A 113,058-nucleotide genomic window follows, 5' to 3' on the forward strand; every position below is an offset into this window, starting at 1 on the left:
ATGCCGGTGCGGCGGTGGCGCGGACCAGTCCGGCTGCGACGGCACTTCGCCGACGCCCTGGCAATCCAGCTGTTGCGCCGGATCATCAATCGCCGCCAGCACCGCCGCCGCATCCAGCCCGCGCCGGCCGAGCGCAGAAGCGGTGACCTTCGGCGGCGGCGCCTGCGGGTGCTCCGCGAACAAGGCAGCCAGTTCAGCCCGCAACCAGTCGAGATAGGCGCCGTCGCCGGTCGGTTCAAGGTCCACCAGCAGCAGTTCTCGCTCCTCGGCCAAGAGCTCGCGCACCCGCGCCCACAGCGAATCGAAACCCTCGCCGGTATCGATGCATTCGACACCGGCAAGACGCGCCGATACCTCGCGATGCAGGCGCTCGCCCTGGGCTCCGGCCAGCGGGCCGACCAGCAGGATGGCCTTCATCAGAAGCTGAAGGTGTAGCGCAGCTCGGCGGTGCGCGGCCGGCCGAGGTTGTCCACCTGGCGGATGCCGTTGCTGGTGCGACCAGTGGCGTAGTCGCGGTCCAGCAGGTTCTCCAGCAGCAGGCTCAGACGGTGCGCGTGGGCAGCGTCGAGGTAGCGGTAGGCGTCGCCGTCGAGCACCGTGTAGTGGCCATAGTCGTCGTCCTGGGCGCTGACGATGGAGCCGATATAGCGCGTGGCAAGGCCCGCCCCCCAGAGGCTGTCGTCATAGCCCAGGCGCACACGGGCGAAGAAGTGCGGGATGTTGTTCACCGTCACCCCCTCACGGCTGTCCACCAGGTTGCGCGTGGCGTCGGCCGAGACCTGCCAGTGCCGGCCAACCTGCAACTGACCGTTGGCTTCGATGCCCCGTACGGTGATCTCGCCGTTGCCGTTCACCCACTGATCGCCCGCGAGGGTGATGAGATCGGTGATCTCGCGGCGGAACAGCGTGACGCTGCCGCTCCACGGCTGCTCGAACAGCTCGCCGTTGTAGTCCAGGCCCAGCTCGGCGTTGCGGCTGCGCTCGGGCTTGAGGTCGCGGTTGCCGACTTCATCGCCCGGCTCGTTGACGAACAACTGCTCGGCGGTGGGCAGCTTGAAGGCGGTGCCGAACTGGCCGCGCAGCTTGAGCTGCTGCGTGAGGTCGTAAAGCGAGGTCAGCATCCACACGGTGGCGCCTTCACCGCCGGAGATTTCCTCGCGGCGCACGCCCAGGCTCGGGTGCCAGTCGGGCAGCGCCTCGATGTTCGGCCGCAGCTGGGCGTAGAGCGCGTGGGACTCGGCCTTGTCGTTGTCGATGATCAGCACATCGTCCTGGCCCTTGTACCACTGGTTGTCGTTGCCCAGGACCAGCTCGTGACCGCCCGCCAGCTTCGCCTTGCCTTCGAGCTGCGCGCCCCAGTCGGTGAAGCCCCAGTAGTCGTTGTGATTGAGCACCTGGGTGCCGCCGCCCTGCAGGTTGTAGACGCGGTCGTAGCGGGTATCCCAGTCATTGATGTGGGTCTTGGCGAACCAGCTGAAGTCCTCGCTGACGCTCTGCTGGAAAGTCGCCGTGGCAATCTGCTGCACGCGGTTGTTGCTGGTGTGGTGGTTGGAAGTTGGCCGGGCGAAGTCCAGCTCGGCGTCGGCGTACTGGTAGAACAGCTCCAGCCGCGAGGCATCGCCGATGGCCTGGATGGCCTTGGCGCCGAATACGTTGACGTCGTAGGAGCGACGCTTGTCGCTCACCGTGTCGGTCATGTCGCGGTCGCGGTAGGGCTGGTAGCCGTCGGAGCGGTTGTGGCTGACGTAGGCCATCAGGCCGAGGTCGCCCAGGCCGTTCTGCGCGATCTTCTCGGCGCGGGCATCACCACTGCGGCCCTTGAAGGTGTCCAGGCCGAGATTCACTTCGCCGGCCGCCTCGCGGCTCCGCGCGCTGCGGGTGACGATGTTGATCACCCCGGACACCGCCTGGGTGCCGAACAGCAGGCCCTGGCCGCCCTTGAGCACTTCGATGCGCTCCACCGCGGTGGTCGGCAGGGTGTCGATGTAGATGCCGCCGTAGAGGCGGTTGTTCAGCCGCACGCCGTCCAGCAGGATCAGCGTGTCGTCATTACGCCCGCCGAGCAGTGAGTAGGTGCCGTAGTCGAACGGTCCGTTCTTCGGCGCAACGAACAGGCCGGGCACGACCATCTGCAGCACGCGGGTGATGTCGGCGCTGGGGCCGGCGCGTTCGATCTGCTGGCGGTCGATGACCTCCAGCTTGCTGCCGTAGCGGGCCATGTCGGCCACGGTGGTGGATTCCACGGAAGGGCCGCTGACGATTTCATCGGCCAGGTCGAGCGGCGCCGCAGCGAGCTGCGAGCCAAGGACACAGAGAGGAAGGACAGAACTCCAGCGCAGGACACGCCGGTTCAGGAACGAAGAATGTTGCAAGGTGATCGCCTCGAAATCGGGATTTCGCAGGCGGCGCAGCGACACCCGGAACGAGCGCGCCCCGGGAACCGGCTCACGCCCGCCCACCGCGGGTTTGCCAAACAGGTTCCAGGCCGGTCTCCGGGCTTGCGAGGGTCATGAAACGTCCGCCTTCCCATGCCTGAGCACAGTGGCCTAGTGGATGCTTCGCTCGCTTACCGTTGCGGGGGCAGCGCCGGACTGGTCGCACGAGGGCGACGCACCGGCTTCCCGTTTCACCCCACGCACGGCGGCGGGGGGCACCTGAAACGGGGCGAATCTGAACACTTGGCGGACGAAAGCGTCAAGCGCAGGGGTTGGGCAGGATGTTGCGGGCTTGGCGCGAAAGCGCGGGATCAGTGCCAGGGATCGTAGGTGCCGAAACTCCAGATGTGCCCTTCCGGATCACGGCAGGTGAAACCCTGGCCGCCGTAGTCCTCGTCCTTGATGTCGATGACGATCTGCGCGCCGCCGTCCACTGCCGCGCGATACAGCACCTCGGCATCCTTCACCACCACGTAGATGCTCTGCGTGCAGCCGCCCATCTCGTCGGGCTGGCGCATCAGCCGGCCGTATTCGTTGTCGTGCAATGACCCGAGCATCACCAGCCCGCTGCCGTCGGCCAGCGCCAGCTGCGCGTGGGCGATGCCGCCATGATCATCGGCGACCACCAGTTGCCGCTGGAAGCCGAAGGTGGCGCACAGCCAGTCGATGGCCTGGGGCGCATCGCGGTAGCGCAGGCAAGGGATGACGCTGGGGCGGGCAATGGGAGCGGGCGTGGACATGGCGGTCTCCAGCAAGAACGGGCGCGATGATCTGAGCATAGTCACCCGTTTTCGCCCCTCAGCGCCATGCGGCGACCAGCAGCAAATCGGTAAGCCGCATCGAAGCGCAATTTCCTGCAAGACCGCTCGACGGGTCGGTCGTAGTGTCGACGCAACGATCCCAAGGAGAACACCACCGTGACCCAACGCCAACCGATCAACCTGCAGGCCAAGCTCGACCGCATCAGTGAAACCTGGCAACCACGGGTGATCGCCGAGATGAACGACTACCAGTTCAAGGTGGTGAAGCTGCAGGGCGACTTCGTCTGGCACAGCCACGCCGACACCGACGAGACCTTCATCGTGCTGGATGGCGAGCTGCGCATCGACTTCCGCGACGGCCCGCTGACCCTGCGCGCCGGCGAACTGTACGTGGTGCCCCGCGGCGTGGAGCACAAGCCCTACGCCGAGCACGAGGTGCAGGTGATGCTGATCGAACCGCGCGGGGTGCTGAACACCGGCGACCAGGGCGGCGAACGCACGGCGGAGAATGATCGCTGGGTGTGACCGTCGATCGACGGCATCGTGCGCCGCCGATCAGCGGCATCTCGCCTTCGGGCGACGGCTGCTATGCCTGACGGGAGGAAACCGCTCCCAGCCGGCGGCTGTAACGCCTGGGAAACAACAGGCGTGACTCTGGCGGCGGTACCGATTCGGGTCCGCGACACTTGACTGCCCGGACCCGGGCCAGAGGTGCGACATGCTCTATCTGGTGAGTTGGACCATTCCCATGGAAAACCGTGATGCCGCCATCGAGCGCTTCCTCAAGAACGGCGCACTGCCGCATGCTGCGGTAAAGCTGCTAGGCCGCTGGCATGCCGTCGGGCACATGCTCGGCTTCGGGTTGGCCGAAGCCGAGAGCCCTATCGAAATACAACGCTGGATGATGCAGTGGAACGATCTGCTGGACATGCAGGTTCATCCTGCCCTCACCGACCAGGATCTGGCACCGCTGATGATGGAGCTGATGCAGCAGAAACAGGCTGCGCTCAATCGCTGAGTGCGCTCGCGCCAACCTTCGCCCCGAAGCGCTTGCGATAATCGCTCGGCGCCATCCCGGTGATCTTGCGGAAGGTGCTGCGGAACGAGCCCGGATCGAGGTAGCCGACCGTATAGGCGATGTGGTCCACCGTGCCGTTGGTGAATTCCAGCAGCTCGCGCGCCTTGCCTACCCGCAGGTGCTGGCAGTACTCGGTGGGCTTGAGCCCGGTGGCGGCGCGGAAGCGGCGCAGGAAGGTGCGCTCTTCCAGTCCAGCCTGGGCGGCCATGGCAGCGAGGCTGACGTCCACCGCGCCGTTGCCCTGCAGCCAATGCTGCACCTTGAGGATGGCGGCGTCGCCATGCCCCAGCAGCGGGGCGAAATTGCTGCCGCATTGCTGGGCGCTGTCGCTGTGTTCGACCACCAGGAAACGTGCGGTGCGGTTGGCGATGCTCGGGCCGAGCAGGCGGTCGACGATGCGCAGGCCCAGCTCGGACCAGGCCATCAGCCCCGCGGAGGTGATCAGGTCGCCGTCGTCCACCATCGGCTTGTGCGCTTCCAGGCGCACGCGCGGGAAGCGTTCGGCGAAGGCCTCGGCACCACTCCAGTGGGCTGTGGCGCTGCGGCCGTCAAGCAGCCCCGCCTCCGCCACCAGCAGGCCGCCGATGCACACCGAGCCTACGATGGCGCCCTCGCCGTGGCGCGCGGCGAGCCAGTCGGTGAGATTGCGCAGCGGCGCGGCGTCGGGCAGCCCGAACAACGAGGGCGGCACCAGCACGGCGACCAAGCGACTGTCGGCGCCTGGATGCGTGTCGAACACACGCCGCGGCTCACCGCCGTCCTCACCGGACCAATGGCTGACGCGCAGTGCCGGCAGCTGCTGCGCGGCTTCTTCGCCGGCGATGCGCTCGGCCACCGCGAACAGGTCGGTCAGCCCATGCAGCGCCGCCGTCTGTACACCGGGATAGAGCAGCAACCCGATCTCGACGACGCTCCGTTCCACAGCCATTGTCAGTTTTCCCCCGGTTATTGTCGTTCCGGCTGATCACCGCGCGGCGCGCGGCGAACCATACTGGTCGCACTTCCTCACCACTCAATAAGGAATTCGGAAATGGCCAAGCAAGCGCTCATCCTAGTGGATATCCAGAACGACTACTTCCCTTCCGGCAAGTGGCCGCTGGTCGGCATCGAAGCCGCCGCCGACCATGCAGCCAAGGTACTGGCCGCCTTCCGCGAGCGCGGTGACCTGGTGGTCCACGTGCGCCACGAATTCGAAAGCGCCGACGCCCCGTTCTTCGCTCCCGGCAGCGACGGCGCGAAGATCCACGGCAAGGTCGCCAATCTGCCCGGCGAGCCGGTGGTGCTCAAGCACTTCGTCAACTCGTTCCGCGACACCGACCTGAAGGCCATCCTCGACCAGCACGGCGTGGAATCGCTGGTGGTGGTCGGCCACATGAGCCACATGTGCGTGGATGGCGCAGTGCGCGCCGCCGCCGACTTCGGCTACCCGGTGACCGTGCTGCACGACGCCTGCGCCACCCTGGACCTGGAGTTCAATGGCGTGAAGGTTCCGGCAGCCCAGGTACATGCGGCGTATATGGCCTCCCTGGCATTTGCCTACGCCGAAGTGGTCTCCACCGCCGAATACCTGAATCGCTAATCAACCCGTTCGGCAAAAGCGGCCTCCCCGAAGGCCGCTTTTCGTTCAGAAGCGCTCCGTAACACTGCCGACGAACCGGTGCAGCAGGACGTGAGAAGCTGCGAAACACTCCGCCGGCTTTCCGCTATCATCGGGCCACATTCGCCTGCCGATAAGGACATCCCATGAGCGTTTCTTCGATCATCACCCTCGCCATCATCGCTGGCGTCATCTTCCTGCTGATCAGCGTGTTCAACCGCCTGGTGGCGCTGCGCAACCGCTACCAGAACGCCTTCGCGCAGATCGAGGTGCAACTCAAGCGCCGCTATGACCTGATCCCCAACCTGGTGGAAACCGCCAAGGCCTACCTCAAGCACGAGCGCGAGACGCTGGAAGCGGTGATCGCCGCGCGCAACGCTGCGGTGGCAGGTTTGAAGGCCGCTTCCGAGCAACCCGGCGACGCCGGCCGCATGGCGCAACTGGCCGCCGCCGAGAACGCTCTGGGCGGCGCCATGGGCCGCCTGAACGTGACCCTGGAAGCCTACCCGGACCTCAAGGCCTCGCAGAACTTGCAGCAGGTCAGCGAGGAGTTGTCGAGCACCGAGAACAAGGTCGCCTTCGCCCGCCAGGCCTACAACGACTCGGTGATGGAGTACAACACCTACCGCCAGTCGTTCCCCGCCAACTTCCTGGCCACCACCTACGGCCACAGCAAGGACGCCAGCCTGCTGGAGTTCGAGGACAGCAAGGTCATCCAGGCCGCGCCGAAAGTCGCCTTCTAAAATCCTGGCGCAGGAAGCGCGATGAACTTCTTCGAACACCAGGACCGCGCCCGCAAGCAGACCGGGCGCCTGGTCCTGCTGCTGACTGTCGCAGTGGTCTGCCTGGTCACCATCACCAGCGTCGCTCTGGGTTGGCTCTGGCGACATCTGGGCGAACCGGCGCTGCACCTCACCTCCCGCGCCTCCCTGCCCGACCCGGAGCTGTACCTGTCGGTGGCCGCCGTAATCATCGGCGTGGTCGTCCTCGGCGCGTTGTACAAGCAGGTGCAGTTGAGCGCAGGCGGCAAGGTGGTGGCCGAGAGTCTCGGCGGTCGCCTGCTCAACCTCAGCGCCGGCAACGCCGATGAACGCCGTCTGCTCAACGTCGTCGAGGAAATGGCCCTGGCCTCCGGCTCGCCAGTGCCGCCGGTGTACGTGCTGGAAGATGGCTCGATCAACGCCTTCGCCGCCGGGCTGACGCCACGCGACGCGGTGATCGGCATCACCCGTGGCGCCATCGAGCAGCTCGACCGCAACGAGCTGCAGGGCGTGATCGCCCACGAATTCAGCCATATCCACCACGGCGACATGCTGCTCAACACGCGGCTGACCGCCCTGCTCCACGGCATGCTCCTGCTCGGCCTGATCGGCGGGATGCTGCTGCGCGGCTGGAGCGAAACCAGCACCGGCGTCCGCACCAGCAGCCGGAGCAGCAGCAATAACAAGGACGGTGGCGGCAGCGTGGTGCTGCTGGTGATCGGCGCGGGCGTGGTGCTCTATGTGCTGGGCTATGTCGGCACCTTCTTCGGCCAACTGATCAAGGCATCGGTGAGTCGCCAGCGCGAGTACCTGGCCGATGCCTCGGCGGTGCAGTTCACCCGCGATCCCTCGACCATCGCCGGCGCGCTCAAGAAAATCGGCGGCAACCCGCTGGGCGCCCTGCTCAGCGCACCACGCGCGGCCGAGTTCAGCCACCTGTATTTCGGCGATGGCGTGGGCAGCAGCTGGTTCGACACCCACCCGCCGCTCAAGGACCGCATCCGCCGGGTCGATCCGGGCTGGGATGGTCGCTACCCCAAGTTCGAGCCGCGCCTGGACGTGGCGCTGATGAACAAGGACGCCTGGACCGCTGCCGTGACCGGCCAGCCCTACCAGCCCAGCGCCGTGGAAGTGGCCGTCGCCGCTGTCGGTGCTCCCACTGTTGCGCACCTGCAGGAAGCCCGCAGCACCCTGCAGCGCCTGGACGAGCGCCTGCAGCGCGCCGCCCACGACAGTGAAGGTGCGCAAGCGCTGGTCTACGGCCTGCTGCTGGACAGCGAACCCGGCCAGCGGGCGCGTCAGCTGGAGGCGATCAAGCAGCGCCTGAACCTGAGCCTGGCACTGCAACTGGACCTGCTGGAGGAATCGCTGCTCCGGCTCGACCCCGGCCAGCGTCTGCCGTTGCTGGACCTGGCCATGCCGGCGCTCAAGCAGCTGGACGCCAAGGCCTTCCTTGCCCTGCGCGAGAACATGGCGCTGCTGATCAAGCTGGACGGCAAGGTGAAGCTGCTGGAGTGGACCCTGCTGCGCATCGTCGAACGCAACCTGCGGCCCGGCAGCGGGAAGATCGGCAATGTGGCGTTGGCGGAGCTGTCCGAAGCCTGCGCGACGCTGCTGGCCTTCCTCGCCCGAGTCGGGGAGACCAGCGATCTGCAGACCGAGCAGGCGTTCGCCGATGCCTGGAGCGGCCTGCCCTTCGCGCCGCGGCCGCTCCCCGCTGCTGCCAGTCTGCGCGACCTTGAGACCGCACTAAAGCAACTGGAGCAACTGCGCCCACTGCAGAAGCCGCACCTGCTCAAGGCGCTGGCATGCTGCATCGAGCACGACGGCCACATCACTGCCGGCGAGGCGGAGCTGATGCGCGCGGTGGCGGATATCCTGGACTGCCCAATGCCGCCCTTGCTGGCGGGATGAAACGTCCCCAACCCCGCAGCGAATCTTCTCTGCCGCCCTCCGCAGTGAACGCATTCGTAGGATGGGTGGAGCTTGCGATACCCATGCTGCTTCGGTGCACAGGAAGCGATGGGTATCGCTTCGCTCCAGGCCATCCTACGTTGATGCTTCGCCCATATATTCGACGTGGATGGAGACCCCGATCGCGCTCGCGGGTGCTTCTGCAGGTCGGCCCCGTCAAATACGTAGTCACCCGCATATCCCCAGCGGGCCCATCGCCCTAGGATGACTGGCATCACTGATGCCGGACTGCCCCCATGCCCCACATCGCCATCGACTACACCGCCAACCTCACCGACGACCTACGCCCACTGGAACTGCCCCGCAAGCTCCACGAAGCGGCAATAAGTCTGGGGGTATTTCCCCTGAACGGCCTGCGCACCTTCGCCCGCGCCATCGACCAGCATCACGTCGGCGCCGACACCCGGAACGAAGCCTTCATCAATATCCACATCCGCATCGCCCCCGGCCGCCCGCAGGAGCTGCGCCAGCGCATCGTCGATACCCTGTTCGCCACCGCCGAGCAGACCCTGGCCGCGCTCATTGAAAAACGCCCCGTGGGCCTGCAACTGGAAGTCACCGAACTCGACCGCAGCCTCACGCGCATGGCCGGCAGCCTGCCCACGGCGTAATCACCAGGCAAAAGAAAAGGGCCTCCGAAGAGGCCCTTTTTCATTCGCTCAACCGAGCATCAGGCACGGCTGGCAACGCTGTTCTGCTCCTTGGGAGCCAGATTCAGCGCGTAGTACAGCACCGTCAGCAGCACCAGGAACGCCGGGCCGATGTACAGCGCGATGCGGGTGTCCTCGAAGAAGGCCATCAGCACCACCACCAGCACCAGGAAGGCCATGGCGAGGTAGGAGCTGAGCGGGTACAGCCACATCCTGAACTGCAGCTTGCCGGCTTCGGCGGCGGAGAGGCCGCGGCGGAATTTCAGCTGCGCCAGCAGGATCATCGCCCAGGTCCAGATCGCACCGAAGGTGGCGATGGAGGTCACCCAGGTGAACACCTTCTCGGGTACCAGATAGTTCAGCAGCACGCCCAGCAGCAGCGCGAAGATCGACAGCAGCAGCGCATTGCGCGGCACGCCGCCCTTCGAGGTCTTGGCGAACACGGCCGGCGCCTGGCCATGCTGGGCGAGGCTGTAGAGCATGCGGCCGGTGCTGAAGATGCCACCGTTGCAGGACGACAGCGCGGCGGTGATCACCACGAAGTTGATGATGCCGGCGGCGGTCTTGATGCCCATGCGCTCAAAGGTCATCACGAAGGGGCTGCCCTGGGTGCCGATCTCGTTCCACGGGTAGATGGACATGATCACGAACAGCGCGCCCACATAGAACAGCAGGATGCGCCAGAACACCGAGTTGATCGCACCGGGGATGGTCTTCTGCGGGTTCTTCGCTTCACCGGCGGTGAGACCGATCATCTCCACGCCCAGGTAAGCGAACATCACCATCTGCAGCGACATCAGCACGCCGGTGATGCCATGGGGCATGAAGCCGCCGTTGCTCCACAGGTTGGAGATGCCGGTGGCGATGCCGCCGTTGCCCAGGCCGAAGAAGATCATGCCGGCGCCGGCCAGGATCATGGCGACGATGGTGACGATCTTGATCAGCGCGAACCAGAACTCGAACTCACCGAAGGCGCGCACGGCGATGAGGTTGATGGTGCCCATGCTCGCCAGCGCGGCCAGCGCCCAGATCCAGCGCGGCACGTCGGGGAACCAGATGCCCATGTAGATGGCCACCGCGGTGATCTCTGCAACGCAGGTCACCAGCCAGAGGAACCAGTAGTTCCAGCCGGTCAGGTAGCCGGCCAGCGGGCCGAGGTAGTCCTGCGCGTAGCGGGCGAAGGAGCCGGCCACGGGATTGTGCACGGCCATCTCGCCGAGGGCGCGCATGATCACGAGGATGGCGAGACCGCCGATGATGTAGGAGAGCATGATGGCCGGGCCGGCCATCTGGATGGCCTTGGCGGAGCCGAGGAACAGGCCGACGCCGATGCAGGCGCCGAGGGCCATGAGACGGATGTGCCGCTCGTTGAGATCCCTTTGGAGATCGTGGGACGACATGGTGATGCAACCTCATTTTGTTCTTGGGATTAATCAGCTGCGGACTCTGAGTGCAGTCAGGGTGCGGAACCACCGGAAAGGCTTCGCCACCGCGCCGGGCGGCACGGAGAGAGAAGTGTCTGGCAGTTCCAGGACGGCACACCGGAAGAGGCTGCCCGCTCTTGTGAAGCGGACGTGGGCATTGCGGGAGGACCACGGCTGAGGTCGCGGGCGAGTGTTACACAAGTGTGTAGGAAACGTCTGCACCATCAAGGTGCAATGTGACCAAAGGAATAGCGGCGTATTGCCACATCCACATGCCCGGCCAGGGCCGTTTTAGAGCGATTCAGCCCGCCAGCGGCTGCAATTCCAGCAACAACGAGCAGGGCTGGCCGGTGCCCGGATGGCGCGGTTCACGCAACTGCCGCAAACGCCAGCCGCTGGCGGCCAGCAGCGCCAGCCAGGACTCCAGGGTGCGGAAGAACCAGGGCATCGGCGAGCTGAATTCTCCCCCGAAGGCGGCGAAGGTTTCCAGCCGCCAGCCATCGGCATAAGGCTCGTCGCCGCAAGCGGCCCAGGGGTGAACGGTCTGGATCAGCAGCCGCCCGCCGGGGTTGAGCCGCTCGCGCATTGCGCCGAGCAAGGGCGCAATGTACTCGTCGAGCAGCGTGAAGTTGCACACCAGTACGTCGAACTGTCCCAGGCTGCTACCGGACTCGATCAGCGCCGAGTAGTCCATCACCTCGAAGCGTGCGCCGCCTGCCGCCTGCGCCGAATCGATCAGCGGCGCCGAAGCATCCACGCCGACGCATTCGCTGCCCCGCTCAGCCAGCGCGCGACACAACCAGCCTTCGCCGCAGCCGATATCGAGCACGCGCTGCGCCGAGCCATCGGCGATGGCGCCGAGGATCGCCGCGTCAGTCACCAGTCGACGGCTCTCGATGCGTTGCTCGCGCACCGCACGGGTCCAGGCCTCGGCGTTGGCCTGCCAGCTTTGGCGGATTCGGGCGTCGTGGTCGGTCATGGTGAGCTCCGTGCATGGGGGCAAGCGAACGCGGACTACTGCCCCCTGAGCACCTTGGGCACCGCCAACCCCTTGGGCGGCGGGGTCTGCGGGAGCGCTTCGCGGCAGCCGGCGTCGCGGAACGGCCCGCCGATCTTCTGCCAGCCACTGCCCGGCGACGTCTGCTGGCAGGTGTAGGCGCCATCGAGCTTGCTCTGCCAGCGGTAGAACGGCATGGGCGCCGCCTGGGCGCTCAAGGACGCCAGCAGCAGCGCGGCCAGAGGCAGAACATGGGGCAGGCGGCAAGGCAGAAAAGGCGAACGCATGGGCAAGGGTTCCTGTCGAAGTCAGTACATTGCACCTGCTGGCCGTCGGCAAATCAATCCGCACGGTCGTGAACGGTGCCAGCCGGTGCGCAGTTTTCTTGCCGCCGACTACGCTGGAAGTTAGGAAAGCCGCGGGGGAAGCGGCTTTCGCGGCGCCAGGATGGCGCCGGCCATCACGTGGGCGGAGTCCGCTACCTGGGCTGTCGTACAAGCAAGGGCGGGGCGTGGAGATGGGCAACTCGAAGCATTCCGGTACGCAAGTGGCAGGTCAACCGGGAAGTCTGGGGCCCGGCCTTTCCCCGCAGAAAGTGCATCACCACCGTTTCCTCATCCTCTTCCTATTTCTCCTGCCGTTGCTGGCCGCCATGGGCGCGGCGCTGCTCTATGAAGCGCGCACCTCCAAGCTACAGGCGCGCGAGCTGGCACGCTACGCCACCGGGCTGACCTGGAGCCTGGAACAGGGTGGCACCGGCGACGTGGTCTATCCCCAGGGCGGCCCCTTCGACCGGCGCCTAGGTTACCAACAACTGCCGAGCTTCCTCGGGCGCCTGCACGAGCGCAATTTCGTCACCCTGAGCCAGGCGCGCTTCTCCGACCCGCTGATGCAGTACACCAGCCACGGCATGTTCCCGCCCTACCCGGAGAAGGCCCAGGCCGGCGTCGACATCGCCGACTGCCGCGGCCTGCCGATCTACAACTTCCGCTACCCGCAGCGGCTCTACGCCAACTTCGAGAGCATCTCGCCGGCCATCGTCAACAGCCTGCTGTACATCGAGAACCGCGATCTGCTCGACCCCGACCGTCCCTACCTGAACCCGGCCATCGACTGGAGCCGCTTCACCCAGGCTTCGGTAGCGCAGGTGGGCAAGCTGGTCGGCCTGGGCAACCACGCGCCCGGCGGCAGCACCCTCGCCACGCAGATCGAGAAGTACCGCCACTCCGAGGATGGCCGCACCAACTCCATCACCGACAAGCTGCGGCAGATGGCTTCGGCCAGCGTGCGCACCTACCAGAACGGCGCGGAGAATATGGCCGCGCGGCGCAACGTCGCTCTCACCTACCTCAACTCCGTACCACTCTCGGCGCAACCGGGCTATGGCGAAGTCAGTGGCCTGCCGGACGGGCTGTGGATCTGGTACGGCGCCGACTACCAGCAGGTCAACAAGCTGCTCAACGCCCCGCCCGGCTCCGGCGCCGAACTGGCCGCCCAGGGCAAGGCGCTGCGCCAGGTAGTGTCGCTGATGATCGCCCATCGCCGGCCGTCCTGGTATCTGGCGCGCGGCCGCGACCAGCTCGCCGTGCTGACCGACAGCTACCTGCGCCTGCTGGCGCAGAACAATGTGATCGCCCCCGAGCTGCGCGACGCCGCGCTCAAGCAGAAACTGACGTTCCGCGACCCTCGCAGCGAACCGAGCTTCACCCCGCTGGAGAACAACAAGGGCATAGGCCTGGCGCGCACCCGCCTGGCCGGCATGCTCGACGTGCCGCTGTATGACCTCGACCGCTTCGACATGAGCTTCACCACCACCCTGCAGCATGAGTTGCAGGAGCAGGTCACCGGTTATCTGCGGCATCTGTCCGACCCGGAATTCGCCGAGCAGATCGGCCTGTTCGGCGAACACCTGCTGTCCAAGGACAAGACCAAAGACGTGCGCTACAGCTTCACCCTGTTCGAGCGCACTCCCAGCGGCAACCGCGTGCGCGTGCAGACCGACAGCACCGAGCAACCCTTCGATATCAACGAGGGCAGCAAGCTGGAGCTGGGTTCCACCGCCAAGCTGCGCGTACTGTCCACCTACCTGGAAACCATCGCCGACCTGCACCAGCTGTACTCGCCGATGAGCGTGGCGGAACTGAAGAAGGTGCCGGTGGAGCCGCTGGACTTCCTCACCCGCTGGTCCATCGACTACCTGATCGCCGCCAAGGACCGCGACCTGCCGGACATGCTCGCCGCTGCGCTGCAGCGCAAGTATTCCGCCAGCCCCTACGAGAGCTTCTTCACCGGCGGCGGCATCCACACCTTCAGCAACTTCCGCAAGGAAGACAACGGCCGCATCCCGACCCTGCAGGACGCCCTGCGCGAGTCGATCAACCTGCCCTTCGTGCGCCTGCTGCGCGACCTGGTGCGTCACGACATCTACGCCAACGAGGGCAGCAAGGTCGCCGTGCTGGCCGACGACAAGGACCCGCGTCGGCAGGACTACCTAGACCGCTTCGTCGACAAGGAAAGTCAGGTCTACCTGCTGCGCTTCTGGCAGAAGTACAAGGGCAAGGACAACGACGCGCGCCTGAGCACCTTCCTCGACGGCCTGCGCGCCTGGCCGGTGCGGCTGGCGGCGATCCACCGCTACCTGCAGCCGCAGGCGGATGTCCCGACCTTCGCCGCCTTCCTGCAGGATCGCCTGAAGCAGGGCAAGTACGCCGGCGACAAGCTCACCGACAAGCGCATCGAGGACCTCTATACCCGCTATGGCCCGGGTGCCTTCAACCTCAACGACCAGGGCTACGTGGCCCGCGTGCACCCGCTGGAACTCTGGCTGCTGGGCTACCTGCAACGCCAGCCGGCGGCGACCTTCGCCGACGCCGTGGCCGCCAGCAGCGCGGAGCGCAAGGAAGTCTATGGCTGGCTGTTCAAGTCGCGGCACAAGTATGCCCGCGACAAGCGCATCCGCATCATGCTGGAGGTGGAGGCCTTCCTCGACCTGCATGAACAGTGGAAGCGCCTGGGCTATCCGTTCGACCACCTGGTGCCGTCGCTGGCCACCGCGCTGGGCAGCTCCGGTGACCGCCCGGCGGCGCTGGCGGAACTGATGGGGATCATCCTCAACGATGGCGTGCGCCTGCCGACCCTGCGCATCGATAGCCTCCACTTCGCCGCCGCCACGCCCTATGAAATCACCCTGGGTCCGGAATCCGGCAACGGCCGCCAGGTGATGCGCTCGGAAGTGGCCCAGGCCCTGCGCACTGCGCTATCCCAGGTGGTGGATGCGGGCACTGCGCGGCGTCTGTCCGGCACCTTCAAGCTGGCTGATGGCAATGCACTGGTGATGGGCGGCAAGACCGGCACCGGCGACAACCGCATCGAGAGCGTCACTCGCAGTGGCTGGGTGAAGAGTTCCAAGGCGATGAACCGCACGGCAACCTTCGTCTTCTACATCGGCCCGCGCCACTTCGGCACACTCACCGCCTACGTGGCCGGCAGCGAGTCGGATGGCTTCAAGTTCACTTCGGCACTACCGGTGCAAGTGCTCAAGGGAATGGCGCCGCTGCTGACCAGCTACCTGGAGCCGGGGATCAGCACCGGGTGCCAGGAGCGGCTGGATAATCTACGGGTGAGTTGGCGCTAGATCTGTAGGAGCGAGTCGCTCGGTTACTTGCCCTGGACGCTCTTCACGTACAGCGCCTCGACCTGCTCCCGCGCCCAGGGCGTGCGACGCAGGAAGGTCAGGCTGGACTTGATGCTCGGGTCGTTCTTGAAGCAGCGCACGTCGATGCGCTTGGCCAGTCCGTCCCAGCCGTACTGCGCCACCAACTGGTTGAGGATGGCTTCCAGGGTCACGCCATGCAGCGGGTTCTTCGGTTTGTCGTTCATCTTCGGTGCCGTGTTGGAGAATGCGCGGCACCTTAGCATCAGGCCCGCAACCCGGCCACGCCCGCCACGATCAGGGCGACCGACGCCAGCTTGGTCAGGGTCAGCGTCTCGCCCAGCAGCACGAAGCCGAAGAACACCGTGCCCAGCGTGCCGATGGCCGTCCAGATCGGGTAGGCGATGCTCACCGGCAACTGGCGCATCGCCAGGGTGAGGAAGAAGATCCCGCCGATCACCGCGACCACCGTCACCAGGGTCGGCAGCGGTCGAGTGAAGCCCTCGGCGTACTTCATCGACACCGCGAACATCACCTCGAACACCGCCGCCACCATCAGCATCGCCCAGGCCATCACGCACGCGCCCACTCGCTCTCGGCGAGATCGGCCAGGGCCTTTTCGGCCTGTTGATAGGATGTGCGGAAAGCTTCGGGATTGCCTTCCTCACCCTCGGCGGCGATCACCTGCACATCCTCGATACCGAGGAAGCCCAGCGCCACGCGCAGCCAGGCGTCGGCGTGGTTCATCCATTCCAGCTCGCCACCCGGCCCCATGCCGGCGCCGCCGCGACTGGTGACGATCAGCGCCTTGCGCCCCTTGAGCAACGGTTCGTACTCCGCCTCGCCGTCCTTCAGGTGCAGATCGAAGGTGCGGCCGATGCGGACGATCTGGTCGACCCAGGCCTTCAGCCCGCTGGGCACGCTGAAGTTGTACATGGGGGTGGAGATCACCAGCAGGTCGTGGGCGAGCAGCTCGTCCACCAGCGTTTCGCTCAGCGCCAATTCGGCCTGCAACTCGGCCGGGCGATTGTCGGGCTCAGGATGGAAGGCGGCGGCAATGAAGCCTTCGCTGACGTGGGGCAGATCGGCACGGCCGACCTCGCGGCGGGTGAGTTGCGCCTGCGGCAGCGCCGAAAGAAAGCCCTCGGCCAGGCGACGGGAATGCGAGCGGTCGGCGCGGGGGCTGGCGTGAATGGCGAGAATCCTGTTCATCTGTCGTTCCTTGCTGAAGGTGTACACTGCGGAAGGCCTGATTGGCCTCCTGTTGCCGCCAAAGCTATTTCCAGCCGTATGGCCGGACAACTGAGGGGATTTCCTTCCAGATGAATTCAACTCATCCATGGAGCACACCATGTTCGCCAACCTGCCGCTTCCCGCCCTGCGCACCTTCGAATCCGCCGCGCGCCAGCTGAGCTTCAAGGCCGCCGCCCAGGAACTGGCGGTGACGCCCACGGCGGTCTCCCACCAGGTACGCGCGCTGGAGGAATGGCTGGGCCTGCCGCTGTTCGAGCGCCTGCCGCGCCAGGTGCGCCTGACCGAAGCCGGCGAGCGACTGTTCCGCAGCCTGCACGGCGCGCTGCTGGAGGTGTCGCAATCGGTGGACAGCCTGCGCCCGCAACGCAATGCCAGCAGCCTGACGATCTCCACCACGCCGGCCTTCGCCGCGCTGTGGCTGGTACCGCGCCTGGGCCGCTTCTACGCGCGCTACCCGCACATCCGCCTGCGCCTGGACAGCCAGTGCGAGCTGCTCGACCTGCAGCAGGACGCCAGTGTCGACCTGGCGATCCGCTACGGCTTCGGCGACTACCCGCGCATGCACAACCAGTTCCTGCTGGCCGAGCGCTTCGCGGTGTACGGCGCGCCGGCGCTGGTGGCTACCGCGGACGTGGAAGTGCCGGAGATGATCAGCGTGCGCTGGCACAACTCCGAGCTCTACGAGCGTGGCTGGAAGGCCTGGTGCCAGGTGGCCGGCGAGGAATGCCTGCTGGCCCAGGCGGTACAGCGCGAATACGACGAGGAGTTCTATGCCCTGCAGGCGGCAATCGCAGGCCAGGGACTGGTGCTGGCCAGTTCGTTGCTGGTGTCCGAGAGCGTGGAGAAAGGCCTGCTGGCGCCCTACCGCCCCGACATCAACGTGCCCGGCGCCCGCTATACCGCGCTCTGCGTGCCGGGCCGCGAGCGCCACCCGCCGGTGCGGGCGTTCCTCGACTGGCTGGCCGAGGAAGCCGCGCAAGCCGCCGACCCGCTGATCGACAACGCCGCCTGAGCCTGCCGCTGCGCCCGCGCCGGAAGGCATTCGCCGTGCGCGACGGGCAACCCGTGGGTAGAATCACGCCTGCCGCAACAACAATTCTTCTTTGCCCGCGACACGCCCCGCGCGTGATCCCCAGGCACGGCCTGAGCCCAACTTCACCTCAGGATTCCCATGACCACCGCGCAAGAAACCCGCTCCGGCAGTTGGCTGAACGTCATCGCCCTGGCCATCGCCGCCTTCATCTTCAACACCACCGAGTTCGTCCCGGTGGGCCTGCTCAGCGACATCGGCGCGAGCTTCGACATGCGTCCGGAACAGACCGGCCTGATGCTCACGCTCTACGCCTGGGTGGTGTCGCTGGCCTCGCTACCGCTGATGCAGCTGACCCGCAACATGGAGCGCCGGCGCCTGCTGGTAGTGATCTTCTGCCTGTTCATCGTCAGTCACGTGCTCTCCGGCTTCGCCTGGAATTTCACGGTGCTGATGATCAGCCGCTTCGGCATCGCCTTCGCCCATGCGGTGTTCTGGTCGATCACCGCGTCGCTCGCGGTGCGCGTAGCGCCGCCGGGCCAACAGGCGAAAGCCCTCGGCCTGCTGGCAACCGGGACCATCCTGGCGATGGTGCTGGGCATCCCGCTGGGCCGCGTGCTGGGCGAAGCGATGGGCTGGCGCACCACCTTCCTGGCGATTGCCGGCGTCTCGGTGGTCGTGGTGCTCTGGCTGGGCCGTGCGCTGCCGCTGCTGCCGAGCCAGAACTCCGGCTCGCTGCGCAGCCTGCCGCTGCTGTTGCGCCGCCCGGCGCTGGTGTCGATGTACGTGCTCACCGTGCTGGTGATCACCGCGCAGTTCACCGCCTACAGCTACATCGAGCCGTTCGCGCGGGAAGTCGCCGCGCTGGACAGCCACAAGACCACCCTGCTCCTGCTGCTGTTCGGCGGCGCCGGGATGTTCGGCTCGATCCTCTTCAGCCGCTACAGCGAACGCTTCCCGCGAGCCTTCCCGTGCATGGCCATCGCCGTGCTCGGCGGCTCGCTCCTGCTGCTGATGCCGCTGGCCCATTCGCCCACGGCGCTGCTGGGCCTCAGCCTGTTCTGGGGGGCGGCGATCCTCTGCTTCGGCCTGGCGTTGCAGGCGAAGGTGCTGCAGCTCGCCCATGACGCCACTGACGTGGCCATGGCGATGTTCTCCGGCCTGTACAACGTCGGCATCGGCGGCGGCGCGTTGCTGGGCAGCCGCGTGGCGGTGGGTATGGGGCTGGAATGGATCGGCTACGTCGGTGGCGCGCTGGCGGTGGTCGGCCTGCTGCTGTGCCTGTTCGCCTGCTGGCGCTACGCGGTGGCGATGAACGGCGGGCACGCCTCGCACTGAAACATCGGTGTTCCCTGTAGGTGCGGGCCATGCCCGCGACCACGCGCATGGCGCGCTCCTACAGGGAGACCCGTAGCTCACCCCGATAAGAGAGCCACAAAAAAGGCCGCGCCCCTCACGGAGCGCGGCCTTTTTCATTCAGCGAAGTCTCAGCGGCTGGTCACGGCAGTGCCGGTCGACTGAGTGGCTTCGGCGTATTCCGCCTCGGCTTCCTCGAAGCGCTGGATCATCGCCTTGGACGGCGCGGAGCCGAGCAGGCTGAAGACCACGATGGAAACGCTGGAGAGGATGAAGCCCGGAATGATCTCGTACAGGCCAAGCCAGCCGAACTGCTTCCAGACGATCACGGTGACCGCGCCGACGATGATGCCGGCCAGCGCGCCATTGCGGGTCATGCCCTTCCACAGTACGGAGAACAGCACCAGCGGACCGAAAGCGGCGCCGAAGCCGGCCCAGGCGTAGGACACCAGGCCCAGGACGCGGTTGTCCGGGTTGGCGGCCAGGGCGATGGACACCAGCGCCACCAGCAGCACCATGGCACGACCGACCCACACCAGCTCCAGCTGGCTGGCGTTCTTGCGCAGGAAGGCCTTGTAGAAATCTTCGGTCAGCGCCGAGGAGCACACCAGCAGCTGGCAGCTCAGTGTGCTCATCACCGCGGCGAGGATGGCGGACAGCAGGATGCCGGCGATCCACGGGTTGAAGAGGATCTTCGCCAGCTCGATGAACACGCGCTCGTGGTTCTCGCCCACGGCACCGGCCTGCTCCGGGTGCGCCTGGAAGTAGGCGATGCCGAAGAAGCCCACGGCGACCGCGCCGCCCAGGCAGAGGATCATCCAGGTCATGGAGATGCGGCGGGCAGCCGGAATCGACTTCACCGAATCAGCGGCCATGAAGCGCGCCAGGATGTGCGGCTGGCCGAAGTAGCCCAGCCCCCAGGCCATCAGCGACAGCACGCCGACGAAGGAAGCGCCCTTGAACATGTCGAAGTTGGCCGCGTCCTTCAGCTCGATGGCCGCGAAGGTCGGCTCCACGCCGCCGGTGGCGAACAGCACGATCACCGGGGTGAGGATCAGCGCGAAGATCATCAGCGAAGCCTGCACGGTGTCGGTCCAGCTCACCGCCAGGAAGCCACCGACGAAGGTGTAGGCGATGGTCGCGGCGGCACCGGCCCACAGGGCGGTCTCGTAGGACATGCCGAAGGTGCTTTCGAACAGGCGGGCGCCGGCGACGATGCCGGAGGCGCAGTAGATGGTGAAGAACACCAGGATCACCAGCGCGGAGATCACGCGCAGGATGCGGCTGTTGTCCTCGAAGCGGGTGCTGAAGTAGTCCGGCAGGGTCAGTGCGTTGCCGTTGTGCTCGGTGTGCACGCGCAGGCGGCCGGCGACGAACAGCCAGTTCAGGTAGGCGCCGCAGATCAGGCCGATGGCGATCCAGCTTTCCGAGATGCCCGACAGGTAGATGGCGCCCGGCAGCCCCATCAGCAGCCAGCCGCTCATGTCCGAGGCACCGGCCGACAGCGCGGTGACGAAGCTGCCGAGGCTGCGGCCACCGAGGATGTAGTCGGAGAAGTTGTTGGTCGAACGATAGGCAGCCAGGCCGATCAGAACCATGGCCGCGATGTAGATCACGAAGGTGATCAGTGTTGGCGTGTTGACGCTCATGGGGACTCCCCTACAGCTTGTTTTTATCCGGGCTCGCGGGGTATCGCGGGCCCTTGTCTGGCAGCCGGCGTGGTTGACGCCGACCGGTTAGCGCTTGCTCACAAGCAGACCGGGTTGCGCGTGGGGCCAAACCGGCACCGAACCGCTACGCCTCCCGACGCAGGCACGCCCTCGTCCTTGCTGGCGTCTTCCTGCAGCCACCGTCTCACCACGGCGACTTCCGCCCCGCCTTCGCCGGTAAGCGAGGTGCGGGCCGTTTCCCGGGCTGGGCCCGGTGATCCATCAGGCGCCGGAGTCGGCGCCAGCACTCCGGAAATGCGGAGCACGCCGTCCCATGGACAGGCGGCACGGCAGGCCGGAGCGATTCGAAACTGGGTTCACGCGCGCATGGAGGTGCGGCAGGGGGTGGCCGGCGCACGAGGGCGCGGATTGTACAGAAAGCACCGGAGCGAATGGCGCCGCTGGTCCGAGGGCGGACGGCGCAGGACCACGGGCTGGCGCTGCGGGCCGGGCCGTGGCGGGCTGTGCAATGACAGCGATCGCGCAGCCAGGTGCGGGCGCGCTACAAGCAAATGCAGAACCGGTGATGGGCATGCTGCCCCTCCCGCGTATCGAGCTGGCTGTTGTTCTTGGTATGACCGGGTTGCACCTGCAACACGGTGGGCGGACTCTATGGGTTGCACCCAACGGAATTCTTGCTGAAAGCTCTGGAGTTCTTGCAAAAGACTCCGACACCCGAAGGTCGACAATTGACGGTTCGATCAGCAATCCAGGTCGCGCAGGCCGACGGATTCAGCAGCGGCGCAGGCTGCCTGGGGTCAAGCCGAGGTATCGGCGCATCGCGGTGGTCAGCGCGCTCTGGCTGGAAAAGCCGCATTCGCCGGCCACGCCGACCAGCGGCAGATCGGTTTCGCGCAGCAGGCGCGCAGCGCGATCCAGGCGCTGGCGCAAAAGGTACTGGTGCGGCGTGAGGCCGACGCGGTCCTTGAACTGCGCGTGGAAGTGACTGGGGCTCAGGCAGGCCACCTGCGCAAGCTCCGCCACCGTGATACGCCGCGACAGGTGGTCGGCGATATAGCCGTCCAGCCGCTCCAGGTCCAGCGGCCCCTGGCGCGGCGCGCGGTCCTCGCCGAACAGACGCAGGTGCAGCGCGCGCAGCAGCACGCCGCCGAGGGCGCGGGCGAGCAATGGGTCATCGCCGTAGCGGGCGATCTCCGCGCCGGCGTAGCTGAGCAGGTGCTGGAAGTCCGCATCCAGGGTCGGGTAGCGCGGCATCTCGAACAACCGCGCCAGTAGCTCGCGATCCTGCTCGCCGGTGCCGGCCTCGTTCAGATCGAGGATCAGCATGCGGTTGTCGCCGAGCCCGGCGAACTCGTGGGCAACATCACCCGGCACCAGGCAGGCGCGCATCCGGCAGACCTCGCCACCGGCGCCGCCGATCTCGAATTCCGCGCGGCCGCTCAGGGACATCACCAACTGGTGATGGTCATGGGCGTGCTGGTCGGTCTGGTCGGACAGCGTGGCGAGGCGGGTATTGAACATGGCGCTGGGCTGATCAAATTTTGAGCATGGTACGGGATTCGACCAGGCCTGCCCAGCGCACAGGTGCAACCGGGCGCAACTCCAGGGATACGCAAGCACTAAAGCATCTAAGCCGGAAAATCTTGCTAACCGATAGATATGTTATGTTATAACAAATAATACATTCCCATTCCCCCTCCTCCGCCGCCTGGCGCATCCCTGATCACGAGGGAGGGGTTCGCTTTGCCAGAAGAAAAAACCAGGAGTTCGTCATGCCCCCATCCCTTCCTCGTCCGCGCTGGCGTTTAGCACCGCTGGGCCTCGCCTTGTGCGCCGGCGCGCCCTCGCTGGCCGATGCCGCCCCCTCCGAACTGGAGCCCCAGGTGATCACCGCCAACCCCCTGGGTGATGCCTCCCCCGCTGCGCCCAGCAGCGTCCTGCGGGGCGACGAGCTGACCCTGCGACAGAAAGGCAGCCTGGGTGAAACCCTCAACGGCACGCCGGGCGCGTCGTCCACCTGGTTCGGCCCCGGCGCCAGCCGCCCGGTGATCCGCGGCATGGACGGCGACCGCATCCGCATCCTGCGCAATGGCGTGGGCGCGCTGGACGCCTCGTCGCTGTCCTACGACCACGCCGTGCCGGAAGACCCCAATGTGGTCGAGCGCATCGAAGTCGTACGCGGCCCAGCCGCCCTCCTTTACGGCGGCAACGCCATCGGCGGTGTGGTCAACAGCTTCGACAACCGTATCCCCAGCGAACCGGTGGACGGCATCCACGGCCAGGGCGAGCTGCGCTACGGCGGCTCGGACACCACCCGCAGCGCCGCTGGCGCGCTGGAAGCCGGCGACGGCAACTTCGCCCTGCACCTGGACGCAGGTTCCCGCGAGTTCAATGACCTGCGCATCCCCGGCTACGCCCACTCGGCCCGCCAAAGGCAGATCGATGCAGATGACTCCAAGCATCGCGTGAAAAACAGCGACGGCCGCCAGGACAGCGGCGCCATCGGCGGCAGCTACCACTGGGACCATGGCTATGCCGGCCTGTCCTACAGCGGCTACGACAGCAACTACGGCTCGCCCGCCGAAGACGACGTGCGCCTGAAGATGCAGCAGGACCGCTACGCCTTCGCCTCGGAAATCCGCGACCTCGACGGCCCCTTCAGCTCGGTGAAGCTGGACGCCGCCTACACCGAGTACCAGCACAAGGAAATCGAGGACGGTGAGACTGGCACCACCTTCAAGAACGACGGCTACGAGGCGCGCATCGAGGCTCGACACAAGCCCATCGGGCCGCTGGACGGCGTGGTCGGCGCGCAGATCGCCAACAGCCGCTTCTCCGCGCTGGGCGAAGAAGCCTTCGTGCCGCACACCGAGACCGATAGCGCCGCGCTGTTCTTCCTGGAGAACTGGCAAGCCACAGAACGCCTGGCGCTGAACCTGGGCGGCCGCATCGAGCACACGCGCATCGAGCCCAATGCCAAGGACAACGAGCGCTTCGCCGAAAACGACGGCTCGCGCAGCTTCACCGCTGGCAGTCTGTCCACTGGTGCCGTCTACACGCTGACGCCGATCTGGTCGCTGGCCGGCACCCTGGCCTACACCGAGCGTGCTCCGACCTTCTACGAGCTTTACGCCAATGGCGCCCATGCCGCCACGGGCACCTTCGAAGTGGGCGACGCCGACGCCAGCAAGGAAAAGGCCGTATCCACCGACCTCGCCCTGCGCTTCGACAGCGGCCGCCACAAGGGCAGCGTTGGCGTGTTCTACAGCCGTTTCTCCAACTACATCGGCCTCCTGGCCAGCGGGCGCTATCGCGACGAGGATGGCGCGGTGGTAGATGCCGGTGACGACGAGGCACTGCCCGAATACCTCTACAGCGGCGTGAAGGCGGACTTCTACGGCGTCGAGGCGCAGGACCGCATCCACCTGCTGGACAGCCCCTACGGCCGCTTCGACCTGGAACTTTCCGGCGACTACACCCGCGCCAAGAACAAGGACACCGGCGAAGCCCTGCCACGCATCGCCCCGCTGCGCCTGAACAGCGCGCTGCTGTGGGGGCTGCAGCAATGGCAGGCACGGGTCGGCGTGGAATACGCCGCCGACCAGAACCGCGTGCCGGAGAACGAGCTGCGCACCGACGGCTACACCACCCTCGGCGCCAGCGTCGGCTACCGCTTCGACCTGGGCGACAGCCGCTGGCTGGCCTTCGTCAAGGGCGAGAACCTGACCAACCAGACCGTGCGCTACGCCAGCTCCATCCTGCGCGACAGCGTGCCGGCCGGCGGACGTGGCATCCAGGCGGGGGTGAAAGTAGCCTTCTAAGCAGCGGCTTTCTGATGTTCTACAGCTGACGCCCGGCGTAATCCCGGGCGAACTGTGCGGCGATCCGCCCGGACCGCGACCCGCGATGGGTCGCCCAGCGGATCGCCGCCGGTTCCCACTCCTCCTGCCGCACCCCGCCCAGACCGTGGGACTCCAGCCAGCGGGCAACCGCCTCCAGGTACTGCTCCTGGCTGAAGGCATAGAAAGATATCCACAGGCCGAAACGTTCGGAGAGCGAGATCTTCTCTTCCACTGCCTCGCCAGGGTGCAACTCGCCGCTCTCGCTCCGCTGGAACGACAGGTTGTCCTCGGCGCGCTCTGCCAGCAGGTGGCGGCGGTTGGACGTCGCGTAGATCAGCACGTTGCCGGACTGCCCGGCGACCGAACCGTCGAGCACGGTCTTCAGGCCCTTATAGCCGGTCTCGCCGTCCTCGAAGGACAGGTCGTCGCAGAACAGGATGAAGCGTTCCTGGCGATGGCGCAGCAGGTCGATGATCTGCGGCAGGTCTGCCAGGTGCTCCTTGTCGACTTCGATCAGACGCAGCCCGTCGGCATGGAAGGCATGCAGGCAGGCCTTCACCAGCGAACTCTTGCCGGTGCCGCGGGCGCCGGTCAGCAGCACGTTGTTGGCCGGGCGGCCGGAGACGAACTGGCGGGTGTTCTGCTCGATCAGCGCCTTCTGCCGGTCGACGTTGCGCAGGTCGTTGAAGGCGATCAGTGCCGGTTCGATCACCGGCGTCAGGCGCGGCTGGCCCTGGCGGTATTCCCACAGGTGGGCGATGGCGCCTTCTTCCAGCGCCAGTTCGGGCCGCGCAGGCAGGGATTGTTCGAGCAACCGGGCGATTCGGGCCAGTTGTTCAGCGATAGCAGACATGTCGGTCATGGCGGGATCATCGATGCAGATGGGGGCTGTTCAGCAGCCTAACGATGGATGAAAGTGGTCGTCTAACGACAAACAGGCATCCACATGCGTAAAAAGGACATTGCAGCCCCACTGCTGGAAAACCACGGCGACGAACGGGCAGCCAGCCCGGTGGCGGCCATCGCCCTGGACTTCCCCGATGGGCATCAGGTGCCTGCGCACAGCCATCACCGCGCGCAACTGCTCTACGCCGTGCGCGGGGTGCTGGTGGTGGGTAGCGCCAGTGGCCAATGGGTGGTGCCGGACAACCGCGGCCTGTGGATACCCGGCGGCGTGGAGCACTGGACGCGGATGGTCGGCAACGTGCGGGTGCGAACCCTCTATGTGGAACCGGGCAGCGCCCCGCACCTGCCGCCGGACTGCTGCGTGCTGGCGGTTTCGCCGCTGCTACGGGAATTGATCCTGGCGGCGCTTTCGATCAGCGGCGAGGTCGCCCCGGACTCCCGCGACGGTCGCGTCCTCGGCCTGATGCTCGATGAACTGCGTGAAGACCCGATCCTGCCGCTGCACCTGCCCTTACCCACCCATCCGCGCCTGCGCGCGTTGTGCCAGGCCATTCAGGCCCAGCCCGGCGACAACGCCAGTCTTACCGACTGGGCCGCCCGGCTGAATGTCGACAGCAAGACGGTGCAGCGCTGGTTCTTCGCCGAAACCGGGCTGACCTTCGGCCAATGGCGGCAACAGGCGCGCCTGCTGGCCGCGCTGGAGCGCCTGGCCCTGGGCGAAAGCGTGCTGAGTGTGGCGCTGGAAGTGGGCTACAGCACGCCCAGCGCCTTCAGCGCCATGTTCAGCCGTCAGTTCGGCCGGCCGCCCAGCGATTTCCTACGGCAGCGCCCGCTAATCCGTACGTAAGTTCCGTGCGCGCACAATCGGCTGCAACATCTTCGGATACATCCTTCGAAACGATGGGATTGAAACCCCGTGCTGGTTTCCCCATCTAGACTGTCATGTTCAATCAGTCAGGTGCCTCATGAGCGACCACGACGAGATTCACGATATCCATAGCGCCGAAGAGGTCAGCAATACCGGGCTGGTGTTGCCGGGGCAGAACCTGCCGACCACGGTCTACGTCATTCCGATCCACAACCGCCCATTCTTCCCCGCGCAGGTGCTGCCGGTGATCGTCAACGAGGAACCGTGGGCCGAGACGCTGGAACTGGTCGCCAAGACCGATCACCACAGCCTGGTGCTGTTCTTCATGGAGAACCCGCCGGAAGACCCGCGCCACTTCGACCCGGACAGCCTGCCCGAGCACGGCACCCTGGTGCGCGTGCACCACGCCAGCCGCGAAGGCGGCAAGCTGCAGTTCGTCGCCCAGGGCCTGTCGCGCGTGCGCATCCGCGGCTGGATCAAGCGCCACCGCCCGCCCTTCCTGGTGGAAGTGGAGTATCCGCACACTCCCAACGACCCGAGTGACGAGGTGAAGGCCTACGGCATGGCCCTGATCAACGCGATCAAGGAACTGCTGCCGCTCAACCCGCTGTACAGCGAAGAGCTGAAGAACTACCTCAACCGCTTCAACCCCAACGATCCGTCGCCGCTGACCGACTTCGCCGCCGCGCTGACCACCGCGCCGGGCTCCGAGTTGCAGGGCGTGCTGGACACCGTGCCGATGCTCAAGCGCATGGAGAAGGTACTGCCGCTGCTGCGCAAGGAAGTGGAAGTCGCGCGCCTGCAGAAGGAGCTGTCCGCCGAGGTCAACCGCAAGATCGGCGAACGCCAGCGCGAGTTCTTCCTGCAGGAACAGCTGAAGATCATCCAGCAGGAACTGGGCATCACCAAGGACGACAAGAGCGCCGACTCCGATGAATTCCGTGCACGCCTGGAAGGCAAGACCCTGCCCGACCAGGCGAAAAAGCGCATCGATGAAGAGCTGAACAAGCTGTCGATCCTGGAGACCGGCTCGCCGGAATACGCCGTCACGCGCAATTACCTCGACTGGGCGACCTCGGTGCCGTGGGGCCTGATGGGCGTCGACAAGCTCGATCTCAAGCACGCGCGCAAGGTCCTCGACCGCCACCATTCCGGGCTGGAAGACGTGAAGGACCGCATCCTCGAATTCCTCGCGGTAGGAACCTTCAAGGGCGAGATCGCCGGCTCCATCGTGCTGCTGGTAGGCCCGCCCGGCGTGGGCAAGACCAGCATCGGCAAGTCCATCGCCCAGAGCCTGGGGCGGCCGTTCTATCGCTTCAGCGTCGGCGGCATGCGTGACGAGGCCGAGATCAAGGGCCACCGCCGCACCTACATCGGCGCCCTGCCCGGCAAGCTGGTGCAGGCGCTGAAGGACGTCGAGGTGATGAACCCGGTGATCATGCTCGACGAGATCGACAAGCTCGGCAGCAGCTACCAGGGCGACCCCGCCTCGGCGCTGCTGGAGACGCTGGATCCGGAGCAGAACGTGGAGTTCCTCGACCACTACCTGGACCTGCGCCTGGACCTGTCCAAGGTGCTGTTTGTCTGCACCGCCAACACCCTGGACTCCATCCCCGGTCCGCTGCTGGACCGCATGGAAGTCATCCGCCTGTCCGGCTACATCGCCGAGGAGAAGCTGGCTATCGCCAAGCGTCACCTGTGGCCCAAGCAGCTGGAAAAGGCCGGCGTGCCGAAGCATCGCCTGTCGATCAACGACGCCGCCTTGCGCGCGGTGATCGAGGGCTATGCCCGCGAGGCCGGCGTGCGCCAGCTGGAGAAAGTGCTCGGCAAGCTGGTGCGCAAGTCAGTGATGAAGCTGCTGGAAGACCCCGAGTCGGTGGTGAAGATCGGTGCCAAGGACCTCGAGGAATACCTCGGTACGCCAGTGTTCCGCACCGAGCAGGTGCTTTCCGGCGTCGGCGTGATCACCGGCCTTGCCTGGACCAGCATGGGCGGCGCTACCCTGCCCATCGAGGCGACGCGCATCCACACGCTGAACCGCGGCTTCAAGCTCACCGGACAACTGGGCGACGTGATGAAGGAGTCGGCAGAGATCGCCTACAGCTACATCAGCTCGAACCTGAAGAAGTACGGCGGCGAGTCGAGCTTCTTCGACCAGGCCTTCGTCCACCTGCATGTACCCGAGGGCGCCACGCCCAAGGACGGCCCCAGCGCAGGCGTGACCATGGCCAGCGCCCTGCTGTCCCTGGCGCGCAACCAGGCGCCGAAGAAAGGCGTAGCCATGACTGGCGAGCTGACACTCACCGGGCAGGTGCTGCCCATTGGCGGGGTGCGCGAGAAGGTCATCGCGGCGCGCCGGCAGAAAATCTTCGAGCTGATCCTGCCCGAGTCCAACCGCGGCGACTTCGAGGAGCTGCCGGAGTACCTGAAGGAAGGCCTGACGGTGCATTTTGCCAAGCGCTATGGGGACGTGGCGAAGGTGCTGTTCCCGGGCTGACGTCCTGAGTCTGAGTGGCTCGCTCTTACCCCTGTAGGAGCGAGCCTGCTCGCGAACCGCTCAACGCCGAACTTCCCTTGTAGTAGCAGGCCATGGCCGCGACCGAGGACAAGGTCCGCGCCCACAATTCCACTCCGGGCCGCCATGGAAGCGGACACATCTGTGGCATTCGCTGCGGCTAATATGCTGCTCCCGGCAACGTCTGTGCCTAGCCCAACGCCGGCACTGCCGGCGAGTTGCGGGCGTGGCCCGCTCCTGCACGAAATCCCCCACAGTGCGAAGGGAGAAGGTGCGTAGGGCGCATAACGCTACCCGCCAACAGCCTGAGCGCGATACCCAACAGGGAGTAGTCCACTCGTCGACTTGATTCAGATCATGTCGCGGCAAGGCGTCGCGGCAGGACACTGCGGGACTCACCCTGGAGGTCCCCATGCCGCCCTCGCCGCACCTGCCCCTCGTCTATTCCTGTTCCGGCTGCTCGAACCTCGCGCAGCTGGCCAACGACCTCGCCCTGCGCATGGACCATGACGGCCTGGCGGAGATGTCCTGCATCGCGGGAGTCGGCGGCGACGTGCCGGCGCTGGTGAAGAAGGCCTGCTCAGACCGAACGATCATCGCCGTGGACGGCTGCCACCTGCACTGCGTGCAGAACTGCCTGGCGCGCCATGGGGTGAAGGCCACGCACGAGATCACCCTGACCGAGTACGGCCTGAAGAAACGCTACAGCCAGGACGCGCCGGTGCAGGATTTCGAGATGCTCTACGAGGAACTGCAGTTCCTCGTACGCGCCCCGGGCTGAGCGTCAATCGACCAGACCAGGCTCGAAGCCAAAACGCGAGATGGCTTCGAGCCAAGCGACACCCATCGATAGGTGCGCCAAAACAGCACGGATATCGAAGACGCTGAACGGCTCAGGCGCTCTCCTGCACCACCCGGCTGGCGCGGCGCATGGCGCTCCACAGCCAGGCAGGGAGGCTGTCCGGATCAAGGCTGTCGATCAGGTTCTTCACCGCCAGCCCCAGCTCGGTATCGCCCTCGATCACCAGTCGGCGACGGAAGAACAACGTGTCCGGGTCTTCCTGCCGTCCTGCCAGCAACAGGAAATCGCGCCAGCTGCCCCGGATGGTCACGCTCGCCGTACAGGCATCGGCGAATCGCAGACCATTGCGATCGTGCGTGAAGCACCAGGCCAGACCGAGATCGCTCACTTCCAGACGCAGCCAGTGACCGTCGAGGATGTCGAAGGCGCCGTTCGCCAGCGGCTCGGCGAACAGGCGGTTGGCGGCGCGCTGCAACACCGCACGTTGCAATCCGGCAGGGACACGCGCGGCGAGCGGCAGCAGGCGGTTGGCGGCGCGCAGGGCACCTGTTTCGAGTGTCAGCACAGGTTCACCTCATCGCTGCGCAGCATGCCCGGACGGCCATGCCAGTATCCGTTGCAACCCTCCACCGCCAGCGGCGGTGTAGCGCCCTTGCGCACGCGGTCGAAGGCCTGCACGACCTCCACCATGCCTTGCGCACGGGGGCTCAGGCGCAGCAGGTCGGCGCCGCAATCACGCAGCGAGGCGTAGTCCGCCAACAGGTTGCTGGCCTCGCCGGACATCGTCTGGATGCCGTTGAGAGTGAACAATGGGAAACCCTCCTGGCTGAGCATCGACATGCCCTCCGGGTAGTTCAGGCAGCAGAACTGGCAGTCATCCTTGGGCCGATTCTCCGCCCGCGCGGTGAAGCAGCGCGCGGAATAGGCCAGCGGCAAATGGCCGTAGGCGAACACCTCAGTCTCCACAGAGTTGATGCCCAGCTCGCGGACCTGTTCGATCACCGCGTGGATCTGCTCGCCGGAGCATTCCACCGGCGGCACCCAGCGGCGCAAGCCGGCGGCGTACAGCTCAGCCAGCGTGTGGCCGTTGTAGACGTTGAGCGCAGGACCACCGACGAACTCGACGCCCAGACCGGAGAGAATCTGCACCGCGCCCATGTCGCTGGCCTCGACCTGCAGTTCGCCGTTGGCGCAGAGGCGGCGCAGCGACGACAGCTCGGAGGCCGCCTCGATCAGCGCCAGGCCAGAAACGAGGATCTGCGCCCCGCTCTGCTGCTGCAGCTCGCGCCCCAGGCCCAACCAGTTGTCGAGAGACATGGCGCGGCGTTTGGAGCAGACGGTTTCGCCGATATAGATGGCGTCCAGCGGCTGGTCGGCCATCTGCGCATAAAAATCCAGGAGTGTCCGGCGGTCCCAGTAGAACAGCACCGGTCCCAGGCTGAGTTTCATCAAAAGGTCCTCACTGCCAGGAGCGATGGTAGGCACCCAGGGTCGTCTGGTGGCCTTCGGATAGCTTGTCCAGGGCGTCCTGCCATTGCGTCAGCGCGCGGTAGTTCTGCGGGGCGCGCTGCCAGGCATCCAGCGCCTGGCGCCAGACGCGCGTGACCTGTTCGACATAGGCCGGGCTGCGCTGCCGGCCTTCGATCTTCACCGCCGCCACGCCGATTTCCGCCAAATGCGGGATCAGGTCGATGGTGTTCAGGCTGGTGGGCTCTTCCAGGGCGTGGAAGCGTTCGCCGTTGACCACGAAGCGGCCCTTGCACAGGGTCGGGTAGCCTGCCGGCTCATCCGGCGCGTAACGGTCAATCAGCACGTCATTGAGGCGCGAAGTCAGGCCCTCGGGCTCCTCGTTCCAGCGCACCGCCTTGGCCGGCGAACAGACGCCGCAGAGGTTGGGCGACTCGCCGGTGACGTAGGAGGACAGGTGACAGCGCCCCTCGGCCATGATGCACAGGCTACCGAAGGCGAAGACCTCGATGGGCACCGGGCTGTTCGCCGCCACCTGGCGCACCTGCGCCAGCGACAGTACGCGCGGCAGCACGGCGCGGCGGATGCCGTAGCGCTCGTGGTAGAACGCGAGCGCCGCGACGTTGGTGGCCGAGCCTTGCACCGAAAGGTGCAGTGCGAGGTTCGGGTGGCGCCTGGCGGCGTAGCCGAGCACCGCGCAATCGGCAGCGATCAGCGCATCCACGCCCAGGTCGGCGGCGTGGTCCACCGCGCGTTGCCAGCGGGCCCAGCCGGCCGCACCGGGATAGGTGTTGACCGCCACGTACATCTGCTTGCCGGCGCAGTGGATAAGCTCCACGCCCTGGAGCAGTTGGCGGTCATCGAGGTTGAGGCCGGCGAAGTGGCGGGCGTTGGTGTCGTCGCGAAAGCCGACGTAGATCGCGTCAGCGCCCTCGCGCAGGGCCGATTTCAGGGCGGGCAGACTCCCCGCCGGACAGACCAGTTGCATGCTTCCCCCGGGCAGTGCGGAGGCCGCCGGCCCCCGCCGGCAGCCGGGAACGGCGTCAGGCGCCGAGTTCGCTGAAAGACAGGAAGGGCAGCGGCTCGCCGGCGTGCATGGTGCGCCCGGCCTCCACCACCGCCAGGCCATCGGCCCAGCTCGCCGCGCGCAGCATGGCCGAGCCCTGCTGCGGATGCAGGCAGATGCGGGCGACGCCAGCGCTATCCAGCTCCAGGCGCGCGCGCAGATACTGGCGGCGCGAGTTGGCCGTGGGCCAGTCGAACCCCGCCGGCAGCGTCACCGGCAAGGTATTGGCCGAGCTACGCCCCTGGGCACGCCAGAGGAACGGCCGCGCCACCACCAGTGCAGTCACCAGCGCGGCGGCCGGGTTGCCTGGCAGGCCGATCCACGGCTTGCCGGCGATGCTGCCGAACGCCAGCGGCTTGCCCGGCTGCATCTTCAGCTTCCACAAGTGCAGCTCACCCAGTTCGCGGATCGCCTGCTTGAGGTAGTCGCGGTCGCCCACCGACACCCCGCCACTGGTAATCAGCACGTCCCATTCGGAGGCGGCGAGGCTCAGCGCATCGCGGCTGGCTGCCAGGGTGTCGGCGAGCACGCCGTAGTCGTGGACTTCGATGCCCCAGCCGCGCAGCAACGCGCCGACGCTGAAGCGGTTGGCGTTGTAGATCTGCCCCGGAGCCAGGAGCTCACCGGGCTCGCGCAGCTCGTCGCCGCTGCTCAGCAGGCAGACGCGCAGCGGGCGGTGGACGCTGACGCGGTCCAGGCCGACACTGGCGAGCAGGCCGAGGTCCTGGGCGCGCAGTTTCTTCCCGGCACTGAGCAAGGCATCGCCTTCGCACAGCTCTTCACCGCGGCGACGCACATGGCTGCCATGCCCGACCACGGGCACCTGCAGCCAGTCGCCATCGACTTCACAGTCTTCCTGGGCGATCACGCTGTCCGCCCCCGGCGGCAACGGCGCGCCGGTGAAGATGCGCATGGCCTGGCCAGGTTGCAGTTCGACCTGGGCGGCATCGCCGGCGGCGATGTAGCCGGCGATCTTCAACCGTGCGCCTGCCGGGCCCATGTCGGCGCTGCGCAGGGCGTAACCATCCATCGCGCTGTTGTCCCACAGCGGCAGGTCGATGGGTGAGTGAATATCCTTGGCGAGGGTGCGGCCCAGGGCGCTTTCCAGGTCGACGCGCACGGTTGGCGGCGCCAGCGGAACGAACTCCATCAGCGCGGCGATGGCCTCGTCCACCGGGCGCAGGCCAGTGCCGGAACAGCCGCAGGCGCTCACGAGCGTGTACCGCAGGCCAGAACCGGGCGCTCGGGCAGGCGCTTGAGATGAGGGACGAAATTGCAGGGCTTGGTGCGGCTGTCCAGTTGCTGCACCAGGATCTTTTCCCAGGCCGTCAGGCAGGCGCCGGTGGAGCCGGGCAGGCAGCAGATCAGCGTGCCGTTGGTGATGCCGGCGATGGCGCGGGACTGGATGGTGGAGGTGCCGATTTCCTCACGGGAAATCTGCCGGAACAGTTCGCCAAAGCCATCCACGGTGCGCTCGAGCAAAGGATCGACGGCCTGCGGGGTATTGTCGCGCAGGGTAAAACCGGTGCCGCCAGTGATCAGGCCGACCTGGACCTTGGGGTCGGCGATCCAGGCCGAGACCACGGCGCGGATCTGGTAGATATCGTCGATCACCAATTGGCGTTCGGCGAGCACGTGGCCGGCGCGTTGCAGCGAAGTCACCAGGGCCTGGCCGGAGGTGTCGTCATGCAGGCTGCGGGTATCGCTGACGGTAAGGACGGCGATCTGGAGCGGCTGGAATTCCGCGGTGCTGAGATGGCTCATGAGGGGCTCTCCGAGACGGAGCAAAAAGGGCTGGCGCCAGCCTGCGCTCCTTCCCCGCCAGCGCCCATTCCTCCTAGGAGGTACTGCCGCGGCGCGTGCGGGGCAGTACCTCCCTTCAGCGCCTACAGGTGCTTGATCTTCTCCAGTTCCTCGGCGCTGTAGTTCTGCTCGGTGGACTTGGTCAGGTCGGTGAGGATGTTGGCGCGCAGCACGCCGGCCTGGTCCAGGGCCCATAGCGCGGTGCCGTTGCTGAAGCGTTCGGCGGCGGCACGGGCGACTTCACCGTCCTTCTGCGCAAGGGACTTGAGCATTTCATCCTGGGCCGGTTGCGCGGCGCGCAGGCTGCCTTCCAGGCGATCGCGCCAGCCGTGCAGCAGCGGCATGTACTGCTTGTCGTTGGCATGGGCCAGGGAAGTCAGGCTGCGGAAGGTCCACCAGGCAGAGTGCTCGTCGAAGTCGTCGCTGCCCTGCTGGAACACCCGCGGCGTGCTGCGCAGGCTTTCCAGGTAATACGGCAGCAGCAGGCCGTCGCGCACGTTGCCCAGGGACTGCCAGGACAGCACCTGCAAGCCCTTGGGCATCTGCGGGCGGACCTGCAGGATGTGCGCCTCGACGTTGCGCTCCATGGCAATCGGCCGCTGCTTCTGGTCACCGGCCGGCTTCTTGCCGTCCAGCGGGGTGCCGGCGTAGCTGTCGATGCGCAGGATGCCCGCCACCTGCTCGACGCTGATAGGCTTCTCCGGCTTGGTATAGAAGGGATACTGCTGCTGGCGGATGTCCTGCTTGCGGCCCGGCTCCAGCTTGCTCTGCACCAGCCATTCACGGTCGACGTTGTAGGCGTCGCCGACGACGCCGAAGGCCTTGGCGAAGTTGAATTTCGTCGGGTCGACCTTGTCCAGCAACTGGTGCTTCTCGGCGAACTCGGCGATGTCGGCGCTGCTCAGAACATTGGCCTTGTCGTTGAGGTCGGCGTCGTGCACACGCATGCCGTTGGCCATGACCACGTACCCGTCGTCCGGCACGCGCACGGCGATCCAGTGGTGCCCGGAGCCGATCTCGAACAGCCAGGCCTCCTTGTCGTCGGCGATCTGGATACCGTTGGTTTCCCCGGCGCCGAGCGTCTCGACGTACTTACCCAACAGCTCCACGCCTTCGCGGGCGGTCTTCGCCTGTAGCAGGATCAGGTCCGGCAGAATGGCCTCGATCACCCCGCCCTCGTCCGCCACCAGCGGGTCGGCCTTGGCAGCCTTGTCATTGGGCTCGGTGCTGTTGGTGGCGGAGAGGATCACGCCTGCCTCGTTGGCGCCGAACTCACTCCACGGGCCAAGGGCGCCAAGCTGATCGCCGTTCCAGTCGCGCATGGCGGTGTAGCGCAAGCCTGCCTTGGGCGCGGGCACGCTGACGCCGTTGTCGAAGCTGAGTTTGTCGCCGTCCTTGTAGGTCTGCGGCGGCACCACGACGAAGCGCTTGGCGTGGTTGTTGTAGGTGTAGTCCTCCAGCCGCGCGACCAGCACGGAGCCGTCAGCGGTGGCGTTGCGCCCGGCGATGATGGTGGTGCAGGCCAGCGCGCCCTGGCAGAAGCCGCCCGCCAGCAGGGCGGCGGCGAGGGTCTTGAGCGCAAAGTTGGGCTTGGTCATGGAAATCTCCTCGGCTTGCGATTCGCCGCGCGGCCAAGGCAGGCACGGCGGCGGAGCCGGGAGATGTACAGCGTGGCGAGGAGCGCGTCCTTGGCGCAGAGCAACGACACCTCCCTGGCATCGCCCCTGAGCATAGACAAGCTCCGCGAATGCGCCCCCGCAGGTACGCAGACGCGACGAAAGGGCTCAGCCCTTCCAGCGCTCGGCAGCGGTCTTGTCGCTGCAGCGGCCTTCGACCCAGCGCGGACCTTCGCTGGTGTCTTCCTTCTTCCAGAACGGTGCGCGGGTCTTCAGATAATCCATGACGAAGTTACAGGCATCGAACGCCGCCTGGCGGTGCGCACTGGCGGCACCGACGAAGACGATGGGCTCGCCCGGCTCCAGGCGGCCGATGCGGTGGAGGATTTCCAGGCGCAGCAGCGGCCAGCGCTCATTGGCCTCGACTTCGATCTTCGCCAGCGCCTTCTCGGTCATGCCGGCGTAGTGCTCGAGGAACATGCCGCCCACTTCGCGGCCGTCGTTGAAGTCACGCACATAGCCGACGAAGCCGACCACCGCGCCGACGCCGACGTTGGCAGCGTGCATCGCGTTGAGTTCGGCGCCCGGATCGAACGCCGCCGGCTGGACGCGGATCGCCATGGGATCAGCCTCCGGTAACGGTGGGGAAGAACGCCACCTCGTCGCCATCGGCGAGGGGCTCGTCCAGGGAGCACAGCTCCTGGTTGCGCGCGCACATCAGGTTCTGCTCGCCGAGCACATCCCAGGCGCCACCGCGCTCCAGCAGCAGGCGCCGCAGGTCGTCCAGGCTGGCCAGGGACTGGCTCCAATTCAGCTGCTCGCCATCCAGGCCGAGGGCTTCACGGTAGCGGGCGAAGTACTGCACGCGGATCATGGGGTGTCTCCTGCTACGCCTTCTGCAGCAACGTAATGACCGCTCTTGCCGCCGAGCTTCTCCAGCACGCGCACGCTGTCGATGGTCATGCCACGGTCCACGGCCTTGCACATGTCGTAGATGGTCAGCGCAGCGACGCTGGCGGCGGTCAGCGCTTCCATCTCCACGCCGGTCTGCCCGGCCAGTTTGCAGCGGGCGACGATGTGCACGGTGTCTTCACCCTCGGCGGCCAGTTCGACCTTCACGCTGGTGAGCAGCAACGGGTGGCACAGGGGGATCAGGTCGTGGGTCTTCTTCGCCGCCTGGATGCCGGCGATGCGCGCCACGGCGAACACGTCGCCCTTGGGGTGGCCGCCGTCCTGGATCAGCTGCAGGGTGGACGGGAGCATGCGCACCCGGGCTTCGGCCACGGCCTCACGGGATGTCACCGCTTTTTCGGTGACATCGACCATGTTGGCGCGGCCCTGGGAATCGAGATGGGTCAGCACGGCTGGGAACTCTCCGGTGAATCAGGGGAACAGTGTACTCCCAGTGCGCGCAGCCGGCGGACCGGCGGACGGCGCATTGGGGGAAGGATTGTATACAAAAAGAGGTAGGCGGGGCGTAAAGAAAAGGCCCGCCGGGTGGCGGGCCTTGGTTTGCGTTACATGTGGGCTTCGGCGAATTCCGCCAGCACCGAGCGCGGCACCCCTTGCAGGGTCACGTGCACGCCATGGGGGAAGTCCTTGAAGCGTTCGGTCAGGTAGGTCAGGCCGGAGCTGGTGGCCGACAGGTAGGGGGTGTCGATCTGCGCCAGGTTGCCCAGGCAGACCACCTTCGAACCGTTGCCCGCACGGGTGATGATGGTCTTCATCTGGTGCGGGGTGAGGTTCTGGCACTCGTCGATCAGGATCAGGCTCTGCTGGAAGCTGCGGCCGCGGATGTAGTTCAGCGATTTGAACTGCAGCGGCACCTTGCTGAGGATGTAGTCGACGCTGCCATGGGTGCACTCATCATCCGAATGCAGCGCTTCAAGGTTGTCGGTAATCGCGCCCAGCCAGGGCTCCATCTTCTCCGCCTCGGTGCCGGGCAGGAAGCCGATGTCCTCGTCCAGGCCCTGCACGCTGCGGGTAGCGATGATGCGCTTGTAGCGTTTGGTGACCATGGTCTGCTCGATGGCGGCAGCCAGCGCGAGGATGGTCTTGCCCGAGCCGGCGGCGCCGGACAGGTTGACCAGGTGAATGTCCGGGTCCAGCAGCGCGTACAGCGCCAGCGACTGGTAGACATCGCGCGGACGAAGTCCCCAGGCCTCCTGGTGCAGCAGCGGTTCCTGGTGCAGGTCGAGGATGGTCAGCTCGTCCTGGTCGATGCCCTTGATCCAGCCGACGAAACCCTGCTCATCGACGATGAACTCGTTGATGTGCACCGCCGGCAGGTTGTCGGTGAGTTGCACGCGGTGCCAGGTGCGACCGCGATCCTGGCGGGTCTCCACCTTGCTGACGCGGTCCCAGAACGATCCGCTGAGCGAGTGGTAACCACGCGACAGCAGGTTGATGTCATCGACCAGTTGGTCGGTGTGGTAATCCTCGGCGAATACCCCGCAGGCACGCGCCTTCAGGCGCATGTTGATGTCCTTGGTGACCAGCACCACGCGCTTGCTGCTATGGCGACTCTTCAGCTCAACCAACTGGTTGATGATCTTGTTGTCGTTGAGGTGCTCGGGCAACCAGGTGATCGGCTCGGCACGCTTGCTCATGAGGATCGACAGGCTGCCGCACGGCCCGCTCTTGCCGCGCTGGATGGGCACGCCATCCTCTACCTGCTCGGGCGAGGCCTCGCCCAGCACCGAATCGATAAGGCGGATTGCCTGGCGGCATTCCGCTGCCACGGTGTGTTTTCCGGTCTTGAGCTTGTCCAGTTCCTCCAGCACCGTCATCGGGATCGCGACGTGGTGCTCCTGGAAATTCAGCAAGGCGTTGGGATCGTGGATCAGGACGTTGGTGTCGAGTACGTACAGGGTGGGCTGGGTGGGGCGGGAGCGTCCGTGGTCATCCATACGCAGGTCACCTCTTGTAGGAGCGTTACGACGGAATGCCTTTACAGCGCTCCGCCGTGCGGTGAGCCACCGGCTCTCGGATTCCTGGGATCGCCAGGATTCGAGAGCACTGCATACAAGGGACTGGCCGGGCCGGGGCCGCCACCTGTCTGCAGGGTTCGGCGGTCTACGACTCAACAAATACAGGAAAAAACATGACGATAAAAAGTCTTTTTCCTTCCTAGAAAAGTTTTTTTTCGTCGTACGACGAAATACCTTGGCGAGGGCTCCGGACAGCGCTAGTTTTAGGAGTCCTACCCCTCGTAACGCCGTCCGCTTTTTTCGCAGGATCAGTCCCTTAGCCCTGCACGCTGCGTCTACCCCGGCACTCGCCGCCGACTGCCATCGCTTCCTCGCCTGCCTATATAGATGTCGCCTCCGCCACTGGCCCGACGCTAATCGTCCCCATAGGTGGAGCCAACGCCCGGGACTCCTTACAATCGCCGCTCGCTTGTAGGAGACCGCACGATGCTGATGGTGATTTCCCCCGCCAAGACCCTGGACTACGACACCGCGCCGGTGACGCAGCGCTTTACCCTGCCCGAGCACCTGGACGATGCCCAGGAGCTGATCGGCATCCTGCGGGAACTGGCCCCGGCGCAGATCGCCGAGCTGATGCACCTGTCGGACAAGCTGGCCGGCCTGAACGCCGCGCGCTTCGGCAGCTGGCACCCGGACTTCACCCCTGCCAACGCCAAGCAGGCCCTGCTGGCCTTCAAGGGTGACGTCTATACCGGCATGCAGGCCGAGGACTTCAGCGAAGACGACTTCGATTTCGCCCAGCGCCACCTGCGCATGCTTTCCGGCCTCTATGGCGTACTGCGTCCGCTGGACCTGATGCAGCCGTACCGCCTGGAAATGGGCACCAAGCTGGCCAACGCCCGTGGCAAGGACCTCTATGCCTTCTGGGGCGAGCGCATCAGCGCCTGGCTGAACGAGTCCCTGGCCGAGCAGGGCGACGACGTACTGCTGAACCTGGCCTCCAACGAATACTTCGGCGCGGTGAAGCGCAAGGCCTTGAATGCGCGGGTGATCGACACCGAGTTCAAGGACCTGAAGAACGGCCAGTACAAGATCATCAGCTTCTACGCCAAGAAGGCCCGCGGGATGATGGCGCGCTATGTGATCAAGGAGCGTCTGAGCAACCCAGAAGGCCTGAAGGACTTCAACTACGCCGGCTACGCCTACAGCGCCGAGCACTCCAAGGCGGACCAGCTGGTATTCCTGCGCGACCACGCCGAAGACTGATTCGCCGGCCCTGCTGCACCAAACGGGAGCCCTGAGGCTCCCGTTTCGTTTCCGCGCAGAACCTGCGGGAACGCCCCATGGGTGCGATTGTGTGCATGGACCTGCCGCCCCGTGCGTCCGATGGGACGTCCGGTGTTGGGCGGTTCGCGAGCCAGCTCGCTCCTACGAAAGCCCCTGTACGACCGAAGCGGGTGCAACCGCCGGCCCTGCGGACGGTTAGCGGGCGTGGTCCGCTCCTGCAGGGGACGATTACCCGCGCCGCTTCGCTTCTGTTTCGCCGCCCAAAATCACCGCTGATTCCAAGTGGCCTGTAAGCCATTGACCATGGAACTGCCCAGTCACGGGTGGCGGTTCTGTACGTTTCCTGTCCAAAACACCCCCTCAAGACCACACTCGCTGAATGGTCAAAATGACCGTTCGTCTGCTTCAGGATTAATCGTGAGAAATTTTTTCGACCGCCAGGACCGGTCGGAAGGATGGAAATCGTCCTGATTCGCCCCCTCCCCTGTAATCCATTGGCCATTAACAGCCTTTGGCCATGACATGCATTTCACGATTGCACTTTGCAATAGAGAAAGCTGAACGGCAGCTGAACGAATGTCTTGACGACGATACACGGTCGTTTTTAACGAAAATTTCAATGGAACTTTCCCCGACCTTGCACTTTGCATTGACGGAAATGACCTGTGTTTTGCCATTAGCGCAGCATCAGGTGATATCAATTGGATATTTCACATTCTTTCAGGGACGGGATGGGCGGAAGGAACTAACCGCATTTCGGATAAATCCTATTTGCGCAACGAGCATCGTTGGCGAAACAGAAATGCCCCGATGGAAATTGGAGTTTTACTTCCAAGGTTATTTCGATCAGCTCTTGTCGATTCATCCTTGAAACGCAACCCAATGAAATAACTGAACTTTTCAGATGACGAGGCAATCATCTAACCAGACTGGAGCACGCCAGGCAGACATTGCACCAACTTTGCAATCTGCCTGAAACATAACAGGGCAAACATCCAAAGTTTGCGCCAATACCGTGCTCGAAAGTTTAGCACTCGATTCCCATGCCTGCCTGGAAGGAAGTACGGAGAACACTTTGACAGTGAACTCCGGGGATTCACTCAACCTGAATAAAGCGCCCTTCGGGGCAACCTGAATAAATCGCCCTACCGGGCAACTTTAAACAGTTCGACCATTGAAGAGGTGAATGCGATGCGTATCAGCATCTTTGGTCTTGGGTATGTTGGCGCAGTATGTGCCGGCTGCCTGTCCGCACGGGGCCATGAAGTCGTTGGGGTGGATGTGTCCACCACCAAGATCGATCTGATCAACAACGGGAAATCGCCCATCGTCGAGCCGGGCCTGGAGCCTCTGCTGCAGCAGGGCATCCGCACCGGTCGCCTGTCGGGCACCACCGACTTCAAGAAGGCCGTACTGGACACCGACGTGTCGTTCATCTGCGTCGGCACCCCGAGCAAGAAGAACGGCGACCTGGACCTGGGCTACATCGAATCCGTCTGCCGCGAGATCGGCTATGCGATCCGCGAGAAAAAAGAGCGCCACACCGTGGTCGTGCGCAGCACCGTGCTGCCGGGCACCGTGAATAACGTGGTCATCCCGATCATCGAAGACTGCTCGGGCAAGAAAGCCGGTGCCGACTTCGGTGTGGGTACCAACCCGGAGTTCCTGCGCGAATCCACCGCGATCAAGGACTACGACTTCCCGCCCATGACCGTCATCGGTGAGCTGGACGCCCAGACCGGCGACCTGCTGGAAGAGATCTACCGCGAGCTGGACGCGCCGATCATCCGCAAGACCATCGAGGTCGCCGAGATGATCAAGTACACCTGCAACGTCTGGCACGCCGCCAAGGTCACCTTCGCCAACGAGATCGGCAACATCGCCAAGGCCGTCGGCGTCGATGGTCGCGAGGTGATGGACGTGATCTGCCAGGACCGCAAGCTGAACCTGTCGCGCTACTACATGAAGCCCGGCTTCGCCTTCGGCGGCTCCTGCCTGCCCAAGGACGTGCGCGCCCTCACCTACCGCGCCAGCCAGCTGGACATCGAGCACCCGATGCTCGGCTCGATCATGCGCAGCAACCAGCACCAGGTGCAGAAGGCCTTCGACATCATCGCCGCCCACGGCAGCCGCAAGGTCGGCCTGCTCGGTCTGTCGTTCAAGTCCGGCACCGACGACCTGCGCGAAAGCCCGCTGGTGGAACTGGCCGAGATGCTCATCGGCAAGGGCTACGAGCTGCAGATCTTCGACCGCAACGTCGAGTACGCCCGCGTCCATGGCGCGAACAAGGAGTACATCGAATCGAAGATCCCGCATGTCTCCTCGTTGCTGGTTTCGGACCTGGACACGGTCGTGAAGTCCTCCGACGTCCTGGTCCTGGGCAACGGTGACGAGCTGTTCGTCGACGTGGTGAAGCAGGCGCCTGAAGGCAAGAAGGTCGTCGACCTGATCGGTTTCATGCCCAGCGTCACAGACGAGCGCGCCGAAGGCATCTGCTGGTAATTGGGTTTCGATTGGCTGCGCGTCGGCCCGGTTAGGCGGAGAGGAACTCGGAAATGCTCATTCACTTCAGTGAACTCCGCTTCCTCGTCCCTCTCCGCCTAACCGGACTCTAGCTCGCTCAATCGAGTCCATGCCTTCAGACCCTAAAAGCGCCGGTCACCGGCCCGCCCAGGCGGGCCGATGACCAAGCCCAACCAGACGGATAGACGACGATGGAAACCTACAAACGAATCATCGGTGAGGCCACCGGCTGGCTGGTCTTTCTCGGCCTGCTGATGCTGCTGGCACTGCTCGTGCCGCCGACCGTATTCGACGCCGAATCCAAGGACTTCCTGCTGCTCATCGGCGCGGTCGGCATCTGGCGCTATTCCATGGGAGGCCTGCACTTTCTGCGCGGCATGCTGTTCCTCTACGTGGTCTATCCGCACTACCGCCGCAAGATGCGCAAGCTCGGCGACGCGGCCGACCCGTCCCACGTGTACCTGATGGTCACCAGTTTCCGGATCGACGCGCTGACCACCTCGATGGTCTATCGCTCGGTCATCGAGGAAGCCATTGCCTGCGGCTACCCCACTACCGTGGTGTGCTCCATCGTCGAGATGTCCGACGAGGTGCTGATCAAGCAGCAGTGGCAGAAGCTCAACCCGCCGGAGCATGTCGAACTTGACTTCGTGCGCATCCCCGGCACCGGCAAGCGCGACGGCCTGGCTCACGGCTTCCGTGCCATCTCCCGCCACCTGCCCGACGAAGACGCGGTGGTCGCGGTGATCGACGGCGACACCGTTCTGGAGCCTGGCGTGGTGAAGAAGACCGTGCCCTGGTTCAAGCTCTTCCCCAACGTCGGCGGCCTGACCACCAACGAATTCTGCGAAGTGCAGGGCAGCTACGTGATGAGCGAGTGGCACAAGCTGCGCTTCGCCCAGCGCCACATCAACATGTGCTCCATGGCCCTGTCCAAGCGCGTGCTGACCATGACCGGGCGCATGTCGGTGTTCCGCGCCGCGGTGGTAACCGACCCCGACTTCATCACCGACGTTGAAAGCGACCACCTCGACCACTGGCGCCTGGGCCGCTTCCAGTTCCTCACCGGTGACGACAAGTCCAGCTGGTACAGCCTGATGCGCCTGGGCTACGACACCTTCTATGTGCCGGACGCGGCGATCAACACGGTCGAGCACCCGCCGGAGAAGAGCTTCATTAAGGCCAGCCGCAAACTGATGTTCCGCTGGTACGGCAACAACCTCCGGCAGAACTCCCGCGCCCTGGCCCTGGGCCCGCAACGCCTGGGCTGGTTCACCAGCGTGGTGCTGTTCGACCAGCGCCTGTCGATGTGGACCTGCCTGCTCGGCCTGGTCGCCGCGATCATCGCCAGCATCAAGTACAGCATCGCCTTCCTGCTCATCTACCTGCTGTGGATCGGCATCACCCGCTTCGTGCTGACCCTGCTGCTGTCGCTGTCGGGCCACCACATCGGGCCAGCCTATCCCGCGATCCTCTATTACAACCAGATCGTCGGTGCCCTGGTGAAGATCTACGTGTTCTTCCGCCTCGACCAGCAGTCGTGGACCCGCCAGAACACCAAGCTCGACCGCGGCCTGGCCAGCTTCCAGCGCTGGTTCAACACCTGGTCCTCGCGAGCCATGACCTTTTCCGCGGCCAGCGTTTTCGTCGCCGTACTGCTGACCATCGTCTGACCTCCTTTTTAGCTACGTACAGGACTCGACCTCATGAATACCGCCGTCAACGTCAATGTCGTGCATGAATCCGAAGCCCAGCGCCAGCACGCCCGGGTCAAGCTGCCCGCCCGTATCCGCTACATCGGATCCCACCGCGAGGGCGTCGACGCCCGCCTGCTGGACCTGTCCGCCGGCGGCTTCGCCTTCACTTCCGCGAACAACACGCCGGTACAGGTCGGCGACCTGCACAAGGGCAAACTGTTGTTCCAGATCGACAGCATCAGCTTCTCCCTGGAAGTGGAGTTCCAGGTGCGCTCCTACGACCGCGAAAGCGCGCGCGTCGGTTGCGAATTCCAGCACCTGAAGCCGCGCGAGATCGCCGCCCTGCGCTACCTGATCACCTCCTACCTGGCCGGTGAAGTAGTGAGCGTGGGCGACATGCTCAACACCCTGCAGCGCGAGAACTTCACCAAGGCCCGCAAGCACGGTGCAGGCTCCGGCGGCATGGGCTTCTTCGGCCGCTTCCGCGCGGTCACCGTAAGCACCGCGATCTTCGTGGTCGGCGTCGGCGCCTTCGCGGTGATCCTCAACCAGATCTACAACCTGTACTTCGTCACCCATGCCGACTCGGGTGTGGTCAGTGTGGCCAACCAGCAGATCACCATGCCCCGCGAAGGCACGGTGGAAAGCCTGGTGGAGCCTGGCGCCGAAGTCGCCAAGGGCGCGCCGATCGCCTCCTTCTCCGCCAACCTGCTGGACCTGCTCAAGGGCAACCTGACCGAAGAACAGCTCAACCCGAGCAACATCGAGAAGCTCTTCGGCCATCAGATGAAGGGCACCCTGACCAGCCCGTGCGACTGCCGCGTGGTCGAGCAGCGCGTCGCCAACGGCCAGTTCGCCAACAAGGGCGACGTGATCTTCACCCTGACCCCGCGCGACAGCACCGCCACCGTCGAAGCGCGCTTCCCCTACCGCAACGCCGCCGAGCTTTCCCCCGGCACCCACGTGAACTTCCAGGTCGCCGGCGACAGCGAAGTGCGCGGCGGCCGCATCCTGCGCACCGCGCCGGTGGACGGTGACCTGTCCTCGGAAATCCGTGTGCAGATCACCCCCGACCAGCCGCTCGACAGCCAGATGGCTGGCCGCCCGACTGAAGTCAGCATCGGCGGCCTGCCGGGCCGCACTCTGCTGAACAAAGCGATGGCCCTGGCCACCGCTCGCTAAGAGGACCGCCCGCATGAATCGACCTGCCTTGCGACACGCCCCGCACCTGGCACTGGCATTGGCCATCGCCGCCGCGGCCGGATGCGCCGGCCTGCCCGACCAGCGCCTGGCCCAGGAGGCCCTGGACCGCGGCGACATCGCCACCGCCCAGGCCAACTTCCAGGCCCTGGCCACCATGGGTTACGCCGACGCACAGGTCGGACTGGCCGACATGCAGGCCGCCACCGGCGACCCCGACGAACAGGCCCGCGCCGAGAAGCTCTACCGCGAAGCGGCCGAGAGCTCCCCGCGCGCCCGCGCCCGCCTGGGCAAGTGGCTGGCGGCCAAGCCCGGCGGCACCGACGCCGAGCACCGCGAAGCCGAACAGCTGCTGACCCGCGCCTTCAACGAAGGCGAGGACAGCGCGCTGGTTCCGCTGATCGTCCTCTACCTGCAGTACCCGCAGGCCTGGCCGAACGTGAACCCGCAGCAGCGCATCGACCAGTGGCGCGCCCAGGGACTGCCGCAGGCGGACCTGGCGCAGATCATCCTGTACCGCACCCAGGGCACCTACGACCAGCACCTCACCGAAGTCGAGCAGGTCTGCCAGCGCTGGCTGAACCGCATGGACGTGTGCTGGATGGAGCTGGCCACCGTGTACCAGAAGCAGGGCAACGCAGATAAGCAGAAGGCCCACATCGAATCGCTCAAGGCAGGCTGGAAGGCCGGCCGCGTACCGTCCGAGCGCGTCGAATCGGTAGCCGGCGTGCTGGCCGACCCGAACATCGGCACCGCCGACCCGCAGGCCGCACAGGCGTTGCTCAACGAGATCGCGCCAACCTACCCGGCCGCCTGGGTCAGCCTCGCCAAGCTGCAGTACGACAACCCCGACCTGGGCGACCTCGACCAGATGCTCGACTACCTGAAGAAGGGCCAGGAAGCCGCGCAGCCCCGCGCCGAACTGCTGCTGGGGCGCCTCTACTACGACGGCAAGTGGGCCCCGCAGGAACCGCAGAAGGCCGAACAGCACCTGCTCAAGGCCGCCGCCACCGAGCCTCAGGCGCACTACTACCTGGGCCAGATCTACCGCCGCGGCTTCCTCGGCCAGGTCTACCCGCAGAAGGCCGTGGACCACCTGATCATCGCCGCCCGCGCCGGCCAGGCCAGCGCCGACATGGCCCTCGCCCAGCTCTATTCGCAGGGTCGCGGCATTCGCCCAAACCTGGTCAATGCCTACGTCTTCGGCGAGCTCGCCCAGCGCCAGCAGGTACCCACTGCGAGCGACCTGATGGCGCAGATCGAACCGCAGATCCAGCCGGCCGACCGCAGTGCGGCCCAGCAGTTGCTCAAGCGTGAAGAACAGGCTCGCGGCGCCAACTGGCAAGCCACCGTCAGCCTTCTGCAGAACAACCAGGAACAAGAAAATCTATGAAGCGCAACGACCCGATGACCACCCCGCTGTTTGCTCTCGTCGATGGAGTTCAGCCGCGTGCCCTGGCTTCCGCTGTCCGCCGCGCCCGCCTGTTCCCCGCCATGCTCGGCGTTGGCCTGAGCCTCGCCGGCACCCTGTTCGGCAGCCTCGCCCACGCGGCAGAAGAGCCACCGAAGAACTTCGGCCTCGACATCAAGGTGACCGCCGAATCCGAGGATGACCGCGACCTGGGCACCGCCCGCGGCGGCGACCTCAACGGCATCGGTCTGGACCTGCGCCCCTGGGCCTTCGGCCAGTGGGGCGACTGGAGCGCCTACGTGATGGGCCAGGCAGTCGCCGCCACCGACACCATCCAGACCGACACCCTGCAGAACGACGACGTCAACAACACCAGCAGCGGCAGCCGCGACAACAAGCGCGAGCCCGACGATGCCTACCTCGCCCTGCGCGAATTCTGGGTCGACTACGCCGGCCTTACCCAGTACCCCGGCGAGCACCTGCGCTTCGGTCGCCAGCGCCTGCGCGAAGACAGCGGCATGTGGCAGGACACCAACATCGAAGCGCTGAACTGGACCTTCGACACCACCCTGCTGCGCGCCCACCTCGGCGCCGCCCAGCGCTTCTCCGACTACCGCACCGACATCACCGACCTGGCGCCGGAGGACAAGGACCGCACCCATGTGTTCGGCGATATATCCACGCAGTGGATGCCCCAGCACTGGGTCGGCCTGCGCCTGCACCATTCCGACGACAGCGGCAGCCTGCCGGACCGGGGCGAGACCGTCGACTCGCTGGACAAACGCTCCACCGGCGACCTCACCTGGGTCGGCATCGAGGCCAACGGCGATGGCTACAACTGGCGCTCGCAGATGCCCATCAACTACTGGGCCAGCGCTACCTGGCTGACCGGCAACCGTGACCGCCTGACCACCGTCCCGGTGAACGGTGAGCGAGTCGCTGCAGGCAAGCAGAGTGGCGACGTGGATGCCTACGGCGCTGACCTGGGCCTGCGCTGGAACATCGACGAGCAATGGCGCGTCGGCGGTGCCTACGCCCGCGGCAGTGGCGGCGGCAAGAACGGCGAAGACCAGTTCGAGCAGACCGGCCTTGAGAGCAACCGCTCCAACTTCACCGGCACCCGCGCCCGCGCGCACCGCTTCGGCGAGGCCTTCCGCGGCGAACTGTCGAACCTCGAAGCTGCGACCCTTTTCGGTTCCTGGCAGCTGCGCGACGACTACGACGCGAGCGTCATCTACAACAAGTTCCGCCGCGTGGACAGCGACTCGGACATCGGCAGCAGCGGCATCACCGCTCCGCTGGTCAACGACTCCAAGGACATCGGCCAGGAAGTCGACCTCGTCGTCACCAAGTACTTCAAGCAGGGCCTGCTGCCGGCTTCGATGAGCCAGGCGATCGACGAGCCGTCGGCGCTGATCCGCTTCCGTGGCGGCGTATTCAAGCCTGGTGACGCCTACGGCAGCCACGTCGACTCGACCATGCACCACGCGTTCGTCGATGTGATCTGGCACTTCTGAGGACTGTAGCGATGACTATCCGAGCACCCTTCCCCGCTCCAACACCCTCACCCCAGCCCTCTCCCAGGGGGAGAGGGGACGCTCTGGCGTTGGGTTGCGTGCCGTGCCAGCCGATCGCTCCGAACAGCTCCCTCTCCCTGCGGGAGAGGGTTGGGGTGAGGGGGCCGCAAGGCCAGCGCAAGTCCGGCGCCGTGCAATGGTCCACCCTGCTGCTGGGCAGCGTATTGCTGGCCACCACTCCAGCCTGGGCGGCGCAGCCCGCGGCCAAGGCCGAAGCCAGCAGCGCACATGCGAAGAAGACCGACGCCGCGAAAGCCGAAACCGGCAAGACCGCCGAAGGCGAACAGGCCCCGGCAGAAGAACCGGGCCACACCCAGACCCTCAAGCAATCGGGCAACTACACGGTGACCGCGGCACCCAGCGAGCCGCTGCACCTGGAACCGCCCAAGCTGCCCGACCTCACCGGCTACACCGCCGAGGCGGTGGAGAAGAAGATCCAGCGCAACAAGCGCGGCAAGGCCCACATCGAACGCATGGTCCAGCAGCAGCCGCTGAAGGAATTCACAGGCGGCAAGAACCGTCTCGCCGAATGGGTGAAGCGCCAGCGCCAGATGCCCCAGGCGATCTTCATCGACGGCGGCTACGTCAACCTCGCCGACCTCGTGGGCAAGTTGCCGAAAACTGCCCTGGAACAGACCGAGCCGGGCGTCTACGTGGCCCGCCTGCCCATCGTCGTCAGTCAGGGCGCCACCCTGGAGATCGACGGCAAGGTCAAGGAACTGCGCCTGTCCCAGGACCGCGGTGCGTTCCTGGTCAACGACGGCAAGCTGTTCGTGCGTAACACCAAAGTCACCGCCTGGAACGAGGCGAAGAAGGAACCGGCGTGGTTCAAGGAGCCCAACGAATTCCGCCCCTTCCTGATCTCCTGGGGCGGCGCCGAGGCTTACCTGGTGAACAGCCACTTCACCAGTTTCGGCTACAACGCCTCCAAGGCCTACGGCATCTCCATCTCGCAGTACAGCCCGGGCATGGACAAGACCATGAAGCGTCCTCGGCCCCAGGGCTGGGTGCTCAATTCCACCTTCGAGGACGCCTGGTACGGCTTCTACTGCTACGAGGCCGACGACCTGGTGGTACGCGGCAATACCTACAAGAACAACATCGTCTACGGCATCGACCCGCACGACCGTTCGCATCGCCTGATCATCGCCGAGAACACCGTCTACGGGACCAAGAAGAAGCACGGCATCATCGTTTCGCGTGAGGTCAACGACAGCTGGATCATCCACAACAAGACCTACGACAACCACCTCTCCGGGATCGTCCTCGACCGTAATTCCGAGCGCAATCTGGTGGCCTACAACGAGGTGTACCGCAACCATTCCGACGGCATCACCCTCTACGAGTCGGGCGACAACCTCATCTACGGCAACCAGGTGCTGGCCAACCTGCGCCACGGCATCCGCATCCGTAACAGCGTGAACATCCGCCTGTACGAGAACCTCGCGGCCGGCAACAAGCTGATCGGCGTCTACGGCCACATCAAGGACCTCTCCGATACCGACCGCAACATCGACCTCGACCCCTTCGACACCAAGGTCTCGCTGATCGTGGTCGGCGGCAAGCTGGCCGGCAACGGCTCGGGTCCGCTGTCGGTGGATTCGCCGCTGTCGCTGGAGCTCTACAAGGTGGCCATGCTCGGCCCGACCAAATCATCCGGCATCTCCTTCAACGGCGTGCTCGGCGAAAAGCAGGACCAGATCCTGGACCTGCTGGTGCGCCAGCAACGCGCGGTGCTGATCGACCCCGTCGAAAGCCAGGCCGAACTGCAGAACTGAGGACCGACCATGAATAAAATCACCACCAACCTGCTGCGCCTGTCGGGCCTCACCGCCGCCCTGCTGCTCGCCCACCAGGCCAGCGCCGCCGACGCGCCGAGCTACTCCGCGCAGCCGGCTGCCGGGCTGTGCCCGACCGCCGCCAACAACGCGGCGTACAACACCAAGTACCTGGGCTTCTTCACCCACCTGGTGCCGGCCCAGGAAGACTGGCTGTTCCGTACCACCTACGACCTGCGCACCGACTTCGGCACCAGCGCCGAAGGCTGGCGCGAGCTCAAGCAACTGCGCGACGAACTCAAGCGCAAGGGTATCGACCTGGTCGTGGTCTACCAGCCCACCCGTGGCCTGGTGAACCGCGAGAAGCTCAACCCGCAGGAGAAGGCCAGCTTCAACTTCGAGCTGGCCAAGCAGAACTACCAGGCGACCATCGCCCAGTTCCGCAAGGCCGGCATCTACACCCCGGACTTCTCGCCGCTGTTCGACGAGAAGGAAGAGCACCCCTACTACTTCAAGGGCGACCACCACTGGACCCCGTACGGCGCCATGCGCAGTGCGAAGATCGTCGCCGAGACGCTGAAGGAAATCCCCGCCTACAACGACATTCCCAAGAAGGAATTCGAGAGCAAGCGCGTGGGCCTGCTGTCCAAGCTGGGCACCTTCCACAAGGCCGCCGCCCAGCTGTGCGGCAGCAGCTACGCGCCGCAGTACGTCGACCGCTTCGAGACCGAGCCGGTGGGCGATTCGGGCGGCGGCGATCTATTCGGTGAAGGCGGCGATGCCCAGGTCGCGCTGGTGGGCACCTCCAACAGCGGCCCGGCGTACAACTTCGCCGGCTTCCTGGAGCAGTACGGCAAGGTCGACATCCTCAACAACGCCGTGTCCGGCGGCGGTTTCGACAGCTCCCTGCTGGCCTACATGACCAGCAAGGAATTCCACGACAAGCCGCCGAAGATCCTCATCTGGGAATTCGCCACCCACTACGACATGGCGCAGAAGAGCTTCTACCGCCAGGCCATGCCGCTGGTGGACAACGGCTGCGCCGACGGCAAGCCGGCCATCAGCCGCAAGGTCAAGCTGCACGCCGGCAGCAACGAGGTGCTGGTCAACAGCAGCGCCCTGCCGATCCGCTCGGGCAGCTACACCGCCGACGTCACCTACTCCGACCCCGGCGTGCACGAACTCAAGAACACCATCTGGTACATGAACGGTCGTCGCGAGCAGCTGAAGATCGAGCAGTCCAAGGCCGTGGATACCGGCGGACGCTACGTCTTCGAACTGCGCAACGACGAGGACTGGTCGAACCAGCAGTTCCTCTCCCTGGAGATCGAGGCGCCGGAAGACATGCCGGCGGGCCTGGAAGTCGAGGCCAAGCTCTGTCAGACGCCCAAAGCCAAGTCGGCCGACATGGCCGCCAACTGACGCGAGGGAGTGAATTCCATGCCCAGCCTACGCAAGATCAAGACCCCCGTGGTCGCCCGCATCGGCCTGACCATCGCCGTGCTCGGCGCCCTGTTCGGTGGCGAAAGCGCCACCTACGCCGCCGACCTGATGCCGCCACCGGGCTACTTCTCCGCCGTCGGCGACAAGGGCAGCAAGAAGGACGCCGACAACTGCCCGACACCGCCCACGCCCTACACCGGCAGCCTGCAGTTCACCAGCAAGTACAAGGGCTCGGATTCGGCGCGCTCGACCTTGAACGTCGACGCGGAGAAAGAGTTCCGCAGCCAGATCAAGGACATCACCGACATGGAGCGCGGCGCCACCAAGCTCATCACCCAGTACATGCGCAGCGGCAACAAGGGCGACCTGGACTGCGCGATGAACTGGCTGGATTCCTGGGCGCGGGCCGGTGCGCTGGAAAGCAGCGACTACAACCACACCGGCAAGTCCATGCGCAAATGGGCGCTGGGCAGCCTGTCGTCTTCCTACATGCGCCTGAAGTTCTCCAGCAGCCGCCCGCTGGCCGCCTACGGCGAGCAGTCGAAAGAGATCGAGAACTGGTTCAGCACCCTGGGCAGCCAGGTGGTGCGCGACTGGAGCGACCTGCCGCTGAAGAAGATCAACAACCACTCCTACTGGGCCGCCTGGTCGGTGATGTCCACCGCTGTGGTAACCAACCGCCGCGACCTGTTCGACTGGTCGGTGCAGGAGTTCAAGGTCGCCGCCAACCAGGTCGACGCCGACGGCTACCTGCCCAACGAACTCAAGCGCCGCCAGCGCGCGCTGTCGTACCACAACTACTCGCTGCCGCCGCTGACCATGATCGCCGCCTTCGCCCAGGTGAACGGCGTCGACCTGCGCCAGGAAAATAACGGCGCCCTGCAGCGCCTGGCCAACCGCGTGATGCAAGGCGTGGACGACCAGGACGCGTTCGACCAGAAGACCGGCAACGACCAGGACATGGGCGACCTGAAGGAGAACAGCAAGTTCGCCTGGCTCGAACCCTACTGCGCGCTCTACAGCTGCGCGCCCAAGACCCAGGACTGGAAGAAGAAGATGGAGCCGTTCAACAGTTTCCGCCTGGGGGGTGAAGTGACCAAGGTTTTCAACCGTCAGGGGGCGGGGAGCTGAAGCAGCGCCCGTCTCCTTGAAAGCGGAACTCCCGTAGGGCGCATAACCGCTTGCGGTTATCCGCCGAAGGATCTGGCACGAAACCACGGCGGATAACGCTTCGCGTTATTCGCCCTACCAGAGCAGAGCGGCAACACCGAGCCATCCGACAACACCGGACGGCCCCCTCTCCCACTGGGAGAGGGCTGGGGTGAGGGCAAGCCCTCGCTCCGAAGCAACGGCAACACCACCCGACCCACGCAATAAAGACGCGGGCGGGCGCAACAGATTGAGCACCACATGGGGAGGAATTGGCGGGTTGCCCCGGCCTTTCCTCAAGGCGTCGCGAAGACGCCGGAAGGTTCGGAGCGACTCAAGGTTTGAAGCTCCAGAGAGAGACGCGGAATGGTCTTTTCTTCCAACGTATTCCTGTTCCTGTTCCTGCCGGTCTTCCTCGGCCTGTACTACCTGAGCGGGAACCGCTACCGGAACCTCCTGTTGCTGGTCGCCAGCTACATCTTCTACGCCTGGTGGCGGGTGGACTTCCTCCTGCTGTTCGCCGGCGTCACGGTCTTCAACTACTGGATCGGCCTGCGCATCGGCGCCGCCGGCGTGCGCACCAAGGCTGCCCAGCGCTGGCTGATCCTCGGCGTAGTGGTCGACCTCTGCGTGCTGGGCTACTTCAAGTACGCCAACTTCGGCGTGGAGAGCCTCAACGAGATCATCACCTCGCTGGGCATGCAGCCCTTCGTGTTGACCCACATCCTGCTGCCGATCGGCATCAGCTTCTACACCTTCGAATCGATCAGCTACATCATCGACGTGTACCGCGGCGACACCCCGGCCACGCACAACCTGATCGACTTCGCGGCGTTCGTGGCGATCTTCCCGCACCTGATCGCCGGCCCCGTGCTGCGCTTCAAGGACCTGGTCGACCAGTTCAACCACCGCACCCACACCGTCGACAAGTTCGCCGAAGGCTGTACCCGCTTCATGCAGGGCTTCGTCAAGAAGGTGTTCATCGCCGACACCCTGGCGGCGGTGGCCGACCACTGCTTTGCCCTGCAGGACCCGACCACCGGCGACGCCTGGCTCGGCGCGCTGGCCTACACCGCACAGCTGTACTTCGACTTCTCCGGCTACAGCGACATGGCTATCGGCCTCGGCCTGATGATGGGCTTCCGCTTCATGGAGAACTTCAACCAGCCCTACATCAGCCAGTCCATCACCGAGTTCTGGCGGCGCTGGCACATCAGCCTGTCCACCTGGCTGCGCGACTACCTGTACATCAGCCTGGGCGGTAACCGCGGCACCACCTTCCAGACCTACCGCAACCTGATCCTCACCATGCTGCTGGGCGGCCTCTGGCACGGCGCCAACGTCACCTACATCATCTGGGGCGCCTGGCATGGCGTGTGGCTGGCCATCGAGCGCGCGCTGGGCGTGAACGCCGCACCCCGGGTGCTCAATCCGCTGAAGTGGGCGTTCACCTTCCTGCTGGTGATCGTCGGCTGGGTGATCTTCCGCGCCGAGGACCTGCACGTGGCCTGGCGCATGTACGAAGCCATGTTCAGCTTCGGCGACTGGAAGCTCTCCGAGCTCAACCGCGCCAGCCTCACCGGCCTGCAGGTCGGCACCCTGGTGATCGCCTACCTCGTGCTCGCCTTCTTCGGCCTGCGCCAGTTCTACAACCAACCGATGCAGAGCAAGGCGCCCAAGGCCGCCGCGAAGACCGAACAGGTCGACGCCGACGGCCCGGCCAGCGCCCAGCCGCGCGCTCCGGCCATGGCCCAGCAGGACACAGCGGCGATCGCCTACTCGCCCAGCGGCGCCGCCGTCTACCAGCCGCACTGGATGACCCAGCTGCCGGTACTGGCCACGCGCATCGCCCTGCTCCTGCTGTTCGCCGCCTCGGTGCTCAAGCTCTCGGCGCAGAGCTACTCACCGTTCCTCTACTTCCAGTTCTGATCCGGACGAGGCATCCATGACTATCGCCAAACCCCTCCAGTACGCCTACATCGCCGCCTTCGGCGGGATGTTGCTGGGCCTGGCCGGCTGGTCGCTGAAGGCCTTCCCCAGCTTCTCCGCCGCCGAGGGCACCACCGTGCTCAACGGCAAGCTGGCCCACGCCTTCGAAGGCCACTACGACGACGAATTCCCCATCAAGCGCCTGGGCACCAACCTCTGGGCCGCATTGGACTACACCGTCTTCGACGAAGGCCGCCCCGGCGTGGTGATCGGCAAGGACGGCTGGCTGTTCACCGATGAAGAGTTCAAGCCCGCCCCCTCCCAGCAACAGTTGGAAGATAACTGGGCGCTGGTGCGCGGCGTGCAACAGGAGCTGGAGCGCCGCGGCGTGAAGCTGGTGCTGGCGATCATCCCCGCCAAGACCCGCCTCTACCCCGAGTACGTCGGCAAGGAGCAACCCGCAGCCCTGCACGCCTCGCTCTACACCGACTTCCTGCAGCGCGCCCGCCAGGCCGGCATGGCCGCGCCCGAGCTGCTGGAGACGATGGAAAAGGCCAAGGACAACGGCCAGGTGTTCCTGCGCACCGACACCCACTGGACCCCGCTGGGCGCCGAAGCCGTGGCCCAGCGCCTGGGCGAAAGCATCCGCGCCGGCCAGGGCGCCGACCTGCCGACCCAGAGCTTCGTCACCGAGGCCGGCAAGAGCGGCGCGCACAAGGGCGACCTGCTGACCTTCCTGCCTCTGGACCCGCTGTTCACCAACCTGCTGCCTGAAGAAGACCAGCTGCAGCAGCGCCAGACCCACCCGGCCGAGGACACCGCCGGCTCTGCTGACACCAGCGGCGGCGACCTCTTTGGCGACAGCACCCAGCCGCAGGTCGCCCTGGTCGGCACCAGCTACAGCGCCAACGCACGCTGGAACTTCGCCGGCGCCCTCAAGCAGGCGCTCTCGGCGGATGTCATCAACTACGCCAAGGAGGGCAAGGGCCCCCTGGAACCGATGCTCGAACTCCTGCAGGACGAAGGCTTCAAGCAGAAGCCGGCGCGACTGCTGGTCTGGGAATTCCCCGAACGCTACCTGCCGATGCACAGCGACCTGAGCCAGTTCAACCAGGACTGGGTGGCGCAATTGCGGGCAGCCGGTAGCCGCGACGAACGCCTGGCTTCCAACCAGGCCCCGGCTCACTGAGCAGATACATCCACGGCGCATCGAGCGCTGGAACAGGGCACCACCCTTGCCCATACGAGAAAAAGTAGACGGAGGTACACCCCATGAACCGACTGAGCATGAACCGACTGACCATTCGCACCCTGAAGTCGTCCGCCCTCGCACTGGCCCTGGGCGCCGCATCCTTCGGCGCTTTCGCCGGTGGTGAAGGCGCGCTGTACGGCCCGCAGGCGCCCAAAGGCTCCACCTTCGTACGGGCCTACAACGCCGGCAGCGGCGAGCTGTCCGTCAGCGTCGGCAACGCCACCCTCAACGACATCTCGCCGCTGGGCTCCAGCGACTTCAAGTTCCTCCCGCCGGGCAACTACACCGCCAAGGTCGGCACCCAGAGCCTGCCGGTGAAACTCGACCCGGACGCCTACTACACCCTCGTCAGCCAGCCCGGCGGCCAGCCGCGACTAGTGCCCGAGCCGCCGTTCAAGAACAAGCAGAAGGCTCTCGTCCGTGTACAGAACCTCAGCGGCAAGGCCCTCACCCTGAAGACCGCCGACGGCAAGACCGAAGTGGTCAGCAACGTCGCCCCGCAGAGCCACGGCGACCGCGAGATCAACCCGGTGAAAGTGAACCTGGCGCTGTTCGACGGCGCGAAGAAGGTCAGCGACCTCAAGCCCGTCACCCTCGAGCGCGGCGAAGTGGTCTGCCTCTACGTCACTGGCGACGCCGGCAAGCTGAACCCTGTGTGGGTCAAGCGCCCGGTGAAGGCGGACTGATCCATGCGCCGGCGGATGCTGCACTGCCACTCCCATCCGGAGTGCGGACGAGGCGCCACACCTCCCGCCGGCACGAACTGCCTGCCCTTCCCTCGGGGAGGGTCCTGGGGCGCACCGGCAACTGACGCGCCCCGCTCCACCCAGAACAACAAGACCGGCCAAGCACCGGCAGAAGAACCCGTGCGCCGCAACGACGGCAAGCACAGGAGAGGTCACCCAAACCGCACGCCGGCCCGCATGACGTGGACCGGCCAACAGAACGCAAACGCTTTAGGAGAAACCCGATGATCCCAGTAATCCTTTCCGGTGGTAGCGGCTCGCGACTCTGGCCTCTTTCGCGCAAACAGTATCCCAAGCAGTTCCTGGCCCTGACCGGCGACCACACCCTGTTCCAGCAGACCCTGGAGCGCCTGGTGTTCGAAGGCATGGAGCCGCCGGTGGTGGTGAGCAACCAGGAACACCGTTTCATCGTCCAGGAACAGCTCGAAGCGCTGGACCTGAAGACTCAGTCCATCCTCCTCGAACCCTTTGGCCGCAACACCGCCCCGGCAGTCGCCATCGCCGCCATGAAGCTGATGTCCGAAGGCCGTGACGAACTGCTGCTGATCCTTCCCGCCGACCACGTGATCGAAGACCAGCGCGCCTTCCAGCGCGCCCTGGCACTGGCCACCAATGCCGCCGAAAAGGGCGAGATGGTGCTCTTCGGCGTCCCCGCCGACCGCCCGGAAACCGGCTACGGCTACATCAAGTCCGGCGACGAGCGCGGCCTGCCGGACGGCGTCATCCGCGTCGAGCGCTTCATCGAGAAACCCGATGAAGCCCGTGCCCGTCAGTTCGTCGAGGAAGGCGGCTACTTCTGGAACAGCGGCATGTTCCTGTTCCGCGCCAGCCGCTTCCTGGAAGAACTGAAGAAGCACGACGCCGACATCTACGACACCTGCCTGCTCGCCCTCGAGCGCAGCCAGCACGACGGCGACCTGATCAACATCGACGCCGCCACCTTCGAGTGCTGCCCGGACAACTCCATCGACTACGCCGTGATGGAAAAGACCCGCCGCGCCTGCGTGGTCCCGCTGGCCGCCGGCTGGAACGACGTCGGCAGCTGGTCGTCGATCTGGGAAGTCCACGACAAGGACGCCGACGGCAACGTCACCATGGGCGACGTGGTCGTGCACGACAGCCACAACTGCCTGGTGCACGGCAACGGCAAGCTGGTGTCCGTGGTCGGCCTGGAAGACATCGTGGTGGTCGAGACCAAGGACGCCATGATGATCGCCCACAAGGACCGCGTGCAGGACGTCAAGAAGGTAGTCAACCAGCTCGACGCTGCCGGCCGCAGCGAGACCCAGAACCACTGCCAGGTCTATCGTCCGTGGGGTTCCTACGACTCGGTGGACATGGGCGGCCGCTTCCAGGTCAAGCACATCACCGTCAAGCCCGGCGCGCGCCTGTCGCTGCAGATGCACCACCACCGCGCCGAGCACTGGATCGTCGTCTCCGGCACCGCCCAGGTGACCTGTGACGACAACACCTTCCTGCTAACCGAGAACCAGTCCACCTACATCCCGATCGCCTCGGTCCACCGCCTGGCCAACCCGGGCAAGATCCCGCTGGAGATCATCGAAGTGCAATCGGGCAGCTACCTGGGCGAAGACGACATCGAGCGTCTGGAAGACGTCTACGGCCGAACCACCGAGAACGTGGAGCTGCGCGCCGTCGTGCGCTGATTCCACGCGAGAATCCGGCGCTTCCCCCATCGGCGCCATGCCCCCGCACCTTCCGGTGCGGGGGCTTTTTTATGCCCGTAGCTGCCCACTCCCTCAGGGATACACCGTTGCCGGACGGTTCGCGAGCGAGCCCCACAGGGAACACCCGCGCCACATCAACCCGCCCTATCCCGCCGCCTGCTAAGGTAATGCTCGAAACCCTGCGCGGAGCGCTCCATGCTGTACGGCATCCTGCTGATCGTCACCTGGATCATCCTGCTGATCCGCTACCCCTCCCGCGCCCTGCCGATCTCCGGCGCCGGGCTGGTCGGGCTGGCCACGGTCATCGCCGTGGCCATCTGGCAGGACAACAGCGACACCCGCCAGCTCCAGCACCTGGAATTGCGCATCGCCTATCAACCCGACCAGTGCCAGCCTGGCCGCCCCCTGGCCGTCAGCCTGAAGAACGGCTCCGCGCGCCCGCTGCTGGAGCTGCGCTGGAAAGTTGCCGCCTACCGTCCCGGCGATACCACCGACCTCGCCGAAAACCTCTACGAAGCGCCGCGCTACCGTGGCCCCGGCGCGCTGCTCGCCGGCGATAGCTGGAACGACTGCCTGCCGCTGCCACCGCTGCGCCCCGGCTACCGCGCCAGCACCCTGGAATTTCGCGCCGAGCGAGTCAGCGGCCGCTTCGGCAATTGATTCACCTGCCCCGCACAATCCGGTACGGTAGTCCCGCCCACAGCCCAAGGACTGCCACACCATGCCCCAGCCCGTCGCCCTCATCACCGGTTGCTCCAGCGGTATCGGCCGCGCCCTCGCCGATGCCTTCCAGGCCGCCGGTTACCAGGTCTGGGCCACCGCCCGCCGCGATGAAGATGTCGCCACCCTCGGCCAGGCGGGTTTGCGCGGCGTGCTGCTGGACGTCAACGACGAACCCGCCGTCGAGCGTCTCGCCAAACTACTGCAGCGCGAAGCCGGCGGCCTCGATGTGCTGATCAACAACGCCGGCTACGGCGCCATGGGCCCGCTGCTGGACGGCGGCAGCCAGGCGATCCGCCGGCAGTTCGAAACCAATGTGTTCGCCGTGGTCGGCGTCACCCGCGCACTGTTCCCGGCGCTGCGGGCGCGGCGCGGGCTGGTGGTGAACATTGGCAGTGTGTCCGGCGTATTGGTCACCCCCTTCGCTGGCGCCTACTGCGCATCGAAAGCCGCGGTGCATGCGCTCAACGATGCACTGCGCCTGGAGCTGGCCCCTTTCGGCATCGAGGTGATGGAAGTGCAGCCCGGCGCCATCGCCTCCAACTTCGGCGCCAACGCCAGCCGCGAGATGGCCGCGGTGGTCAGCGAAGACTCCGCCTGGTGGCCGCTGCGACAATTCATCCAGGCGCGCGCCGCGGCCTCCCAGGACAAACCCACCCCCGCCAGCGACTTCGCCCGCGAGCTGCTGGCTGCCGCACAGAAATCCCCGCGCCCGCGCCTGCTGCGCATCGGCAACGGCAGCCGGGCCCTGCCGCTGCTCTCGCGCTGGCTGCCCACCGGCCTGCTGGACAAGGTGCTGAAGAAGCGCTTCGGCCTCGACGGGCAACTCTGATGACCTACCCGATCCGTTACCTCGCCCTCGCCGGCATCCTCGCTGCCTTCTTCCTCAACGTGGTGGCACGCGGGCTGCTGCGGGTCGGCGGTGTGCCGGCGACCTTGCTGGTGGCAGCGGTGATCGCCGCCACCATGGCCTTCTGGTTCGCCCGCCGGCACAAACGCCTGGCGGAGACCGCCGAGCGTTGGCGGCTGACCGCGCTTTACGGCGGTGGGCTGGCGGTGCTCTACGCCCTCCTCGTCGGCATGGCTGCGTGGAAGAACACGCCGAGCCCTGCGGCGCTGCTGATCTACGCGTTGAACTACCTGTGCTATCCGCTGTGCGTCTGGTGGTTCTTTCGCCCCGGCGTGCTCGCGCGCTTCCTGCCGGCCGACCGACGCTGAGTCGCCTTCACGCTTTCTTCACCTGCTTTTCATCCGCTTACAACCGGCCTCCTTCTAAGGTGACGCGGACCTTAGAGGAGTCCCCATGTCCCTGCCTTCGATTCTCCGTGGCGCCATCGCCGCCGCCCTGCTGAGCACTGCACTGCTGAGCATTAGCCCGCTCGCCTTGGCCGCTGGCGAGACGCAGGCCGACTGGGCCAAGCCGGTGGACAAGTCGTTCAACCTGTACCAGATGTCGCCGACCCTCTACCGCAGCGCCCTGCCCTCCGGGCAGAACCTGCCGGTGCTGGAGCAACTGAAGGTGAAGACCGTGGTCAGCTTCATCAAGGACGACGATCGCGCCTGGATCGGCCAGCAGAACATCGCGGTCGTGAGCTTCCCGACCCACGCCGACCGCGTCGACGACGCCGACGTGCTGAAAGTCCTGCGTATCCTGCAGAGTGCCGAGCAGAATGGCCCGGTGCTGATGCACTGCAAGCACGGGCGTGATCGTACCGGCCTGTTCGCCGCCATGTACCGCACGGTGATCCAGGGCTGGAGCAAGGAAGACGCGCTCAAGGAAATGGTCGAGGGTGGCTACGGCACCGAAGACGACATGACCGACGCCATCGCCTACGTGCAGAAAGCCGACATCGGCAAGCTGCAACTGGCCCTGGCCAGCGGCGCATGCAGCACCTCGGCCCTCGCCGGCTGCCAACTCAAGGGCTGGCTGGCGGACACCTTCGGCGAGGAACGGCCGCCGCACCCGGCGCACTGATCGGCGTATCTGTCACACCGTCATGGCGAGAGTGCGCTAACGTGGGCGCACTCTCACCGTTTCACAGGCATGCCATGACTTCCTCCCGTTTCAGCGCCGTCACCCACACCCGCTACATCGACCATGCAGGCCTCGATGCCTTCTGCGCCGACTACGACGGCTTTCTGCTCGACCTCTGGGGTGTGTTGATCGACGGTGTCGACGTGTTCCCCGGCGCCCTCGACTGGCTCGCGCGCCGCGCTGCCGAAGGCAAGCCGGTGTGGTTCCTCAGCAACGCCTCGCGCAGCGTCCCGGAAATGGCCGACACCCTGGTGCGCCTGGGCGTCTCCCGCGAGCTGTTCGCCGGCATCACCACTTCCGGCCAGTTGGCCATCGACGCCTTCACCCATGAACGTAAATTCCAGCGCGGCGGTATCTACACCGTCGGCGTGGGCGATGCGCTGACCACCTGGCCGGTGGAGATCCGCGAGCGCTTCTGCGACGACATCCATGCCGCCTCGCTGATCCTCGGTGTCGGCAGCTTCCCGCAGGACGAGCTGGAAGAGCGCTTCGCCCCTCTGCGCAGCGCGACCGACAAACCCTTCCTGTGCGCCAACCCCGACCGTGTGGTGGTTTCCGGCGGCCAGACGGTGTTTGGCGCCGGCCGCCTGGCCGAGGCGTTCGCCGAGGAAGGCGGCAGCGTGCACTGGTACGGCAAGCCCGATCCCTCGGCGTTCCGCATCGCCCAGCGGCAGTTGGAGGCGCGCGGCGCGAAGCACATTCTGTTCGTCGGCGACTCGCTGGTGACCGACGTACCCGGCGCGCTGGCCGCGCGCATCGATACCCTGTGGCTGGCGTCCACCGGCATCCATCGCCAGGCGCTGGGCGTGCCTTTCAATGGCGAGCTGGACGCGGAGAAAACCAACGCGCTGCTCGATGGCTATCCAGTTCGACCGCACTTTGCAGCGCCGGGGCTGGTCTGAGTTCAGGACATCCACCTGAGCTCGAGCCCCCATGAACGAACTGATCGACCTGCTGCAATGGCCAGCCATGCTGGTCACCGTCCTCGCCGCCTGGCTGGTGGGCTCGCGCGACCGCAAACGGCGCAAGGTGGGCTTCTGGGTGTTTCTCGTCAGCAATGCGCTGTGGATTGCCTGGGGCCTGCCGGCCAAGGCCTACGCGCTGGTGCTGCTGCAGCTGTGCCTGGCGGCGATGAATATCCGCGGCAGCTACAAGAACCGCCGGCGCGAAAACGCCGAGGGATAAGCGATCCCTGTAGGAGCGAGCTTGCTCGCGAACCGCATGGCACCGGCGCTGGGCTGTTCGCGAGCAAGCTCGCTCCTACGAAGATCTTCGCCCTGCGCGGCTGTCCCATCGACCTGTTAGGCACAGGGGGATCCAGGGCATCAGCCGGCACAGTCGGCCCCCTCTCCCCTCGGGAGAGGGTTGGGGTGAGGGCAGCCCAGGCGACGGAGCTTCCCGCTGCACGGACCTGAAACGAAAACGGGAGCCGCAGCTCCCGTTTTCATTCACCCGATCAACTCACTGCGCCGCCGCAGCCGCGCCGTCGGAGAGTTCCGCGTTGCGGCTCTGCGGGTTGACGATCACGGTGGCGGTGATGCCCGCTGCCAGCAGCACGCCTTCCGGCACGTCGTCGATGTGGATGCGCACCGGCACGCGCTGGGCCAGGCGCACCCAGTTGAAGGTCGGGTTCACATCGGCCACCAGCTCGCGGCTTTCCGGGTTGTCGCGGTCGTAGATGGCGCGGGCGATGCTCTCGACATGGCCTTTCAGGCGCTCGCCGCTCATCAGTTGCAGCTCGGCCGGGTCACCGACGCGGATGTGCGGCAGCTTGGTCTCTTCGAAGTAGCCGTAGATCCAGTAGGAGTTCTCGTCGACCACGGCCATCTTCGCCTCGCCCACGCGGGCGTAGTCGCCACGGTGCACGTTGAGGTTGGTCACGTAGCCGTCTACCGAGGCCCGCACCTGGGTGCGTTCCAGGTTCAGCTTGGCGGCGTCCAGCGCGGCCAGGGCCTGCTGGTAGTCGGCCTCGGAGGCGGCGGCGGTGTTGCTGGCGTCGTCCAGGCTCTCGCGGGAGACGACTTCCTCGTCCATGGCGCGGCGGCGCTTGGCGTTGAGCAGGCGCATCTGCAGGGTGGCCTTGCGCGAGTCGACCAGGGCCTGCGCCTGCTTCACGGCGATCTGATAGTGGTCCGGGTCGATCTGCATGAGCAGGTCGCCCTTCTTCACTTGCTGGTTGTCACGCACCGGCACGTCGACCACCACGCCGGAGACGTCGGCGGCGACATTGATGATGTCGGCGCGCACCCGGCCGTCGCGGGTCCAGGGCGTATCCATGTAGTTCACCCAGAGGGCGCGGCCGATCAACGCGGCGACCGCCAGGATGATCAGGGTCGCCAGCAGGCTGATGATGGATTTGAGAGTCATGGGTGCACGCTCGTTACTTATAGATAGTGAGAGACAGGCCGCCGAACAGGCAGGCGAACAGGCACACGCGGAACAGCGCTGGGTGCCAGGTGAAGCGGTACAGGCCGATGGAGGCGAAGATGCGGTCGATGCCCCAACAGATCACCGCAGCAACGAGGAACATCAGGGTCAGGGTCGGCATGTAGACCCCGTGGAACGCGATCTCGCGGGGCAGGTCAGGCAACATGGGTCGATCTTCCAGAAGAGGTTTCGCCATCGCGCAGCGGCGACTGCGGGTCGAGCAGGCTGCTGCGGAGGAAGTGCAGGTAGCTGAGCACGCGGCGCAGCGGCGAGCTTTCGAAGTCCGGGGCGCGCGGCTCGTCGGTGGTCTTCACACAGTCGATGGCCTGCTCGACGGCGGCCAGGGCGCGTTCGCGGTTGGCCTCGCACGGCTTGACGAACAGGCGGATCAGTGCGCGGCCCATGGCGCGGATCGACTGCCGCCAGGGCGTCGACTCGGCGTAGCAGGGCTCGTCCGGCAGGGCTTCCTGCTCGACGCGCAACTCGATGATCGAATGGCCGATCTCCAGCACCACGAAGGTCCAGCGCAGCAGGCGGCGCTGCATCTGCGGGCTGCGCGCGGCGACGCCGTAGGCCTGGTTGAGCAGGTCGCGGGTGCCGCTCTCGAAGGACGAGACGAGGCCGTCGAGCTTGCCGCTGATGGCTTCCACCACGCGCAGGCGCAGGTCCTTCTCCAGGCGGCGCCACAGCCAGGCGCTGGTGGGCGGCATGATCACCGCGGCGACCACGGCCGCCAGGCTCTGCGACAGCACCAGGGAGATGTACTCGTTGAGCATGCGGCCCGGATCGTAGACGGTGAGGTTCGCCGGGATCGCGCCGAAGCTGAAGAACACCAGCAAACCCAGGCCGTAGCCGGCGTACTTGGGCTTGATCGAGAGGAACGCGCCCACCGCGAACACCGGCGCCAGGGCGAAGGCCAGCAAGGCGAAGCCGTCCAGGTGCGGGAACACGAAGAAGGTTTCCGAGAAGCCGAGGATGGCCGCGAAGAAGGTGCCCACGGCCATCTGCATGGCCATCTTTGCCGGGTCTGGCGCGGCAGAGACCAGCGCGGCGACGGCGGCGGCGTTGAGCACGAAGGTGCTGCCGCTGGGCCAGGCGGTCTCGATCCAGAAGATGCCGAACACCAGCACCATCAATGCGGTTCGCCCGCCGGCCACCAGCGAGGCGACCAGGTTGGCCTTGGGCGAGAAGCCGTGCTTCCAGTTCTCCCGCTCGTGCTTGTGCGCGGCCAGGGAGGCGTGGGTCAGGGCGTAGTTGTAGAGGTCGTCGGCCAGGCGGTAGAGCAGCTCGCCGGCGGTGTTGTAGTCCATCAGCGCGGACGGCTCGTCCTGCTCCTCCAGCAGTTGCGCGCGACCGGAGCGGATGCGTTGCATCATCCGCGTGCGGTGGCTTTCCAACTGCGCGGCGAGGCGTTCGGCGTCGCGGTCGGTGACCGACTGGCCACGCCACGGGGCGAGCACCTGGGCGAGTTCATCCAGGCACGCCTGCAGCGCGCGCAGCACGGCCTCGGCTTCCTGCGCACGCAGGCGCGAGAGCAACTGGTGCAGCGCGTGGTAGCGGGTGGTGAGGACCATGAACTCGTTGTTCAGGCGCGACAGGCGGCCGGAACGCAGGCGCATATGCGGGTCTTCGAAACGGGTGACGCTGCGCAGCGCTTCCAGGCCCACCGCCTGGGAGGCGAACGCCACATTGGCGGCCTCGAACTTTGGCCGCTCGCCGCCGCCGAGGTTGTCCAGGACGAAGCCGGCGAAGGCGCCGAAACGCTGGTACAGCGCACTGCGCATGGCGGTACTGGAGGTCTGCGGGAACAGCGTGGCGCTGACCACCATGGAGCAGAGGATGCCGAGGCTGATCTCCAGCACGCGCCAGATCGCCGACATGAACGCGGCTTCCGGGTGCAGGGTGGCGGGCAGGCCGATCAGCGTGGCGGTGTAGCCGGCGAGGACACAGGCGTAGGAGCGGAAGTCGCGGTAGCGCGCGGCGCCGACGGTGCACAGGCCGATCCACAGCGCCGAGACGAGCAGGAACAGCTCGCGCTGCTGGGCGAAAATGGCGATCAGCGCAACCATCACACTTAGTCCGACCAGGCTGCCGAGAATCCGGTAGAAGCTCTTGGCGAACACCTGGCCGCTCTGCGGCTGCATGACGATGAACACGGTGATGGTCGCCGTGCTCGGCTGCGGCAGTTCCAGGCGCATCGCCAGCCACAGGGTCAGCAGCGCGGCGAGCAGCACCTTGGCGATGTACACCCAGGTGACGCCGTCACTGCGACCCCACTCCAGCAGTGCACGACGCAGGGCGTCCAGCGGCGCGAGCTGGCGGGTGGCGGTGCTGCCGTTGAAGGAGTCGCCGGCCATCTCAGCGCTCGCTGGCCGCGCGGACGTCGACGGTCTCGGGGACCATCTTCGCCTCTTTCGGGCCTTCCTGCTTGTCCATCAGGCCGCCGCCCAGGGCAACGACGAGGCCGGCATGGGTAGCCAGGCGCGCGGCACGAACCTGCTGCTCCACCAGCTGCTGCTGGAACAGACGGGTCTGTGCGTTGAGCACGTTGAGGTAGTCGGTCAGGCCGCCACGGTAGGCCTTGGTGGCGATGTCGTAGGTGCGCTGGGCCGAGGCCACGGACTTGGCGGCGAAACCTTCCTGCAGCTCCATCGAATGCATGCGGATCAGCTGGTCGGAGATGCCCTTGAGGGCGTTGACCAGGGTCTGGTTGTACTGCGCCACGGCGGCGTCGTAGCCGGCGGATTCCTGGCTCAGCTGCGAGCGGCGACGACCACCGTCGAAGATCGGCAGAGAAATGGCCGGGCCGACGCCGTAGGTGAATTTCTCGGCGTTGAGGAATTCCAGCACGCCGCCACCGACGGCGCTGTAGCCGATGCTCGCGACCAGGTCGACGTTGGGATAGAACTCAGCGCGGGCGACGTCCACGCCCTTGGCCTGGGCGGCGACCTTCCAGCGGCTGGCGACCACGTCTGGACGGTAGCCGAGCAGCTCCATCGGCAGCTTGCTGGGCAGGCCGGGGCCTGCGGCAAGCTTCAGGCTCGGACGCTGGATCGAGGCGCCGGCGCCGGGGCCTTTGCCGGCCAGGGCGGCGATCTGGTTGCGGGTGAGCTGGATTTCCTCGTCCACCGCTTCGATCTTGCGCTCGGTTTCCGGCAGCGGGACTTCCGCCTGGCTGACCTCGAAATGAGTGCCGATGCCACCGTCAAGACGACGCTGGGCCAGGGCCAGGATGCCCTGCTGCTGCGCCAGCATGGCCTTGCCGATGTCCAGCTTGGCGTACTGCAGCGATAGCTGGATGTAGGCGCGGACGATGTTGCCCTCCAGCTCCAGCTGGGCCATGCGCGCCTCGGCGGCGGTCATCTTGGCGATGTTGACGTAGCGCTCGGTATTGCTGCGCTCGCGGCCCCAGAGATCCAGCGAATAGTTGAAGCCCAGGGCGGCGTTATTGTTGAAGGTGGTGCTGTCGGCCAGGTCGCCCGGGCCGTAGAAATAGTCGGTCGGCCAGCGGTGACGGGTCAGCGATGCGTCCACGCCGATTTGCGGCGACTCGGCGGACTCGGCGATGCCGGCCATGGCCATGGCCATGCGCACCCGCGCCTCCGCCTGGGCCAGGGTCGGGCTGCCCTCCAGCGCGGTCTGCACCCAGGCATTCAACTGCGGATCACCATAGGCGCGCCACCACTGCTCGGCCGGCCAGCCAGCTTCCTGGTTGGCGTGCGCGATGGCGGCGTCGGTGGCCAGCTCGGTGTCGCCCAGGCGTTGTTCCTGCGGGGCGATGCCGTTGGTGCTGATACATCCGGCGATTGTTGAAAAAATGACAAAGGAGCCGACGAACGTCAGTCCTTTCATGAGGTGACGCGACACGGTGGAGGTCCTGGAAGTGGTCTAGCTTTTCAGCGTGGGGCTTTTAAGCGTGGAGATGCCGGCAAAGCCACTGGCGGCGATTGAATTCTAGGGATGGGGAAGGGAACGGATAAGCCGGCTGATTTGTGATTGTTTATTACCGATAATGAAACAATGTGTGTCGCCATCCATGTGACAATAGGCCGCCCCCGCTCTGCTCCGCGCATTGCCACCCATCAAGGACATGCTGCCGGCGACGACGTATCGCTTCACTGGCGTCGCCACCCGGGACAGACGCCCCACTGACGAGGCCCCAATGGACACACTGCAGACCATGCGTGCGTTCGCCTGTGTCGCGGAAACCGGCAGTTTCACCGCCGCCGCGCAGCAGCTGAACACCACCACCGCCTACGTATCCCGCGCGGTCGCCAATCTGGAGTCCCACCTGCGGACCCGCCTGCTCAACCGCACCACCCGGCGGATCGCCCTCACCGAGGCTGGCCAGCGCTACCTGCTGCGCTGCGAACAGATCCTCGCCTACGTCGAGGAAGCCGAAGCCGAGGCCAGCGACGCCCATGCCCGCCCCGCCGGCCGCCTGCGCGTGCACTCGATGACCGGTATCGGCCAGCACTACGTGATCCGCGCCATCGCCAACTATCGCCAACTGCACCCGGACGTCACCTTCGAGCTGACCATGGCCAACCGCGTGCCGGACCTGCTCGACGAAGGCTTCGACGTGGCCATCGTGGTCGCCTCGGAACTGCCCGACTCCGGCCTGGTATCCCAGCGCATCGGCGAGACCTACAGCATCCTCTGCGCCTCGCCCGACTACCTGGCCCGGCGCGGCACGCCGAAGACCCCGACGGAGCTGATGGACCACGATTGCCTGCGCCTGATCAGCCCGGTGCTGCCGCTGGACAAGTGGCTGTTCGACGGCCCCAACGGCCAGGAAATGATCACCCTCGGCCCCTCGCCCTTCCAGGTGAACGTCGGCGACGCCATGACCGAGGCCATCGGCTCGGGCATGGGCATCAGCGCCCTGCCCGTCTACTCGGCTATCGACGGCCTGCGTGACGGCTCGCTGGTGCGCGTGCTGCCGCACTACAAGCTGCAGATTCTCAACGTCTACGCGCTGTATCCGTCGCGCCAGTACCTGGACGCAAAGATCAAGACCTGGGTCGCTTACCTGCGGGAAAATCTCCCCGGTGTGCTCCAGGCCGATGGCGCCGGGCTCGCCGATGTGGGACCCTGACCACCCCTTTTCGTCGTGTTTCGCGGGCAAGCTCACTGTGTAACTCCCTACCCCGGTGTTCAGTGAGCTTGCCCGCGAACCCATCTTCTTTTCCGCCGCACATACCCCACGTTCGATAATCGCCCGGCGCGCACGCAGGCCTTGCGCCGCTCTGGCTCGGCAATGGTAGGGTTAAGCCCCCTCCGCTTACCCGCCGTCCGAGAGCCATGAAAAAGAACGTCTTCGTCTTCAGCCGCCTTGCCGCGGAACACCTCGACCGCCTGCGCAGCCAGTTCAATGTCACCGTGCTCGACCCGAAGCTGGGCGACGTCGATGCGCAGCTGGCCGCCGCGCTGCCGACCACCCACGGCATGATCGGCGTCGGCCGCCCGCTGGGCGAGAAGCAACTGGCCCAGGCCGCCCAGCTGGAGGTCATCTCCAGCGTTTCGGTCGGCTACGACAACTACGACCTGAACTACCTGAACCAGCGCGGCATCCCGCTGACCAACACCCCGGACGTGCTGACCGAAACCACCGCCGACCTGGGCTTCGCCCTGATCATGGCCGCTGCCCGGCGCACCGCCGAGCTGGACGCCTGGACCAAGGCCGGGCAGTGGAAGCGCACCGTGGACGCCCAGCACTTCGGCGTCGACGTGCACGGCAAGAAGCTCGGCATCCTCGGCCTGGGCCGCATCGGCGCGGCCATCGCCCGTCGCGGCCACTTCGGCTTCAACATGGACATCCTCTACCACGGCAACAACCGCAAGCCGGAGCTGGAACAGGCGTTCGGCGCGCGCTTCTGCGGTTTCGAGGAACTGCTGGGCGAGGCGGATTTCGTCTGCGTGGTGGTACCGCTGTCGGACAAGACCCGCAAGCTGATCGGCAAGCGTGAGCTGGAGCTGATGAAGCCCACCGGCATCCTGGTGAATATCGCCCGCGGCCAGGTGATCGACGAGGCCGCATTGGTGCAAGCGCTGCAGGAGAAGCGCATCCTCGCCGCCGGCCTGGACGTCTACGAGAAGGAACCGCTGGCCGAATCGCCGCTGTTCTCGCTGCCCAATGCCGTGACCCTGCCGCACATTGGCTCGGCGACCCATGAGACCCGCCAGGCCATGGCCGAGTGCGCGCTGGACAACTTCGAAGCCGCCCTGCGCGGTGAGCGGCCGAAGAACCTGGTCAACCCGCAAGCCTGGAAAGCCTGATGCACTTTTCGTAGGGCGCATAACCTGGAACAGGTTATCCGCCGGCACCTCGGCGGCGGATAACGCTGGCGCGTTATTCGCCCTACCAAGCTACGAGGAGCGTCAGGCCTGTGCCGGCTGCAGCACCGGCCTGGGCTTGCGGAACACCAGCACGTTGCCGACCATCACCAGACCCAGCCCGGCCAGCGCCGGCAGGCTCCACTGGTAGCCCTCGGCGAAGGCCGAGACGTTCAGCGCCACCACCGGGAACAGCACGGTGCAGTAGGCCGCGCGCTCCGGTCCCATGCGCCCGACCAGCGTCAGGTAGGCGGTGAAGCCGATCACCGAACCGGGAATCGCCAGGTAAAGCAGCGACCAGACGTACTGCGGGCTGCTGTCGAAGGTCAGCGGCACGCCCTGCACCAGACAGATCGCCAGCAGGATCAGCGAGCCATAGAGCATGCCCCACGCGTTGGTCGACAGCGGCCGCAGACCAGCCTTCTGTTGCAGGCTCGACAACAGGTTGCCCGCCGAGAAGCACAGCGTGCCCAGCAGCGCCAGGCCCAGCCCATAGATGGTTTCCCGCGTGGCCTGGTGCCCGGACAGCTCCGGCCAGAACAGCAGCGCCAGTCCCGCCAGCCCGAACGCGCCACCGCCCAGTACGTTGGGCGCGATGCGCTGGCCGAAGAAGATGCGCGCGTTCAGCGCATTCCACAGCGTCGCGGTGGAGAACACCACGGCCACCAGCCCGCTGGGTATCCACTGACTGGCGGTGTAGAAGCAGAGGAAGTTCACGCAGAACAGGCACAGCCCCTGAGCAAAGCAGATCGCCTGCCCGCGCCGTCCCAGCGGCTGCAACCGGCGCGAAACCAGCAGCAGGGCGAACAGCACCAGCGCCGCCAGGCTGAAGCGATAGGCAATGGACAAAGGAATCGCGACCACGCCGACCTGCAACTTGATGGCGATCCAGGTCGTGCCCCATATGAGCACGGTGAGCAGGTAAAGCGAGAGGTTCATGGCGGTCTCCGAAAATCCTACGGAAACAGTCTCCCGCCCGCCCCCCGCGCCGGCTTGCAGATTCTTGCGCTTATTGCGACAACCGGGCTGGCAAGGCGCGCCCGCGCGGTTAGAGTGATGGCAACAGAGGAACACCCATGTCAGCCATTTCGCAGCTCGAAGTTTTCCAGTCGATGAACGCCTCGCCCAACGCCCGCCTGGAGCGTTGCGCGGAGCTGGGCGACGGGCTGTCTGCGGCGATCTGGAGCAACAGCCACGACGCCCGCGACTACCACGCGCCGAGCCACCACACGCTGTCCTGCTACCTGAACGACGGCACCGGCACCTTCCGCCGTGGCGCCCCCGGCACCACCGGTGCGCCGGACAAGCTCTGCGTGATGCCGGCCGGCGCCGAATCGGCCTGGATCGTTAACGGCGACATCCGCTTGGCCCACCTCTACATCGGCCAGGAACAGTTCTCGCTCGGCTGCATCCGCCTGCTCGACCGCGAGCCGCGCGAACTGCAACTGCACGAACGCACCTTCCTCGACGACCCGCAGCAGGCCGCGCGCTTCCGCCAACTGGTGAAGCTGGACTGGCACGAGCCGGGTGAACGCATCCGCACCAGCACGCTGGCCCACGACCTGATCGATCACCTGCTGCTGAACCAGGTCGGGATGCGCGAAGGCTTGAAACTCAAGGGCGGGCTGGCGCCGACCATGCGCCGGCGCATCGCCGACTATATCGAGCAGCGCCTGGACCAGCCGCTGTCGCTTGGGGAGCTGGCGATGCAGACGGCGCTGTCGGAATACCACTTCGCGCGGATGTTCCGCGAAAGCTTTGGCATGCCGCCGCACCAGTACGTCCTGGCCCGCCGCGTGGCCCTGGCGCAGCGCCTGCTGCGCGACACCCGCCAGCCGCTGAGCCAGGTCGCCCTTGCCTGCGGGTTCTCCAGTGCCAGCCACTTCGCCAACCGTTTCAGATCGGTGGTAGGCGGGACGCCAGGGGAATACCGGCAGGCGTTCGAGGAGTAGGCATTCGGTCGTGTACCGGCCGGTACAGGGTTCGCGGGCATGGCCCGCTCCTACAGGTTGAGTCCTGCACTACTCATCAGCGAATACGCCGGCAAGTCCGGCGTCAGCCCAGCACCGACAGCACGCCACCGATCACCGGCATAGCCGCCGCCGTCGGCAAAGCCCAGCGCGGACGCCAGGCCAGCAGCAGGACCAGCGCAGCACAGGCGATCATCAGCAGGCATGCCCAGTAGACGATGCCCAGTTCGATGCCCATACGGTGAATCGAATAGGCCAGCGCCAGCACGCCATCCACCAACGCCACGATCCGCAGCAGGCGCACGCGGGACGGCGATGGAGCACTGCCGAACAGATCGCGATGATGGCGGGACAGCGACAGGCAGGCCGCCGCCAGCGCCAGCAGGTTGAGACCGAACACCAGCAGCATCAGGCGTACTCCTCGTTACGGACGCGGCGTGCGCGAGTCGGCTCAACACGCTCCTGTCCCAGTCGCCAGCCGAGGAAAGCGCAGAGACCGCCGATCAGCAGCAGGCCGAGATCGATACCGACCATCATCCAGTCGCCGTTGGCGACATGCGTCGTGACCCGCCCTGGCTCGGGGCCGAACAGGCTCAGCACCGGCAGCAGCAGCGCCAGCGCCGACAGCGCAACGAACTGCTCGCGGGCCATGGTGCGGCTGCCACGGCGTAGCAGCGCGTGGGCCAGCGCCAACAGCCAGATCACCACGAAGGCGGCGGCTTCCCAGCGCGTGCGCTGGAGCAGGTCGGCCGGCAGCAGGCGCGACGCTGCCAGCAGGCCTAGGGAGGCGATCGGCAAGCCGCCGCAGACCGCGCCGTTGAGCGTGCGCACCAACGCAACGCCACGGTGGCCGCGCCCTTCACGCTTGCTGACCCAGACCTGCAGGCCGCCGAACACCATCACGCAGCCCACCAGACCAAGGACGAAATACATCACCCGCAACAGCTCGTTGCCGAACTGCGCCATGTGCAGGCCGGTCAGCCAGGCGTAGGTCTTGTAGCCCGGCTTATAGGGCTTCTGTATGTGCAGCAGCGCGCCGCTGCCCGAGTCGAAGGAGACGGTGCGCTGGTCGTTGACCATGCTCTTGTCGATCGCCTTGCGGATCTGCACCATCGCCGCGGCGTCACCCGGATTCTCGATGTTGATCCAGCCGACCTGGCTGTCATCGCCCCAGGCCTCGCGGGCCTTGAGGATCATGTTGTCGATGGACTTGGTCGCCTTGGCCGGCTTGCCCAGCGCCTCACGGTCGAAGGCGCCCTGCACGTCATGGAAGAAGTGCTCCATGTCGTTCTTGTAGGCCACCTTGATGCCGGCGGTCATATAGAAGGTGATGAAGATCGCCAGCCCTGTGTAGGCCATCAGCAGATGGAACGGCAGGCCCAGAACGCCCAAAACATTGTGCGCATCCAGCCAGGCGCGCTGCTTCGCTGCCTTCGGGCGCAAGGTGAAGAAGTCCTTGAAGATGCGCCGGTGGACGATCACCCCGCTGACCAGTGCCACCAGCATGAACACACCCGCAACGCCGACTACGTAGAGACCAAGCATGCCGCCATGCAGCTCGTAGTGCAGTTCGAGGAAGAAGTTGCCGCCAACGGTCTTGGGCAGCACCTCGCCGCTCTGGGCGTCCACCAGGAAGGACTGGAACTCGCTGAAGTCGGCCGGCTCCCAGCCTGCCGTCCAGTAGGGCATGCGCTCGGTAGGCGGGTGCATCCAGTAGCCATGGGCCTTGGGTGCGCGCTGGACGATCAGCTCGCGCACCTGGTCGGCGGCTACCTTGACCTGTTCCAGCTTGTGCAACTGCGGGGTCATCCAGCGAGTGAGTTCCTTGTCGAACACCGCGACGGTGCCGGAGAACAGCACGACGAAGAGAATCCAGCTGACCAGCAGCCCGGCCCAGGTGTGCAGGCCGGACATCGATTGACGCAGGCTCATGGGCGCATTCCGTATGTGGCCGGCACGAAGGCCGCCACGCCCAGCGCGATGCTCAGCACTACCGGCAACCAGACTGCACGCCACGGGCTCTTGGCGCCAAAGGCGTAAATGATCGCCGCCACCCAGACGATGAAACAGGCGAGGCTCGACAGCGAGACGCGGTCCGGCCGCGACATCGGCAGGTAGACACTGAGGAAGGCGGTAGCGGCATAGGCCAGGGCATAGCCGCCGATCACGGCGCTGAGGATGCGGGCCGCGACGGCGCCGGCTTGGGTAGCGCTCATGCGGCGATTCTCGGTTGGGGCGGGCGCAAGGAAACGCACATGCAGCTCAATCCTGACGGGGCAGCCCAGGTACTTCCTGGCGCGCAATTGAAAAGCGGAATTATATGATATTAATTCTCAATTGTAAGGACTCAACAGCGTCCTTTGTGAGTATCCGTGTCGAAAATTCGCTGAACGGCATAGCTAGCGGTCACATCCATTGCGCGCACCAGCCTGCTCATCACCATGTCAGCTTCGGCCATGACACGTGGTGGCGGCGGCTCAAGGAGGATTCGGGATGCGCCAGGGGTCAGTTCGACCGCGGCCACCACCGTGCCCTTGCCGAAGAGGTATTGGTAGATCAGCAGGTAGTCCGTGCCCGGCCGGTCCTTGTACTCCGCTACACGCCTCAGCACATTGAGCGCACCGACTATCCAGTCCCGGCTATCGCGAAATTCCAGCACGCCCAGGCTCCAGGTCTGGGACCAGTCATCGTAATGATCCCAGGCCGGCGAGCGCAGGTGCCGACTCCAACCATCCACCCACCCCTCTGCCGCCGTGCCCTGCCCCAGTTCGCACAGTTCGCTCCATGTCAAACCACCACGGAACCGGGGATTGCGATCCAGCCACTGCTCCAGATCATCAAACCCCGCAGCGGAGCCTGCCTCCTGACGCAGGAAATCTTCCAGCCTTGCGCGGCTGATGGCGACTTTCAGGTACAGCTGGCATGGCTCGGCCATGAAGTTTCCTCTTTTTCTGATCCAACGATTCACCTCGAATCGCTTGTCGCGAGGTAGAGGTGCTGAATCGATAATGCTAGAGGTTTGGCCTGTTCGCGGTTCGCCCTACGTTTTCGACCGTGAGATGGTTTTTTCAGATCGTGTTGTACAGCCGTTCAACTTTCCGCAGGCTTTTCAGTCGACTCATGGCTTATTTCCCCATCCTCGTCCTTTTCTGCCAGCTCCAGGAGAGGGAAACGCTCTGTATTCGTGTGAGGAAAAGGAATAGCCAGCCGGTTCTGAGCTCGATTTCTGTCAGCGCCCGCCCACCTGCGCCATAGCCCGTTCCAATCCCTCGAAGACGCGGGGCGACAGGCACTGGGCGACGTTGAAGCGCAAGTAGCCGGTAGCGCTCTGGCTCAGGCTGAAGACGTTGCCCGGCGCCAGCACCAGGTTGTCCGCCAGGGCCGCCCGAGAAACCTCGGCGGCATCCAACCTCCCTGGCAGGCAAGCCCAGACGAACACCCCGCCGCGCGGTTCCAGCCAGGGCTGGATATCCAGCGTGCGCAGGCGCAGCAGCGTCTCGCCCATGGCGTCGGCCAGGCGCCCGCGCAGGCTGTCCAGGTGGCGGCGGTAGCTGCCCTTGCGCAGCAATTCGTAGAGCATCTCCGCGCTGAACGGGCTGTTGCCGAAGCTGGTGGCCAGCTTCAGGTCCACCAGGCGCTCGCACCATTCAGGCTTGGTGGCGATATAACCGCAGCGTACCGAGGCCGACAGTGTCTTGGAGAAACTGCCGACCTGGATCACCCGCTCCAGCCCGTCGAAGGCCGACAGGCGCGACGCGCTCTCATGCTCGAAGTCGCCGAAGATGTCGTCCTCGACGATCAGCAGGTCATGGGCCTCGGCGAGCTTCAGCAGGCGATGGGCAACCAGTGGCGACAGCACCGCGCCGGTAGGGTTATGGAAGGCCGAGTTGGTGATGTACAGGCGCGGGCGGTGCTGCTCCAGCAGGGTGGCCATGACGGCGACGTCCGGTCCGCTCGGCGTGTACGGCACGCCCACTACTTGCACGCGGTGCGCACGCAGCAGCGCCTGGAAGTTAAAGTAGCCGGGGTCGTCCACCAGCACGCAGTCGCCCGGCTCCAGCAGGAGGCGGCAGACCAGGTCAATGGCCTGGGTGCCATTGTCGGTGAGCACCACCTGTTGCGGACTGACCGGCACGCCGTAGTCCGCCAGTCGGCGCGCGAGCTGCTCGCGCAGGCCGGAATGGCCGTAGGGGCGGCCGTATTCCAGCAAGCTCGATTGCGGCGCGCGGGCAATCTGCCGCAGCGCCCGGCGCAACTCCTCCTCCGGCAGCCAGGACGGCGGCAGCCAGCCGCAGCCGGGCTTGAGCGAGGTATCCGCAGCCTCCAGCGACTGTCTCGAAATCCACAGCGGATCGATGCTGCGGTCCAGCGCCGGGCCGACATCCGCCAGGGACAGCGGCGGCGCGTGGCCGGCGACATAGAAGCCGGAACCCCGGCGCGCGGCGATCACGCCGTCGGCGGCCAGCCGGTCATAGGCTTCCACGACGGTGGTCTTGGACACTTCCAGCTGTTCGGCTAACCGGCGAATCGACGGCAGCCGCTCACCGGGCACCAGCGCCCGTGCGGCCAGGCGCTCACGCACGTGGTGCATCACCGAATCGACCCGCGTGCTCTTTGGTCTGCCCATGCTGCCCTCGCCTGCTCGAATAAGGTGTACCGATATAATTTACAGACAGTTTGCGCAAATTGTACCTTTCTGTCACTGGCCATCCGGCGCCTCCGCGCGCAACCTGCAAGCTCGCTCTCCTGCCGGACGCCCACCATGAACAACACCCACACTCTGACCACGAACAGCAACCTCGGCGGCTGGCTCAGTGGCTTCCTCGGCGTACTCATCTTCAGCGGTTCTCTGCCGGCAACGCGGGTCGCGGTGGCCGACTTCGACCCGACCTTCCTGACCCTCGCCCGCGCCAGCATCGCCGGTCTGCTGGCGGCGGCGATCCTCCTGCTGCTGCGGCAGAAGCTGCCAGCGCGCAAGGACCTGATCCCCCTGCTGGTGGTCGCTGGTGGCGTGGTGGTGGGTTTCCCGCTGCTCACCGCGCTGGCGCTCAAGCACGTCAACTCGGCCCACGCCATCGTCTTCGTCGGCCTGCTGCCGCTGGCGACCGCGCTGTTCGGCGTGATGCGCGCCGGCGAACAGCCGCGTCCGGCGTTCTGGATCTGCTCGTTGCTGGGCAGCGCCGTCGTCGCCGGGTTCGCCCTGTCGCAGAGCGGCGCGGGCAACTTCACCGGCGATCTGCTGATGCTCGCTGCAGTGGCGGTCTGCGGCCTGGGCTACGCCGAAGGCGGACGCATCGCGCGCCACCTGGGCAGTTGGCAGGTGATCTGCTGGGTGCTGGTGCTGTCCCTGCCGCTGATGCTGCCGCTGGCCTGGTACACCCAGCCGGAAACCTTCACCGGCGCCAGTTGGCCCGCCTGGCTGAGCCTGGGCTATGTCTCGCTGTTCAGCATGCTGATCGGCTTCTTCTTCTGGTACCACGGCCTGGCCACGGGCGGCATCGCCGCGGTCGGCCAACTGCAACTGCTGCAGCCGTTCTTCGGCCTGGCGCTGGCCGGCCTGCTGCTGCACGAGCAGATCAGCCCGCTGATGGCCGGCGCCACCGTCGCCGTCGTGCTGTGCGTAGCGGGGGCGAAACGCTTCGCCCGCTGACCGCCGGTTTCCTTCCGCGTCCCGCCCGAGAAAAATCGCGGTATCATCGGGCGTTTGCGTACTCGGCTGGACTGCCGGAAGGAAACTCGGATGAAGCCACCCGCCGGATCTCCACTGCCCGTCGTGGAGCGCGACGAGCTCGCGCCCCGGCCACGGCTGACCCTGGGCAGCCACGTGCACAGCGGCTTCGACCTGCGCAGCGGGCGCATGCAGAACATCTCCCGGCACCGCGCCGCGCTGGCGTTCCTGTATGGCGACATGCCGGTCTCGGGCAGCGTCACGCCGCGCTCGGGTCGCGAGATCCGGGTATTCCGCGACGACCAGATCGTCCGCGTCAGCCGCGAACTGGAGCAGGAGCACGCCTGGCGCCTGGACCTGCGTGAGCTCGGCTTCAAGCCGGCGATGCGCCGCAGCGATGCCCTGGAAGACAGTGCCGGGGAGATGTTCGAGTTGCCCGACGACAACGCCTGGCAGGAATTCATGCGCGAGGGGCTACCGCAACTGCGCGAACAGGGCTGGGAAATCGATGTCCGCCCCGAATTCGTCTTCGACCTCACGCCAGTGGAGAACTGGTACGCCGAGATCGAGGAAACCGACGACCGCCAGTGGTTCGACCTGGAACTGGGCATCGAGGTGGAAGGCCGGCGCATCAGCCTGCTGCCGGCGCTTATCGAACTGATCCGGCGCATGCCGGCGCTGCTCGATCCAGTCGCCCTTGCCCGCCATGCCGACGATGAACAACTGGTGCTACGTCTGGATGCCGGGCGCAACCCGATCCACACCTGGCAGACCGCCTCCGACCGTCCGCTGCGAGTCTCGCTGCCGTTCGGCAAGCTCAAGCCGATGCTGGGCACGCTGTCCGAGTTCTACATCGGTGAACAGCCGCCGGTGCGCCGCCTGCGCATGGGTGCCCCGGACGCCGCGCGCCTGACCGAGCTGGAAGAGCTGCCACTGACCTGGCAGGGCGGCGAGCAGTTGCGCGAGATTGCCCATCGCCTGCGCGACTACCGCGCCCAGCCGGCGCCAATTCCCGCCGGCCTCAACGCCGAGCTGCGCGGCTACCAGCACGAAGGCCTGAGCTGGATGCAGACCCTGCGCGAAGTCGACGCCAGCGGCATCCTCGCCGACGACATGGGCCTGGGCAAGACGCTGCAGTCCCTCGCCCACGTGTTGCTGGAAAAGCAGGCCGGGCGCCTGACCAGCCCGGCGCTGGTGATCATGCCCACCAGCCTGATTCCCAACTGGCTGGACGAGGCCGAGCGCTTCACTCCCGACCTGCGCGTGCTCGCCCTGCACGGCGCCGGGCGGCGCAAGGCGTTCGCGAAGATCGCCGAGCACGACCTGATCCTCACCACCTACGCCCTGCTGCCCCGCGATGCCGAGAAGCTCGGCCAGCACGAATACCACCTGCTGATCCTCGACGAGGCGCAGAACATCAAGAACGCCACCACCAAGGCCGCCCAGGCCGCGCGGCACCTGCGCGCGCGCCACCGGCTGTGCCTGACCGGCACGCCGCTGGAGAACCACCTGGGCGAGCTGTGGTCGCTGTTCCACTTCCTGCTGCCGGGCTGGCTGGGTGATGCGCGGCAGTTCGCCGTGGACTACCGCACGCCCATCGAGCGCCACGGCGACCAGGGCCGCCTGGCGCACCTGGCCGCGCGCATCCGCCCGTTCCTGTTGCGTCGCACCAAGGAACAGGTGGCCTCGGAACTGCCGCCCAAGAGCGAGTTCATCCAGCACATCGAGCTCAGCGAGGCGCAGCGCGATCTCTACGAGACTGTGCGCCTGGCGCTGGACCGCAAAGTGCGTGACGAGATCGCCCGCCGAGGCCTGGCACGCAGCCGGATCATCATCCTCGAGGCACTGCTCAAGCTACGTCAGGTCTGCTGCGACATTCGCCTGGTGAACAAGGAAGCGCCGCCACCCACCGGCAAGTCCGCGCGCGCGGTGACCTCGGGCAAGCTGGTCTACCTGCTCGACATGCTCGAAGAGCTGCTCGCCGAAGGCCGCCGCGTGCTGGTGTTCTCGCAGTTCACCTCGATGCTCGCGCTGATCGGCGAGGCGCTGGCCGAACGCAACCTGGAGTACGCGCTGCTCACCGGTGACACCCGCGACCGCCGCGCACCGGTGAAGGATTTCCAGGAAGGCCGCGTGCCGCTGTTCCTGATCAGTCTGAAGGCCGGTGGCGTAGGCCTGAATCTCACTGCTGCCGATACCGTGATCCACTACGATCCCTGGTGGAACCCGGCGGCCGAGAACCAGGCCAGCGACCGCGCCTACCGCATCGGCCAGGACAAGCCGGTGTTCGTCTACAAGCTGATCGCCCGTGGCACGGTGGAAGAGAAGATCCAGCTGCTGCAGCGCGACAAGGCCGCCCTGGCCGCCGGCATCCTCGACGGTTCGGGCAGCGACTGGCAGCTGGACGACGCGGATATCGACGCGCTATTCGCGCCGCTGCCCAAGGCCGTCTGACCGTCGGCATTCCCTTACAGGAGCGAGCCGCTTCTTCGAAAGGCCATGAGGGCGTTCCTACAGTGAAGAAATCCCTGACACCGCGAAGGGGAAATCCACTACATCGCCAGGCACTGACATGTAGGAATCTACGCCTGCGCCGACGCAACGAGCCCGGCCCCGGCAGAGGCAGACGCCCCGGGCAAACCGGGGCTCCAGCCGGCGCAAACAAGTCGACTCAGTGACCCCGCTCGTCCCCTTACGAGACGGGGTCATTGTTCTTGCGCTGCCTCGTCAGCGCATCCCCCAGCCATGGCTGACCAGCACCGACTGCCCGGTGAGCGCCGCCGAAGGGAAACTGGCCAGGAATAGCACCGTCTGCGCCACGTCCTCCACGGTGGTGAACTGGCCATCCACCGTCCCGCCGAGCATCACCTGCTTCACCACCGCCTCCTCGCTGATGCCCAGTTCCTTCGCCTGCTCGGGAATCTGCTTCTCCACCAGTGGCGTGCGGACGAAACCGGGGCAAACCACATGGGAGCGCACGCCGTGGGGCCCTCCCTCCTTCGCCAGGGTGCGGGCCAAGCCGAGCAGGCCGTGCTTGGCGGTGACATAAGCGGATTTGAGCGGCGAGGCTTCGTGGGAGTGCACAGAGCCCATGTAGATCACCACGCCGCCGCGCCCGGCCGGGTACATGTGACGCAGCGCCGCGCGGGTGGTGAGAAAGGCGCCGTCGAGGTGGATCGCGAGCATCTTCTTCCAGTCGGCGAAGGCATAGTCCTGCAGTGGATTGACGATCTGGATGCCAGCGTTGGAGACGAGAATGTCGAGCCCACCGAACGTGGCGACTACCCGCTCGACGCCGCTGTCCACGGCCTGCTCGTCGGTCACGTCCATCGCCACCGCCAGCGCTTTGCCGCCAGCGCCTTCGATCTCGACCACCACGCGCTGGGCGGCGTCCTGCTGCAAGTCGGCGATAGCTACTGCAGCGCCAGCCTGCGCCAGGGTCAGGGCAATCTGTTTGCCGATGCCGCTGGCCGCACCGGTGACCACCGCGACCTTGCCGTTCAATGCGTTCATCAGAGAGCTCCCAGGGAAGTTGGAATTCTCACTCTAGTCGGCCCGGAGCCAGGCGCCGCGGTCACCAGCCCTTCAGCTGGTCCCAGCGCCAGTTGCGGTACTGGTAGATCAGCGTGCCCAGCAGTCCATAGGCCGCCGCCATGGCGAAAAGGATGAGAATGCGGTCAGCCACGGCGGAAAGCGGCAGGTTCATCTGGTTCATTTCCACCACAGCGCGGATCGCCCAGGTCGAGGGGATCGCGTCGGCCAACAGTTGCACCCACTGCGGCATGGCCTGGGGCGGCCAGGTGAAGCCGGCCATGTAGAACAGCGGCAGGGTGATGAAGGTCATGGTCAGGTACACCGCCTCTTCCGAGGGCAGCACCTCGGCGATGAACTCGCTCATGGCGATCACCGCCAGCAGGAAGGGCAGTACCAGTCCCATCAGCATGAAGAACGAGGCCGTCTGCCGGTAGCCCATGATCCACGGCCAGATCACGTAGAAGAGCATCGCCAGCACTGTCCAGATCAGCAATTGCGCGGCATAGCGGCCAAAGCGCGTCGAGGTCGGCTGGCGTAGCGAGCGCGGAGTGCCGCCACGCAGGTTGAGGTTCACCCGCGTGCAGGAAAGCAGCAGGCTGTGCTGCAGGATCAGCGTCACCAGCCCCGGCAGTACGATGGCGGCGAAGCTGGTGCCAGGGTTGAACAGGTCGGTCAGTTGGCCGATGGCCGGCTGCAGCAGGACGTTCGCCTGCACCTCGGAGAAGCCCCCACGCATCAGCCGCTCGCGGTTGTAGCGCAGCGACAGCTCGGTGTAGGTAGCGCTGATGTCCTGCTGGATCTGCCCGTTGGCCATGCGGTTGGTGGCGTCGCCGAAGATCGGCACGGTCACAGCCTCGCCGCGCAGCACGCGCTTCTCGAAATCCAGCGGGATCACCACGATGGCGAACAGCTTGCGCCAGGCCAGGTCGTGCTGCGCATCGGGCAATTGGTCGTAACCGACCGTGGCGATCTTCGGTGCGGCGTCCAACTGGCGCACCAGCTCTCGAGATACCGAGCTGTGGTCCATGTCGATCACCGCCACCGGCAGGTCGTCCATGGTGCGGTGGGCATAGGGCAAGGTGGTCAGAGCCACGGACAGGACCATGAGCAGCCACAGCGGCTTGCCGAGCATGCCGGTGAGGGATTCGCGAAAGACCTTCCAGAAATTCTCCATGGCGGCTCCTTACGCCGGGCTCAGGTCGAGGCGCCGGCGCAGGCGCATCTTGGCGATCATGTAGGCGATCAGCGGATAGAGCAGCAGCTTGCAGCAGGTGTAGAGCCCGGACTCGGCCGGCGCCCGGCGCAGGAACTGGTCGAACAGGCCGTGCAGGGTATGGGTCAGCGGCTCGGCCTCGGAAATGACACGGGCGATCTGCGGCATCGCCAGTTCCGGCAGCAGCACGCCGGAATAGGTCTGCGCCACGCCGATCAGCAGGCCGATCAGGGAGTACGCGCTGTAGCGGTTGGCGGTGAAGATGAACAGCATCAGCCCGACACTCTGCGCTGCCGCCACGTAGCAGACGGTGATCGCCAGCATCCACCAGGGATTGCCATTGATTCGCGCGCCATTGAGTTCCACCAGCAGGAACAGCTCGACCATCAGCAGCGTGCTGAACAGCAACGTGTAGGGCGCCAGCTTGCCCAGCAGCCGCGCACCGAGGGCCTGGGCGCGCAGGATGTGCGGCGACGACGCACGCAGCTCCGGCGCTTCGCGTGCCAGCACATGCACGGTGGCGACGATCACGAACAATTGCAGCAGGTGCACGATGGCGGCGAACTGCTGGAAGTAGATGTAATTGCCGCTGGCATTGAACAGGCTTTCATAGGACACGCTGATGCTGGCCAGCGCGGGCATGGCGCGGTCCATGCCGGTGGCCAGGCGAGGGCGCAGCTCGGCATTGACCGAACTCATCAGGCCGCTGAAATCCTGGGTCGAGTAGAAGCCGGCGGAATAGAACAGTGAGTTGTAGTAAAGCTCCGCGACGGGCTGGCGGCCGGATAGCGCGTCCGCCTCGAAGTCGCGCGGGATGTAGAGCAACGCATAGTCATCGGCCATGCGCAGGCGGTGCAGGCCCTCCTGCAGACCGCCGCCAAGCACCTCGGCCTTGGCGTGGGAGCCAGCATCCAGCTCGCGGACGATACGCCGCGACAGGCTGCTGTGATCCGCGTCGACCACCGCCACCGGCATGTCCAGCAGCGTGCCCGCCTGGTACACGCCGCTGATTACCACGAACAGCAGCAAAGGCCAGAGCCAGCCGAGCCAGTGGATGGTCCAGCTGCGCAGGGCGACCCGCGTTTCGCTGCCGAAGGCCTGGGCGAAACGCAGCAGGTTGCGCCTTACTGCTTCCACTGCCACAGCGCGCTCATGCCGGGGCGCAGGCCTTGCACCGGCTGGTCCGGATACAGGCGCACCTCGAAGGTCTTCAGGTCGAAATCTCCGGTGGCGCGGGTGGCGCGCTTGGTAGCGAAGTCGCCGAGCGGCGCAATGTAGGCGACCCTGGCTTTCACCTCGGCGCCCTTGAGCGCCGGCACCTGGATCGCCACTTCATCGCCCTTCTTCACATCAGCCAGGATGTCTTCGCGCAGGTTGAACACAAAGTAGCTGTCGGACAGCCGCACCAGCGTCAGCAACGGGCTGTAGGCGTTGACCAGCTCGCCCTGCTCCGCCGGGATCGGCCCGACTTCGCCGTCAACCGGCGCAACCACGTTGAGATCATCGGTCTGCGCCTGCAGCTCAAGTATCTGGGCGTCAGCCCGGCGCACGGCGGCTTCCAGCGCGCGGCGGCGTTCCTCTCGGTCGCCCTGGGTGCCTTCATCGAGGTTGGCCTGAGCCTCGGCGACGCGGTTGCGCGCCACGTCGCGACCACGGCGGGACAGGTCCAGCTGCGCCTGGGAAACGAAGCCGCGGCCGGCCAGTTCCTCGTTGCGCTGGTACTCCAACTCGGCGTTGCGCAGCTCCGCCTGAGCCTGGGACAGACTGGCTTGCAGGGCGCGCAGGGTTTCCTCGCGGGTGCCATGAAGGGATTCGTCGAGGTTCGCCTGCACCTGGTTGCGCGCGGCGCGCAGCGAGTCCAGCTGGGCCTGAAGCTCCGGGCTACTGAGGGAGATCAGCACCTGGCCCTGCTTCACATCGTCCCCGCGCCGCACATGCAGCACCTCGACGCGGCCCTTGGCCTTGGAAGCGACTATGACGTTGGTGGCGTCCGCCTCGCCCTGCAGCAGCAGCGGCTGGGTGTGCAGGCGCAGGTAAAGAGTGACGGCGATGATCACCAGGATCAGCAGGGGCGCAAACAGCTTCCATCCCTTCATGGAGTGCTCTTCTCAGGCAGCGGATGCACCGATGTTAGTGCATCCGTTGCCCGAGCGGCGGCTCTGGATCAACGCCGCCGGGCGATCAGCGCTCGTCGTCGCTGATCAGGTCACGCTCGCTGCCGCGCTGCGGAGAGCTGGGCGAAGGGAAGCGCGAGGAAGCGTAGCGCACCACCAGAATCGCCAGCGCCAGCAACAAAAGGGCTACCGAGACCAGGATGATGCCGTCGTCGGGCACGTGGTTGTGCTGGATGTCGGCGATCATCAGGCGGGTCAGCGCGGTCATCGCCACATAGATCAGGAAGCGCACCGGCATGTGGTTGGTCTTGAAGTAGATACCGACCATGGCGCCCAGCTCGAGGTAGATGAACAGCAGCAGGATGTCGTCGATGCTTGCGTGCCCCTTGCTGACCATCTCGCCGAAGGCCACCGCCGCCGACCAGAACACCGTGCCGCCGATGGCGAACAGCGCCAGGTAGTGGAAGCCCTCCACCAGCAGGTTGCCCAGTGACTCGGCACAGCCGTGCATCCGCTCGCTCAGGCGCTCGGCCCAGTTCTGTTTCATTCGTCGTGTCTCCGCAATACAAGGCATTGTTGGCGTGAAGCCTGCAAGTGCTACGCCATTGATCTTGCGCAGCCATCCCACAGACAGGCTGCGACAAGATGACTGCAACTTTTTCGGCCGCCCCCGAGTCCATCCAGGGGCACGCCACAAAACAGGCAGGAACGAGTGATGGAAAGTCCCTTTCAGAAGCTGACCGACGCCTTCCAGGACCAATACCGCGTCAATTTCAGCCTTGAACGGCCCGACGGCAGCATTGTCCTGACCCTCTCCACCGAGGCAGGCGTCGCCGCGCGCCGTCTGATCCGCAATACCCAGCTGCAGGATCCGGAACAGTTGCAGCGCTTCATTCAGAGCATCCGCTTCGGCATCGCCATCGAGCAAGGCGGCACGGCGCCGCAGCTGCTGGCTGCCATGACGCGCGGCGAAAACGGTCTGCCGATCGCGTCCTGACGCCACCCTTCGCAAGAAATCCTTCCTACAGAGCCATCTGACTGACAATTCATTGCGCCAGTCACGTGGCTGCCTTGCGCGCGCCTACGGGGCGCGCGCACTGCTTTGGGCCGCCGACAATACTGGCCTTCTACAAGCACATCCCTTTCCTGCGTCTACGCTGCTGGCAACGATTCGCACAGCCGCAGTAGCATTGCGCGATCACCTTACTGTATAAATAGACAGTAATTTCGAACTCCCCAATCAAAGAGAAGGCACAGAGGTGATGAATGGCCGTCGAAGTGGTGTACCGCAGCAGCCGCGATCCGGAGCGCCTGTTCATGGATAAGGCAGAGGCCGACCGGCACGACAAGATGCTGGAGTTGGCGGAAACGCTGGCCGACGTGCTGCAGAAGGCGGTGCCTTCGCTGAAGGAGGATCAGGTCGAGGAGATCGGGATCTTCATGGCCAGGAACCGCGACGCCTTCGCCCGCGCCTTCAAGAACCAGCCCGATGCGCTGAGCGAGATTTTCAGCGAGCCAGCCGCCGAGGAATGACCCCCGCTCCTGCAAGGCGCGGCAGTTTCAATGCCCCGAATACTCGCCGTAGAGAATCCGCTCGGCGAGCTTGTCGGCGACCCGCGCCGGTGACAGGTGATCAGCCTGGGCGTGGGCGTAGACCTCGGTCAGGCGCTCGGCGATGCGTGACAGGTGCGCGGTAATGATCGGCAGCGCTTCGCCCTGGTGTTGCAGGGCGACATAGATCAGCCCGCCTGAGTTGATCACGTAGTCGGGCGCATAAAGAATGCCCCTCCCCTCCAGCTCATCGGCGACTTCCGGATGAGCCAGCTGGTTATTGGCCGCCCCGGCGACGGCAGCACAGCGCAGGTGGCCGACCACGTGCGATGTCAGCACGCCACCCAGCCCGCAGGGCGCAAGGATGTCGCACGGCGTAGTGAGCAGTGCTTCGTTGGGCACCGGCCGGGCACCCAATTGCTCGACGGCAAGCTGCACCTTGCCAGCATCGATATCGCTGACCAGCAACTCCGCCCCTGCCGCCGAAAGGTGTTCGGCCAGCGCATAGCCCACATTGCCCAGCCCCTGGATCGCCACGCGCAGGCTGTCCAGGTCGTCACTGCCCAGGCGTGCCTGGGCGCTGGCGCGAATGCCGGCGTATACACCGAGAGCGGTGTGCGGTGAGGGATCGCCGCCACTGGTGGTGCTGGTCACATGGCGGGTGAACTGGGCGATGCAGTCCATGTCGGCGCTGGAAGTGCCGCTGTCCACCGCCGTGATGTACGCGCCGCCCAGGGAATCGATTGCGCGGCCGAAGGCTTCGAAGAGCTCGCCGCGGTTGTTGACGTGCGGAGCGCGCAGGATCACCGCCTTGCCGCCGCCCTGAGGCAGGCCGGCCAGCGCGGCCTTGTAGCTCATCCCCTGGGCCAGGCGTGCGGCATCGCGCAGTGCGGCTTCGTCGCTGGGGTACGGCAGGTAGCGGCAGCCGCCCAGCGCCGGCCCGAGCCGGGAGTTGTGGATAGCGATGATCGCCTTGAGTCCCGTGGCCGGGTCCTGGAACAGATGCAGCGACTCGAGCCGGGTGGCTTCCATCATGTCGAACATGGCGGCGCTCCCTTGCTGGGGTGGACGGCGGTCCGAAGACGGACTCTCTTCAGTATAGGCAGCGCCTGTCACTACACCTTCATGGGCGACGACTGCACCACTGGACGAGTGCCCGGCGCTCCGGTTACAACCGCAGGGTCAGCCGGAGAACGCCATGGACCCGCGTCAAGCCTGCCTTGCCTGTCTTGCCCAGGACCCGCCCGCCCTGTTCGAAGCGGCCCTGTGGATCGCCGCCGAACACGAACCGCACTTGCCGCCGGACCAGGCGCTGCGGTGGTTCGACTCACTCGCTCACCAGGTCGCGGTGGCCCTGCCCCAGGGCACCGGTGATGCAGAGCGCGCGCAGTTCCTGCTGCGCCGGCTGAGCGAGCTGGGCTTCGCCGAGGACGACGAGTACCCGTTTCAGCCGCACGCCGCCCTGCTCCCTCAGGTACTGCAGCGCCGCCACGGCCAACCGCTGTCGCTGGCGCTGATCGCGCTGGAGATGGCTCGGCGCAACGGCATCACCCTGGTCGGGGTGAACTTCCCCGGACGTTTCCTGCTGCGCGTGCCCGGCGCCGACCACCTGCTCGATCCAGCCACCGGCCGCCGTCTCTATACCCGCGACTGCCGCGACCTGCTGGCACGGCAGTTGGGTGCCAGTATCGAACTGACCGCCGAACACCTGCGCACGGCCAGCGCCGCCGACATGCTGCAGCGGCTATCACGCAATCTGCGTCAGTTGCATCTGGCCGCCGGGGAACCGCTGGCGGCGCTGAAGGATGCCCAGCGTGTGCTGGAACTGGGGCCGCCCAGCGCCAGCGATCATCTCGCCCGCGCCGACCTCTATCACGTACTGGACTGCCCGCAGGCGGAGCGCTACGACCTGGAGCGTGCCATGCTGCTCAGCAACGATTCCGCCGAGCAAATGCGCCTGGCCCAGCGCCTGGCCGAGATCAGCGTGCCGCCCAAGGCGCTGCACTGATACTCACGCTTCAGATTTTCAGCAGACCCAGTTCCTTCGCCCGCGCCACCGCCTGGGTGCGGCGCTCCACGCCGAGCTTGCCGTTGATCCGGCGCGCATGGGTCTTCACCGTGTGCAGCGAGATATAAAGCCGCTCGCCGATTTCCAGGTTCGAGCAACCACGGGCGATCAGCTCCAATACCGAGAGCTCTCGCAGGCTCAGCAGGTTGTGCGGAGCCATCTCGCCGGCGTGCGGGCGCAGGCCGAACAGGCCGGGCTGGCGGCGCTGGGTGTCGCGCAGGGTGGCGAGCAACCCAAAGCGCTGGGCCAGGGACACGCCCTGATCCAGCGCACTGCGCGCTTCGTCCAGGTTGCCGGCGATGAAGTGCGCCTCCGCCAGCGCCAGCCAGACGTCGCAGGCCAAGGTGTTGCGACCCTGGCGCAGCAGGTCCGGCAGCATCGCCAGCAAGCGCTGCAGGGCGGCGTCCACATCGCTGTCATAGAGTTCGGCCAGGGCCAGATGGTGCTCGACGCGCAGGATCTGGTCAGGCGCCGCCGCGGGCGGGCTGAGATGGTCGGTGCGGTAACGCGAGGCAACCCGTTGGAGGATTTCCCGCGCCGATCCCGCACGGTGCTGCCGCAGGTGTAGCGCGCCGCTGGCGAGCAACAGCGGGCCGCGATAGATCGGCTCCGGCACGTGCTGCAACTGCATCAGCCGCTCGACTTCCAGCAGGCGGTTGAAGGCACCATCGGTGTCACCGTCCAGCGCGTCCAGCCAGGCCATACCGGTGAAGCCATAGATCAGGCTCGGGTCATGGCTGCGGCGGGTTTCGTTCAACCCGGCGATGAACAGCTCGCGGGCTTCCTCGTCGCGCCCCTGGCGCAGGCATATCCAGCCACGACGAAGCGCGACGCGGCCGGCCATGGCATTGCAGGTGATGCGCATCTCGTCGAGGTATTCCTGCACCCGCGCCAGCAGCGCATCGGCGCGCTGCAGCTCGCCGCGCTGTTCCAGCCACTGGGCGCGGTCCAGCTCCAGCAACGCTTCGAAGGTGGTGCTGCCTTGCAGGCGAGCGCGCCGCAGCGCTTCGCGGTTGATCAGTCGGGCCTCGGCCAGACGTCCCTCCGCCTGGGCTTGCTGGGTCAGCGCGGACAGGCAGATCAGCGTCTGCGACCAGGCTTCCTCCGGCAGGTGCTGCAACGCCTCGCGCAGCTGCTCGCGGGAGCCGGGCAGGCCACGTGCGTGGGTGAGCATGCCGTTGAGGCCCTGCCACTGGGCGATCAGTGCGCGCTGGCGGTGTTCGCCTGGCATCGGCAGAAAGCGGTCGAAACCGGTCAATAGCGCCTCCACGTCGTCCAGGCGACCGACGAAGAGCAGGGTCCAGGCGTTGAGGATGAGCAGGCGCGGCGTGCTGCACAGCAGTTCGGCGGGTAGCGACTCGCGCAGTTGCAGCACGCGCTCGACATTGCGCCCGTGCAGCAACTGCTCCTCGGTCAGGCGTTGCAGCAGGCTGGCAGAAACGTCCGGCTGCTCGGCGTACAGGGAATGCTCGAATGCCGAGTGGATTTCCCCGCACTGGGTGAACCACTGACAGGCACGCCGGTGCAAGGTCGCCGCCGGCCAGCGCGACAGGCTCGCCAGTGCCGCCGCGACCATGGGCGCGACCTGGAACCAGTGCTGGGTGTTGTCCACTGCCTCGATCAGCACGCCCCAGGACTGTAGGCCTTCCAGACCGAGGCCGGGCTCGTCGAACAGATAATCACAGAGTTCACGATTGAAGCGGGCGATCTGCGCCAGGCCACAGAGGGTTTCCGCCAGCTCTGCCGGCAGGCTCGCCAGGACTTCGCGTTGCAGGTAGTCCTGCAACAGGCCGTTGCCGGTCTCGACCACCTGGGTGGCGCAGGGCGCGATGGGTTCATTGCCCAGGCTGAGCAGGCGCAGGCGCACGCCGGCGAACCAGCCATGGGTCGCATCCTGCAGGGCCTGGCGCTGGGCCTGTGGCCACTCCAAGCCGGCGGTCTGCAGGTAGGCATCCAGTTCGCACTGGGTCAGTGCCAGAGTGCTTGCCCCCAGCTCCAGCAGCTCGCCTTCGAGCAACAGGCGGGTCAGATTGCAGGCCGGACGACGGCGGCTGGCCAGCCACCAGCCGATCTGCGGCGAGGCCACGGCGAGCAGGCGGTCAAAGCAGTCGTCGAGGGCGGAATCGGGTGCACGGGGGTAGTCGTCGAGCATCAGCCAGACTGGCTCGCTGGCGTTTTCCAGCCAGGCGGCCAGGGCCGCTTCGCCTGACCAGGGTACGCCCAGCGCCTCGCCCAGACGTTCGCAGAACTGCTCAGGTTCGAGCGCCCGGCCACCCAGGCCCAACCAGACGACGCGAGTGCCAGGGGGCGCCAGGCGCGCACATTCGCTCATCAGCACCGTCTTGCCGCAACCGGGCGGCGCCACCAGCAGGCGCAGGCGGCACTCGGTGGCGCTCAGGCTGGCATGCAGCCTTTCGCGGGGCAGGTGCTGGCGGGGCAGGCGAGGCAGCGCCGCACCGTGCTCTGTAAGACTGGGCAGGGCGATTGTCGACATGGGCTTCTTCCGGCCATTTGCAGGCCAGACTATGCCCCTGGGCGGAGCGGGCAAAGGACCATCAGCCAGACTCATGGTGCGGTATAGCGCAGGCCGCTCTCAGGCCCGAACCAGAGGCGGCGCCTTACTAACGGGCGCCCAAAAAGAAACCCGGCATCCACAAGGAATGCCGGGGCCAAGGAGCGGGGTGTTACTCAGCGCACGCCGGTGTTACGCAGCGCGGCCGGGGTGAAGTCGGCCATGGAGGCCTTGTTGCCGAACACGTAGCCGCGCTTCTCCTCGTTGTTCAGGCCGAAGGTCACGTAGCGGCCGGCGAGGATGTCGTACAGCGATTCGGCGGCATAGCCGGTGGCCAGTTCCGGGTAGAAGACCATCGAGTGGCCTTCGCCGATGCGCCACAGTTGGCCGCGACCGTCGTACAGCTCGGACACGGCGATCTGCCAGCTGTCCTCGTCGAGGTAGAAGTGGCGCTGGCCGTAGATGTTGCGCTCGCCGGACTTCAGGGTGCCCACCACTTCCCAGACGCGGTGCAGTTCGTAGCGGGTGAGGTCCTGGTTGATGTGGCCCGGCTTGACGATGTCGTCGTACTTGAGCGTCGGCGAGTTCAGGCGGTAGCTGTTGTACGGGATGTACATCTCGCGCTTGCCCACCAGTTTCCAGTCGTAACGGTCCGGGGCGCCGGAGAACATGTCGTAGTTGTCCGAGGTGCGCATGCCGTCCGAGGCGGTGCCCGGGCCGTCGTACGCAACCTGCGGGGCACGGCGCACGCGGCGCTGGCCGGCGTTGTAGATCCACGCCAGACGCGGTTCCTTCACCTGGTCCAGGGTCTCGTGCACCAGCAGGACGTTGCCGGCCAGGCGCGCCGGGGCCGTTACCTGCTGCTTGAAGTAGGTGAGGATGTTGCTGGTCTTGCTGGCGTCCTGGTCACCCATGTTCTGCGGCACCGCAATCGATTCCTCGAAGCGGATCGGCGTGTAGCTACCGTTGGTCTGCGGCACGACCTGCACTACCACACGGGAAATATTGCCGCCGTGGTAGCGGGTCAGGTGGTTCCACAGAGCCTGCACGCCGTTCTGGGGCAGCGGGAAGGCGTAATAGCGGCTCTTCTCGAAGTTTTCCAGACCGTTGCCGTCGTTGATCGGCTGGACGAACTCGGCGCTGCGCTTGATGGCGCCGTAGATGTCGTCAGGCAGCGCGAAGGTGCGGTGGGTCTTGTACACCGGGATTTTGTAGGTATCCGGGTAGCGCTTGAACATCGCCAGCTGGCCGGCGGAGAGCTTGTCCTTGTACTGGTCGGCGTTCTGCGCGGTGATGGTGAACAGAGGCTTCTCGTCGGCGAACGGATCAGATAGGAAGCCCTTGCCGTCGATCTTGCCGGCGGTGCGGGAAATGCCGCCGGTCCAGGCCGGAATGCTGCCATCGGCGTTGCCTTCCTTCTGCGAGCCCATGGGTGTCAGGCTCGTGCCCAGCTTGGCCACTTCATCGGCGGATACCGCCGCCATCACGCCGCAGGACAGCAGGCTCAGGGCCAGCGCGCCGCATTGGAGGATTCTTGTCGTTCTCATGTCGATTCCTTGAGCAGGCAGGTCAGAAGTTCACGCCGAAGCTGAGCGAAACGAAGTCACGGTCGACGATGGTGTTGTAATCGCCGCCGAAGAAGTTCGTGTAGTTCAGGCTCGCGGTGTAGGTGTTCTGGTAGTCCGCATCGACTCCGACACTGGCGGCCTTGCTGCCTTCGTTGAAGACCGGGCCGTAGCCGTGCACGTCATGGGACCATGCGACGTTCGGTTTGAGGTTCACACCGGCGAAGACGTTGTTGTAATCCCAGATGGCGCGGGCGCGGTAACCCCAGGAGGACGAGGTGTAGAAGCCGCCGCTGCCGTACTCGTTGCGCGCGGTGGCGTTTTCCGGCACGCCGTAGACCGAGTCGCGCCCGTAGCGCTCGCCGACTTCATTGGTCATGCCGCCGACGTAGGTCATGCCGACTTCGCCCACCAGGGTCAGGCGATCCGCGCCCATGGTCTGGTCGAAGAAGTGGGTGAAGGTGGTCTGCGCCTGGGTGACTTCCTTGCGGATGTAGCCATGGTTGACCGCGTTGGCCTGGGCCAGCGCACCTGCGACGCCGCCACTGGCGAACCCTCCGGCCACGGTGGTGGCGAGCAGCGGGGTCATGTCAGTGGTGTTGAGCTGCAGCGGCATGTTCGGCCGGTAGCTGATCTCGCCGTTCCACGCGGTGCCGGTGGGCAGCGTGGTGGAGAAGCTCAGGCCGTACAGGCGGATGTCCTCGGGGTATTCGAGGAAGTAGCTGCCGCGTCCCAGCAGGATCGGCTGGGCCAGCGCCGACACGCGCAGTGCATTGATGATGTCGGCGCGGCCGGCGTTCTGCATGCTCACGATGGGTGTGCGACTGTGGTAGTTCATGGCGTAGGCGCCGTACTCCACGTCATCGCCCAGCCAGCGCAGGGCCAGGCCCCACTGGCCGGAATCACGCGCATCGCGGTCGGCGCCGCGGGGCACCATCAGGCCTTCCTGGTTGACGGTTACGCCCATGGAGTTGAGCAGCGAGTGGATCCCCGGTGAGTTCAGGGTATTGAGCGTGGCCGGATCGAGGATGTTGTAGTTGGTGTTGCAACCGTCGGCAGCGACGTCGGTGGTAGAGAAGAAAGTGCCGCAGTTGTCCAGCACCGTCTGGTCCCATTCCAGCTGGTAGAAGCCTTCCACGGACAGCGCGTCGGTGACGCTCTGCGACAGGTAGACCATGTTCACCGGGATCAGGCCTTCCTTGATTTCCGAACCGGGACGGCGGAAGGCGGAGACGTCGATGGGGTTGATGGTGTTGATGCTGTTGCCGATGAAGGTGCTTTCACCCCAGCTCACCACCTGCTTGCCCACCCGCACGGTGCCCGGTAGGTCAGCGACGGAATAGTTGTAGTAGCCGAAGGCGTCCAGCAGTTGGGCGCCGGAGGACTTCGCGCCCTCCTTGCGACCGTCATCGGAAACCTGTTTCCAGTCGGTGCTCTCGTCCTTCAGGCGGAAGTCATACCAGTACTTGCCGCGGGTGAACACGCCGAAGTCCCCGTACTTCAGCTCCAGGTCGTGGATACCCTTGAAGATCTTCGAGAAGGTGTCCCCCTTGCGGAAGTTCAGCCGGCCATCGTCGTTGGTCTGGGTCATGCCGTGGCCGCCGTTGGCGGCGCCGATCAGATCCTGCTTCGGACTCTGCGTGCTCCAGCTGGCCCCCACGGACAGGCTGGAATCGAACTGTCCTTCGATCTCCCCGATATTGAAATTGATTGCCTGAGCCTGGGTGGCGCATCCCAGGGCGACAGCAGTGGCGAGTAGTTGCGGTTGGAAGAATCCGCGCCTTGTTTTTGTTGTCATGCGGCTCTCCTGACGGTGTCTAGGTGCCGCTACCCTACTGAGCGACCTGACGGGGAGTAAGCGCTCCAAGGTGGTATTTGGCGTGTCGCCCGAAAGAGTGAATCCCCTCTCTGCCATAGGCTCTGGCGGCCGATATTGGCGCAGGCGATGACGAATCATCGAGACGATGGATAGTGCCCGGCGCTTGTAAGTGCTTTGCCACTACCCGAGAAGCGCCGTCTGGGGCATGCTTAGCCCCCTATGCATGCCATCGACCAACGCCCGACCGACAGCCACCTGACCGAGCAGACCCGCGAGGTGGTGCTGCGCTACCACCAGTGCTGGAAGCATCGCGACCTCGAAGCGGTGCTGGCGCTGTATCACCCGCAGGTGCAGTACAACGACTTCTTCCAGAATCGCACCCTGGGCTACGCCGACCTGCGCGACTACGTGCAGAGCACCATGCCCAGCCGCCCGGAAGAGTTCCTCGACCACATCGACCGCATCCGCGTGGATGGCGACACCGCCTTCATCCAGTACCGCATCGCGGTCACCCTGAGCGGCCGCCTGGCGACCTTCCATTCCAGCGAAGCGATCACTGTGCGCGAAGGCCTGATCTGGCGCATCAATGAATACGCCTCGGTGGTCCGTGAAGGAGGTGAAAGCCGTCCGCAGGCCATCGATCCGCGCCCGGCCACCAGCCGCCTGGGCCTCTCGCCGCGCCAGCTCAGCCAGTTGGCCAGCGACCTGGAAGACTATTTCAGCAAGAGCCAGCCATACCTTGCGCCGGACCTGGACCTGACCCAGGTGGCCACCGCCACCGGCTACACGCGCAACCAGATTTCCTACCTGCTCAACCAGGTGATGGGCCTGAGCTTCTACCAGTACGTCAACCAGACGCGCCTGACCCACCTGCTCAGCCAACTGCGCCCGCCGCTGCCTTCACGCATCGACGAACTGGCCTTCTCCGCCGGCTTCAACTCGCTCTCGGCCTTCTATCGCTGCTTCCGCCAGCAGACCGGCCAGTCTCCCCGCGAGTACCTCAAGCGCCTGCGCGAGGAACAGCAGGAGGCCTGATACGCCCCTGCCGGCGGGTACGCGAGCAATCCTCGCGTACCCGCGCGCACGACAGAACCCCGCGCCAAATCTAGGCTTGCCGACATTCCCCCTCTTCCTTTTGGAGTCGTCTATGTCGGCATGGCGTCATATCAGTCTGTGGATGAACCAACTGGACGATGATTTCGTCCCGCGGCCGTCCCTGCAGGGCACCCTGGACGTCGATGTGGCCATCGCCGGCGCCGGTTACACCGGCCTGTGGACCGCCTATTACCTGAAACTGCGCGAGCCGCAGCTGAAGATCGCCATCGTCGAGGCCGAGACAGCCGGCTTCGGCGCTTCGGGCCGCAACGGCGGCTGGCTGATGGGCAACATGCTCGGCGAGGATCGCCTGCTCGCCGGCCTGTCGCCTGAGCAGCGCCGCGCCTCCTACGACCTGCTGCACGACATCCCCGATGAAGTGGCCCGAGTGCTAGACCGCGAAGGCATCGACTGCGACTACCGCAAGGCCGGCGTGCTCTACACCGCCGCGCGCTATCCGGAGCAGGAAACCCGCCTGCGCGAGTACCTCGCCCACCTGCACGCCGAAGGCCTGACCGAGGACGACTACCGCTGGCTGAGCAAGAGCGAACTGGACGAGCAGCTGCGCATTCCCAGCTCGCTGGGCGCCATCCACACCCCGCACTGCGCCACCATCGACCCGGCCAAACTGGTCCGTGGCCTGGCCCGCGCGGTGGAACACCAGGGCACACAGATTTTCGAGAAGAGCCGAGTCACCCACTGGGCGCCCGGCCTGCTGCGCACCGACCGGGGAGAGCTGAAGGCTCACTGGGTGGTGCCGGCCATCGAAGGCTACGCCGCCGACCTTCCGCCGCTGGGCAATTACCAACTGCCGGTACAGAGCCTGCTGGTGGCCACCGAGCCGCTGCCCGAATCGGTGTGGGCGGAAATCGGCCTCGACAAGGGCCAGGCTTTCAGCGAATTCAGCCGCCAGGTCACCTACGGCCAGCGCACACCGGACAACCGCCTGGCCTTCGGCGCCCGCGGCGGCTACCGCTTCGGCGGCAAGCTGCGCAACGACTTCAGTCTGACCGAGGATGAGGTCGGCCTGCGCCGCTACCTATTCAGCGAACTGTTCCCGCAACTCAAGGACGTGCGCATCACCCACACCTGGGGCGGCAACCTGGGCATGTCGCGGCGCTTCCACCCGCACATGCTGATCGACCGTCGCAACGGCATCGCCCTCGCCGGCGGTTACGGTGGCGAAGGCGTCGGCGCCACCAACCTGGGCGGCCGCACCCTCGCCGACCTGATCCTCGGCCAGGACAGTGCCCTCACCCGCCAACCCTGGGTCATCAATGACCGCAGCGTGCAGGACGGCCTGCGCGGCTGGGAGCCGGAACCCTGCCGCTGGCTGGGCTACAACGCCATCATCCGCAGCTTCGTGCACGAAGACGATGTACTGGCCAACCCCCACAGCGCGCCCTGGCGCCGACGACTGGCCGAGAAGGTCGCCGCCAGCATGGAAAACCTGATGACCTGGAAGGTCGGCTGAAACACCGACCGGCTTCCGAACAGTCAGCCCCGAATAGAAAGCCCACTGGAGCCCCCGTATGAAACTGACCCACCTGAAGAACACCCTGCACGCCGAACTCGGTGAAGCCAACCCGGTGGCCGTGCCCCTGGGTGAGCCGATCTCGGAAACCCGCGTGGAATCCATCGAGCGCACTGATCGCGTGGAAACCGGCATCTGGGAATGCACCCCCGGCCGCTGGCGCCGCCAGATCGTCGAGCAGGAGTTCTGCCACTTCATCGCCGGCCGCGGCACCTTCACCCCGGACGGCGGCGAGCCGATCGCCTTCCAGGCTGGCGACGCCTTCCTGCTGCCGCAGAACAGCCTGGGCATCTGGGACATCCAGGAAACCACGCGCAAGACCTATGTGATCATCGAGCGCGACTGATCGACTAATTGCTGTGATGGGAAGGCCCGGCGCTCGGGCCTCACTCACTGCCAGTCGACACCTGTAGGAACGAGCTTGCTCGCGAACTGGATTCACCGGCGAGACCCATGCTGGGCGGGTTCGCGAGCAAGCTCGCTCCTACAGACAGAATCAAAACTCCCCGTGCCGCCCTTCCCCACCAGCGAAACGCTTCGCCCCATCCACCGTCTCGCCACTTTCGATCACCGCCATCCCGCCCTGGAATTCGTTGGCCAGCGCCACGTCGAACGACAGCTCCCATTGCGCGAATACGCTCGCCCGGTCGGCCAGCATGCACATCTGTGGAAACTCGGCGATCTCCCGCGCCAACTCCTCGGCTGACTCCAGTGCCTGCCCGCTGGGCACCACGCGATTGGCCAGGCCCATGGCGAAAGCTTCCTGCGCGCCTACCGGGCGGCCGGTGAGGATCAGGTCCAGCGCTCGTCCCTGACCGACAATGCGCGGCAAGCGCACGGTGCCGCCGTCAATCAGCGGCACGCCGAAGCGCCGGCAGAACACCCCGCACACCGCGTCCTCGGCCATCACCCGCAAATCCGCCAGCAATGCCAGCTCCAGGCCACCGGCCACGGCATAGCCCTCGATGGCGGCGATCAGCGGTTTGGACAATTGCATGCGGCTCGGCCCCATGGGCCCGTCGCCTTCCGTTTCCAGACGATTGCGCCGCTCACCGCCCTCGGCCACCGCCGCCAGGTCGGCCCCCGCGCAGAAGGTCCCGCCAGCGCCGGTGAGCACGGCGACACGGGCCTCCTCGTCCTGCTCGAAGTCGCGCAAGGCATCGGCCAGCGCCTGGGCAGTGGGCAGGTCCACGGCGTTACGCACCGCAGGGCGGGCGATGACCAGGGTGGTCACCGGGCCGTTCTTCTGGATTATCACGCTCATGGCGAACTCCTCGGGCCTGGAAGCGGAAAGCAAAAGGGCCGGCATTGAGCCGGCCCTTTCACCTTACTGCGTTCACCACCGTGGAACAGCCCCGCTGGCCGTTCCACCGGTCAGGCTGGCCGGATCAGCCGGCGTATTTCTGCAGGTTCGCCATCATCTCGCGCAGCGCTTCGACGTTGTCCTTGGGGTGCACGGCGTTGTCGAAGTTGCAGATCTGCGCGAAGTTCGCCGCCACGTCCTCGACGCTGTAGCCCTCGCGCGGGTCGAAGCCCACGCCCAGGCTGCGCTCCCAGCGCACCTTGCCGATCCAGCCGCCACCCACTTCGAACAGGCCGGAGGTTTCCTGGCAGGCTTCGCTGCCCAGGTACACCACCAGCGGACTGACCAGCTCAGGCTTGAGCGCCTCGAACACCTGCGGCGGGATCAGGCCTTCGGTCATGCGGGTGCCGCCGGTAGGGGCGATGGCGTTGACGAAGATATTGTTCTTGCGGCCTTCAATGGCCAGGTTGCGGGTCAGGCCGTAGAGGCCCAGCTTGGCCATGCCGTAGTTGCTCTGACCGAAGTTGCCGTAGATGCCGGAGGTGGACGAGGTGAAGATCACCCGGCCGTAGCCCTGCTCGCGCATGAACGGCCAGGCGGCGCGGGTCACCTTGTAGGCGCCTTCGACGTGGACCTTGTAGACCAGGTCCCAGTCGGCGTCTTCCATCTTGTGGAAGGTCTTGTCGCGCAGGATGCCGGCGTTGTTCACCACCACATCGATGCGGCCGAATTCCTCGACGGCCTGGCGGACGATCTTCTCGCCGTCAGTCACCGAGTCATGGTTGGCGATGGCGGTGCCGCCGGCTTCACGGATTTCCGCGACCACGCGGTCGGCAGCCGAGGCGTTGGCGCCTTCGCCATGGGTGCTGCCGCCCAGGTCGTTCACCACCACCTTGGCGCCGTGCTTGGCGAACAGCAGGGCGTGGGCGCGACCGATACCGCCACCGGCTCCGGTAACGATCACGACTTTTCCGTCGAAACGCAGGGCATCACTCATGATTGGGACTCCAGGCAGGATGGTTTTTCCCGGAGTGTCTAGCAGTCGCGATCCGGTCACAACCAAGACGACCGAGGCGAATGGTGTCCGATAAGGCCAAGGGATGATTCGTCAGCGCATCGGCAAGTTCAGCTCTGAGCGCGGGCCCAGCTTGAACAGCCACCAGTCGTACTCGCTCCAGAACAGAAGCAGACCGACGGCCGGGAGCAGCGCCAGCGCGCCCAGGGCCGCCGGCACCCAGTTCTGGGTGATCCAGGCGCAATAGCCACCGGCCGCGAAGACGCCGGCCAGCAGCACCAGCAGGAGAATGGCGACAGCGGCGAAGTCCCGGCGCAGGTACAGCAGCGCCCGGTACAACCACGAACCCTGCGGCTGGCGAACGGGAATGACGGATCTGAGTGGCATGGCGACGGCCTCCGGCCAAGAAAAGCCGGGGAAGCTACCGCTGCCACTCAGGGCCGATCTATCAGGCAGTTCCGAATCTGCACGCGGATCGGTCCTTACCTACGATGCGCGTTCCTGTCGGAACACCAGATAGTGGTGCAACACCTGCTCGGGCGCCTCGACCTGCGGGTAGTGACCGATGCCGGGCAGTTCGACAGTATCCGGTTGCGGGATCAGTTCCCGGTAACGAACCACCATGTGTGCGCCAGAGATCGGGTCTTCCGGCCCGTCGATCAGCCGCAGCGGCATCGACGTGCGCTGCATCGCCCCGAGCCAGCGCTCGCGGTGCTGGCGGCGGTCGAGGATGTAGTGGATCAACCGGTGCATGACCCGTGGTCCATCGTTGTGGCGGATCAGCTCCCAGAAAGCGTCCAGCTCCGCTTCGGATGGCTGGGTCTGCGGGCCGAACACCTTGGCGAAGTTCTGCGCCAGGCGCTTGCGGTCGAAGAGCCGGCCAAACAGCGAACCAAACGGGCCAAGCAACAGCTTCTGCGATAACACCGCGCGGTGGGTTTCCGGGAACAGCCCACCGTTGAGGAACACCAGCGAAGCCAAGGCGAAACCGCCCTCCTCGTGCCGTGCCAGCAGTTCCTGGCCGACGCTGTTGCCATAGTCGTGTACCAGCAAATGAACCGGCTCGCGTACGCCCAGGTGATCCAGCAGCGCCTGCTGCAGGTCGGCCTGCTCAAGGATGCGGTAGTCATGCCCCTTGGGTTTGGCGGAATCGCCGAAGCCGAGCATGTCGCAGGCGATCAACCGGTAGTGCTCGGCCAGCGGTTGCCAGAGGTAGTGCCAATCCCAGGAAGCGGTGGGGAAACCGTGGACCAGCAGCAGCGGAGCGCCGCTGCCTGCGCTCCAGTAGCGGATAGCGTGCCCACGGAAGGTGAAATCGCTGCCCTGCGCGCGCCAGTCGCGCAGGGCGATGCCGGCCAGCGCCATCAGTCGCGGTAACCGGGGTTCTGCAGGTCCAGTTTGCGCAGCAGCGCCGGCCACGCCAGCGCGCCGCCCATGCCCTGTTTGCTTTTGGTCACGGCGGCGGCCATGGCGCGGGCGCCATCGAGAATCTGCTGCGGGATCATGATCAGTTCGGCGCCGCCGCCCTGGGCCAGTACCTGGATTTCGCAGGCGCGCTGCAGGGTGAACATCATCAGGAAGGTGTCGGCGATGGTGCCGGAGCAAGTCAGCAGGCCGTGGTTGGGCAGGATCATGAAGTTGGCTTCGCCCAGGTCCGCCTGCAGGCGCGCCTTCTCGTCATGGTTCAGCGCGACGCCCTCGTAGCCGTGGTAAGCCAGGCTGGAGAGCACGAACAGCGATTGCTGGGAAATCGGCAGCAACCCCTGCTTCTGCGCGGAGACGGCGATGCCGGCGGCAGTATGGGTGTGCAGGACACAGGCCACGTCATGGCGCACATCGTGGATCGCACTGTGGATGGTGTAGCCGGCAGGGTTGATGTCGTAGGGGCTGTCCATCAGCTTCTTGCCCGCGGCATCCACTTTCACCAGGCTCGAGGCGGTGATCTCGTGGAACATCATGCCGTACGGGTTGATCAGGAAGTCCTCGGTGCCGGGGACCTTGGCGGAGATGTGGGTGAAGATCAGGTCGTCCCAGCCCTGCAGGGCAATCAGCCGGTAACAGGCGGCAAGATCGACGCGGGTCTGCCATTCGGCAGCGGAGACCTGGTCCTTGACGTTCACGGTGGGCAGCGGGTGAGCGGCGTGCATGGTCGGTAGCCTCTTCGTTGTTGTTGTTCGATGGCGCAGTCTAGTCAGCGCGGCGGCGTAACGACTGTCACTGAACTGACAATTTCCTCTGGCAGCGCCTGGCGAATGTTCCCCTATAAGCGCAGGCCGACAACTCGGCTTGCGTCAGCAATTTCCCCACCTATAGTGGCGGTAGTCGCTCCCAGCGGTGTTCGATTTCCCCGGCGCCCGGCGGCTCCCTCCAAAAGCGCTATCCAGACAGTGCGGCAGCCAGTTCGCACGTCAGGGCTGGCGGAAGCGTGCCCGATCTCCCCCCCTGCCCCGGCGCCCTTTCCGGCGTCTCCCAGCCATCTGGAAACATTTCGCAATATCTTTCGCAACATTCCTCAGTAGTACCCGGGAGTCGGGAGGAGACTCCAGTTCGGCCAACGAGGCAGCCGACGTGAAACGAACCGCCATCATGCAGCCCTACTTCTTTCCGTACCTGGGCTACTTCAGCCTGATCAAGCACACCGACCTGTTCGTCCTGTTCGACACCGTGCAGTACATCCACCACGGCTGGATCGAGCGCAACCGCATCCTCAATCACCAGGCGGGCTGGTCGTACATCCGCGTGCCGCGGATCAAGCACCACCGCCAGACGCTGATCAAGGACGTGCGCCTGGACAACCGCCAGGACTGGCGGCGCAGCCTGTTCTCCCAGCTGGACGTGTACCGCAAGGTCGCGCCTTATTACCGCGACGTGAGGGAGATGATCGCCGCGTCGCTGGATCACCCCTTCGACGACATCGTCTCGGTGAACAAGACCACCCTGGAGGCCACCTGCGCCTACCTGGGCTTCCCACGGACGATGCCGGTGCTGTCGCGCATGGAGCTGCCGATGGAGCGACCGACCGCACCGGACGAATGGGCGCTGAACATCTGCAAGGCGCTGGGGGGCGTGGAGGAGTACTGGAACCCGCCGGGCGGGCAGAGCTTCTTTGACCGCGGCAAGTACGAGGCCGCCGGGCTGACGCTGCGCTTCCAGGAGCCGAAGCTCACGCCCTACGAACAAAAGCGCCCGACCTTCGAGGCGGGTTTGTCGATCATCGACGTGATGATGTTCAACTCCCCCGCCGCAACCTCACAGATGCTCGATGCCTACGAGCTGAGCTGAATGCCCTTTACAGGCACCAGACCAGGACGGGCGCCAGCAGCAGGTTGAACAGCCCGGTCAGGACCATCAGCAGCCCGGCCGCCGATCCCTCTTCCCCACCGAACTCGTAGGCCCGGCTGGTACCCGCGCCATGGGCGCCAACGCCCAGCAGCGCACCACGGGCCAGGGCGGAACGCAGCGGCAGCAGCTTCATCAGCACGCCGCCGATCATGGCGCCGAATACCCCCGTGATCATTACGAAGGCCGCGGTCAGCGCCGGCACGCCGCCCAGGTCGTGGGACATTTCCATGGCGAAGGGCGTAGTGATCGAGCGCGGGATCAGCGACAGGGTCACCTGGCCGTCCAGCGCCAGCGCGTGGGCCAGCGCCCAGGAACTGCCGATGGCCATGGTCGAGCCAGCCAGCATGCCGGTCAGCAGCGCCGGCCAGTGGCGGGCAAGCAAGGCGCGCTGTTGCCAGATCGGGATAGCGAAGGCCACGGTGGCCGGGCCGAGAAGCGCCACCAGCCAACTGGTGTCTCGGGCGTAGTCGGCGTAGCGAACCTGCAGCGGGATAGCCAGGGCGAACAGCAGCACCGGCACGAAGACGATGGGCGACAGCCAGTACTGCTGGAAACGGCGGTAGAGGGTACGGCTGAGCAGGTAACCGCCCAGGGTCACGGCCAACCAGAACAGGGCTTGCTTATCGAGGCTCATGGCGCGATCTCCAGCGGCACATCCACTCCACCGCCAGGGCGGTGGAGAGCATCACCATCACGGTGCTGGCGGTGATCACCAGCAGAATCTTCCAGCCCTCGCTACGCAGCAGCGGGCCGTAGTCGAGCAGGCTCATCAGGGCGGGGATGAAGAACAGCAGCATCTCCGCCAGCAGCAGGCCGGCGCCACCCTGCAGCAGGGCCGGGCGTATCGCCCCGCAGGCGAAAAGCACCAGCAGCAACGCCAACCCGATGACGCTGCCCGGTACCGGCAGTCCGGTGAGGGTGGCGATCCAGCCGCCGATCCACCAGAAGGCGGCGAGCACGGCGAGTTCAAACATCAGGCGGGCGGCACGGCGGAACATGGCGGCGATCTCGGTGCGTGGGGCGGATGAAGAAAATCGGTTGGGTATGGTGCAAAGCCTACTCCCGCACCTATCATCCCCAAAGCGAATAGATCGAATCGGAGCCATTCCAGAATGGAATTCAAGCAGCTGCGCACCTTCGCCGAAGTCGTGCGCCACGGTAGTTTCACCCAGGCGGCGGTGTATCTGAACGCCAGCCAGTCGGCGGTGAGCAAGCAGGTCGCGCAACTGGAACAGAGCCTGCGCGTGCAACTACTGGAGCGCAGTGGCCCGCATATTCGCCTGACTGCCGCAGGCGAAGTGGTGCTGCGCCGCGCCGAGGACATGCTGCGCCTGCGCCGCGAGCTGCATACCGAACTGGACGATCTCACCCAACTGCACCGCGGTGAGCTGCGCCTGGGCCTGCCGCTGCTGGGCGCAGACGCACTGTTCGCCGGACGATTCGCCGAGTACCGACGGCGCTACCCGAACATCGACGTGCACCTGATCGAGGGCGGCAGCAAGACCATGGAAGAAATGGTCTACAGCGGCGAGCTGGAGCTGGGCGGCGGCCTGACACCGGATGACTCCGGCTTCGAATGGCAGCCCTTCTGCAACGAGCCGCTGGACGTGCTGCTGCCCGACGCGCATCCACTGGCCGGGCGCGACAGCCTGGAACTGGCGGAACTCTCCGACACGCCCTTCTTGCTCTATCAACAAAGCTTCACCCTCAACGACCGCCTGCTGCGCGCCTGCCGCGAGGCCGGTTTCGAGCCGAAGGAAGGCGGCCGCAGCGGCCAGGCGGACTTCCTCGGCGCTCTGGTCGCCGCCGGGCAAGGCGCGGTGCTGCTACCGCGCGTGGTGGCAAAGGACTTGGAGCGACCGGGGCTGGTGCGCGTGCTGCTGAGCCGGCCGGACCTGCGCTGGGACATCAGTTTCATCTGGCGTCGCGACGCGTACCTGTCGAATGCCGCGAAGGCCTGGCTGGGGCTGATGGTCGAGATGCCACTGCATCCGCCGGGATCGGAGTGAGGCGAGTTCGCGAGCAAGGGCTGGGCGCCCCATCGGCCCTACGAAGAGCGGATCGGCGCCAAGGCCTTTACCCCCGATAGAACGGAGAAGATGCGCTCTCGCAGGATGCTTCTCGCTCAGACGCTGCCCAGCCTACGAACCCGAATCCTCAGGTGAGAAGTCGAAGGTGTCGAAGACGATCACGCCGGCCTGATCGTTGGGCAACTCGCCCTCGATGCGTCCGTCCGGTTGCTGGACCACGGTCATGCCTTCGGCAATCGTCCCGCCGTCCGCGCGCCTGGCCACCTTGCCGGCCACGGGCGTGAACAGCCACGCGCCTGGAGCGCGATCGCGCAGGGTGCGGTTGACGGATTGGAGCTGCGTCCCGGCCGGATAGCTTATCTCACCCAGGGTGAAGTCTCGCGCCAGGTTGGCACTTTCGAAGCCGTACAGCTTGCGCTCGCTGTCCAGCAGCAGCGTGACGCCCGACAGCGGTAGCTGCGCCAGTTGCAGCGGCGCGTGCACGTCTATGCGCCAGACGTTCGGGTCGCGCAGGCCATCGCCGTAGGTGGTGGTGTAACGCATCAGTTCGCTGCCCGGCGGGATGTCCAGGTCGGCAACACGATTGTCCTCCGCAACCTGGCAACCCATCAGCAGGATCTCCGATACCGCCCGCACCGCCAGGCGCAGGGGCGCCTGCGGGCTGCAGTGCCAGCCGTCGATCGTGGCCGGCGCGACGATGCGCAATTCGTGGACGGAAATTTCCACCGAACTGCCTGGCGGCGCCTGATCGTCCCAGGTCGAGCTGAAGCGCACCGCGAGCGCGGACACTCCATGGACCCGCGTCGGCACCGGGAATACGACCTCTTCGGCTGCCTGCCAGTCATGGGAGCCGGGCAACGACAGACGCGTGCCAGCCGGCACGTCGAGACCACGGATGCGCGCGGGCTCGGTGAGCGTCGGATGACGGGCAGCTTCTTCCTGCCGCATCTCCTCGCCTACCACATGCCAGATGTAAGCCATGTAGGCCTGCGGAACACAGAGCACCAGCAGTAAGACCAGCAGGCTCCAGCAGGCAAGGCGATGACGCCCCCACCACTGTCGCGCGGAGCGGAACAGCACCAGCATCAGCAGCCACAGCAGCAGCACCAGCACAGCCAGCGAGGAAACTCCGAGCACGACCAGGAAGGTCGTGGAAAACAGCGGTACCGGGATCATCCTTGGCCCCTCAGATCAGATCGTTGAACTCATATTCCATCAGGCGCGGCCACTGCCGCTGCGCCTCGACATCATCGGCCAGCAGCCCGAAGCCGGCGAACTCAAAGGCCGGCGAGACGGTGCATCCCACCAGCACGTAATCGCCCAGACAGCGTGCGGCCTGCCAGGCATGCGCGGGCACGGCCCGTTGCGGCAGGCTGCCCTCGCTCACCGGGCCGAGGATTTCGCGGTGCACGTCGGCATCGGGTCGATCGGCGGTCAGCAGCTCCAGCGGACTGCCTTCGTGAAAATGCCAGAGCTCATCGGCGTCCACGCGGTGCCAGCGGCTGACAGTGCCGGCGGGCAGCAGAAACAGAATGGCCGACGACTGCGGCCGGCCATCGGCGCCCACCAGGTCCGATTCGAACACTCGCCGGTAGAAGCCGCCCTCGGGATGCGGGGCGAGCTGCAGGATGTCGATCAGATGGCGGGCGCGGGGATGCATCAGGCCTTCAGCGCGGCGATGAAATCGGCCAGCCAGGGTTCGGAGTCGGTCTCCTGATCCACCGTCTCGCTGCCGTCCAGGCGCAGCATTGGCACCACTTCCTGCACGCCCAGTTCAGCGTACAGCTCGCGCACCTGCTCACCGCCGCCGCAGTAGGTATCGCCGTAGCTGGAATCGCCCAGCGCCAGCACGGCGCCCGGACGACCGCGCCACTCGCCCGGCAGGCGGTCGCGGATGGCATGGAACAGCGGCTGGAAGCTGTCCGGCAGGTCACCCATGCCGGTGGTGGCGGTCACCACCAGGAAGGCCTCGGGAGCGAACTCAAGCATGGCGTCCAGGGTGGCGCGCGGGTCGTACCAGGCTTCGAAGCCGGCGGCTTCGAGCAAGCGCTTGGCGTGGCGCGCGACTTCTTCGGCGGTGCCGTAGACCGAACCGGACACGATGGCGACTTTCATGTTCACTCCCACAAGGCAAGACAAGGCCGCCCATTATGCCCCATCCGTGCCGCACCGCGCCGGGGCTGGTATAGTTTTGCCCTACCCGGCCGCTAGGACATTGTCCGCCGCGGCGCTCCCTGAAGTGGATTTTCGCGAGGCGCGCATGGGCCAGACCCCAGCCCCCATCCTGATCACCGGCGCCAGCCAGCGTATCGGCCTGCATTGCGCAAAACGCCTGCTGCTCCAAGGCCAGCCGGTCATCGTGACCTATCGCCAGGACAAGCCCGGCATCGCCGAACTACGCGAACTGGGCGCCACCTGCCTGCACGCCGAACTGGCCGATGAAGCCGGCATCCTCGCCTTCATCGACGAGCTGAAGTCCTGCACCGACCGGCTGCGCGCGATCATCCACAACGCCTCGGCGTGGATCGGCGACAAGCCCGGCGAGGAGGCCCAGGCCTTCGAGTCGCTGTTCCGCCTGCACATGCTCGCGCCCTACCTGATCAACTTGCGCTGCGCGCCGCTGCTCGAACGCGACGCCGCCGAGCGCGGCGCCCCAGCGGATATCATCCACCTCTCCGACGACGTCGCCCGCAAGGGCAGCGCCAACCGCATCGCCTACTGCGCCAGCAAGGCCGGCCTGGACAACCTCACCCTGTCCTTCGCCGCGAGCCTTGCGCCACGCATCAAGGTCAACGGCATCGCGCCGGCACTGATCCTGTTCAACGAAGGCGACGACGACGCCTACCGCGCCCGCACCCTGGCGAAATCCGTCATGGGCATCGAGCCGGGCCCGGACGTGATCTACCAGAGCGTGCGCTACCTGCTCGACAGCCCCTACGTGACCGGCACTACCCTCACCGTCAACGGCGGCCGGCACCTCAAATGACCCGCCCGGCGCGGGCGCGAGGAACTCCCACCATGATTGAAGACCTGTCTCACCACTACCGTGAGATTCTCCAGGGGCTCGGCGAAGACCCGACCCGCGAAGGCCTGCTGGACACGCCCAAGCGCGCGGCCAAGGCCATGCAGTACCTCTGCCACGGCTACGGGCAGACGCTGGACGAGATCGTCAACGGCGCGCTGTTCGCCTCGGACAATGATGAAATGGTGATCGTGAAGGACATCGAGCTCTACTCGCTGTGCGAACATCACCTGCTGCCCTTCATCGGCAAGGCACATGTGGCATACATTCCCACCGGCAAGGTGCTGGGCCTGTCGAAAGTCGCGCGCATCGTCGACATGTTTGCCCGCCGCCTGCAGATCCAGGAAAGCCTGACCCGGCAGATCGCCGAGGCAGTCCAGCAGGTCACCAGCGCCGCCGGCGTGGCGGTGGTGATCGAGGCGCAGCACATGTGCATGATGATGCGCGGGGTAGAGAAGCAGAACTCGGTAATGAACACCTCGGTGATGCTCGGCGCCTTCCGCGCCTCCACCAATACCCGCCAGGAATTCCTGCAACTGATCGGACGGAGCAAGTGAAATGACGCAATTGCAGCCGGGCATGGCGCGAATCCGGGTCAAGGACCTGCGCGTGCGCACCTACATCGGCATCAAGGAAGAAGAAATCCTCAACAAGCAGGATGTGCTGATCAATCTCACCATCCTCTACCCCGCCGGCGATGCGGTGCAGGTCAACGACATCGACCACGCGCTGAACTACCGCACCATCACCAAGGCGATCATCGCCCACGTGGAGGAAAACCGCTTCGCCCTGCTCGAGCGCCTGACTCAGGAACTGCTCGACCTGGTGATGGCCAATCCGGCCGTGCACTACGCCGAGGTGGAAGTGGACAAGCCCCACGCGCTGCGCTTCGCCGAGTCGGTATCGATCGCCCTGGCCGCCCAGCGCTGAGCCGCGCCTTCGCTTGCACGCCCGTACCAGTCGGCCAACGGGCGTTGCTGGCAGATCGCCCGCCTCTTAGAATCTCGCCAGCCCCGCCATGCGCCTCCGATGCGCCCTTGTTGAGAGACCTGCCATGACCGAGCCGATGAACCTGACCGACGAGCAGCGCACCGAACTCGAAGCCGCCGCCTTCCGTACCCTGGTGCAGCACCTGCGTACCCGCAAGGACGTGCAGAACATCGATCTGATGAATCTTGCCGGGTTCTGCCGCAACTGCCTGTCCAAGTGGTACAAGGCCGCAGCGGACGACATGGGCCTGCCAGTCAGCCCGGATCAGGCCCGCGAAGAGATCTACGGCATGCCTTACGCCGAATGGAAGGCCAAGCACCAGACGGAAGCCTCGCCCGAGAAACAGGCGGCCTTCGACCACGCGAAGAAACACTAAGAGTTTGCCTTGATGACCCTCAACGATTTTCGCTCGCGCCTGCGCAGCGAGCAGCACCTGTTCACCGACACCCTGGCGTACATCGCCGAGCACTACAGCTACACCCCCAGCGCCTTCACCAACGGCAGCGTGGAAAACCCCGCCGGGCAGAACGAAGGTTCCTGCAAGACCCTCGGTTTCGCGATCCTCGAAGGCCTGAGCCAGGAAGAGTCGCTGCTGGCGTTCGGCGAGCACTACCGCGCCGTGCGCGAGAACCCCGAGGGCACCGACCACGCCAATATCCGCGCCCTGATGGTCACGGGCCTGGCCGGCGTCAACTTCGAGCGCCAGCCGCTGTCGCGCCGCGGCTGAGGTTAGCCCGCTCCATGAAAAAGCCCCGCTGATGCGGGGCTTTTTCTTAGGGCTGTGCGCCGGACTCACCCTGTAGGAGCGAGCTTGCTCGCGAACCGCACTCTGCCGCCATCGCCGGCAAATTTTTTTCGCAGGTGGGTGGAGCTTGCGATAGCCATGCTGCCCCACACGTCGCCAGCGATGGGTATCGCTGCGCTCCACGCCATCCTACGCTCGAACTCCGCCGTAATATCGGAGGGATGAGCGTCCGGGAGGTTCGCGAGCAAGCTCGCTCCTACGAAAAGCCCCACCTGCGAAAAGCACACGCCTCGCTGAGCGGGAAAGAAAAAGGCCCCGCAAGCGGAGCCCCTTCCTGCACGCCGGCTCTTCGGGCCGTTACAGGGAATCCAGGTAACGCTCCACATCCAGCGCGGCCATGCAGCCGGCGCCAGCGGAGGTGATCGCCTGGCGGTAGACGTGGTCGGCCACGTCGCCGGCGGCGAAGACACCGGGAATATTGGTCGCAGTGGCATTGCCGTCACGACTGCCGCTGACCACCAGATAACCGTCCTTCAGCTCAAGCTGGCCTTCGAACAGCGAGGTATTGGGCGTGTGGCCGATGGCGACGAACAGGCCATCCACCTTCAGTTCGGAAGCCTCGCCATCGTTGTGGCGCAGGCGCACGCCGGTGACGCCCATGTCGTCGCCCAGCACTTCCTCCACCTGGGCATTCAGGCGTAGTTCGATCTTGCCGTCAGCGATGCGCGCTCGCAGTTTGTCCTGCAGGATCTTCTCGGCGCGGAAGCTTTCGCGACGGTGCACCAGGGTGACCTTGCTGGCGATATTGGCCAGGTACAGGGCCTCTTCCACGGCGGTGTTACCGCCGCCGACCACCGCCACTTCGTGGTTGCGGTAGAAGAAACCGTCACAGGTGGCGCAGGCGGACACGCCCTTGCCCATGAAGCTCTCTTCCGAGGGCAGGCCCAGGTAACGCGCGCTGGCGCCGGTGGCGATGATCAGCGCGTCAGCGGTGTAGGTGCCACTGTCGCCCTTGAGCACGAAAGGCTTGCCGGCCAGGTCAACGCCATGGATGTGGTCGAAGACAATCTCGGTCTCGAAGCGCTCGGCGTGTTCCTGCATGCGCTGCATCAGTGCCGGGCCGGTGAGGCCATGGGGATCACCTGGCCAGTTGTCGACTTCGGTGGTGGTGGTCAGTTGGCCGCCCGCCTGCATCCCGGTGATCAGCAACGGCTTGAGGTTGGCGCGGGCAGCATAGACCGCGGCGCTGTAGCCGGCCGGCCCGGAACCCAGAATGATGACGCGCGCGTGACGATCGGACATGACAGTCTCCAGTGCTGAGGTGGATGAGTCGGGCAAAGAAAAGGGAGCTGCCAAAGCACCAGGGGGAAGGTTGGGAGGGCGGCAGCTCCACGTAAAGTTTCTTGCGCGAACCGCATGGCCCGGAGACCGTGGGCAATGCGGTGTGACCCAAGTCACGATTCGCATTGTCCTGCAGAACGCCGGGAATCCCTTGAGATAAGTCAGGGATTTCCGCAGTCGCCCCGGACTCCTTGAGATAAGTCAGGGAGCTGCGGATCGACCCTCGAACTTGTTCGATAGCAGATGGCGCGCAGCTTACCGCTGCCGCTGCGTCCTGCTGAAATGTCCAATCTCAATCCCCTTCATAGGCTGCCCCTATGCAGCGGGCACCCACTGCCTGGATGGCTAGACTCAAGAACAAAAGGTCACCCGTATCACCATGAACCTTCGCACCCGCCTGCTATGGCTGTGTCTGCCCCTGTTCATCGCGAGCCTTGCCGGGGTCTGGCTGCTGTCGGACATGATCCTGCTCGACCGCTTCGATCGCGGGGACCGCCAGCACCTGGCCGACGAGGTGCGCATCGTCCACAACCGCGTTGCCTACGAGAAACAGCGCAACCTCGACATCGTCCACAGCTACGCGTGGTGGGACGCCAGCTACCAGTTCATGCACCTGCCGCAGGCACGCTTCGTGGAGGACAACCTGGACCAGGACCTGCTGGGCATCCTCGGCTTCGACTACGTGCTGTATGTCGACCGTGACGGGCACATCCTCGCCCAGCAATGGAAGCTCGATGAACTGTCCAAGCGCTTCCCCCGCCAGCAAGTCCCGGACGCCGAGCAACTGCGTCGGAGCATCCTGGCCACCGCGCTGCAACTGGGCGCGCTGGATATCGACGGCGACCCGCGGCACAGCCTCGACCAATTGCTGCAGATCGAAGGCATCCCCCAGTTGCTGCTCAGCTACCCCATCAGCAATAGCGCCGGAACCGCCGAGCCGGCTGGCGTGGTCATCGCCGGCGTGCTGCTCGACGGCGCGCGCATGTACAGCCTGCAGACCCAGATGGGCGCGAGCCTGCGCCTGGTCCAGGACGAGGTGAAAGGCACTGACTGGCGCACCCTGAACATTCCCACCGGGCGCGGCGCCACCCTGCTCAGCCCACGACGCCTGCTGGACGAGAATAGCCAGCAGATGTCCCTGCTCTACCTCGACTCCCGTGGCCGTCCGCAACTGCGCCTGGAACTGACCAGCCCGCGGCCGCTGTACCAGCAAGGCCAGCAATCAGTGCGCCTGTTCCTCTACCTGACCCTGGCGCTGCTCGGCGGCGCCACCCTGCTCGCCTACGTGGCCCTGGAATTCCGCATCATCCGCAGGGTTTCCACGATGAACCGCGAAGTCGCGGGCATCGGCCAGGACGACACCCCCTCGCGCCTGAGCCCGCAGGGGCAGGACGAACTGGGCCTGCTGGCCAGCGAGATGAACCACATGCTTGACCGCCTGGAACAGAGCGAGGCGCGCGACCGAGCTATCCTCGACGCGATCCGCGACGGCTATTTCGAGATGGACACCCGCGGCATCATCCGCACGCTCAATCCGGCGCTGTGCCGGATGCTCGGCTACAGCGTCGAGCAGCTCGACGGCCAGCACTTCGGCATATTGCTGCAGGAAGCGGACCTGCTACGCGCTCGCAGCCTCTACGAGCAAGCCCGCGACGACGAACAGGAAACCACCTTCTCCGCGCCCTTCAAGCGCCGCGACGGCCGGCTGGTGAGCTGCGAGACGCGGCTCTCGGCGATCCGCGACGGCCAGGGCGAGTTCCAGGGATTCCGCGGCATCCTGCGCGACATCAGCGACCAGGTGGCCTACCAGAAGCAGCTGCTCGACCTCGCCTACCGCGACACCCTCACTCAACTGGGCAACCGCAAGGCGTTCAACGAACAACTGCACCGCGCCGTCGTGCACAGCAACCGGGTGGCCCTGCTGTACATCGACCTCGACCGCTTCAAGCAGGTCAACGACCGCTTCGGCCACGCCCTCGGCGATGCCCTGCTCAGCACGGTCGGCGAGCGCATGCGCAGCAGTCTGCGCCAGCCCGACCAGGCCTTCCGCCTGGGCGGCGACGAGTTCGCCGTGCTGCTGGAGAATGCCGAGCCGGATCAGGCCGAAGCCCTGGGCATGCGCCTGCTGGCCGTGCTCGGCGCCGAATACCACCTGGGCGGCCAGGTGATCGACTTCGTCACTCCCAGCATCGGCATCGCCTTCTACCCTCAGGATGCCGACGACGCCGACGCCCTCACCCGCGCCGCCGACATCGCCATGTACCAAGCCAAGCAGGAACGCAACCGCTGCTATCGCTACACGGCCGCCTGAACGCCGGTCCGCGAACACATACCCGGCAAAACAGACGGCTCGCCGGCCCTTCGCCGGGTCTGCTAAGGTCGCCTACGGTTCAACCCTGGAGAGTCCGATGTCCACCCTGAGCGGCCCGCAATACCTCAGCGAAGGCCTGAAACTGATGATGCGCCCCGGCCTGCGACTGTTCGTCCTGCTGCCCCTGAGCATCAACATCCTGCTGTTCGTCGGCCTGATCGGCTTCGCCATCAACCAGTTCAGCCACTGGGTCGATTGGCTGATGCCCAGCCTGCCGGACTGGCTCAGCTTCCTGCAGTTCATCCTCTGGCCACTGTTCTTCGCCTTAGTGCTGCTGATCGTGTTCTTCACCTTCACCATGATCGCCAACATCATCGCCGCGCCGTTCAATGGCTTCCTCGCGGAGAAGGTCGAGGTGGTGGTGCGTGGCACCGATGACTTCCCCGAATTCAGCTGGGGCGAGCTGATGGCGATGGTGCCGCGCACCATCGGCCGCGAGCTGCGCAAGCTCGGCTACTTTCTGCCGCGCGCCATCGCGCTGTTCATCCTCAGCCTGATCCCCGGCCTGAACCTGATTGCCGCGCCGCTGTGGCTGATTTTCGGCGTTTGGATGATGGCCGTGCAGTACATCGACTACCCGGCGGACAACCACAAGCTGGGCTGG

General features: G+C 65.8%; 105 protein-coding genes and 1 riboswitch (2 of these 106 only partly in view). Of the genes, 52 read left to right on the top strand and 53 right to left on the bottom strand.

Annotated elements, in window-relative coordinates; genetic code table 11:
• From ACIPK7_RS02730 to ACIPK7_RS02740, 3 genes are all read right to left on the bottom strand, one after another.
• Positions 1 to 417, bottom strand: the 5' portion of a protein-coding gene (locus ACIPK7_RS02730; RefSeq protein WP_401085059.1) for a (2Fe-2S) ferredoxin domain-containing protein. The gene continues 288 nt to the left of window position 1, outside the view; the window shows 417 of its 705 coding nt (coding positions 1–417); the start codon lies at positions 415 to 417; its stop codon lies off the left edge, out of view.
• On the bottom strand, positions 417 to 2,273 hold the full coding sequence (locus tag ACIPK7_RS02735) for a TonB-dependent receptor plug domain-containing protein (protein ID WP_401085587.1): 1,857 nt from the start codon (positions 2,271 to 2,273) through the stop codon (positions 417 to 419). The genes ACIPK7_RS02730 and ACIPK7_RS02735 overlap by 1 nt, the downstream gene beginning before the upstream one ends.
• Positions 2,274 to 2,465: 192 nt before the next feature.
• Positions 2,466 to 2,673: riboswitch (cobalamin riboswitch) on the bottom strand.
• Positions 2,674 to 2,746: 73 nt separating this feature from the next.
• Positions 2,747 to 3,175 (bottom strand): VOC family protein, encoded by a 429-nt coding sequence (locus ACIPK7_RS02740; RefSeq protein ID WP_401085062.1) that lies wholly within the window; start codon positions 3,173 to 3,175, stop codon positions 2,747 to 2,749.
• Between the two features lie 177 nt (positions 3,176 to 3,352).
• On the opposite strand from ACIPK7_RS02740, the gene ACIPK7_RS02745 reads away from it, so the two are divergent.
• On the top strand, positions 3,353 to 3,721 hold the full coding sequence (locus ACIPK7_RS02745; protein WP_192430700.1) for a cupin domain-containing protein: 369 nt from the start codon (positions 3,353 to 3,355) through the stop codon (positions 3,719 to 3,721).
• Between the two features lie 193 nt (positions 3,722 to 3,914).
• Complete coding sequence (locus ACIPK7_RS02750; protein WP_192430701.1) at positions 3,915 to 4,214, top strand: DUF3303 domain-containing protein; 300 nt, start codon at positions 3,915 to 3,917, stop codon at positions 4,212 to 4,214.
• Here the strand turns inward: ACIPK7_RS02750 and ACIPK7_RS02755 are convergent.
• A complete protein-coding gene (locus ACIPK7_RS02755) occupies positions 4,204 to 5,202 on the bottom strand; it encodes a GlxA family transcriptional regulator (RefSeq protein WP_192430702.1) in 999 nt (332 codons plus the stop codon). The two genes, ACIPK7_RS02750 and ACIPK7_RS02755, sit on opposite strands and share 11 nt — an antisense overlap.
• 102 nt (positions 5,203 to 5,304) lie before the next feature.
• Here ACIPK7_RS02755 and ACIPK7_RS02760 point away from each other — a divergent pair, with 102 nt between their 5' ends.
• The 4 genes from ACIPK7_RS02760 (at position 5,305) to ACIPK7_RS02775 (ending at position 9,217) form a co-directional block, all read left to right on the top strand.
• Positions 5,305 to 5,853 (top strand): cysteine hydrolase family protein, encoded by a 549-nt coding sequence (locus tag ACIPK7_RS02760; RefSeq protein ID WP_192430703.1) that lies wholly within the window; start codon positions 5,305 to 5,307, stop codon positions 5,851 to 5,853.
• Positions 5,854 to 6,017: 164 nt separating this feature from the next.
• Complete coding sequence (locus tag ACIPK7_RS02765) at positions 6,018 to 6,614, top strand: LemA family protein (protein WP_192430704.1); 597 nt, start codon at positions 6,018 to 6,020, stop codon at positions 6,612 to 6,614.
• 21 nt (positions 6,615 to 6,635) lie between these two features.
• The gene (locus ACIPK7_RS02770) at positions 6,636 to 8,546 is read left to right on the top strand and encodes a M48 family metallopeptidase (RefSeq protein WP_401085068.1); all 1,911 of its coding nucleotides are present in this window, start codon (positions 6,636 to 6,638) and stop codon (positions 8,544 to 8,546) included.
• Positions 8,547 to 8,842: 296 nt separating this feature from the next.
• A complete protein-coding gene (locus ACIPK7_RS02775) occupies positions 8,843 to 9,217 on the top strand; it encodes a 5-carboxymethyl-2-hydroxymuconate Delta-isomerase (protein WP_401085071.1) in 375 nt (124 codons plus the stop codon).
• A gap of 59 nt (positions 9,218 to 9,276) precedes the next feature.
• On the opposite strand, the gene ACIPK7_RS02780 is transcribed toward ACIPK7_RS02775, so the two are convergent.
• The 3 genes from ACIPK7_RS02780 to ACIPK7_RS02790 all read right to left on the bottom strand — a co-directional run bounded on the left by ACIPK7_RS02780 (position 9,277) and on the right by ACIPK7_RS02790 (position 11,964).
• Positions 9,277 to 10,656, bottom strand: coding sequence for an amino acid permease (locus ACIPK7_RS02780; protein ID WP_401085074.1), 1,380 nt, complete (start codon positions 10,654 to 10,656; stop codon positions 9,277 to 9,279).
• A gap of 325 nt (positions 10,657 to 10,981) precedes the next feature.
• Positions 10,982 to 11,659 (bottom strand): class I SAM-dependent methyltransferase, encoded by a 678-nt coding sequence (locus ACIPK7_RS02785; RefSeq protein WP_401085077.1) that lies wholly within the window; start codon positions 11,657 to 11,659, stop codon positions 10,982 to 10,984.
• A 35-nt stretch (positions 11,660 to 11,694) separates the two neighbouring features.
• A complete protein-coding gene (locus ACIPK7_RS02790) occupies positions 11,695 to 11,964 on the bottom strand; it encodes a hypothetical protein (protein WP_401085079.1) in 270 nt (89 codons plus the stop codon).
• A gap of 230 nt (positions 11,965 to 12,194) precedes the next feature.
• On the opposite strand from ACIPK7_RS02790, the gene ACIPK7_RS02795 reads away from it, so the two are divergent.
• Entirely contained in the window at positions 12,195 to 15,311 is a 3,117-nt protein-coding gene (locus ACIPK7_RS02795; RefSeq protein WP_401085082.1) for a transglycosylase domain-containing protein, read from the top strand.
• Positions 15,312 to 15,334: 23 nt separating this feature from the next.
• Here ACIPK7_RS02795 and ACIPK7_RS02800 read toward each other — a convergent pair whose 3' ends face one another.
• Genes ACIPK7_RS02800 through ACIPK7_RS02810 form a run of 3 tightly spaced genes read right to left on the bottom strand, consistent with a single transcriptional unit; the run spans position 15,335 to position 16,541 of the window.
• Complete coding sequence (locus ACIPK7_RS02800; RefSeq protein WP_024765559.1) at positions 15,335 to 15,556, bottom strand: VF530 family DNA-binding protein; 222 nt, start codon at positions 15,554 to 15,556, stop codon at positions 15,335 to 15,337.
• Positions 15,557 to 15,594: 38 nt separating this feature from the next.
• Positions 15,595 to 15,903, bottom strand: coding sequence for a DMT family transporter (locus tag ACIPK7_RS02805; RefSeq protein ID WP_401085084.1), 309 nt, complete (start codon positions 15,901 to 15,903; stop codon positions 15,595 to 15,597).
• Positions 15,903 to 16,541: an FMN-dependent NADH-azoreductase gene (locus ACIPK7_RS02810; protein WP_401085087.1), complete on the bottom strand. Its 639-nt coding sequence runs from the start codon at positions 16,539 to 16,541 to the stop codon at positions 15,903 to 15,905. The genes ACIPK7_RS02805 and ACIPK7_RS02810 overlap by 1 nt, the downstream gene beginning before the upstream one ends.
• A 139-nt stretch (positions 16,542 to 16,680) precedes the next feature.
• Here ACIPK7_RS02810 and ACIPK7_RS02815 point away from each other — a divergent pair, with 139 nt between their 5' ends.
• Together ACIPK7_RS02815 and ACIPK7_RS02820 are read left to right on the top strand one after the other, a co-directional pair.
• Positions 16,681 to 17,595 (top strand): LysR substrate-binding domain-containing protein, encoded by a 915-nt coding sequence (locus ACIPK7_RS02815; protein WP_401085090.1) that lies wholly within the window; start codon positions 16,681 to 16,683, stop codon positions 17,593 to 17,595.
• A gap of 159 nt (positions 17,596 to 17,754) precedes the next feature.
• Positions 17,755 to 18,951, top strand: a complete 1,197-nt coding sequence (locus ACIPK7_RS02820; RefSeq protein ID WP_401085092.1) for a sugar transporter — start codon at positions 17,755 to 17,757, stop codon at positions 18,949 to 18,951.
• A 149-nt stretch (positions 18,952 to 19,100) separates the two neighbouring features.
• On the opposite strand, the gene putP is transcribed toward ACIPK7_RS02820, so the two are convergent.
• Both putP and ACIPK7_RS02830 read right to left on the bottom strand, forming a co-directional pair.
• Complete coding sequence (gene putP, locus ACIPK7_RS02825; RefSeq protein ID WP_192430712.1) at positions 19,101 to 20,618, bottom strand: sodium/proline symporter PutP; 1,518 nt, start codon at positions 20,616 to 20,618, stop codon at positions 19,101 to 19,103.
• A 792-nt stretch (positions 20,619 to 21,410) separates the two neighbouring features.
• Complete coding sequence (locus tag ACIPK7_RS02830) at positions 21,411 to 22,160, bottom strand: helix-turn-helix domain-containing protein (RefSeq protein WP_401085095.1); 750 nt, start codon at positions 22,158 to 22,160, stop codon at positions 21,411 to 21,413.
• Positions 22,161 to 22,411: 251 nt separating this feature from the next.
• Here ACIPK7_RS02830 and ACIPK7_RS02835 point away from each other — a divergent pair, with 251 nt between their 5' ends.
• Positions 22,412 to 24,460, top strand: a complete 2,049-nt coding sequence (locus ACIPK7_RS02835; protein WP_401085098.1) for a TonB-dependent receptor — start codon at positions 22,412 to 22,414, stop codon at positions 24,458 to 24,460.
• A 19-nt stretch (positions 24,461 to 24,479) separates the two neighbouring features.
• Here the strand turns inward: ACIPK7_RS02835 and ACIPK7_RS02840 are convergent, their stop codons facing one another.
• Positions 24,480 to 25,343, bottom strand: coding sequence for an ATP-binding protein (locus tag ACIPK7_RS02840; RefSeq protein WP_401085101.1), 864 nt, complete (start codon positions 25,341 to 25,343; stop codon positions 24,480 to 24,482).
• Between the two features lie 84 nt (positions 25,344 to 25,427).
• Here ACIPK7_RS02840 and ACIPK7_RS02845 point away from each other — a divergent pair, with 84 nt between their 5' ends.
• The 3 genes from ACIPK7_RS02845 (at position 25,428) to ACIPK7_RS02855 (ending at position 29,551) form a co-directional block, all read left to right on the top strand.
• Positions 25,428 to 26,234: a helix-turn-helix domain-containing protein gene (locus tag ACIPK7_RS02845; protein ID WP_192430716.1), complete on the top strand. Its 807-nt coding sequence runs from the start codon at positions 25,428 to 25,430 to the stop codon at positions 26,232 to 26,234.
• 118 nt (positions 26,235 to 26,352) lie between these two features.
• Positions 26,353 to 28,752, top strand: a complete 2,400-nt coding sequence (lon, locus tag ACIPK7_RS02850) for an endopeptidase La (protein WP_401085104.1) — start codon at positions 26,353 to 26,355, stop codon at positions 28,750 to 28,752.
• A 430-nt stretch (positions 28,753 to 29,182) separates the two neighbouring features.
• On the top strand, positions 29,183 to 29,551 hold the full coding sequence (locus ACIPK7_RS02855; protein WP_401085107.1) for a putative zinc-binding protein: 369 nt from the start codon (positions 29,183 to 29,185) through the stop codon (positions 29,549 to 29,551).
• 112 nt (positions 29,552 to 29,663) lie between these two features.
• On the opposite strand, the gene ACIPK7_RS02860 is transcribed toward ACIPK7_RS02855, so the two are convergent.
• The 10 genes from ACIPK7_RS02860 to ACIPK7_RS02905 all read right to left on the bottom strand — a co-directional run bounded on the left by ACIPK7_RS02860 (position 29,664) and on the right by ACIPK7_RS02905 (position 38,433).
• Complete coding sequence (locus ACIPK7_RS02860; protein WP_401085110.1) at positions 29,664 to 30,137, bottom strand: SCP2 domain-containing protein; 474 nt, start codon at positions 30,135 to 30,137, stop codon at positions 29,664 to 29,666.
• Entirely contained in the window at positions 30,131 to 31,021 is an 891-nt protein-coding gene (locus ACIPK7_RS02865; RefSeq protein WP_401085113.1) for a U32 family peptidase, read from the bottom strand. The genes ACIPK7_RS02860 and ACIPK7_RS02865 overlap by 7 nt, the downstream gene beginning before the upstream one ends.
• 10 nt (positions 31,022 to 31,031) lie before the next feature.
• On the bottom strand, positions 31,032 to 32,027 hold the full coding sequence (locus tag ACIPK7_RS02870; protein ID WP_401085115.1) for a peptidase U32 family protein: 996 nt from the start codon (positions 32,025 to 32,027) through the stop codon (positions 31,032 to 31,034).
• A gap of 55 nt (positions 32,028 to 32,082) precedes the next feature.
• On the bottom strand, positions 32,083 to 33,318 hold the full coding sequence (gene glp, locus ACIPK7_RS02875; RefSeq protein ID WP_401085118.1) for a gephyrin-like molybdotransferase Glp: 1,236 nt from the start codon (positions 33,316 to 33,318) through the stop codon (positions 32,083 to 32,085).
• On the bottom strand, positions 33,315 to 33,869 hold the full coding sequence (gene moaB, locus ACIPK7_RS02880) for a molybdenum cofactor biosynthesis protein B (protein ID WP_401085121.1): 555 nt from the start codon (positions 33,867 to 33,869) through the stop codon (positions 33,315 to 33,317). Before moaB ends, glp begins: the two co-directional genes overlap by 4 nt.
• A gap of 122 nt (positions 33,870 to 33,991) precedes the next feature.
• Positions 33,992 to 35,506, bottom strand: coding sequence for a C69 family dipeptidase (locus tag ACIPK7_RS02885; RefSeq protein ID WP_401085124.1), 1,515 nt, complete (start codon positions 35,504 to 35,506; stop codon positions 33,992 to 33,994).
• A gap of 186 nt (positions 35,507 to 35,692) precedes the next feature.
• Positions 35,693 to 36,145, bottom strand: coding sequence for a molybdopterin synthase catalytic subunit MoaE (gene moaE, locus ACIPK7_RS02890; RefSeq protein ID WP_401085127.1), 453 nt, complete (start codon positions 36,143 to 36,145; stop codon positions 35,693 to 35,695).
• Positions 36,146 to 36,149: 4 nt separating this feature from the next.
• Positions 36,150 to 36,398 carry a MoaD/ThiS family protein gene (locus ACIPK7_RS02895; RefSeq protein ID WP_045210719.1) on the bottom strand — a complete coding sequence of 83 codons (249 nt, stop codon included), beginning with the start codon at positions 36,396 to 36,398 and terminating at the stop codon, positions 36,150 to 36,152.
• Positions 36,395 to 36,886 (bottom strand): cyclic pyranopterin monophosphate synthase MoaC, encoded by a 492-nt coding sequence (moaC, locus tag ACIPK7_RS02900; RefSeq protein ID WP_401085130.1) that lies wholly within the window; start codon positions 36,884 to 36,886, stop codon positions 36,395 to 36,397. The genes ACIPK7_RS02895 and moaC overlap by 4 nt, the downstream gene beginning before the upstream one ends.
• Positions 36,887 to 37,041: 155 nt before the next feature.
• Positions 37,042 to 38,433 (bottom strand): PhoH family protein, encoded by a 1,392-nt coding sequence (locus ACIPK7_RS02905; RefSeq protein ID WP_017519020.1) that lies wholly within the window; start codon positions 38,431 to 38,433, stop codon positions 37,042 to 37,044.
• Positions 38,434 to 38,940: 507 nt separating this feature from the next.
• Between ACIPK7_RS02905 and yaaA the strand changes: the two genes are divergently transcribed.
• The 19 genes from yaaA (at position 38,941) to ACIPK7_RS03000 (ending at position 62,074) form a co-directional block, all read left to right on the top strand.
• Positions 38,941 to 39,720 carry a peroxide stress protein YaaA gene (yaaA, locus tag ACIPK7_RS02910; protein ID WP_192430725.1) on the top strand — a complete coding sequence of 260 codons (780 nt, stop codon included), beginning with the start codon at positions 38,941 to 38,943 and terminating at the stop codon, positions 39,718 to 39,720.
• A 1,212-nt stretch (positions 39,721 to 40,932) separates the two neighbouring features.
• Positions 40,933 to 42,243: a GDP-mannose 6-dehydrogenase gene (gene algD, locus ACIPK7_RS02915; protein WP_401085133.1), complete on the top strand. Its 1,311-nt coding sequence runs from the start codon at positions 40,933 to 40,935 to the stop codon at positions 42,241 to 42,243.
• 212 nt (positions 42,244 to 42,455) lie between these two features.
• Complete coding sequence (gene alg8, locus ACIPK7_RS02920) at positions 42,456 to 43,937, top strand: mannuronan synthase (RefSeq protein ID WP_192430726.1); 1,482 nt, start codon at positions 42,456 to 42,458, stop codon at positions 43,935 to 43,937.
• 33 nt (positions 43,938 to 43,970) lie between these two features.
• On the top strand, positions 43,971 to 45,143 hold the full coding sequence (locus ACIPK7_RS02925) for an alginate biosynthesis protein Alg44 (protein ID WP_192291891.1): 1,173 nt from the start codon (positions 43,971 to 43,973) through the stop codon (positions 45,141 to 45,143).
• 13 nt (positions 45,144 to 45,156) lie between these two features.
• The gene (gene algK, locus ACIPK7_RS02930) at positions 45,157 to 46,554 is read left to right on the top strand and encodes an alginate biosynthesis TPR repeat lipoprotein AlgK (RefSeq protein ID WP_401085137.1); all 1,398 of its coding nucleotides are present in this window, start codon (positions 45,157 to 45,159) and stop codon (positions 46,552 to 46,554) included.
• 101 nt (positions 46,555 to 46,655) lie between these two features.
• Entirely contained in the window at positions 46,656 to 48,089 is a 1,434-nt protein-coding gene (locus ACIPK7_RS02935) for an alginate export family protein (RefSeq protein WP_401085589.1), read from the top strand.
• Positions 48,090 to 48,244: 155 nt separating this feature from the next.
• The gene (gene algG / locus ACIPK7_RS02940) at positions 48,245 to 49,927 is read left to right on the top strand and encodes a mannuronan 5-epimerase AlgG (protein ID WP_192430728.1); all 1,683 of its coding nucleotides are present in this window, start codon (positions 48,245 to 48,247) and stop codon (positions 49,925 to 49,927) included.
• 9 nt (positions 49,928 to 49,936) lie between these two features.
• Complete coding sequence (locus tag ACIPK7_RS02945; protein ID WP_401085140.1) at positions 49,937 to 51,349, top strand: alginate O-acetyltransferase; 1,413 nt, start codon at positions 49,937 to 49,939, stop codon at positions 51,347 to 51,349.
• Positions 51,350 to 51,385: 36 nt separating this feature from the next.
• Entirely contained in the window at positions 51,386 to 52,501 is a 1,116-nt protein-coding gene (locus tag ACIPK7_RS02950; RefSeq protein ID WP_401085592.1) for a mannuronate-specific alginate lyase, read from the top strand.
• Positions 52,502 to 52,885: 384 nt separating this feature from the next.
• Entirely contained in the window at positions 52,886 to 54,448 is a 1,563-nt protein-coding gene (locus ACIPK7_RS02955; RefSeq protein ID WP_401085143.1) for an MBOAT family O-acyltransferase, read from the top strand.
• A gap of 16 nt (positions 54,449 to 54,464) precedes the next feature.
• Positions 54,465 to 55,637 carry an alginate O-acetyltransferase gene (locus ACIPK7_RS02960; RefSeq protein WP_192430731.1) on the top strand — a complete coding sequence of 391 codons (1,173 nt, stop codon included), beginning with the start codon at positions 54,465 to 54,467 and terminating at the stop codon, positions 55,635 to 55,637.
• A gap of 98 nt (positions 55,638 to 55,735) precedes the next feature.
• On the top strand, positions 55,736 to 56,386 hold the full coding sequence (gene algF, locus ACIPK7_RS02965) for an alginate O-acetyltransferase AlgF (RefSeq protein WP_192430732.1): 651 nt from the start codon (positions 55,736 to 55,738) through the stop codon (positions 56,384 to 56,386).
• A 284-nt stretch (positions 56,387 to 56,670) separates the two neighbouring features.
• A complete protein-coding gene (locus ACIPK7_RS02970) occupies positions 56,671 to 58,113 on the top strand; it encodes a mannose-1-phosphate guanylyltransferase/mannose-6-phosphate isomerase (RefSeq protein ID WP_192430733.1) in 1,443 nt (480 codons plus the stop codon).
• Positions 58,114 to 58,329: 216 nt separating this feature from the next.
• Positions 58,330 to 58,794: a multidrug transporter gene (locus ACIPK7_RS02975; protein ID WP_192430734.1), complete on the top strand. Its 465-nt coding sequence runs from the start codon at positions 58,330 to 58,332 to the stop codon at positions 58,792 to 58,794.
• Positions 58,795 to 58,855: 61 nt separating this feature from the next.
• Positions 58,856 to 59,686, top strand: coding sequence for an SDR family oxidoreductase (locus tag ACIPK7_RS02980; RefSeq protein ID WP_192430735.1), 831 nt, complete (start codon positions 58,856 to 58,858; stop codon positions 59,684 to 59,686).
• The gene (locus ACIPK7_RS02985) at positions 59,686 to 60,072 is read left to right on the top strand and encodes a hypothetical protein (RefSeq protein ID WP_192430736.1); all 387 of its coding nucleotides are present in this window, start codon (positions 59,686 to 59,688) and stop codon (positions 60,070 to 60,072) included. Before ACIPK7_RS02980 ends, ACIPK7_RS02985 begins: the two co-directional genes overlap by 1 nt.
• 85 nt (positions 60,073 to 60,157) lie before the next feature.
• On the top strand, positions 60,158 to 60,829 hold the full coding sequence (locus ACIPK7_RS02990) for a dual specificity protein phosphatase family protein (RefSeq protein WP_401085148.1): 672 nt from the start codon (positions 60,158 to 60,160) through the stop codon (positions 60,827 to 60,829).
• A gap of 74 nt (positions 60,830 to 60,903) precedes the next feature.
• Entirely contained in the window at positions 60,904 to 61,791 is an 888-nt protein-coding gene (locus tag ACIPK7_RS02995; protein WP_192430738.1) for a TIGR01459 family HAD-type hydrolase, read from the top strand.
• 31 nt (positions 61,792 to 61,822) lie between these two features.
• Entirely contained in the window at positions 61,823 to 62,074 is a 252-nt protein-coding gene (locus ACIPK7_RS03000; RefSeq protein WP_192430739.1) for a hypothetical protein, read from the top strand.
• Between the two features lie 276 nt (positions 62,075 to 62,350).
• Here the strand turns inward: ACIPK7_RS03000 and ACIPK7_RS03005 are convergent, their stop codons facing one another.
• The 4 genes from ACIPK7_RS03005 to ACIPK7_RS03020 are packed head-to-tail and all read right to left on the bottom strand — an operon-like array spanning position 62,351 to position 67,168.
• Positions 62,351 to 63,256, bottom strand: a complete 906-nt coding sequence (locus ACIPK7_RS03005) for an HlyD family secretion protein (RefSeq protein ID WP_192430740.1) — start codon at positions 63,254 to 63,256, stop codon at positions 62,351 to 62,353.
• A gap of 13 nt (positions 63,257 to 63,269) precedes the next feature.
• Entirely contained in the window at positions 63,270 to 63,470 is a 201-nt protein-coding gene (locus ACIPK7_RS03010) for a DUF1656 domain-containing protein (protein WP_081516439.1), read from the bottom strand.
• Position 63,471: 1 nt separating this feature from the next.
• Entirely contained in the window at positions 63,472 to 65,673 is a 2,202-nt protein-coding gene (locus tag ACIPK7_RS03015) for an FUSC family protein (protein WP_401085153.1), read from the bottom strand.
• Between the two features lies 1 nt (position 65,674).
• Complete coding sequence (locus ACIPK7_RS03020) at positions 65,675 to 67,168, bottom strand: efflux transporter outer membrane subunit (RefSeq protein ID WP_401085596.1); 1,494 nt, start codon at positions 67,166 to 67,168, stop codon at positions 65,675 to 65,677.
• Between the two features lie 310 nt (positions 67,169 to 67,478).
• Here ACIPK7_RS03020 and ACIPK7_RS03025 point away from each other — a divergent pair, with 310 nt between their 5' ends.
• Both ACIPK7_RS03025 and ACIPK7_RS03030 read left to right on the top strand, forming a co-directional pair.
• Complete coding sequence (locus tag ACIPK7_RS03025) at positions 67,479 to 68,414, top strand: LysR family transcriptional regulator (RefSeq protein ID WP_081516204.1); 936 nt, start codon at positions 67,479 to 67,481, stop codon at positions 68,412 to 68,414.
• A 206-nt stretch (positions 68,415 to 68,620) separates the two neighbouring features.
• Positions 68,621 to 69,595 carry a 2-hydroxyacid dehydrogenase gene (locus ACIPK7_RS03030; RefSeq protein ID WP_401085156.1) on the top strand — a complete coding sequence of 325 codons (975 nt, stop codon included), beginning with the start codon at positions 68,621 to 68,623 and terminating at the stop codon, positions 69,593 to 69,595.
• Positions 69,596 to 69,697: 102 nt separating this feature from the next.
• Here ACIPK7_RS03030 and ACIPK7_RS03035 read toward each other — a convergent pair whose 3' ends face one another.
• Complete coding sequence (locus tag ACIPK7_RS03035; RefSeq protein ID WP_192430744.1) at positions 69,698 to 70,591, bottom strand: DMT family transporter; 894 nt, start codon at positions 70,589 to 70,591, stop codon at positions 69,698 to 69,700.
• Between the two features lie 137 nt (positions 70,592 to 70,728).
• Here ACIPK7_RS03035 and ACIPK7_RS03040 point away from each other — a divergent pair, with 137 nt between their 5' ends.
• A complete protein-coding gene (locus ACIPK7_RS03040; protein WP_192430745.1) occupies positions 70,729 to 71,604 on the top strand; it encodes a helix-turn-helix domain-containing protein in 876 nt (291 codons plus the stop codon).
• A gap of 103 nt (positions 71,605 to 71,707) precedes the next feature.
• Here ACIPK7_RS03040 and ACIPK7_RS03045 read toward each other — a convergent pair whose 3' ends face one another.
• From ACIPK7_RS03045 to ACIPK7_RS03065, 5 genes are all read right to left on the bottom strand, one after another.
• Positions 71,708 to 72,031: a DUF3325 domain-containing protein gene (locus ACIPK7_RS03045; protein WP_401085160.1), complete on the bottom strand. Its 324-nt coding sequence runs from the start codon at positions 72,029 to 72,031 to the stop codon at positions 71,708 to 71,710.
• A complete protein-coding gene (locus ACIPK7_RS03050; protein ID WP_401085163.1) occupies positions 72,031 to 73,554 on the bottom strand; it encodes a PepSY-associated TM helix domain-containing protein in 1,524 nt (507 codons plus the stop codon). Before ACIPK7_RS03050 ends, ACIPK7_RS03045 begins: the two co-directional genes overlap by 1 nt.
• A complete protein-coding gene (locus ACIPK7_RS03055) occupies positions 73,551 to 73,838 on the bottom strand; it encodes a DUF3649 domain-containing protein (RefSeq protein WP_192430748.1) in 288 nt (95 codons plus the stop codon). Before ACIPK7_RS03055 ends, ACIPK7_RS03050 begins: the two co-directional genes overlap by 4 nt.
• A 131-nt stretch (positions 73,839 to 73,969) precedes the next feature.
• Positions 73,970 to 74,557, bottom strand: a complete 588-nt coding sequence (locus ACIPK7_RS03060) for a hypothetical protein (RefSeq protein ID WP_401085166.1) — start codon at positions 74,555 to 74,557, stop codon at positions 73,970 to 73,972.
• A gap of 294 nt (positions 74,558 to 74,851) precedes the next feature.
• Positions 74,852 to 76,249, bottom strand: coding sequence for a PLP-dependent aminotransferase family protein (locus ACIPK7_RS03065; protein ID WP_401085169.1), 1,398 nt, complete (start codon positions 76,247 to 76,249; stop codon positions 74,852 to 74,854).
• A gap of 135 nt (positions 76,250 to 76,384) precedes the next feature.
• On the opposite strand from ACIPK7_RS03065, the gene ACIPK7_RS03070 reads away from it, so the two are divergent.
• Together ACIPK7_RS03070 and ACIPK7_RS03075 are read left to right on the top strand one after the other, a co-directional pair.
• On the top strand, positions 76,385 to 77,272 hold the full coding sequence (locus ACIPK7_RS03070) for a DMT family transporter (protein ID WP_401085172.1): 888 nt from the start codon (positions 76,385 to 76,387) through the stop codon (positions 77,270 to 77,272).
• Between the two features lie 441 nt (positions 77,273 to 77,713).
• Entirely contained in the window at positions 77,714 to 79,744 is a 2,031-nt protein-coding gene (locus tag ACIPK7_RS03075; protein WP_401085599.1) for a DEAD/DEAH box helicase, read from the top strand.
• A 273-nt stretch (positions 79,745 to 80,017) separates the two neighbouring features.
• On the opposite strand, the gene ACIPK7_RS03080 is transcribed toward ACIPK7_RS03075, so the two are convergent.
• The 5 genes from ACIPK7_RS03080 to ACIPK7_RS03100 form a co-directional block, all read right to left on the bottom strand.
• Positions 80,018 to 80,803 (bottom strand): 3-hydroxybutyrate dehydrogenase, encoded by a 786-nt coding sequence (locus ACIPK7_RS03080; protein ID WP_401085175.1) that lies wholly within the window; start codon positions 80,801 to 80,803, stop codon positions 80,018 to 80,020.
• A gap of 61 nt (positions 80,804 to 80,864) precedes the next feature.
• Complete coding sequence (locus ACIPK7_RS03085) at positions 80,865 to 81,998, bottom strand: ABC transporter permease (RefSeq protein ID WP_401085178.1); 1,134 nt, start codon at positions 81,996 to 81,998, stop codon at positions 80,865 to 80,867.
• 9 nt (positions 81,999 to 82,007) lie between these two features.
• Entirely contained in the window at positions 82,008 to 83,180 is a 1,173-nt protein-coding gene (locus ACIPK7_RS03090; RefSeq protein WP_401085181.1) for an ABC transporter permease, read from the bottom strand.
• Entirely contained in the window at positions 83,162 to 84,133 is a 972-nt protein-coding gene (locus tag ACIPK7_RS03095; protein ID WP_138216097.1) for an HlyD family secretion protein, read from the bottom strand. The genes ACIPK7_RS03090 and ACIPK7_RS03095 overlap by 19 nt, the downstream gene beginning before the upstream one ends.
• A gap of 85 nt (positions 84,134 to 84,218) precedes the next feature.
• On the bottom strand, positions 84,219 to 84,698 hold the full coding sequence (locus ACIPK7_RS03100; RefSeq protein WP_192291983.1) for a phosphate-starvation-inducible protein PsiE: 480 nt from the start codon (positions 84,696 to 84,698) through the stop codon (positions 84,219 to 84,221).
• A gap of 168 nt (positions 84,699 to 84,866) precedes the next feature.
• On the opposite strand from ACIPK7_RS03100, the gene ACIPK7_RS03105 reads away from it, so the two are divergent.
• A complete protein-coding gene (locus ACIPK7_RS03105) occupies positions 84,867 to 85,148 on the top strand; it encodes a DUF3509 domain-containing protein (protein WP_138216095.1) in 282 nt (93 codons plus the stop codon).
• 269 nt (positions 85,149 to 85,417) lie between these two features.
• Complete coding sequence (locus ACIPK7_RS03110; protein WP_017519065.1) at positions 85,418 to 85,684, top strand: YebG family protein; 267 nt, start codon at positions 85,418 to 85,420, stop codon at positions 85,682 to 85,684.
• Between the two features lie 27 nt (positions 85,685 to 85,711).
• On the opposite strand, the gene ACIPK7_RS03115 is transcribed toward ACIPK7_RS03110, so the two are convergent.
• Positions 85,712 to 86,746: a Glu/Leu/Phe/Val dehydrogenase dimerization domain-containing protein gene (locus ACIPK7_RS03115; protein WP_401085186.1), complete on the bottom strand. Its 1,035-nt coding sequence runs from the start codon at positions 86,744 to 86,746 to the stop codon at positions 85,712 to 85,714.
• Between the two features lie 154 nt (positions 86,747 to 86,900).
• On the opposite strand from ACIPK7_RS03115, the gene ACIPK7_RS03120 reads away from it, so the two are divergent.
• Complete coding sequence (locus ACIPK7_RS03120) at positions 86,901 to 87,710, top strand: SirB1 family protein (protein ID WP_401085189.1); 810 nt, start codon at positions 86,901 to 86,903, stop codon at positions 87,708 to 87,710.
• Positions 87,711 to 87,720: 10 nt separating this feature from the next.
• On the opposite strand, the gene ACIPK7_RS03125 is transcribed toward ACIPK7_RS03120, so the two are convergent.
• From ACIPK7_RS03125 to ACIPK7_RS03135, 3 genes are all read right to left on the bottom strand, one after another.
• Positions 87,721 to 90,264, bottom strand: coding sequence for a LuxR C-terminal-related transcriptional regulator (locus ACIPK7_RS03125; RefSeq protein ID WP_401085191.1), 2,544 nt, complete (start codon positions 90,262 to 90,264; stop codon positions 87,721 to 87,723).
• A gap of 194 nt (positions 90,265 to 90,458) precedes the next feature.
• Complete coding sequence (locus tag ACIPK7_RS03130; RefSeq protein ID WP_192430755.1) at positions 90,459 to 91,829, bottom strand: DUF1329 domain-containing protein; 1,371 nt, start codon at positions 91,827 to 91,829, stop codon at positions 90,459 to 90,461.
• Positions 91,830 to 91,851: 22 nt separating this feature from the next.
• A complete protein-coding gene (locus ACIPK7_RS03135; protein WP_401085194.1) occupies positions 91,852 to 93,645 on the bottom strand; it encodes a DUF1302 domain-containing protein in 1,794 nt (597 codons plus the stop codon).
• 303 nt (positions 93,646 to 93,948) lie between these two features.
• Between ACIPK7_RS03135 and ACIPK7_RS03140 the strand changes: the two genes are divergently transcribed.
• The 3 genes from ACIPK7_RS03140 (at position 93,949) to ACIPK7_RS03150 (ending at position 96,641) form a co-directional block, all read left to right on the top strand.
• On the top strand, positions 93,949 to 94,701 hold the full coding sequence (locus ACIPK7_RS03140) for a helix-turn-helix domain-containing protein (RefSeq protein ID WP_401085602.1): 753 nt from the start codon (positions 93,949 to 93,951) through the stop codon (positions 94,699 to 94,701).
• 112 nt (positions 94,702 to 94,813) lie between these two features.
• A complete protein-coding gene (locus tag ACIPK7_RS03145; protein ID WP_401085196.1) occupies positions 94,814 to 96,235 on the top strand; it encodes an NAD(P)/FAD-dependent oxidoreductase in 1,422 nt (473 codons plus the stop codon).
• Between the two features lie 58 nt (positions 96,236 to 96,293).
• Positions 96,294 to 96,641 (top strand): cupin domain-containing protein, encoded by a 348-nt coding sequence (locus tag ACIPK7_RS03150; protein ID WP_081516238.1) that lies wholly within the window; start codon positions 96,294 to 96,296, stop codon positions 96,639 to 96,641.
• A gap of 150 nt (positions 96,642 to 96,791) precedes the next feature.
• Here ACIPK7_RS03150 and ACIPK7_RS03155 read toward each other — a convergent pair whose 3' ends face one another.
• The 5 genes from ACIPK7_RS03155 to ACIPK7_RS03175 all read right to left on the bottom strand — a co-directional run bounded on the left by ACIPK7_RS03155 (position 96,792) and on the right by ACIPK7_RS03175 (position 100,760).
• The gene (locus tag ACIPK7_RS03155; RefSeq protein ID WP_401085199.1) at positions 96,792 to 97,559 is read right to left on the bottom strand and encodes a crotonase/enoyl-CoA hydratase family protein; all 768 of its coding nucleotides are present in this window, start codon (positions 97,557 to 97,559) and stop codon (positions 96,792 to 96,794) included.
• Between the two features lie 124 nt (positions 97,560 to 97,683).
• Complete coding sequence (locus tag ACIPK7_RS03160) at positions 97,684 to 98,595, bottom strand: SDR family oxidoreductase (protein WP_401085202.1); 912 nt, start codon at positions 98,593 to 98,595, stop codon at positions 97,684 to 97,686.
• A gap of 111 nt (positions 98,596 to 98,706) precedes the next feature.
• Positions 98,707 to 99,000, bottom strand: coding sequence for a hypothetical protein (locus tag ACIPK7_RS03165; RefSeq protein ID WP_401085205.1), 294 nt, complete (start codon positions 98,998 to 99,000; stop codon positions 98,707 to 98,709).
• A 99-nt stretch (positions 99,001 to 99,099) separates the two neighbouring features.
• Entirely contained in the window at positions 99,100 to 99,978 is an 879-nt protein-coding gene (locus ACIPK7_RS03170) for an alpha/beta fold hydrolase (RefSeq protein WP_401085208.1), read from the bottom strand.
• Positions 99,978 to 100,760, bottom strand: a complete 783-nt coding sequence (locus ACIPK7_RS03175; protein WP_192430763.1) for a class II aldolase/adducin family protein — start codon at positions 100,758 to 100,760, stop codon at positions 99,978 to 99,980. Before ACIPK7_RS03175 ends, ACIPK7_RS03170 begins: the two co-directional genes overlap by 1 nt.
• A gap of 421 nt (positions 100,761 to 101,181) precedes the next feature.
• Here ACIPK7_RS03175 and ACIPK7_RS03180 point away from each other — a divergent pair, with 421 nt between their 5' ends.
• Positions 101,182 to 101,895, top strand: coding sequence for a WbqC family protein (locus tag ACIPK7_RS03180; protein ID WP_318652844.1), 714 nt, complete (start codon positions 101,182 to 101,184; stop codon positions 101,893 to 101,895).
• A gap of 7 nt (positions 101,896 to 101,902) precedes the next feature.
• Here ACIPK7_RS03180 and ACIPK7_RS03185 read toward each other — a convergent pair whose 3' ends face one another.
• Complete coding sequence (locus ACIPK7_RS03185) at positions 101,903 to 102,589, bottom strand: LrgB family protein (protein WP_192430764.1); 687 nt, start codon at positions 102,587 to 102,589, stop codon at positions 101,903 to 101,905.
• On the bottom strand, positions 102,576 to 102,953 hold the full coding sequence (locus ACIPK7_RS03190; protein ID WP_401085212.1) for a CidA/LrgA family protein: 378 nt from the start codon (positions 102,951 to 102,953) through the stop codon (positions 102,576 to 102,578). The genes ACIPK7_RS03185 and ACIPK7_RS03190 overlap by 14 nt, the downstream gene beginning before the upstream one ends.
• A 114-nt stretch (positions 102,954 to 103,067) precedes the next feature.
• Between ACIPK7_RS03190 and ACIPK7_RS03195 the strand changes: the two genes are divergently transcribed.
• Positions 103,068 to 103,964 carry a LysR family transcriptional regulator gene (locus ACIPK7_RS03195; protein WP_192430766.1) on the top strand — a complete coding sequence of 299 codons (897 nt, stop codon included), beginning with the start codon at positions 103,068 to 103,070 and terminating at the stop codon, positions 103,962 to 103,964.
• 132 nt (positions 103,965 to 104,096) lie between these two features.
• Here ACIPK7_RS03195 and ACIPK7_RS03200 read toward each other — a convergent pair whose 3' ends face one another.
• From ACIPK7_RS03200 to ACIPK7_RS03210, 3 genes are read right to left on the bottom strand one after another with little or no spacing between them, the layout of a single operon-like run.
• A complete protein-coding gene (locus tag ACIPK7_RS03200) occupies positions 104,097 to 105,161 on the bottom strand; it encodes a hypothetical protein (protein ID WP_401085215.1) in 1,065 nt (354 codons plus the stop codon).
• 10 nt (positions 105,162 to 105,171) lie between these two features.
• Positions 105,172 to 105,645, bottom strand: a complete 474-nt coding sequence (locus ACIPK7_RS03205) for a cupin domain-containing protein (protein WP_192430768.1) — start codon at positions 105,643 to 105,645, stop codon at positions 105,172 to 105,174.
• Complete coding sequence (locus tag ACIPK7_RS03210) at positions 105,645 to 106,100, bottom strand: flavodoxin (RefSeq protein ID WP_081516248.1); 456 nt, start codon at positions 106,098 to 106,100, stop codon at positions 105,645 to 105,647. The genes ACIPK7_RS03205 and ACIPK7_RS03210 overlap by 1 nt, the downstream gene beginning before the upstream one ends.
• 145 nt (positions 106,101 to 106,245) lie before the next feature.
• Between ACIPK7_RS03210 and folM the strand changes: the two genes are divergently transcribed.
• The 5 genes from folM to ACIPK7_RS03235 all read left to right on the top strand — a co-directional run bounded on the left by folM (position 106,246) and on the right by ACIPK7_RS03235 (position 108,724).
• Entirely contained in the window at positions 106,246 to 106,971 is a 726-nt protein-coding gene (folM, locus tag ACIPK7_RS03215; RefSeq protein WP_192430769.1) for a dihydromonapterin reductase, read from the top strand.
• A gap of 32 nt (positions 106,972 to 107,003) precedes the next feature.
• Positions 107,004 to 107,564: a GTP cyclohydrolase I FolE gene (gene folE, locus ACIPK7_RS03220; protein ID WP_192430770.1), complete on the top strand. Its 561-nt coding sequence runs from the start codon at positions 107,004 to 107,006 to the stop codon at positions 107,562 to 107,564.
• 1 nt (position 107,565) lies between these two features.
• Positions 107,566 to 107,937 (top strand): dihydroneopterin triphosphate 2'-epimerase, encoded by a 372-nt coding sequence (gene folX, locus ACIPK7_RS03225; RefSeq protein ID WP_081516251.1) that lies wholly within the window; start codon positions 107,566 to 107,568, stop codon positions 107,935 to 107,937.
• Between the two features lie 124 nt (positions 107,938 to 108,061).
• Positions 108,062 to 108,373, top strand: a complete 312-nt coding sequence (locus tag ACIPK7_RS03230; protein WP_401085220.1) for a DUF1244 domain-containing protein — start codon at positions 108,062 to 108,064, stop codon at positions 108,371 to 108,373.
• Positions 108,374 to 108,385: 12 nt separating this feature from the next.
• Positions 108,386 to 108,724 carry a HopJ type III effector protein gene (locus ACIPK7_RS03235; protein WP_192430771.1) on the top strand — a complete coding sequence of 113 codons (339 nt, stop codon included), beginning with the start codon at positions 108,386 to 108,388 and terminating at the stop codon, positions 108,722 to 108,724.
• Between the two features lie 375 nt (positions 108,725 to 109,099).
• On the opposite strand, the gene trxB is transcribed toward ACIPK7_RS03235, so the two are convergent.
• Positions 109,100 to 110,044, bottom strand: a complete 945-nt coding sequence (trxB, locus tag ACIPK7_RS03240) for a thioredoxin-disulfide reductase (protein ID WP_401085222.1) — start codon at positions 110,042 to 110,044, stop codon at positions 109,100 to 109,102.
• Positions 110,045 to 110,462: 418 nt separating this feature from the next.
• Between trxB and ACIPK7_RS03245 the strand changes: the two genes are divergently transcribed.
• On the top strand, positions 110,463 to 112,394 hold the full coding sequence (locus ACIPK7_RS03245) for a diguanylate cyclase domain-containing protein (RefSeq protein WP_401085225.1): 1,932 nt from the start codon (positions 110,463 to 110,465) through the stop codon (positions 112,392 to 112,394).
• A gap of 97 nt (positions 112,395 to 112,491) precedes the next feature.
• A protein-coding gene (cysZ, locus tag ACIPK7_RS03250; RefSeq protein ID WP_401085227.1) for a sulfate transporter CysZ crosses the window boundary here: on the top strand, positions 112,492 to 113,058 show its 5' portion. The gene runs 174 nt beyond the window's last position; the window shows 567 of its 741 coding nt (coding positions 1–567); its start codon is at positions 112,492 to 112,494; the stop codon falls past the right edge of the window.

It is taken from the genome of Pseudomonas sp. NPDC086581 (genome assembly GCF_044746165.1).
Lineage (GTDB): Bacteria > Pseudomonadota > Gammaproteobacteria > Pseudomonadales > Pseudomonadaceae > Pseudomonas.

Coding starts and splice junctions, on each gene's coding strand:
- ACIPK7_RS02740 (WP_401085062.1), bottom strand. CDS start 3,175: ATGTCCACGCCCGCTCCCATTGCCCGCCCCAGCGTCATCCCTTGCCTG.
- ACIPK7_RS02750 (WP_192430701.1), top strand. CDS start 3,915: ATGCTCTATCTGGTGAGTTGGACCATTCCCATGGAAAACCGTGATGCC.
- ACIPK7_RS02755 (WP_192430702.1), bottom strand. CDS start 5,202: ATGGCTGTGGAACGGAGCGTCGTCGAGATCGGGTTGCTGCTCTATCCC.
- ACIPK7_RS02760 (WP_192430703.1), top strand. CDS start 5,305: ATGGCCAAGCAAGCGCTCATCCTAGTGGATATCCAGAACGACTACTTC.
- ACIPK7_RS02765 (WP_192430704.1), top strand. CDS start 6,018: ATGAGCGTTTCTTCGATCATCACCCTCGCCATCATCGCTGGCGTCATC.
- ACIPK7_RS02770 (WP_401085068.1), top strand. CDS start 6,636: ATGAACTTCTTCGAACACCAGGACCGCGCCCGCAAGCAGACCGGGCGC.
- ACIPK7_RS02775 (WP_401085071.1), top strand. CDS start 8,843: ATGCCCCACATCGCCATCGACTACACCGCCAACCTCACCGACGACCTA.
- ACIPK7_RS02780 (WP_401085074.1), bottom strand. CDS start 10,656: ATGTCGTCCCACGATCTCCAAAGGGATCTCAACGAGCGGCACATCCGT.
- ACIPK7_RS02785 (WP_401085077.1), bottom strand. CDS start 11,659: ATGACCGACCACGACGCCCGAATCCGCCAAAGCTGGCAGGCCAACGCC.
- ACIPK7_RS02790 (WP_401085079.1), bottom strand. CDS start 11,964: ATGCGTTCGCCTTTTCTGCCTTGCCGCCTGCCCCATGTTCTGCCTCTG.
- ACIPK7_RS02795 (WP_401085082.1), top strand. CDS start 12,195: ATGGGCAACTCGAAGCATTCCGGTACGCAAGTGGCAGGTCAACCGGGA.
- ACIPK7_RS02800 (WP_024765559.1), bottom strand. CDS start 15,556: ATGAACGACAAACCGAAGAACCCGCTGCATGGCGTGACCCTGGAAGCC.
- ACIPK7_RS02805 (WP_401085084.1), bottom strand. CDS start 15,903: ATGGCCTGGGCGATGCTGATGGTGGCGGCGGTGTTCGAGGTGATGTTC.
- ACIPK7_RS02810 (WP_401085087.1), bottom strand. CDS start 16,541: ATGAACAGGATTCTCGCCATTCACGCCAGCCCCCGCGCCGACCGCTCG.
- ACIPK7_RS02815 (WP_401085090.1), top strand. CDS start 16,681: ATGTTCGCCAACCTGCCGCTTCCCGCCCTGCGCACCTTCGAATCCGCC.
- ACIPK7_RS02820 (WP_401085092.1), top strand. CDS start 17,755: ATGACCACCGCGCAAGAAACCCGCTCCGGCAGTTGGCTGAACGTCATC.
- putP (WP_192430712.1), bottom strand. CDS start 20,618: ATGAGCGTCAACACGCCAACACTGATCACCTTCGTGATCTACATCGCG.
- ACIPK7_RS02830 (WP_401085095.1), bottom strand. CDS start 22,160: ATGTTCAATACCCGCCTCGCCACGCTGTCCGACCAGACCGACCAGCAC.
- ACIPK7_RS02835 (WP_401085098.1), top strand. CDS start 22,412: ATGCCCCCATCCCTTCCTCGTCCGCGCTGGCGTTTAGCACCGCTGGGC.
- ACIPK7_RS02840 (WP_401085101.1), bottom strand. CDS start 25,343: ATGACCGACATGTCTGCTATCGCTGAACAACTGGCCCGAATCGCCCGG.
- ACIPK7_RS02845 (WP_192430716.1), top strand. CDS start 25,428: ATGCGTAAAAAGGACATTGCAGCCCCACTGCTGGAAAACCACGGCGAC.
- lon (WP_401085104.1), top strand. CDS start 26,353: ATGAGCGACCACGACGAGATTCACGATATCCATAGCGCCGAAGAGGTC.
- ACIPK7_RS02855 (WP_401085107.1), top strand. CDS start 29,183: ATGCCGCCCTCGCCGCACCTGCCCCTCGTCTATTCCTGTTCCGGCTGC.
- ACIPK7_RS02865 (WP_401085113.1), bottom strand. CDS start 31,021: ATGAAACTCAGCCTGGGACCGGTGCTGTTCTACTGGGACCGCCGGACA.
- ACIPK7_RS02870 (WP_401085115.1), bottom strand. CDS start 32,027: ATGCAACTGGTCTGTCCGGCGGGGAGTCTGCCCGCCCTGAAATCGGCC.
- moaB (WP_401085121.1), bottom strand. CDS start 33,869: ATGAGCCATCTCAGCACCGCGGAATTCCAGCCGCTCCAGATCGCCGTC.
- ACIPK7_RS02885 (WP_401085124.1), bottom strand. CDS start 35,506: ATGACCAAGCCCAACTTTGCGCTCAAGACCCTCGCCGCCGCCCTGCTG.
- moaE (WP_401085127.1), bottom strand. CDS start 36,145: ATGGCGATCCGCGTCCAGCCGGCGGCGTTCGATCCGGGCGCCGAACTC.
- ACIPK7_RS02895 (WP_045210719.1), bottom strand. CDS start 36,398: ATGATCCGCGTGCAGTACTTCGCCCGCTACCGTGAAGCCCTCGGCCTG.
- ACIPK7_RS02905 (WP_017519020.1), bottom strand. CDS start 38,433: ATGGATGACCACGGACGCTCCCGCCCCACCCAGCCCACCCTGTACGTA.
- yaaA (WP_192430725.1), top strand. CDS start 38,941: ATGCTGATGGTGATTTCCCCCGCCAAGACCCTGGACTACGACACCGCG.
- algD (WP_401085133.1), top strand. CDS start 40,933: ATGCGTATCAGCATCTTTGGTCTTGGGTATGTTGGCGCAGTATGTGCC.
- alg8 (WP_192430726.1), top strand. CDS start 42,456: ATGGAAACCTACAAACGAATCATCGGTGAGGCCACCGGCTGGCTGGTC.
- ACIPK7_RS02925 (WP_192291891.1), top strand. CDS start 43,971: ATGAATACCGCCGTCAACGTCAATGTCGTGCATGAATCCGAAGCCCAG.
- algK (WP_401085137.1), top strand. CDS start 45,157: ATGAATCGACCTGCCTTGCGACACGCCCCGCACCTGGCACTGGCATTG.
- ACIPK7_RS02935 (WP_401085589.1), top strand. CDS start 46,656: ATGCTCGGCGTTGGCCTGAGCCTCGCCGGCACCCTGTTCGGCAGCCTC.
- ACIPK7_RS02945 (WP_401085140.1), top strand. CDS start 49,937: ATGAATAAAATCACCACCAACCTGCTGCGCCTGTCGGGCCTCACCGCC.
- ACIPK7_RS02955 (WP_401085143.1), top strand. CDS start 52,886: ATGGTCTTTTCTTCCAACGTATTCCTGTTCCTGTTCCTGCCGGTCTTC.
- ACIPK7_RS02960 (WP_192430731.1), top strand. CDS start 54,465: ATGACTATCGCCAAACCCCTCCAGTACGCCTACATCGCCGCCTTCGGC.
- algF (WP_192430732.1), top strand. CDS start 55,736: ATGAACCGACTGACCATTCGCACCCTGAAGTCGTCCGCCCTCGCACTG.
- ACIPK7_RS02970 (WP_192430733.1), top strand. CDS start 56,671: ATGATCCCAGTAATCCTTTCCGGTGGTAGCGGCTCGCGACTCTGGCCT.
- ACIPK7_RS02975 (WP_192430734.1), top strand. CDS start 58,330: ATGCTGTACGGCATCCTGCTGATCGTCACCTGGATCATCCTGCTGATC.
- ACIPK7_RS02980 (WP_192430735.1), top strand. CDS start 58,856: ATGCCCCAGCCCGTCGCCCTCATCACCGGTTGCTCCAGCGGTATCGGC.
- ACIPK7_RS02985 (WP_192430736.1), top strand. CDS start 59,686: ATGACCTACCCGATCCGTTACCTCGCCCTCGCCGGCATCCTCGCTGCC.
- ACIPK7_RS02990 (WP_401085148.1), top strand. CDS start 60,158: ATGTCCCTGCCTTCGATTCTCCGTGGCGCCATCGCCGCCGCCCTGCTG.
- ACIPK7_RS02995 (WP_192430738.1), top strand. CDS start 60,904: ATGACTTCCTCCCGTTTCAGCGCCGTCACCCACACCCGCTACATCGAC.
- ACIPK7_RS03000 (WP_192430739.1), top strand. CDS start 61,823: ATGAACGAACTGATCGACCTGCTGCAATGGCCAGCCATGCTGGTCACC.
- ACIPK7_RS03005 (WP_192430740.1), bottom strand. CDS start 63,256: ATGACTCTCAAATCCATCATCAGCCTGCTGGCGACCCTGATCATCCTG.
- ACIPK7_RS03015 (WP_401085153.1), bottom strand. CDS start 65,673: ATGGCCGGCGACTCCTTCAACGGCAGCACCGCCACCCGCCAGCTCGCG.
- ACIPK7_RS03020 (WP_401085596.1), bottom strand. CDS start 67,168: ATGAAAGGACTGACGTTCGTCGGCTCCTTTGTCATTTTTTCAACAATC.
- ACIPK7_RS03025 (WP_081516204.1), top strand. CDS start 67,479: ATGGACACACTGCAGACCATGCGTGCGTTCGCCTGTGTCGCGGAAACC.
- ACIPK7_RS03030 (WP_401085156.1), top strand. CDS start 68,621: ATGAAAAAGAACGTCTTCGTCTTCAGCCGCCTTGCCGCGGAACACCTC.
- ACIPK7_RS03035 (WP_192430744.1), bottom strand. CDS start 70,591: ATGAACCTCTCGCTTTACCTGCTCACCGTGCTCATATGGGGCACGACC.
- ACIPK7_RS03040 (WP_192430745.1), top strand. CDS start 70,729: ATGTCAGCCATTTCGCAGCTCGAAGTTTTCCAGTCGATGAACGCCTCG.
- ACIPK7_RS03045 (WP_401085160.1), bottom strand. CDS start 72,031: ATGCTGCTGGTGTTCGGTCTCAACCTGCTGGCGCTGGCGGCGGCCTGC.
- ACIPK7_RS03050 (WP_401085163.1), bottom strand. CDS start 73,554: ATGAGCCTGCGTCAATCGATGTCCGGCCTGCACACCTGGGCCGGGCTG.
- ACIPK7_RS03055 (WP_192430748.1), bottom strand. CDS start 73,838: ATGAGCGCTACCCAAGCCGGCGCCGTCGCGGCCCGCATCCTCAGCGCC.
- ACIPK7_RS03060 (WP_401085166.1), bottom strand. CDS start 74,557: ATGGCCGAGCCATGCCAGCTGTACCTGAAAGTCGCCATCAGCCGCGCA.
- ACIPK7_RS03065 (WP_401085169.1), bottom strand. CDS start 76,249: ATGGGCAGACCAAAGAGCACGCGGGTCGATTCGGTGATGCACCACGTG.
- ACIPK7_RS03070 (WP_401085172.1), top strand. CDS start 76,385: ATGAACAACACCCACACTCTGACCACGAACAGCAACCTCGGCGGCTGG.
- ACIPK7_RS03075 (WP_401085599.1), top strand. CDS start 77,714: ATGTTCGAGTTGCCCGACGACAACGCCTGGCAGGAATTCATGCGCGAG.
- ACIPK7_RS03080 (WP_401085175.1), bottom strand. CDS start 80,803: ATGAACGCATTGAACGGCAAGGTCGCGGTGGTCACCGGTGCGGCCAGC.
- ACIPK7_RS03085 (WP_401085178.1), bottom strand. CDS start 81,998: ATGGAGAATTTCTGGAAGGTCTTTCGCGAATCCCTCACCGGCATGCTC.
- ACIPK7_RS03095 (WP_138216097.1), bottom strand. CDS start 84,133: ATGAAGGGATGGAAGCTGTTTGCGCCCCTGCTGATCCTGGTGATCATC.
- ACIPK7_RS03100 (WP_192291983.1), bottom strand. CDS start 84,698: ATGAAACAGAACTGGGCCGAGCGCCTGAGCGAGCGGATGCACGGCTGT.
- ACIPK7_RS03105 (WP_138216095.1), top strand. CDS start 84,867: ATGGAAAGTCCCTTTCAGAAGCTGACCGACGCCTTCCAGGACCAATAC.
- ACIPK7_RS03110 (WP_017519065.1), top strand. CDS start 85,418: ATGGCCGTCGAAGTGGTGTACCGCAGCAGCCGCGATCCGGAGCGCCTG.
- ACIPK7_RS03115 (WP_401085186.1), bottom strand. CDS start 86,746: ATGTTCGACATGATGGAAGCCACCCGGCTCGAGTCGCTGCATCTGTTC.
- ACIPK7_RS03120 (WP_401085189.1), top strand. CDS start 86,901: ATGGACCCGCGTCAAGCCTGCCTTGCCTGTCTTGCCCAGGACCCGCCC.
- ACIPK7_RS03125 (WP_401085191.1), bottom strand. CDS start 90,264: ATGTCGACAATCGCCCTGCCCAGTCTTACAGAGCACGGTGCGGCGCTG.
- ACIPK7_RS03130 (WP_192430755.1), bottom strand. CDS start 91,829: ATGAGAACGACAAGAATCCTCCAATGCGGCGCGCTGGCCCTGAGCCTG.
- ACIPK7_RS03135 (WP_401085194.1), bottom strand. CDS start 93,645: ATGACAACAAAAACAAGGCGCGGATTCTTCCAACCGCAACTACTCGCC.
- ACIPK7_RS03145 (WP_401085196.1), top strand. CDS start 94,814: ATGTCGGCATGGCGTCATATCAGTCTGTGGATGAACCAACTGGACGAT.
- ACIPK7_RS03150 (WP_081516238.1), top strand. CDS start 96,294: ATGAAACTGACCCACCTGAAGAACACCCTGCACGCCGAACTCGGTGAA.
- ACIPK7_RS03155 (WP_401085199.1), bottom strand. CDS start 97,559: ATGAGCGTGATAATCCAGAAGAACGGCCCGGTGACCACCCTGGTCATC.
- ACIPK7_RS03160 (WP_401085202.1), bottom strand. CDS start 98,595: ATGAGTGATGCCCTGCGTTTCGACGGAAAAGTCGTGATCGTTACCGGA.
- ACIPK7_RS03165 (WP_401085205.1), bottom strand. CDS start 99,000: ATGCCACTCAGATCCGTCATTCCCGTTCGCCAGCCGCAGGGTTCGTGG.
- ACIPK7_RS03170 (WP_401085208.1), bottom strand. CDS start 99,978: ATGGCGCTGGCCGGCATCGCCCTGCGCGACTGGCGCGCGCAGGGCAGC.
- ACIPK7_RS03175 (WP_192430763.1), bottom strand. CDS start 100,760: ATGCACGCCGCTCACCCGCTGCCCACCGTGAACGTCAAGGACCAGGTC.
- ACIPK7_RS03185 (WP_192430764.1), bottom strand. CDS start 102,589: ATGAGCCTCGATAAGCAAGCCCTGTTCTGGTTGGCCGTGACCCTGGGC.
- ACIPK7_RS03190 (WP_401085212.1), bottom strand. CDS start 102,953: ATGTTCCGCCGTGCCGCCCGCCTGATGTTTGAACTCGCCGTGCTCGCC.
- ACIPK7_RS03195 (WP_192430766.1), top strand. CDS start 103,068: ATGGAATTCAAGCAGCTGCGCACCTTCGCCGAAGTCGTGCGCCACGGT.
- ACIPK7_RS03200 (WP_401085215.1), bottom strand. CDS start 105,161: ATGATCCCGGTACCGCTGTTTTCCACGACCTTCCTGGTCGTGCTCGGA.
- ACIPK7_RS03205 (WP_192430768.1), bottom strand. CDS start 105,645: ATGCATCCCCGCGCCCGCCATCTGATCGACATCCTGCAGCTCGCCCCG.
- ACIPK7_RS03210 (WP_081516248.1), bottom strand. CDS start 106,100: ATGAAAGTCGCCATCGTGTCCGGTTCGGTCTACGGCACCGCCGAAGAA.
- folM (WP_192430769.1), top strand. CDS start 106,246: ATGGGCCAGACCCCAGCCCCCATCCTGATCACCGGCGCCAGCCAGCGT.
- folE (WP_192430770.1), top strand. CDS start 107,004: ATGATTGAAGACCTGTCTCACCACTACCGTGAGATTCTCCAGGGGCTC.
- folX (WP_081516251.1), top strand. CDS start 107,566: ATGACGCAATTGCAGCCGGGCATGGCGCGAATCCGGGTCAAGGACCTG.
- ACIPK7_RS03230 (WP_401085220.1), top strand. CDS start 108,062: ATGACCGAGCCGATGAACCTGACCGACGAGCAGCGCACCGAACTCGAA.
- ACIPK7_RS03235 (WP_192430771.1), top strand. CDS start 108,386: ATGACCCTCAACGATTTTCGCTCGCGCCTGCGCAGCGAGCAGCACCTG.
- trxB (WP_401085222.1), bottom strand. CDS start 110,044: ATGTCCGATCGTCACGCGCGCGTCATCATTCTGGGTTCCGGGCCGGCC.
- ACIPK7_RS03245 (WP_401085225.1), top strand. CDS start 110,463: ATGAACCTTCGCACCCGCCTGCTATGGCTGTGTCTGCCCCTGTTCATC.